Below are 99,557 nucleotides of genomic sequence, written 5' to 3'. Positions count from 1 at the left end.
GCCTCGGCATGCGCACGATCCGGGGCCCGATCACGATGGTCAAGATCGCGGTCGCGCGGATCCTCGCCGGACCCGAGGTGCCCACTCGACCGGCGTTGCTGACGTCTCGGCGGAGCCCGCGTCAGCCGGTGACAGTGAGCACCGGGATGTCGGGATGCGCCCGGTAGCTCCCGTCGCCGGCGAGATCGGCGTCGGTGTAGCCGTCGCCGTTGCCTCCCACGTCGGAGATTCCGATCCACAGGTGGTAGGTCCCTGAGGGCGTGCCTTGCGAGACGACCACATCGCCCTCCCACCAGCCGTCGAACACGGTTCCGCTCGTCCGCTTCAAGGTGATGCGCGGGAAGGACGGGTCGGAGCTGAACCCTCCGGACAGGACCGTCGCGTCGACTCCCTTGACCCCCGAGTTCGGCCCGTACGCGTCCGTCACCCGGGCACGGACACGGATCTTCGCGTCGCCGGCGGCCGTGCTCACGCTCGTCCGCGAGACCGTCACCTGAGCGAGCTTCGGGGGCGTCGTGTCACGCCCCGGTCCCTTGACCTCGACGCGGGTGAGCGCGGCCGTGAGCTCGCGGACGTCACCAGCGGACCAGGTGCCCGCCGCGTAGGCCTGATATGCCTCGGGGCCCATCCAGGTCGCCCGGAACCCGATGCGGTCCTCGGCGTCTACCACGACGTTGTAGACGCCGCCCGGGGAGTTCTTCGGAACGGTCAGCTTGGTCGTCCAGATCCCGTCACGCATCGTGCCGGACGTCCTCGGGACCGCGTCCTGGCAGGCGACTCCGTCGTACATCGGATGCGGGTCGACGCTCGTCGCGATGCCCGGCTGCGAGAGACAGATGTCGACCCTGCCGATCCCCGCCTTCGGGTCGACACCGCGCACCGAGACCTGGACGGTCTTCGCGCCGGTGGTCACGTCGATGGTCTTCGGGGAGAGCGCGGTCACGCTCATCGTCGGGGGCTCGGTGTCGGGGTCACGGTTCGCGACCGTGAGCGACCCCATCTCGTAGCCGCTGCCCATCCTACCTGCGGCGTCCTCGGGCAGGACGCTCGCTCGCAGCGTGCCGGCCGGCGTGTAGCGCGGGACGGTGATGACGTACTCCCACCAACCGTCGCGGGGGCCGCCGGAGACCTTCGTCATGTTCTGCATGTACAGCGAGGGCCCGCTGTTCGGGCGCTCGGGGTCGACCACATGACCCTGTGCCCAGGTGACCCCGATGTCGTCGGTGAGGTGTGCCCGCACGCGCACCTTCACGTCGGCCAGGGTGGTGTCGATCGAGCTCGGGGAGAAGGTGACGCCGAGAACCTTCGGTGCCGACTTGTCGGTGCCGCACCCGCCGAGCAGATAGTCATAGGTGTCATAGCTGCAGCGGTTGACGCCTGTGCCGCCGGTCAGCTGGTCAGTCCCGGCGCCACCGCTGAGGGCGTCGTTGTCGCCCTCGCCTTCGAGCTGATCGTTGCCGTCGCCGCCGGCGAGCTGGTCGGCACCACTGCCACCTCTTATCTGATCGGCTCCCGAGTCGCCCCACAAACGATCTGCGTCGGCCTCGCCGAGGACCAGGTCGTTGTGGTTGCCGCCGTGCAGCTGGTCGTTGCCCGCCCCGCCGTACAGCCCGTCCGCGTTGTCTCCGCCGTACGCGCGGTCGTTGCCCTTGCCACCCAGGATGCGATCGCCACCTGTCCCGCCGTAGAGCACGTCCCAGCCGGTCCCACCGTTGATCGTGTCCGGATCGGCTTCGCCGTAGATCTGGTCGTGACCGTCATCGCCCTGGATCTGGTCGTTCCCGGAGCCACCGCGGATCGTGTCGTCCGAGGTTCCGCCGTAGAGGTAGTCGGACGAAGAGCCCCCGTAGATGACATCGGCGCCGGCCTCACCACGGATACTGTCTCGCCCGGTCCCGCCGATCAGCTTGTCGGTGCCGTAGCTTCCGTAGATCCGGTCGTTGCCGCCACCACCGTCGACCAGGTCGTTGCCGCTACGCGCATAGATGACATCGCCGCCACCACGGCCGCAGATGACGTCGCGATGCGATGTCCCCCGCAAGACGTCCGCGCCCGATGTGCCGACGATCGTGCAACGTACGCCGGTCGATGTTGTCGCCGCGCTCGCCGGACTCGCCACGAGTACGGTCGCCGAGGCGGCCATCGCGACGATCCCGGCAAGCAGCGTGCGCCCCGTCAGGAGCACCATTCCTGCCTCCAGAAGATCCTCAGGCCCGCGTCAGCGCGGGCCTGAGGATCGTGCCAGATCCGATACCCCTCGAGGTAGCGAATTGAGGATCTGTGGAGTGATTGTCGAACGGGTCAGAACAGCAGCGCCGTGCTCGGGTCTTCGACGATCCTGGCCACGTCGGCGAGGAAGCGGGAGCCGGCCTCGCCGTCGATGTGGCGGTGGTCGAAGCTGAGCGCCAGGGTGCAGACGTCGCGGGGTTCGATGCGCTCGTCGTCGCCGGTGCCGACCACCCACGGCTGACGCTTGATCGCCCCGACGGAGAGGATCGCGGACTCGCCCGGGTTGATGATCGGGGCGCCGCCGTCGATGCCGAACGGACCGATGTTGGTGATCGTGAACGTCCCGCCGGTCTGGTCGGCCGGCGGCGTCTTGCCGGTGCGAGCGGTGGCGGTGAGCTCGTTGATCGCGGTGCCGAGCTCGACCAGGGACATCCGGTCGGCGCCCTTCACGTTCGGCACCTGGAGGCCCCTGGGGGTGGCCGCGGCGATGCCGAGGTTGACGTACTCCTTGAAGACGATCTCCTGGGCGGCCTCGTCCCACCACGAGTTGACGATCGGCGTACGTCGCATCGCCAGCAGCGTCGCCTTGGCCACGATCAGCAGGGGGCTGACGCGGACCTCGGCGAAGTCTCGGTTTGCCTTGAGGGTGGCGACCAGCTCGGACGTACGTGTCACGTCGATCGTCGTCCAGATGGTCACGTGCGGCAGCGTGAACGCCGAGTCGACCATCGCCTGACCCATCTGCTTCCGCAGGCCCTTGATCGGCTCACGACGCTCACCACCGACCGGCGCTGCCGGCTCGGTCGACGAGCTCGGCCCAGACGTCAGGTTCTCCAGGTCGGCGGTGGTGATCACGCCGTCGTCCCGCTCCGGGGTGACGGTCGCCAGGTCCACACCCAGGTCGCGGGCGAGCTTTCGGGCGGTCGGCTTGGCGAGCACACCAGTGCCCGCGGCGGCAGCCGGTGCGGAGACGGTGCGGGTGCGGCGTACGACTGCGTCTTCCTTGGAGCCGTAGCCGACCAGCGTCAGCGGCTTCTCTGCCTCCTCGTGCTCAGGAACTGACGCTTCGGCTTCAGGAACTGACGTCTCGGGCTCAGAAACTGACGTCTCGGCGGGGGCGTCGCCGATGCGGATGATCGGGGTGCCGACCTGGACCTCGGTGCCGACCTCGACCAGGAGCTCCTGGACGACCCCGGCGTAGGGGCTCGGGAGCTCGACGACGGACTTGGCGGTCTCGATGTCGCAGACCGGGTCGTTGACCTTGATGACGTCGCCTACCGCGACGTGCCACTCGACGATCTCAGCCTCGGTGAGGCCCTCGCCGACGTCGGGCAACTTGAACTCGTTCACCATGCCAGGCTCCTGTCGACGGCATCGAGGACCCGGTCGAGGTCGGGGAGGAAGTACTCCTCCGCCCGAGCCGGCGGGTAGGGCGTGTCGAAGCCACCCACGCGCAGGACCGGTGCCTCCAGCGAGTGGAAGCAGGTCTCGGTGATCCGGGCGGCGAGCTCGGCGCCGAGGCCGAGGTTGACGTGGGCCTCGTGGACGACGACGGCACGGCCGGTACGCCGCACCGACTCGTAGACCGGCGCCATGTCCAGCGGCGAGAGCGTGCGCAGGTCGATCACCTCGACCGACTTGCCCTCCCCCGCGGCCGCCTCAGCGGCGGTCAGCGCGGTCTTCACGGTCGGCCCGTAGGCCAGCATCGTCAGGTCGGTGCCGGTGCGCGTCACCCGCGAGGCGAACAGCGGGCCAGGCGTGGCGTCGACGTCGACGTCGGCCTTGGTCGAGTGGTAGAGCCGCTTCGGCTCCAAGAAGATCACCGGGTCCGGATGGGAGATCGCCTGCTGGATCATCCAGTAGGCGTCGACCGGGTCCGAGCAGGCCACGACCTTGAGACCAGGGGTGTGCGCGAACTGGGCCTCCGGCGACTCGCTGTGGTGCTCCACCGCCCCGATGCCGCCACCGAACGGGATCCGGATGACCATCGGCATCGCGACCCGGCCGCCGGATCGGTAGTGGAACTTGGCCACCTGCGACACGATCTGGTCGTAGGCCGGGTAGACGAACCCGTCGAACTGGATCTCCACCACCGGCCGGTAGCCCCGTAGCGCGAGGCCGACCGCCGTGCCGACGATGCCCGACTCCGCCAGCGGCGTGTCGACGACCCGCGCCTCGCCGAAGTCCTTCTGCAGCCCGTCGGTGATCCGGAAGACACCACCGAGCCGGCCGATGTCCTCACCCATCAGAACGACCTTGTCGTCGTCCTCCATCGCGCGCCGCAACCCCGCGTTGAGCGCCTTCGCCAACGTCATCTTCGTCATCGGGAAGCCCCCTCGTGCTCGAAGGAGGCGAGGTACGCCGCGTAGCCGTCGCGCTGCTCACGCAGCTCGTCGGGCAGCTCGGTGTAGACGTTGTCGAAGAGGCGTACGGGATCGGGCTCGGGCAGAGCGTGGATCCCGGCACGCAGACGCTCGCCGAACTCCTCGGCCTCGGCCTCCACCTTGGCGAAGAAGGAGGTCGAGGCGCCACCGCCGCGGCGCAGATAGGCCTCGACCCGGGCGATCGGGTCCTTGAGCTTCCACGCCTGGACCTCGTCGGACAGCCGGTAGCGGGTCGGGTCGTCGGTGGTCGTGTGGGCGCCCATCCGGTAGGTGTAGGCCTCGATCATCGTCGGACCGCCACCCTCACGGGCCCGCTTGAGCGCCGACTTCATCACCTCGTACGTCGCCAGCACGTCGTTGCCGTCGACACGGATGCCGGGGAAGCCGAAGCCCTGGGCGCGCTTGTAGAGCGGCACCTTGACCATCTGCTCGACCGGCTCGGAGATGGCCCACTGGTTGTTCTGGCAGAAGAAGACGACCGGGGCGTTGTAGGAGGCGGCGAAGACCATCGCCTCGTTGACGTCGCCCTGCGAGGAGGCACCATCACCGAAGTGGGCCACGACGGCGGTGTCGCGGGTCGGGTCGCCGGTGCCGACGAGGCCGTCCATCTGGACACCCATCGCGTAGCCGGTCGCGTGCAGGGTCTGGGCGCCGATGACGATCGTGTAGAGCCCGAAGTTGTGCTCGGCGGGGTCCCAGCCGCCCTGGTCGGTGCCCCGGAAGAGTCCGAGCAGCTGCATCGGGTCGACGTCGCGGCACCAGGCCACGCCGTGCTCGCGGTAGGTCGGGAAGACGAAGTCCTGGGGCGCGAGCGCGCGGGCTGCGCCGATCTGTGCCGCCTCCTGGCCCAGCAGCTGTGCCCACAGGCCCAGCTCGCCGTGGCGCTGCAGCGCGGTGGCCTCGACGTCGAGGCGGCGGGTCAGCACCATGTCGCGGTAGAAGCCGCGTACGGCCTCGTCCTCAGGTCGGTCGGGCGAGAACTCGAAGTCCGGGTGCGAGACCCGTTCTCCCTCGGGGTTCAGCAGCTGCACCATGTCGGTGTGGCTGGGACTCGGATCCAGAAATTCAGTCATCACGCTTCCTTCACACGGGGTGGGGTTGCCACCGCTGGCTACGCCGATCACGGGCTTGTGATCCGTGGCACATCGGCTTAGCCAAACGGTACCCGCCCCCGGGGAGAGAAAAGGCCCGAGTGACATGAACATAGACAACTAAGCAAGCGCTTAGTAAGTTCTACGAGACGCGATGGTGCCCCGGCCCAGGAGATGAGGAACCGATGACTCGATTTGCCCGAGTGGAGTCGCTCAAGAGCGACCTTGGAGTGGCTGACCTGGTGGATCTCCCGACACCGCAGCTCGACGAGGGTGAGGTGTTGGCACGGATCGAACGCTTCGCCCTGACGACGAACAACATGACCTACGCCGTCTACGGCGACGCCCTGGGCTATTGGAATCTGTTCCCGGCCGAACAGTCCGGGTACGGCTGCATGCCGGCCTGGGGACACGCGGAGATCGTCGAGTCGAGGGCCTCCGACATCCCCGTGGGGACGCGGATCTTCGGCTACTTCCCCATCGCGACCCATCTGACGATGCGACCCACGTCGGTCACCTCGCGCAGCTTCGTCGACGGCGCCGACCACCGCACCGGGACTCCTCAGGTCTACAACCTCTACGAGTTCGAACCCCGGGACTCCGATCCCCGCCTGGACAGCCTCACCGCCATCTTCCGCGCCCTGTTCATCACCTCCTACACCGCCGCCGACTACCTCCGTGACCGCGACTTCTTCGGCGCCGAGCAGTTCGTGATCTCGAGCGCCTCGAGCAAGACGGCGTACGGCACCGCCTACTGCCTCGCCGACTCACCGGCCCAGAGGATCGCGCTCACCTCCGCCCGCAACATCGACTTCGTGAACGGCCTCGGCCACTACACCGCGGCTCATGAGTACGCCGATCTCGCAGCCATCGACAGCACCAGACGGACCGTCTACGTCGACCTGTCAGGCGACGGTGACCTGCGCCGCCGGGTGCACGAGCACTTCGGCGACCGGCTCGCCTTCGACTGCCTCATCGGGTCGACCCAAGCCGACGGTTTCCCCGAGGACGACGACAGCCTCGTGGGACCGGCTCCGGTCTTCTTCTTCGCAGCCCTCCAGCTCGACGCCTACAAGGCCGAAGGCCAGTCGCGCGCGTTCATGCAGCGCTATCGACGCGACGAGCGAGACTTCCTCGAGCGCGTGGGAGGTACGGAGCAGCCATCGATCAAGCTGCTCGAGCACACCGGCCTCGAGGACGCCCCGGCGGTGATAGCCGGCTTCCACGACGGATCGACGGACCCCGCCGTCGGCCACATCTTCCTCCCCAACGCGGGCTGATCGGAATTTCCGTGGTCGCGACCGTCGGGCGCCGCTAGAGTCGCGCCCCCTAGACCACCGGAGGCGCACCATGTCCGATCCGTACGGCTACAGCGATCCCGTCGAACGGCCCAAGACGCTGACGTACGCGGTCTACGGGATGTGGCTCGGCGGCCTGCTGAGCGTCGTCTCGACCGTCTTCCTCTTCACCATGGACACCGCCGAGATGAAGACGCTGATGATCACGGAGATGGAGAAGCAGCCGACGTACGACCCCTCGGTCTTCGACGCGCGGGAGATGGTCGACGTGGTCGTCCCGATCATCCAGATCGGCGGCGCCGTCTTCGGGCTGATCACCTTCGGGCTGTGGATCTGGATGGCGATCATGAACGGGAAGGGCCGCAACTGGGCGCGCGTCACCGGCACCGTCCTCGGCGCGCTCTCGTTGGCCGCCAGCCTGTCGAGCGTGGGCAATCTTGCCGGCAACGCCGCGCTCGGGGGCGCCACCATGCCGATGTCGACCGCCAACGTCGCGCTCGCCGTCATCGACCCGCTGCTGGTGGTCGCGATCCTGGTGCTGCTGTGGGTGCGGCCGTCGTCGGCCTACTTCAGCGCGGTCGGCGCCGCGAGGCAGCGGCAGCGCGCCGGCTACTACGCCGGCTGAAAGAAGAGTTTCTTTCAGCCGAGCGACTCGCGGCCGTGCGGCTCGTCCCAGCCGGAGAGGTCGGGACCGGCGGGGACGATCTGTGTCGGGTTCAGGTCGGTGTGGACGACGTAGTAGTGCTGCTTGATCTGGTCGAAGTCGAGCGTCTCGCCGATCCCGGGGGTCTGGTAGAGGTCGCGCGCGTAGGCCCACAGCGCGGGGAACTCGACCAGCTTCTGCCGGTTGCACTTGAAGTGGCCGTGGTAGACCGCGTCGAAGCGGGCCAGCGTCGTGAACAGCCGGATGTCGGACTCGGTGAGCTGGTCGCCGACCAGGTAGCGCTGTCCGGCGAGCCGCTCCTCGAGCCAGTCGAGGGCAGCGAAGAGACGTGAGTACGCAGCGTCGTACGCCTCCTGGGAGCCGGCGAAGCCACACCGGTAGACCCCGTTGTTGACCTCGGTGAAGACCCGCTGGTTGACCTCGTCCATCTCCTCGCGCAGCGCGCGCGGCCACAGGTCGGGCGCGTCGTCGGCGAAGAAGTCGGTCCACTCGTGGAAGAAGTCGTGGGTGATCCACGGGAAGTCGTTGGTGACGACCTTGCCGGAGGCCTCCTCGACGATCGCCGGCACCGTGATGCCGCGCGGGTAGTCGGGGTAGCGCTTGAAATACGCCTCCTGCAGCCGCTCGATCCCGAGCACCGGGTCGACTCCGCCGGGGTCGAGGTCGAAGGTCCACGACCGGGCATCGTGCGTCGGTCCGGCGAGGCCGAGGGAGATGACGTCCTGCAGCCCGAGCAGGTTGCGCACGATGATCGCCCGGTTGGCCCACGGGCACGCGGCGGCCGCGACCAGCCGGTAGCGGCCAGGCTCGACCGGCCACAACGGCACGTCGCTCGGCCCGAACTCGGGCGTCCGCGCGTCTCGCGTGATCCGGTCCGGGATGTAGTTCATGTCCCGGTTGAACTCGTCGCCGGGCTGTACGTAGGTCGCCTGCTCCTGCATGGACTCACTCTAACGTTGTGGTTGAATCCTGAAGCGAATCAGAGGTACGTCCAGGCGAGACCCGCAGCCTCCAGGATCACCCAGAACCGCAATGCACGAGAGACCAGCACCGTGAGCGTGAAGATCGGCAGGTTGAACCGCAAGGCGCCGAAGAGCACCGCCATCATCGCGAGCGGCGGAAAGCCGGAGAAGCCTGACCCGGCCAGGAGTGCTGTGGCCAGAACCGGGCGACCTGAGGTCCGGGCGTACCAGCGGTCATAGGAGCCCTGCCACTTGGGCGACTCGAGCTTCTTCTTGATCCAGGGGATCTTGGTGGAGCCACGACCGGCGTAGTACCAGACCACCTTGCCGCCGGTCTGGCCGAGCCCGGCGACGAGCCCGAGCAACGGTGGCCCCCAACCGGAGTTCTGGGCGACGACGGACAGGTACGCCTCGGCGTTCATCACCGGGATGAGCGCCGAACCGAGGCAGAAGAGCAGGGTGCCGATCAGAAGTTTCATCGAGGCACGGGCAAGCCGATCCTGAGGAGCCGTACCAGCGAGATGCACTTCATGACCAGCAGGGCCGTGGCGATCACCAGACCCACCCACATCCAGCCGGTGACCAGCAGCAGGATCGCGAAGAGCCCCGAGTTGACCGCCTTGCCCGGGTGGGACCAGTTCCACCGCCACAGCGTCCGGTCGATGACGTAGAAGTAGTTCGGGCTCTTGATGGGCCAGGCCAGGTAGGAGATCGAGAGGAAGCAGTCGATCACCATGAACTCCGCCAGGTAGACGAAGATCGCCGGCGACAGGTCTGGCTGCAGGAACGCCAGCCCGACGTAGAACGCCGCGGCGCAGAGACGGTCGGAGAAGATGTCGAGCACCCCGCCGATCCGCGTCTCCTCATCGCGCCATCGCGCGACCGCCCCGTCGAGGCTGTCCCCGGCCCAGTAGACGATCAGCGCGATGACCAGGAGCTTCAGGCTCCCCTGGTACGCGGCGCTCGCCGCCAGCGCCACCGACGCGATGGTGCGTACGAACGTGATCACGGTCGCCGACGTCCACAGCCGTTCCGACTCGGGTCGGGCGCGCTCCTTGGCGTCGAGGACGACGGCGGTTTCAATCATGGTGCGGAGCATAGAGTGCCGATGGGCGTAACCCCGGTGGAATATCGCCCCGCGGTTCAGCGAGGATCGCGCACCAAGGACGCGACGAAGTCGAGCTTGTCCAGGACCGCGGGCGGGATGACGAAGGGGTACAGGTCGTCGTGGCCCATGGAGCGGTTGATGACGTTCAACGCGGCCGAGAGGGGCACCCAGATGTCGGTGACGACCTGCCGGAACGGCATCTCCGCGGGCACCGGGTCGGTGAGCCCGTACGCCGCCGCGGACCCGAGCGTGTCGCGGATGTGCAGGTAGTGGGCCCAGGTCTCGGCGAAGTCCTCGAAGGGGTGCATGGTGGCGTAGGTCGAGATGTAGTTCTCGGTCCAGCCTGCGGGCGGTCCTTCGGAGTAGTGACGCTGGAGCGACTCCTCATAGGAGACCGACTCGTCGCCGAAGACCTCGGTACAGCGCTCCATCAGCTCGGGCCCACGGACCAGCTGCCATTCGTAGTAGTGGCCGACCTCGTGCCGGAAGTGGCCGAGCAGGGTGCGGTAGGGCTCGTCGAGCGTCGCCCGGACGTGCTCACGGTAGGCGTCGTCGGACTCGGCCAGGTCGATCGTGATCACGCCCCCGTCGTGACCGATGACCACGTCGGGGGTGGACGCGACACCATCGCTGGCCAGCAGGTCGAAGGTGAGCCCCTCGGCAGGGTCGTCGGCCTTGGTGCGGATCTCCAGACCGAGGTTGTCGAGCTCGACCACGAGGTGACGTTTCGCCTGTTCAGCAAGGGAGTACTGCTGCTGGACGAACTCGGGTGCGGCGTCGTTGGGCCGGGTCCGGGTCAGCTCGCAGGCGAAGCAGATGCCGCCTTCGATGCGGGCCAGCCAGGTGCATCCCGTCTCGAGCGTGTTGGCGCAGACCCACCAGATGTAGCCCTCGCTGTCGACGTACCTGCCCTCGGGCGAGACCGGAACGATCGCTCGCTCCTCGCGGGAGTAGGCGAGCCGGGAGCCGCACGAGACGCACGCCGAGTTCTCGAAGTAGAGACGGTTGCCGCACTCCCGACAGGTGAACGCTTCCATGTCACCAATCATCGGCCGTTAGGCCGTCCCCCAGCTCTCGACGCGCCACTCGCCGTCCTCCTGGACGAGGACGACGACCATCGCCTCGTCCGGGACAGGTCCGTCCTCGCCGGTGTAGGAGACCCTGATGGTGACCTGGGCGGCGTTGCCCTCCATCTCTGGCTCGCCGAAGACCATGGTCCGTCTCACCGCGCGCGGATTGGGGTCGGCGTAGGTCCGCTTCCCCTCGGCCGCGTCGATCATCGCGCGGGCGCCGCCACCGTCGAGGAGCTCGTCGCCCTCGTCGGAGGCCAGCTCGTAGAGGGTGGCGACCGAGGTGGTCTCCATGAACTCGCGGGTCACCTCGGCCGGCGTCGAGCCGCGCGCCAGCAGCCAGAGCGTGAGCGCGGTGAGAGCCGCGGCGACCACCAGCACTCCGGAGATGCGAACTCCGCGACGCCAGCGGCTGCCGCGGGTCACGATGCTCGCCCGCTGCGGAGGCTGTCCCACGAGCAACACCGTAACTTCACTCCTGCTGGTCGGGGGCCACATCGACAGAGACGGTCAAGGTCGAGGTGGTGGCTTCGGTGTAGATGACCCCCTTCACAGGAGGCACATCGGCATAGTCACGTCCCCAGGCGACGCTCACGTAGCGATCGTCGGCCCTGGTGTCGTTCGTCGGGTCGAGGGCGAGCCACTGGCCCGTCCCCGCGCCGCTGAGGTCTGCCCCGTAGTGGGGCACCCACACCTCCACCCAGGCATGGGAGGCATCGGCTCCGACGAGCCGCGGCTTCCCCGGCGGAGGGGTGGTGGCGAGGTAGCCGGAAACATAGCGGGCCGCGAGCCCGTGCGCTCGAAAACAGGCCAACATCAGGTGAGCGAAATCCTGGCAGACACCACCCTCCGCCTCGAAGATCTCCGGGATCGTCGAGGTGACGGTCGTGGCCGTGTCGTCGTAGTCGAACCCGGCATTGATCCGGTGCATCAGATCCTCCGCCGCCGCCACGATCCCGCGCCCCTGCGTCAGGGAGACGGCACCGAAGTCGTACGCCTCCTGGGTGTGCTCCACGAGCGGCGAGGCCACCGCCAGGTCGGTCGACCGCCAGGCGCCCGGGAGGCTCGGGTCCACCAGCGGCCGCGCCCGCTCCCACGGCTGGTCGAAGCTCGTCTCGTCATAGACCGGCGTGCTGACGTCGACCTCAGAGACCGCGGTGATCTCGAGCAGCTGGTGCGGCTCGAGGACCTGGAAGTACGTCACCGTGTTGCCGTAGAAGTCGACATCGCTCGACTGGTCGGCGGGCGCCGGCGTGACCTGAACCTCCGCCTTCTCGACATGCTGGTGAGGCAGTTCCCGCGGCGTGACGTTGGCGATCCCGAACGAGTTCGTCACGTCCTCGTCGTAGGAATAGGTCGTCGTGTGGCTGACCCGGTATCTCACCCGCCGGATGCTATCCCGAGCACCGCCACGTCGCCGGGGTCGATGAAGACTCGTCCCTCGAATTCGCCATCCCTGTCGATCCACCGCACGCGAAGCGCCCCGATCTGCGAGATCTCGACGATTCGACCCCGATGGCCACGAGTCGGCGGCCCAGATGCGCTGCCGAACACCGCCAGCCTCCAGACATTGTTGGACGGGTCCCAATCCTTGTCCCCGAGCACCGGCCCTAGCCACATGACCGGGGCACCGACGACGTACGGCGACGATTCCGAATCGTCCACGATGTCGTGGGTGATCCCCTGCCAGCCAGGACTTTCGCGGACAGCCAGGACGAGGTCGTCGAACTCCACATCTGAGACCACTCGAAGATTCTTCACCTCGTAGACCGCATCAGGGCTGTACCAACCGTCCTTGTCGAGCCACGACACCAAGGCCCAACCGTCAGGCAGGTCATCCACGACAACCCCTGGCAACACCAGCGGGCCACCTTCGACAGCAGGAAACGTACCCGTCCAAACGACCCGGCGACCCTGCGGCGGAGAAGGGAACGATCCCTGCTGCTGGCGATCAGAAGTACTAGCCACGTCGCCAACCTACGACGCCGAGCAAAGTCGCCACTTCCTCACCACACCCGTACCTTTCGGGTACGCGGTTACCAGGCCATTGTCCCCGACGATGACGACGACGGTCGCCGCGCCGCGAATACGGTGAACGTACTTGGTCTTGCCGTTGCCACCGTCCAATTCTGTTCCGCGATTGATCGTCTTCTTGATGCACGTCAGAGCGTCCGGCCAGTTGGGCACCTCGTGCTTCAACTCCACGTGCACGGCACCCCAAGTCGAACCGTTACCGCACCTGATGGCGATGGAATCGCCAGAAGTCTGGATGGTCCAGAGGCGGTCCCTTACATACCTAGGAGGCACGTTGGCGGACTCGTTGCCGACTGATCGTGCGCCGCACCCATAAACTGCGTCGGTCGCTTGAGCGCTGGCTGGCACGGGCTCGGCTGCCCAAATCGACGCCGTGACGACGAGCGCCGTCGCAACGCGCCCGATCAACCTCAGCATGACGCGACCCCGTCCCAGCGATCCGGACCAGTCTGGTTGAGGCGACGGTCGGTCCACGACGAACCGGCGGCGATCTTGTCTGGGTCCTCCATGCCCTCGGACGAAGCGATCGCCGGAGTTGCGGCGTTGGCCATCGGCGTTAGCGCCAGAGCCCCTGTGACAGCGACGCACGCCGCTGCATGTACCAAATTCACTTGAATCTCCCCGTTTGAAGTGAGTTTGCCCGAGAATGTCGCCGTTTTGTGCGGCACGCATCCTGACGAGGTCACCACGTTACGGAGACCGTGTAATCGTCGCTACTGCAATTTCTGGAGCATCATCGGGCTCTCATCCGCCCGCTCATGGTGACGGGCGTGCTCTTGCTCAAGTGAGCGATTGCGCCGGGAGGGCGTTGAGGGGCTGGGGGGCGGGGCCGGTGGCGAAGTGGACGTCGCTGATGGCGTCGGCGAGGCGGACGAGCTGGGCCTGGACCTGGTCGAGGAAGGACTCCAGGTTGGGGCGGCCGACGCCGCCGATGGCGACGAGGCCGGCGACCTCGGTGCGGTCGAGCATGTCGGTGATGTCGTCGAGGAGCCGCTCGGGACGGGACGAGCCGGTCGAGCCGGGGAGCTTGGTGAGGTGCAGCCGCAGCTCGTGCAGGCAGAAGGCGAGCGAGCGAGGGTTGTCGCGGTCCATGATCAGCAGGTCGAGCACTCCCCCGGTGCGTACGTAGCCCCGGTAGCGGCGGCGGTGGGTGACCGCGGACTCGGCGGAGGCGAGGACCGCGTTGAGCACGGCCCGGTCGACCTCGAGCCCCCTCCGCACCGTGGTCGTCGTCCGGAGCAGGTGGCAGACCTGCATCGACCGCTCCAGGAACCGTCCCAGCCGGATCGAGTGGTAGCCCTCGTCGCGGATCATGCTCGCCACGATCCCCTGCATCGCCAGGATGCCGTGCAGCATCTCGGCACCCGACTCGGCGATCTGCAGCGAGTGCGGGTTGACCCGGAGCTCGTCGGCGGCCCGGTCGGTCGAGGAGAAGATCCGCCACATGTCAGGGCTGAGCTGGTCGCGTACGCCGCTGAAGGCCTGTCGCATCCCGGCCAGCGACTGCGCGGCCGACCCCGGCCGGTCGGCGTCCAGCAGCATGGAGCGGAACTCGGCGTCGATATCGGCGTCCGCGTGGCCGTGCCCGCCCAGCCGGTCGAGCGCGCTCAGCATCACCTCGAGGCTGATGCCGCCGGACGTACGCGGCCTGGTCCGGAAGTCCTCCGCGAGCACGTGCGTGGCCAGGATGAGCCGGATGAGGTCCTCGGCACGCTCCGCGTAGCGGCCCGACCAGTACATGTCCTCGAGCGCACGCGGGACCAGCACCGTGACCGAGCGGGAATGGGTCATCGGGAGCACGTCGGCCAGACCCTGGTCGGCGTCCTGCGGCGACTCCTTGAGCACCCAGACGTCCTTGCTGCACGGCGGCAGCCCGGTCTCGTCGGCGCGGATCGAGGCCAGGCCACCGACCAGCGGGCGGTAGGCCGAGCCGTAGCGGAGCGAGAACGTACGCAGCGTCAGCGGCCGGCCGACCGCGCCGCGTCCCTCGGCCCAGGTCGGGGCGTGGGAGAGCGTGATCCTCTCCTGACCGACGTGGCGGTAGGGATCGGCCGCGATCCTGGCGGCCAGCTCATCGGGCGTCCCGTTGACGATGGTCCCTTCCAGCGTCCGCACGACCAGATCGTCCGCGGCCAGGCGCCTCTCGACCTCCTCGCGCTGGGCCGGGTCGCCACACCACCAGGTGCCGAGCGACGCCAGCCGCAACGGCTCGCCGAGCAGCGCCTCGCAGGCGGCGGGGAGATAGGGAACGAGCCCAGGGTTCTCGAGTACGCCGGCCCCGAACCCGTTGACCACGCGCACGTTGCCGCGGCGTACGGCCTCGATCAGGCCGGCCACGCCGAGCTGGCTGTCGCCGCGGAGCTCGAGGGGGTCGGACCAGGTCGCGTCGACACGACGCAGGATCACGTCGACCCGCTCCAGCCGGTCGCCGTGGCCACGCATGAGGACCTCGCCGTTGCGTACGGTCAGGTCGGCGCCCTGGACCAGCGGGAAACCCAGGGTCGAGGCGAGAAAGGCCTGGTCGTAGGCGGTCTCGGAATGGGTTCCCGGGGAGAGGACGACGACCCGGGGGTCGGCCTGGTCGCCGGGCGCCGACTCCAGCAGCGCGCTGCGGAGGGCCGCGAAGTAGGGCTCCATCCGGTGCAGCCCGGCGTCGCGGTGGAGCTCTGGCAGGACCCGGCTGATCACGCGGCGGTTCTCCATCGCGTAGCCGATCCCGCTCGGCGCCTGGGTGCGGTCGGCGAGCACCCGCCACTCACCGTCGGGGGTCCGGCCCAGGTCGGTGGCGGCGAGGACGAGCGGGCGCGGGTCGTGGTTGCTGGCGCGGGCGGCGACGCGATGGAAGCCGTGATGGCCGAAGACCACCGCCGCCGGGACGATCCCGTCCTGGAGGAGACGCTGCGGGCCGTAGAGGTCGACGAGGATCGCGTTGAGCAGCTCGGCGCGCTGGGCCAGGCCGACCTCGAGGATGCGCCACTGCGCCGGATCGATGACGAGCGGCACAGGGTCGAGCCGCCAGGGCTCGGGCTTGGCGCCAGGACGCAGGTAGGTGACCCCGTCGTCGGCGAGGAACCGCTCCACGTCGTGGCCGATCCGGCTCAGTGTCGCCGGCGTGATCGAGACGGCCGTCTCGGCCATCGGCTTCCAGGCGGGGCGCAGGGTGCCGTCGGGCCCGACGACCTCGTCGTAGGGCTGGTCGGTCGCGTCGAGGAGGCCGAGGGCGTCGGCGTACTCGCGAAGGACGGTCACCGCACCACCCGTCGGAGATCCAGGGTGTGCGGGTTGTCGGGAGTCGTGCCACGGGCCGCGCGCTCGCGCATCTCCGCGACGTCCAGCCGGCCGGAGGTGTGGCCGCGCGCCTCGAACCTGCTCGCGCGGCGCGCCTCGGCCTCGTTGGCGTTCACCGGCGGGTGGTCGTAGCTGCGGCCGCCCGGGTGCACGACATGGTAGGTCGCGCCGCCGAGGCTGGTCTCGGAGGCGATGTCGACGACGTCGAAGTGCACCGGCGCTTGGGCGTCGATGCTCGGGTGGAGGCTCGACCACGGGCTCCATGCCTTGAACCGGACGCCCGCGTAGTGGGTGTCCGGGACGGAGGTGGGGGTCAGCGGCACCGGAACACCCTGACACGTCACCAGCTGCCGGTCGAGGTCGATCCCCGTCGCCGAGATCTGGACCCGCTCGACCGACGAGTCGACGTAGCGCGCCGTCCCCGACCCGGTGGCCTCCTCGCCGAGGACGTTCCACGGCTCGATCGCCTGGCGCAGCTCGAGCTCGATGTCTCCCACCCGCGCGAGCCCGATCCGCGGAAAACGGAACTCGGCGTACGCAGCCAGCCACTGCGACTCGAACGGGATCCCGTGGCGGCGCAGGTCGGCCACGACCTCCTCGATGTCGCGCAGGCAGCCCTGCGGGAGCAGGAAGTCCTCGTGGAGGGCGCTTCCGTGGCGGACCAGGGGCGCCTCGTACGGCTCCTCCCAGAACCACGCGACCAGGCTCCTGACCAGGAGCGACTGGAGAAGTGCCATCTGCGGGTGCGGCGGCATCTCGAAGCCACGGAGCTCGAGGAGGCCGAGGCGTCCTCGGGAGGAGTCCGGGGAGTAGAGCTTGTCGATGCAGAACTCGGCGCGGTGGGTGTTGCCGGTCAGGTCGGTGAGCAGGTGACGCAGCGCGCGGTCGATCATCCACGGACGGGGTTCGGGGTGCTCACGGGTGATCCGGGCGACCTCCTGGAGAGCGATCTCCATCTCGTAGACCGCCTCCGGGCGGCCCTCGTCGAACCTCGGCGCCTGGCTGGTCGGGCCGATGAAACGGCCGGAGAAGAGGTAGGAGAGGGAGGGGTGGCGCTGCCAGTAGCGGATCAGGCTGGCCAGCAGGTCTGGGCGCCGGAGCAGGGGGCTGCGCTCGGGACTCCGCCCGCCGAGCGTGAGGTGGTTGCCGCCGCCGGTGCCGGTGTGGAGCCCGTCGAGATCGAACTTCTCGGTGGAGAGACGGGCCTGACGGGCCTGCTCGTAGAGCGTCGTGATCAGCTCCCGCTGCTCCGCCCAGGTGGCGGTCGGCTGGACGTTGACCTCGATCACGCCGGGGTCCGGGGTGACCGTCAGCCGCGCCAGACGGGCGTCCGGCGGCGGACCGTAGCCCTCGAGCACGACCTGCGTGCCGGCTTCCGTGACGGCCTGCTCGATCACCCTGAGGAATGCCACGTAGTCCTCCAACCGGTCGGTCGGCGGCAGGAAAACATGTACCAGCCCGTCGCGCTCCTCGATCGCGAGCGCGGTGGTCGGCGCCTCGTCGGGGTCGGTGACGGTGACCTGCGGGATCTCGGGGTCCAGCGGCTCGCCTGCGGTCAGGTACGACGGCTCGCCCGGGAACTCCGGGTCGTGCCAGGAGATCGAGTCCAGCGGCAGCCGCAGCCCGACCGCCGAGGTGCCCGGAGCGAGCACCAGCCGCCCGCGCCGGAACCGCCACTGCGGGCTCGTCCACTCCCCGTCGTTGGTGTTGATCGGGATCACCCAGCCGACCGGCTCGGTGACCTCCTTGTCGAGCTCGGTGACGTTCAGGTCGCCCCGGTCCGCGGCGTCGTCTGGCTTGGGGCCGTCGGGGCGGCGTACGTCCTGGGCGATCTTCGCCAGCGGGTCCTCGTACGCGGCGAACACCTGCTCCGCGGGGAGACCCAGGATCTCGGCGATTCTCCGCGCGACAGCGACTGTGTTGGTCTCGACACGCTCGCTGGCGCTCGCGGCTCGACCAGCGTTGCCGTCGGTGGCGGCCCAGGGGTCGGCGAAGAGGGTCTGGTCGCTCCACAGCGGCTGGCCGTCCGTACGCCACTGCAGGTCGATGTTCCAGCGCGGGAGCGGCTCGCCGGGGTACCACTTGCCCTGGCCGCGGTGGACGATGCCGCCCTTGCCGTAGACCTTGCGCAGGCGTTCGGCCAGGTCAGTGGCGAGCTCGCGCTTGTGCGGACCGTCTGCGTCCGTGTTCCACTGCGCCGAAGTCTGGTCGTCCAACGACACGAAGGTCGGCTCGCCGCCCATGGTCAGCTCGACGCCGGCTGCCTGGAGACGCTGGTCGACCGCCTCGCCCAGGGCGTCGATCCGGTCCCACTCCTGGTCGGTGTAGGGCAGCGTCACCCGCGGATCCTCGTGGATCCGGGTGACCACGTTGGCGAAGGAGAACGTGACCTCGACCGGGTCGGTGGCGCCCTCGATCGGAGCCGCGGAGGACGGGTGCGGCGTCGCCGAGAGCGGGATGTGCCCCTCCCCCGCGAACAGGGACGAGGTCGGATCGAGCCCGATCCAGCCGGCTCCCGGGACGAACACCTCGCACCACGCATGCAGGTCGGTGAAGTCCTCGGTCGGGCCGGAGGGACCGTCGAGCGACTCCTGGTCGGCGGCCAACTGCACCAGATAGCCCGAGACGAACCGCGCCGCGAGGCCGTACTGACGCAGCAGTGACACCAGCAGCCACGCCGAGTCGCGGCACGAGCCGATGCCCAGCCGCAGGGTCTCGTCGGGAGTCTGTACGCCTGGCTCCATCCGCACCGAGTAGGCGACGTCCGAGTTGACCGCCTGGTTGACGCTCGCCAGGAAGTCGACGGTGCGGAGGCCGTCCTCGGGCAGGGCCGGCAGCTGCTGCCGCCAGGCATCGGCGGCCGTCGCCGACTCCACGTCGCGGAGGTAGGGCGCCAGATCGGCCTTCAGCTGCGGCTCGTAGTCGAAGGGGAAGGTCTCGGCGTACTCCTCCACGAAGAAGTCGAACGGGTTGATCACCACCATGTCGGCGACCAGTCCCACGGTGACCTCGAGCTTGTCGGTCTTCTCCGGGAAGACCAGCCGGGCGAGCCAGTTGCCGAACGGGTCCTGCTGCCAGTTGATGAAGTGCGCCGACGGCGTCACCGACAGCGAGTAGGCCTCGATCGGGGTCCGGGTGTGTGGCGCCGGGCGCAGGCGTACGACGTGCGGGCCGACCCCCACCGGCTGCGCGAACTCGTAGGTGGTCCGATGTTCGAGCGCAACCTTGATCGACATGGGGTCAAGACTGACCGATCGAGGTTGCACCGGGGTAACGAACCGCCGCCGCGCTCCAAATGCGGCCTACCACGAAGGCGAATCAACAAGATCCGAATTCGCCGATTGGTAAACGCATTTCGCCTGGACTAAATGCCGGGTGTCGCGCCCCAGGAAATTACCCATTCGCCAGTTCGAACGGCTCTATTACCCCGGGAGGTACACCGGAAAGGGACCGGCCTATCAGGCACGGCAAGAAATTTCGCGACCGCTTATCGCCGAGGATCGGGCCTGAACACCGAAACTCTTCGCTTGCAACAAGACTTGGATTTCAACGCCAGTTGGAATGCGATCCGATGAGTTTACGTCATGCAAACCGGCTTTGGTATAGGAAATAATCAATTCAGGAGTGTTCTTGACATTATGGTTCAAATCGCTTCAGGATTCATCGGGCAGGACCCAACAGCAAGCTAAGGAGATTTCGTGAATTCTCGGACTCGAATCGCCGCTGTCGTCGCTGGACTCGCACTGGCCACGGTCGCCGCACCAGTCATGGCCAGCCCCGTTCCACCACCGATCCCTGACCCTCCGGTTCCCGGCACCCCGGGCACTCCGATTCCGGACGTGCCCGACACCCCGGACGTCCCGGAGACTCCGGACGTTCCCGGCACCCCGGAGACCCCCGACGTTCCCGGCACTCCGGACGTGCCCGACACTCCGGAGACCCCGGACGTCCCCGACACCCCTGACGTTCCCGGCACCCCGGAAACCCCGGACGTACCCGGCACCCCGGACGTTCCGGAGACACCTGACGTACCCGACACACCGGAAGTCCCCGACACACCGGACGTGCCGGACACACCGATCCCGGACGTGCCGGAAGGCCCAGGTATCCCGGAGACTCCGGACGTTCCCGTTCCGGACGTTCCTGCCGCGGACGTTCCTGCCGCAGACGTTCCTGTCCCGGAGGTCCCGGTCCCGGAGGTCCCGGTCCCGGACGTTCCGGTCCCGGATGTCCCGGTCCCGGATGTCCCGGTCCCGGATGTCCCCGTTCCCGAAGTTCCCGGAGTTCCCGGCGTTCCCGGCGTTCCCGAGCTCCCTGGCGTCACCGACAGCCTGTTGGGCATCGTCAACAGCCTCCCGGTCGTCGGCCCGGTCCTGACGGACCTGCTCAGCTCGATCCTCGGGAAGCTCCCGGTTCCGTAGAGGCACACACCACCATCACCCAATCAGCAGAGGTCCAGCAGCATCGATGCTGTTGGACCTCTGCTATTTCGCCGGATAGGGCCGGCGCGCGGGCCGAGTCTCAGCCCTTCGGGAACGAACCCGCGAGCTCGATCAGGCGGGTGTTGGCCTCGGCCTCGCCGATCGAGACGCGTACGCCCTCGGGCGGGTAGGGACGGACCATCAGGCCGACCTCGTCGGCAGCCGCGGCGAACTCGGCGCAGCGCTCGGGAGAGCCGAAGGCGAACCAGACGAAGTTGCCCTGCGCGTCGGGGACGTCCCAGCCGGCGGCGCGGACGCCCTCCACCACCCGGGTCCGCTCGGCCACCACGTCGTCGACGCGCGCCAGCAGCTCGGTCTGCCGCTCGAGCGAGGCGACGCCGGCGGCTTGGGCGACCACGTTGACGCCGAAGGGCAGCGCCATCGCCCGCAGGGTCGCGGCGATCGGGGCCGGCGCGAAGGCGTAACCGACCCGGAAGCCGGCCAGGCCGTAGGCCTTGGAGAACGTACGCAGCACCACCACGTTGGCCCGCGCACGATAGGTCGCGACGCCGTCGATGGCGTCGTCCATGCGTACGAACTCGGCGTAGGCCTCGTCGACCACGACCAGCACGTGCTCGGGCACCTTCGCGAGGAAGGCGTCGAGCTCGGTCTGGGTGACCGAGGTGCCGGTGGGGTTGTTGGGGGTGCAGACGAAGACGACCTTCGTACGCTCCGTGATGGCCGCCGCCATCGCGTCGAGGTCATGATGACCGTCCCCCGTGACCGGCACCTTCACCGCGGTCGCGCCGGCCGCGAGCACCGCGATCGGGTAGGCCTCGAAGCTGCGCCAGGCGAAGACGACCTCGTCCTCGGGACCGCAGTAGGCCGAGACCAGCTGGAAGATGAGCGCCACGGCGCCAGTCGAGAGAGCGAGCTCCTCGGCCGGCACCTTGTAAGCCGTCGCGAGCGCCTCGTAGAGCTCGGTGTTGCCCGCGTCGGGGTAGCGGTTGACCCGGCCCGCCGCCTCGGCGGCGACCTCCACCACACCGTCGAGCGGCGGGTAGGGGTTCTCGTTGGACGAGAGCTTGTAGGTCACCAGACCGGGCCGCTCGACCGGCGGCTTGCCCGCGACGTACGCAGGCATAGCGGCGACACTGGGACGGGGCTGTGGGGTGCTCATATCGTGAGATCCTAGGTCGGGATGACCTCGCCCCCGTAAACCACGGGGACGTCGCGACCGACCACGATGTCGAGCGGGTTGGTGACGCAGCGGACGGACCCGCCACCGAGGTGGAGCTCGCTCATCTCGACGATCCGGATCGTGAAGCCCCAGCCCTCGAGGACGGTGCGGATGCGGTCCGGGCAGGACGGCATCACGATGGTGCGGCCGATCACGATCGAGTTGGCGGCGAAGGTGGTGAGCGCCTCCTCCTCGGTGATGACCAGCGGCTCCGGGACGAGGTCGAGGAGCGCCTGCGCCGACTCGGGAGCGAGCGCGTCCGGGCAGATGATCGCGCGGCGCTCGTCGAGCGGGCAGAAGGCCAGGTCGAGGTGGTACATCCCCGAGTGGGTCGTCCGTACGCCCAGGACGCGCACGTTCATCTCGGTCGCCAGCGTCTTCAGCGCCATCTCGTCGGTGCGCGGCCCGGTGCCGGCGACCAGGTGGCCGGCGTACGGGAAGACGTCACCCGCCTCGAAGGTCGGCCCGACCCCGTCCTTGCCGACGTACGCCGTCCCCCAGCCGTTCGCGGCGAACCACTCGACCGCGGAGTTCGTCTCGTTGCGGCGCTCGGGGAAGCGCATGTGGGAGAGGAGCACGTGGCGTCGGCCGTCCGCGAGGGAGGCCGCGAAGCCGAGGTTCATCGCGTAGACCATGTCGGGGCTGTCCTCGCGCGGCGCGATCACGTCGACGCGCCCGCCGAGCTCCTCGATGGTGGCCCTCAGGGTGTCCCACTGCGCGCGAGCACGGACCGGATCCGGCTGGATCTCGGTGTCCATGAACGGGTTGATGGCGTAGTCGATGCGATAGTGCGTCGGCTCGGTCATCAGGTAGTGACGGCCCCAGCTCAGCGATGTGCTCACTCGTACCCCTCTCAGGTCTGATTGACTTCAGATCGTCCGATTGCCTGATTGACTGATTGTCAGACAATCCTGTGCCGTTAGGTTAGAGCACGAACGGTCATCACCGGAAGACGGCGCAGGTAGGACAATGGGGCCCATGTTCGAGTCGCTCACCCTGGACGAACCCGCATCGACGGTCGACCGCGTCGCCGACGAGCTCCGCCGGGCGGTGTTCGAGGGCGAGCTGGAGTCGGGCACTCCACTGCGCGAGCACGGTCTCGCCGACTCGCTGGGCGTCGGCCGCTCCACGGTCCGCGAGGCGCTGACCATCCTGGTCGCCGAGGGCCTGGCCACCCGCGCCCCCAACAAGGGCGTCGCCGTCGCCACGCCTGAGGCCGCCTCGGTACGTGACGTCTGCGCCGCCCGCTGGGTGCTCGAAGGGGCCGGGGTGCGCAACTGGCGGAGCGCCTCCGCCGAGACGCGCCGGGCCGTGCACGAGTCGCTCGATGCGTACATCTCGGCGGTTCACTCGGAGCGCGCGACCTACCGCGAGCTCAACGAGCGCCACCTCGCCTTCCATCTCTCGCTGGTGGCCCTCACCGGGTCACCGCGGCTGGTCGCAATGCAGGAGCATTTGGTGCTCGAGCTCAAGCTCTCGCTCGCCCAGGTCGACCGCATCCGCCGCAACGCGCACGACCAGGCAGAGGACCACGCCGCCCTCGTCCGCCTCCTCGATGCCGACCGCATCGACGACGCCGAGCAGTTCCTGGAGAAGCACCTCTCCGACGCCGCCCACGCCATCTGCAAGGCGCTCGGCCTGGAGCGGTGACCCCGGGGTAACACAGTCGCCACACCTCGCGCGCGCCCCTTATGTACGTCCCGCGGAGCCTGCCACACTCACCAACATGCGCATCGTGACCTGGCTCATCACCAACGCCGTCGCCCTGGCCGTGGCAACGTGGCTCGTCGGCGGGATCTACTTCGACGGCCCGACCAGCGGCATGGACGAGGTCAAGCAGAAGCTGCTCCCGCTGCTGATCGTCGCCCTCGTGCTCGGCCTCGTGTCCTCCTTCGTCAAGCCGATCGTGACGTTCTTCGCGTTCCCGTTCATCCTGCTCACCCTGGGCCTGCTCCTGCTGGTGATCAACGCGGCGATGCTCGGTCTGACAGCGTGGATCCTCGGCCCGACCGGGGTGGGCTTCCACGTCGACGGATTCTGGGCGGCGGTCCTCGGCGGCATCATCATCTCGATCGTCGGTTGGGGCCTCGACCGCGTCTGGCCGGAGAGCGACGAGTGAGGCCCAGATTCCACATCCGCCACGCGTTCTTGGCGGAAATGTAAAACTCGGGCCATGAAGATCGCCGTCGTCTGCCTGGGCAACATCTGCCGTTCTCCGATGGCGGAGGTGGTGCTGCGGGATCGACTCGACGCCGCAAAGCTCGACGACGTCGAGCTCGTCTCCGCCGGCACCGGCGGCTGGCACGCGGGCGAGAAGATGGACCGCCGGGCGGCGGCGACGCTGCTCGAGGCCGGCTACGACCCCGAGCGTCACCGGGCCCAGCAGTGGCCGGTCGGGGACCCCGAGACGTACGACCTCGTGCTCGCGATGGATGCCGACAATCTGGCCGATCTGGCTGGTCAGGCGCCGGAGAGCGGGCTGCGGATGTTCCGTGATTTCGACCCCGAAGGCCCCGGCGACGTGCCCGATCCCTATTACGGTGGTGCCGAGGGATTCCGGGAGGTGCTGGCGATGGTGGAGCGTACGAGTGATGCGATCGTTGCATCCGTCGCCTCGGCGAGGCCCGGTTCGTGACCCGTCAGCCCGCGGTCGCCCGTCGTGCCGAGCAGCTGCTCGGGGCGGCGGTGGTGAGCACATCTCCGGTAGCGGGCGGTGACATCTCGACCGCCACCAAGATCCGGCTCAGTGACGGCTCGCTGGTGCTGATGAAGGCCCTCTCCCCGCCACGTGACGACTTCGTCGCCGCCGAGGCCCGCGGGCTCCGCTGGCTGGAGGAGTCGGGAGCCGTGAAGGTCCCCGAGGTCCTCGCCGCCGAGCCCGACTGCCTGGTCCTGCGCTGGATCGAGCCGGGCCGACCCAACGCCGAGACCGCCGAGGAGCTCGGCCGCGCGCTCGCGCGCCTGCACAGCACCCCGGTCTCGGGTTTCGGTGCCGACAGGGACGGGTTCATCGGCCGGATGCCGATGCCCAACAAGCCCGCGGACACCTGGGCCGAGTTCTATGCCGTACGCCGCCTGCTCCCCTATCTCAGGGCCGCGCGTGATCGCGGCGCCATCGACGCCGCCGGCGCCGAGCGTGTCGAGCAGGTCGTCGGGAAGCTGCCGTCGCTGATCCCGGAGGAGCCGCCGGCCCTGCTCCACGGCGATCTCTGGAACGGCAACGTGCTCTGGGACCGGAGCAGCGAGGCCTGGCTCATCGACCCCGCGGCGTACGCCGGTCACCGTGAGGTCGACCTCGCCATGCTCGCGCTCTTCGGCCTGCCCCATCTGGAGCGGATGATGTCCGCCTACGAGGACGCGACGCCCCTCGCCGAGGGCTGGGAGGACCGCCAGGGTCTCCACCAGCTCTTCCCGCTGCTCGTCCACGCGGCCATGTTCGGCGGCGGCTACGGCTCCCGCGCCGCCACGGTGGCCGCTCGCTACCTCTGATTCCCTGGGAAACCAGAAAACCCCTGGTTACCCAGGGGTTTTCGGATGGCGGTGACGGTGGGATTTGAACCCACGGTAGGTCGCCCTACACAACATTTCGAGTGTTGCACCATCGGCCGCTCGGACACGTCACCGCCGAATAAGTTACAACCTCGGGTGGTCTTCGCCGAAATCGGGGCCGCTTCGCTGGGATCCGAAGAAGGCCTCCAGCAGCGCGCGCTGTTGCTCGGCCATCAGCCCGGCGACGACCTCGGGCCGGTGGTTGAGCCGGCGGTCGCGTACGACGTCCCACAGCGAGCCGACCGCACCGGCCTTGTCGTCGAAGGCGCCGAAGACGATCCGCTCGACCCTGGCCAGGACCGCGGCGCCGGCGCACATCGTGCACGGCTCCAGCGTCACCACGAGCGTGCAGCCCTCCAGCCGCCACTCGCCACGTGCCTTGGCCGCCTCGCGCAGCGCGACCACCTCGGCATGTCCGGTGGGATCGGCCTCGGCCTCGCGTACGTTGCGGCCCCTCCCGATCACCACGCCGGACGGGTCGACGACGACCGCGCCGATCGGCACGTCACCGGTCGCCAGCGCAGCACGACCCTCATCGAGAGCGGCCCGCATCGGGGCCTCCCAGCGGTTGGCTGGGGTCACGCCGGCATGAGGCCGACGGCGTCGTCGAAGGCCTCGCCGCAGCCGATCGCCCGGGCGATCTCGGAGAGCGTCTCGTCGGGGTAGAGGTCGTCCTCGAACATGTCGTCGAGCAGCATGCCCATCTCGACCGCGCTCATCCCGAAGTCGGCGAGGATGCCGAGGTCACCGGCGGGATCGGGCTCCTCCTCGTCCTCGACCTCCTCGGGCAGCGGAAGCCCGAGCACGTCGAGAGCCGACGCGGCCAGCTCCCACTCGTCGGCGGCGGTGACGTCGGAGAGCAGCACCTTGGTCGCTGCCCCGTGGACGCGGACGATCACGAAGAAGTCCTCGTCGATCGCCGCCATCGCGATCGCACCGCCATCGCCTGGGAAGCGGTGGAGCGCGTGCGTCAGAGTCTCGACATCGGTCAGGAGGTCGTGAGCGAGTTCGCGCACAACCCAGGCGCCGTCCTCGCGATACATCGCGACGGCGAAGTCAACACCCTCGATCTGCTCCAGCTGATCAGACACACGACCAGAGTGACACCGAAACCGCCGTGGGTCTAGGGGGAATTGATGACCTTAGGACGAAGCGATCGTAGGGTTCAGCCCATGGAGACCCTCGTTGTGGACCACCCGCTCGTCGCCCACAAGCTCACCACCCTGCGCAACAAAGAGACCGACTCATCGACGTTCCGCCGTCTCGCCGACGAGCTCGTCACTCTGCTCGCCTACGAGGCGACCCGCGGGGTGAGGGTCGCCCCGGTCGACATCGTCACCCCGGTCGCTCCGACCCAGGGCGTACGCCTTACCGACCCGCAGCCGCTGATCGTTCCCATCCTCCGGGCCGGTCTCGGGATGCTCGACGGGATGATCCGGCTGCTGCCGACCGCGGAGGTCGGCTTCCTCGGCATGGTCCGCAACGAGGAGACGCTCGAGGCGACGACGTACGCCGAGCGTCTCCCCGCCGACCTCTCCGGCCGCCAGTGCTACGTGGTCGACCCGATGCTCGCCACCGGCGGCACCCTCGCCGCAGCGATCGACTTCCTGGTCTCGCGCGGCGCCGACGACATCACCGCCGTCGTGCTTCTCGCCGCCCCGGAGGGTGTCGCCGCCCTGGAGAAGGGTCTCGAGGGCATCGATGCCCCCGTCCGCGTCGTCACCGCCGCGATGGACGAGAAGCTCAACGAGAAGGGCTACATCGTCCCCGGCCTCGGTGACGCCGGCGACCGGCTCTACGGCGTCGCAGGCTGATCTCGCGGCCCTGTAACACGTCGTTCGTAGGACTATCCGGTCGTTCCCATAGGGCGAGTAGTCCTACGAACAACGTGTTACACGGGCGGCGGAGACTCAGGCCTTGATGGTCACCTTCTCCTCGACGTACGGCTCGGCCTCGGTGGTCTCGGCTTCGGCTGCCTCGGCGGCCCGAGCCTTGCGCTTGGCGGCGATGGCCTTGAAGGGCCAGGTGAGGAGCTGGTCGAGGGTGATCCGGCCGGGGGCCACCAGACCGAGCACGAGGGCGGCGACACCGAGCGCTGCGGGGAGCTCCCAGCCGCCCTGGTCGACGAAGACCTCGGTGGTGCGGTGGGCGTACCAGATGGCTCCGGCCATCTGACCCGCGAGCACGATGCCGACGATCGGCGCGAACAGGCCCAGCACCAGCAGCGCGCCGCCGACGAGCTCGACGTACGTCGCCACCTGAGCGGCGATCGCGGGCTCCGGGACCCCCAGGCCGCCCAGGAACTGCTCGGTGCCGGCGAAGCCCTGGTCGTACTTCTGCCAGCCGTGCGCGACGAAGATCCCGCCGACCACCACACGGGCGGCAAGCAGCACGACGTCGTTGAAAAGTCCGGTGTAGGCGTTGCGCCCCACTCGACGACTCATGTCCGGTTCTCCTCTGGTCAGGTCAGAAACAGGGCGCACACGGTAGCGATGCGGGGTCCCGACCGGTACCGCCCGGGGCTTCCTCTCACCCGAAGGGGAACTCTGCTATGACCTCGTAGACCGGACGTTTCCTCGGCCCCTCGCCGAGCCGCGAGTGCACCAGCGCGAACGACGCGACGGTCCAGGTCGGACCGCGGTACGCATCGAGCAGTCGCACCCAGTTGCTGAGCTCCATCGGCGTCCCGGTCCGGGCGACCGTCAGATGTGGCCGGAAGCGGCCGCCGTCGACCTCGACCCCAGCCTTGACCAGGGCGTTCCGGCTTCCGGCGGCGACCCGATCGAGCTCCTCGGCGGCATCGGTCTCGACGCCCGCGTAGAGGACCTTGCCCTCGGTCACGTTGGGGAAGGCGCCGCCTCCGGTGACGGTCAGCTCGAAGGGCGTACGCCGCCCCGCGGCCGTCTCCAGCCGCTCGATCGCGTCATCGAGGGACCGGTCGGGGACGTGCTCGGCGAAGGCGAGCGTCAGATGGAGCTGGTCAGGCGCCGACCAGCGAAAGGCGGCCGCGTCGCGGCGTACGGACAAGAACTCGTCGAGATCCTCGATCACCGACTCCGGCGGGATCACCGCTACGAACATTCGATTCATCGATGCCCATTGTGCCCGGCGGCAGGGGCCGGGTCACCTGAGTTGTGTGCCGAGGAGGTCGCCGACGACGTAGGTCACCAGCATCGCGAGCAGGCCGCCGGCGACGTTGCGCAGCGCAGCGCGGGCGGGTGGTGCGTAGCCGAGGCGCGCGCTGGTCCAGCCGGTGACGGCGAGCGCGGCGGTGACGGTGAGGACGGTCCCCCAGATGCGGGCGCTGTCCGGGAGGAGCATGATCGACAGCAGGGGCAGCAGCGCACCGAGGGTGAACGACAGCATCGACGCCCAGGCCGCGGACCACGGCGAGGTGAGATCGTCGACGTCGATACCGAGCTCGAGGACGGCGTGGGCGCGCAGCGCGTCGCGATCGGTGAGCTGCTCCGCGACCTCGGCGGCGGTCTCAGGCTCCAGCCCCCGCTCGCGCAGGAACCCCTCCAGCTCGCGCAGCTCCTCCTCGGGCATCTCCCGCAGCTCGCGGCGCTCCTTGGCGATCAGCGACTCCTCGGTGTCGCGCTGGGTCGAGACGGAGACGTACTCCCCCGCCGCCATGCTGATCGCCCCCGCCACCAGGGCAGCGACGCCAGCGATGAGGATCGAGGTGTCGTCGGTGGTCGCGCCGGCGACACCCATCACGACACCGGCGGTGGAGACGATGCCGTCGTTGGCTCCGAGGACGCCCGCACGCAGCCAGTTGAGCCGATTCTTCAGGCCGTCGGCCCGCTCCTCGGCGTCCCCGTGGCCCGCGTGGGCCCCCTCACTGGGGAGCGTCACTGCTCGCCTCGCCGGGGACGGGCTCCTGTGGGTTCTCGCAGAAACGGACCGGACCGCTCTCAGCGCCGTGATACTCGTAGGTCTTCCCCGCGGTCTCGAGCACCACGCGTACGCCGTCGGTCAGGACCATCGTGTACATCTTCCCGGGCTCGGGGCAGCCGAGGCTGCCGTCGCGCCAGGTCACCTTGTCGTTGGAGACGACGGTGATCTCTTCGCTCTTCACCCCCTGACGCTTGGCCAGGTCGGCGATCGCGGCTGCGACCTTCGGGTCCTCGGCGGGCGTCGGGCTGGACGATGTGGGCACGTCAGACACGTTAGCGCCTGGGTCGGTCGCCTCGGAGCCACATCCGGCCAACGTCGGTGCCAACGTCAGCGCCAGAACCGGCAGCAGGTACGCCGCGGGGCGGATCGTGCGCTTGCTCTTGTCGGTGCTGATCTTGGTGGGGGTCATACCCATGGGTACGTCAGCGGTTCGAGATTCGTTGCGTCCGAGGCTCATGCGCGGCACTTTCACACACTTCATACGCCGACGGGCGCCCACCCGGAGGTGGACGCCCGTCAGAGACGTACGAAGGGAACGTACGAAGTGAGACTCAGAAGCCGAGGTCGCGGCCGATGAGCTCCTTCATGATCTCGTTGGAACCGGCCCAGATCTTCGTGACGCGGGCGTCGCGCCAGGCGCGAGCGACGCGGTACTCGTTCATGAAGCCGTAGCCGCCGTGGATCTGGACGCAGTGGTCGAGGACCTCGGACTGCGCCTGCGAGGACCACCACTTGGCCTTGGACGCCTCGACCGGGGTGAGCTCACCGCGGGCGTGCGCGGCGACGCACTTGTCGACGTACGCCTCGGCGACCTCGATCTGGGTGACCAGCTCGGCGAGCAGGAACTTGTTGTGCTGGAAGGCACCGATGGACTGGCCGAAGGCCTTGCGGTCCTTGGCGTACTGCACGGTCTCGAGCAGGATCTGCTTGGCCTGCGCCACGTTGGCGACGGCGCACGAGACGCGCTCCTGCGGGAGCTCCTCCATCATGTGGATGAAGCCGCGGTTGAGCTCGCCGATGATCTCGGCGTCGGTGACACGTACGTTCTCGAAGAAGAGCTCGGCGGTGTCGGACTCCTCCATGCCGACCTTGTCGAGCTTGCGGCCACGCGAGAAGCCCTCCTTGGTCGCCTCGATCGCGAAGAGGGTGATGCCCTTGGCGCCCTTCTCCGGGTCGGTGCGGACCGCGGTGATGACGAGGTCGCAGGAGTAGCCGTTGGTGATGAAGGTCTTGGAGCCGTTGATGACCCACTCGTCGCCGTCGCGGACCGCGGTGGTCTTCAGCGCGGCCAGGTCGGAGCCGCCCGAGGGCTCGGTCATGCCGATGGCGAGCAGGATCTCACCGGAGGCCACGCCCGGGAGCCAGCGCTGCTTCTGCTCCTCGGTGCCGAGGCGGACCAGGTAGGGAGCGGTGATGTCGGAGTGGATGCCGACGCAGGTCGGGTAGGCCGCGCCGATCTTGGCGAGCTCCTCGGCGAGGACCGCGTTGAAGCGGAAGTCGTCGGCGCCGGCGCCGCCGTACTCCTCCGGGATAGCGAGACCGAGGAAGCCGTTCTCACCGGCTTCGAGCCAGAACTCGCGGGGCAGCGCCTTGTCGGCGATGTGCTTGTCGGTGTGGGGCTTGACCGAACGCTCCAGCCACTGCTGGACGGAGGCTCGGAAGTCCTCGTGGTCTTCCTCATAGTGGTCGCGCTTCAGCATGCGTCGGAGTCTACGACGCAGTGGTTACTCGGTGGTAACCACTGTTTCAAAACGGCAGAGTCACCTGGTGATCCGGACCGGCGTACACCAGGCCACGACCACCAGCGGAACCGAGACGATCAGGCCGACGACGAAGACGACGTGCAGCGCAGGCGCGAGGACATCGGCAGGCAGGGCTTCGAGCGGGGGCACCTCTCCCCCGGCGTACTCACGCCTGACCAACCCGTTCGCAACCGCACCGAAGAGCGCGACGCCCAGCGCCGAGCCGACAGAGCGGGCAAACATGTTGGACCCGGTCGCCACCCCTCGCACTTCCCAGTCGACCGCCGACCCGGCGGCGACGACGCCCGGGTTGACCGACCAGCCGAAGCCGAGGCCGAGCACGAAGCACGGGATCGCCAGGTGCCAGATCGACGAATTCTCGCCGACGGTGATCAGCACCAGCCCGCCGGCGATGACCAGCAGAGAGCCGAGCGCGACCGCGGTCCGGAAACCCTTCGAGAGGTAGATCCGGCCGGCCGTGGCGGCGGCGATCGGCCAGCCGATGCTCATCCCGGCGAGCGCGAACCCGGCCACCAGCGCCGAGTGACCCAGCACGCTCTGGGCATAGAGCGGGACGTACGTTGTCAGCCCGAGCATCACCACGCCGACGATCAGGCTGGCGGCGTTGGCCGGCGCGAGGACGCGGTGGCTGAGGACCCACGGAGGCAGCACCGGGTCGGCTGCACGACGCTCGACGAACCCGAAGGCGACCAGGGCCGCGATGCCGACCGCGAAGATCAGGAAGGACGGCCACGACGCCCACGCCCAGGCATGCCCGCCCTCGAGCAGGCCGAGCAGCAGCGCGATCCCGCCGACCGTCAGCAGTCCCGCACCGGTCCAGTCGATGGCCTGATCGTCGGCCGGCCGACGGTCCTCGCGGAAGTGCCGCAGCAGCCACAGTGCGACTGCCCCGACCGGCAGGTTGATCAGGAAGATCAGCCGCCAGTCGAGGTAGTCGGCGAAGAGGCCGCCGAGCGTCGGCCCGACGATGGCGGCCGTGGCCCAGACCGAGGCGACGTACGACGTCGCGACCGCGCGCTCCTCCAGCGTGTAGATGTCGGAGACGATCGTCATCGCCATCGGCTGGATCGCCCCTGCACCGATCCCCTGGATCGCCCGGAAGATGATCAGCGCGGTCAGCGACCACGCCAGACCGCACAGCAGCGACCCGACCAGGAACGCCACGATCCCGGCGACCATCACCGGCTTGCGCCCGAGCCGGTCGGCGACCTTGGCGTAGAGCGGCGTGGTCACCGCGGTGGCGAGCACGTAGATCGAGAAGAGCCACGGGAACTGCTCGAAACCGCCGAGGTCCTTCACCACGCTCGGCACCGCCGTCGCCAGGATCGTCATGTCGATCGCGACCAGACTGAGCGAGACCATCACCGCGAGCAGGATCGGCCCGCGTTCGCTACGAAGTCCTATCGAGCTGCGGGTGGGTCTGGTCGAGGTGGGCACATTGGTTAGCAAGCCTCACGACTGCCCATTCATTCCTCGCGCGCGGACCGCGATGCGTACGCGTTATTCTCACTTTTCCTGAAAAGTGAGAATAGCTGCGGAGTTGTTCTCACTTCTCCAGCTCGGCGAGGTCGAAGACCTCGTCGGCGGCGGGCTCCTCGACCTGGAACTCCTTGTCGAAGTCGGAGAAGGTGAGCTCGCCGGAGCTGCCCTGGGTCCACTTCACGATCCGGTGGGGCTCGGAGGCCCGGACGTACGTCCGGCTCTCGGTCTCGCCGTGGGTGACGTCGAGGCGGACCGCGGGGCCGTCGGCGGCCATCGCCGGGCCGATCGCCTGGGCCTCGGCCTCGGCCGGGACCATCTGGTCGGTGAGGCTGTCGATGCTGCAGAAGGCGCGGAGGCTGGCCAGCTCGCCCTCGAGCTTCACCCACTTCTCGCCGACCCGCTTGGCGATGCGCTCGCCCTCGCCCTTGGCCGGCGCGATCGACTTCCAGAACTCCTCGTCGCCCTGATACCAGGCCGAGCCGTCGATGGAGCGCAGCGAGATCTGGCCGTCGCCGATGCTGACCTTGCCGACGCAGGCGTCGTCGGCGGAGACGTCGAGGTCGACGGTGATCTTGGTGCTCTCCGAGTCGAGCACGTCACCCTCGACATGCACGGTCTTGATGTCGTGCATCGCGGTGCGGGCGTCCTCGGCGATCTGGTTGCCGGGCTCCTTCGCGTACTCACGCGCCTGGGACAGCGATCCCTCCTCGTCACCACAGCCGGCGAGAGCGCTGGTCAGCGCGACGATGAGGGCGGTCGTGAGCACGGCATGGCGAAGCACGCGGCCTATCGTGACAGAGTTTACGAAGGGGTCAACGCGCGAGGGTCTGTACGTCGGCGACCCACTCGGGCACCAGCTTGCCGGCCGGCCCCTGGCGGGCGTCGTCGAAGAGGTGCGAGGTCTCGGACGAGTCCAGGTTGAGCTCGAGCGTCTTGGCCCCGGCGCGGGCGGCCATGCGTACGAAACCGGCGGCCGGGTAGACCGCGCCGCTGGTGCCGATGGCGACGAAGAGGTCGGCCTGGGCGAGCGCCTGCTCGATCAGGTCGAGGTCGTAGGGCATCTCGCCGAACCACACCACGTCGGGCCTCAGCGTGTCGTTGCCGCAGCCCGGGCAGGCGGGGGCGTCGGCGAGGTCGTCGTCCCAGGCGAACCGGCCCTGGCAGGAGTCACAGAGGGCCGAGAGCAGCTCGCCGTGCATGTGCACCACCCGGCGGGAGCCGGCGCGTTCGTGCAGGTCATCGACGTTCTGCGTGACCACCAGCAGCTCGTCGCCGAGAACCTGCTCGAGCCTGGCCAGCGCGATATGGGCCGGGTTGGGCACCACTGCGCGCAGCTCCCGGCGGCGGTCGTCGTAGAACCGATGGACCGTCGCGGGATCACGATGGAACGCCTCGGGTGTCGCCACTTTGTCGACGTGGTGACCCTGCCAGAGCCCATCGGCATCCCGGAAGGTCGCGAGACCGCTCTCGGCGGAGATCCCGGCTCCGGTGAGCACGACAACTTTCACAAGGATTCAGGCTAGCGACGTTGACGAGACATCCGCTGCCCCCGGACGGCCGTTTTGGTCACTCGATCGGTGTTTGTGATCGAACCGAGGCCGTCCCGACGCCTCTCGCCGAAGGTATGGACTTTTACTGTAAAGGCCCCTTACTGTAATTCGGGTTCCTACAGTTCCCCACTCGGGAGGTCCCATGCTGACCAGACGATCTGTACTCGCCGCCACCTCTGCCGCCTTCGCCGTGCCGCTCCTCGGCGGGACCAGCTGGCAGGCCGCGCAAGCCATGCGCCCGCAACGAATCGGAGCCCAGGCCACCATCCAGCTCCGCTTCGCCAACCGGACCGGCGCGTACGACAACGCCTCCATCCACTTCTACATCGTCGGCACCAACCTGACCACGGGCGAGCAGTCCCGGGTCACGCCCGAGGGCACGCTCGCGCCCGTCTCGCTCGCCGACAACGGCGCCGACGGCTACGCCGACTACGCGATCCCGTTCTCGGGCAGCGGCGACACGCTCTCCCAGATCCCCGCCGACATGTCCGGCCGGATCTACTTCTCGCTCGGCGACAAGCTGAAGTTCAAGGTCAACGAGGGCAACGCGCTCGCCTATCCGGCGGCGTGGGTCGAGTCCGACCCCAGCTACGGCGTGCTGCACGACTGCGTCGAGTTCACCTACAAGAGCGGCCGGATCTACTGCAACACGACCATGGTCGACATGTTCAGCGTCCCGCTCTCGATCGCGCTGACCGGCGAGGAGTCCCCGACCACCGGCACCCTCGTCGAGGGCGGCCGCGCGAAGATCTTCTCCGCCGTCTCGGCCTCGCCCGACTTCGGCTCCCTCGTCGTCGACGACCGGCGCATCATCGCACCGGGACACGGTCTGGACGCGGGGCGGTTCTCCGCCACCTACTTCGACTCCTACATCGACCAGGTGTGGTCGAAGTACGCCGCGGAGTCTCTCGTCGTGAAGGCCAACAACACCACCTTCACCGGCCGGGTCAGCGGCGACCAGTTCGTCTTCGACGGCGGGGTGAAGGCGTTCACCCGGCCCTCGACCCGGGACGTGCTCTTCTGCGACGGCGCGCTGGCCGCTCCCAACGACGGCATCACCGGCCCGGTCGCCGCCGTGCTCGGCGCGGGCTTCAACCGGACCACTCTCCTGGCCTCCGCCGACCAGCCCACGAGCGACCCTGGCGGCTTCTACCAGGGCGATCCGGTCCATGCGTACTGCAAGGCGATGCACGACAACACGGTCGACGGGAAGGCCTACGGGTTCGCCTTCGACGACGTCGGCGGCTTCGCCTCGTACGTCGAGGACAACGCCTCCGAGATGGCGGTGACGCTGACCCCGTTCTGAGGGTCCGGGAGGCGATCCCCTCTATCGGGGATCGCCGGCTCGACTCGTCCACCGCGCCACGAGGGCCCGTACGGTCGCACCATGTCGTACGTCGTCCTCGTGGCGTGGCTCGTCCAGGCCGCGGTCGGAGTCCTGCTGCTGACGGGCTGGTTCCGGCATGGCCGCGTCCGTTCGCCGGTGGTGCTCACCCACGTCGGCCTCTCCGTCCTCGGACTCGCCTGCTGGACGACGTACGTCCTGGTCGACCAGGTCCTCTGGGCGTGGGCCGCACTCCTGCTCATCACCATCGGCAACGGCTTCGGCGACAACATGCTGCTGTGGCGTACGCGACGGATGGGCGGCAGCCACCTCTCGACGGTCAACGCCTACAAGGTCGCCATCCGCTCGATCTTCAGACGCAGGCTGCCGCTCCGGGTCGGCTTCCACGCCCTGTTCGCCGGCGTCGTCTACTTCTCCACCCTGGCCGTCTGCGTCGTCGCGACCGTCTCCTAGTCGGTTCGGCCGTGCGGGGCACCGCGCGGCCGGGATACTGGGGCCATGGGTGCGGGTGGGGCGGTTCTGATCATCGTCGTCGGGGCGATCCTGCTGTTCTTCGTGGCCGTCGGGGTGATCCTGCTCGTGGCCGCCGGAGTGGTCCGGTTGTCAGGGAAGAATCCCAAGCCGCTGGCCTGGTCCGGGGTCGGCGTGCTCGCGGTGCCGGTGCTCTTCATCGCCACGCTCGTCGTGTTCGCCCAGCTCACCCGCGACCCCGACACCATCGAGCTCGACCTGCGCGAGCCGATCCAGCTCTCCAGCCTGCCCGAGGACAACGAGGAGTTCCCGGGGATGCGCGACTACAACAGCGACCGGATCGACCTGGTGCTGCCCGACGGCGAGCGCTTCGAGGCCGAGGTCGACGGGGTGCTGATCTGGTCCGAAGCCGGGTACGTCACCCGGGTCACCTTCGACCGGCGAGCCCGCGAGGCGGGCGAGACCGAGTCCCTCACCCGGGAGTGGGAGAGGGAGCTCGGTGGCGCGGGCACCGTGGAGGCTGATGTGGGCTACTCCGATCACGGGCGGGTCCGGGCAGTGGTGCTCGCCGATCCGACCTCGTAGGGCATGCCGTCTCGATTGGACGGTAGGCGCTTCAGGGCGGTTCAAGAGCCGGTCGGCGTGTCCGCTCCGGACCGGGACTCATCGCGAGGCTGCAACCTGCCCAACAGCACAGTCGCAAGCATGGGCAACAAGAGCACGGTGGTGGCGCCGGCGCCCACGAGCACCGAGGCGCTCTCGGTCGACATCTCACCCGATGACACCGAGACCGAGGTCACCGCGACGATGATGGGCAGCCCGGTGGCGGCGAAGAGCGCCACCGCCGCGCCGTCGCGAGTGTCGAAGCGGTCCTGGGGTGGCCCGAGAAAGCGGCTGGCGATGAACACGGGAAGGGCGCGGGCGATCAGGATGAGCGCGAGCACGGCAGCGAAGGCGCCGGGGTTGCGCCCGATGGCTCGTGGATCGATGGCCATTCCCGAGGTCACGAAGAACACGGGCACGAGCAGTCCGAAGGCGATGCCCTCGAGCCGCGCCTCGAACCTCTCGTCGCCGTCCGGGAGGGCCAGCCGGAGGATGAAGCCGGCTGCGAACGCAGCGAGCACGATGTCCAGGTCCAGTTCGTGCGCGACGAAGCTGAGCGTGACCAGCAGCAGGAGAGTCAGCCGAAGAGGGGTTTGACTGGTCGACTCCGCCCCATGACGAATGTGCACGAGCAACCACGAGCTGCCACCGCGCAGCCGAAGCGACGGGATCGTCAGCAGGAGAGCCACCGCGGCGAAGACCAGCAGGATCAGGAGCGATGTCGTCGCGCCGCGAGTGCCCAGAAGCAGTGCCATGGCCACGACGGGCCCGAGCTCGCCGTACGCACCGTGGCGCAGGACCGACTCGCCCACCCGTCCTGTGGTCATGCCAGAGTCCTTGAGGATCGGCAGCAGGGTTCCCAGGGCGGTCGACGTCAGGGCGATGGCCAGGGCCACTTCTCCATCAACCACCCCCGCTGCAGCCAGCAAGGCGGTGAGGGCGAACGCAAGGCCGAGACACGCCAACCAGGTCAGACCCGCGCGTCGCCCGGCCCGCCCGATCAGCTCCGCCGGTTTGATCTCGAAGCCGGCCAGAAGGAACAGCATGCCCAGGCCGAGCTCGCTCAGCAGCTCGATAGGTGGGCCTTCGACAGCCAATGTGAGCCCGAACGGCCCGATCAGCATTCCGAGTCCGAGGAGAAGGACGACCTCCGGGACCAGGCGGCGTGGGATCAAGCCAGCGACGATGGGGGCCACGACGGCGACGATCGAGATCCAGAGCAACGACTCGGCAACGGAAGGCATGCGATTCCTCTCCCCGGGATTCGACCCTGGACTCCGTCGGCACGGTAGTTGGACGCCGGGGCCGCCCCCTCACCCACGATGGGCGATGTCCGGCCGTACGTTCAGCCCGTCCTGTTGACCACGACGAACGGGCAGGCGAAGGGGTCGCGGTCACCGAGACCCACGCGGTTGAGGTGGCGGACGACGATGACGTACGACTCCAGGAGGCCGGCCTCGGTGTAGGGGACGCCCTGCTCGGCGCAGTAGGCGCGGACGAGGGGCTGGGCGCGACGGAGGCTGCCGCTCGGCATGCTGGGGAAGAGGTGGTGCTCGATCTGCAGGTTCAGGCCACCCATCAGCCAGTCGACCCAGCGCCCGCCGCGGATGTTGCGGGAGGTCAGGACCTGGCGGGAGAGGAAGTCGATCCTGGTGTCGCGCGGGACCAGCGGCATGCCTTTGTGGTTGGGGGCGAAGCTGGCACCCATGTAGACGCCGAAGACGGCCAGCTGGACGCCCAGGAACGCCGCACCGAGGCCGAGGCCCAGGACCGAGCAGACCAGCACCGGCCAGCCGATCAGCCGCAGCGCGAGGAGCGCTGCCTCCGTACGCCGATGCTTGAGGTCACGGTCGCCGATCACGGTGCGGACGGCACCGACGTGGAGGTTGATGCCTTCGAGGGTCAGCAGCGGGAAGAACAGCCATCCCTGGCGGGCGGTGAGCCACCGCTTGAGCCCCGTACGTCGCTCGACGTCCTCGGGTGTGAACAGCAGGACCGAGGGGCGGATGTCCTCGTCCGCGTCGACCTTGTTCGGGTTGGCGTGGTGGCGGGTGTGCTTGCGCATCCACCAGCCGTAGCTCAGCCCGACGACGAGGTTGCCGAGGATGCGCGAGGCCCACTCGTTCTTCGGGCCCGAGGCGAAGATCTGACGGTGGGCGCCGTCGTGGGAGAGGAACGCCGTCTGGGTGAACAGGACCCCGAAGGCCGCCGCGACCAGCAGCTGCCACCAGGTCTGTCCGAGGGCGAGCATGGTGATCAGCGCGAGCGCGAAGCCGGTGCCGAGGAGGGCCGCACGCCGGACGTACGTCCTCGGCGACCGCGCCAGGAGACCCTCCTGCCTGACCCGACTCATCAGCTCGGTGTAGGCGTTGACCTGACGGTGCGCCTGGCTCGGGAGCGTGGTCATCGCGGTCACCGGCCCAGTCGGCGCAACCGCGCCATGGCCAGCGGCAGGCAGACCGCGATGATGGCGACCGGCCAGAGGACGGCCATGGTCAGCGCGTGCTCGCCGACCCAGGTGGTGGCCGGGGCGGCCATGTTGCCGAAGAGCTCGCGGGTGGCGATGACGGTGGAGGAGAGCGGGTTCCACTCGGCGGGGAGGGCGAGCCAGCCCGGCATCAGGTCGGTCGGCACGATCGTGTCGGCGACCATGGCGAGCGGGAAGACGAGCGCGAAGTACTTCATCGCCGCCTCGGGGCCGCTGACCAGCAGGCCGAGCAGGATGCCGACCCAGGAGAAGGCCATCCTGAGGAGGACCAGGAGCCCGAGTGCGGCGATCACCGCGCCGAGGCCGAGATGGGCCTGCCAGCCGAACAGCGTCCCCAGCGCCAGCAGGATGGTCAGCTCGACCACCGCCAGGATCATGTCGGCCGTTGCTCGCCCGGCGAGCACCGCCACCGGCGACATGGGGAGGGATCTCATCCGGTCCAGCACCCCGCCGCGTACGTCCTCGGCGACCGAGATCGTCGTGTTGCCGATGCCGAACGCCATGGTGAGCGCGAAGAGGCCGGGGAGCAGGAACTCGCGATACTCCGCGCCCGGCACATCCATCGCGACCCCGAAGGCCTCACCGAAGACGAAGCCGAACATGGCCACGGCCATCACCGGGATCATCAGGGTGCCGAGGAGCTCGTCGGGGCGGCGTACGAGATGGAGGAGGTGGCGCTTGGCCACGACCCAGGTGTCGACCGCCGCCCACGTGATGCGTGATCCGTGGACGGTGGTGTCGGTCAGCGTGGTCATCTCAGGCTCCTTCGGTGATGAGCAGGAACGCCTCGTCGAGGTCACACCCGCCGACGCTGGACTTCAGCTCGGCGGGCGACCCCTCGGCGACGACACGACCGCGGTCGACCATCGTGATGCGTGAACACAACCGGTCGGCCTCCTCCAGGTACTGGGTGGTCAGCAGCACGGTCGTGCCGGAGTCGGCCAGCTCGCGGACCGCGTCCCAGACCTCGAGGCGGCTACGCGGGTCGAGGCCGGTGGTCGGCTCGTCGAGGAAGAGCACCCGCGGGCTGCGGATGAGGCTGACCGCGAGGTCGAGCCGCCTGCGCATGCCTCCGGAGTAACCCTTCACCGGGCGGCCGGCGGCCTCGACGAGGTCGAAACGCTCGAGCAGCTCGTCCGCGCGGGCTCGTGCCTCCCGGGCCCGCATCCGGTGCAGGCGGGCGAACATCTCCAGGTTCTGACGACCGCTCAGGATCCCGTCGACGGCGGCGTACTGTCCGGCGATCCCGATGCGCGCTCGCACCCCCGCCCGGTCACGGGCGACGTTGCGGCCGGCAACCCAGGCCTGGCCCGAGTCGAAGCTCGCGAGGGTGGCCAGGATGCGTACGGTCGTGGTCTTGCCGGCGCCGTTGGGGCCGAGCAGGCCGTGGACGGTGCCGGCGGGGACGGCGAGGTCGATGCCGTCCAGGGCGGCGCCGCGGCCGGGGTAGCTCTTGCGGAGTGCCTGGGTCCAGATGGCGGGTTCGTCGGTGATCATGCTGCTGCCTCCATGGCTGCGATGGATCGTGCGGGTCGGGGTGTGCGCGGGGTGGTGGTGACGCCGGCCGGGGTCACCTCGTCGTAGCGGCCCAGAGCGATCCGGGCGATGTTGAGCAGCGACTCGCTGCCCTCGGCGTAGTAGCCGCAGTGGCCGGGAATGTCGCCGGTCCCGAATCGGGTCGCTCCGAGCTCGGGATGAAGGGGGCCGCGGCCCAGACCGAGGCGGCCGACCCGCACCTGCGGGACCAGCCGGATCCGGTCGGTCTCGCCGTACGCGGCCCAGAGCCGGGCGCGCGACCCGAGCTCCGAGCGGTGCACCACGCCCATCCCCGGGCTGCCCAGCGCGACGCAGTCCTCGGCGCGGGCGCTGGCGAGCGCGAGGCCTGCCACCGTCGAGCCGTAGCTGTGGCCGATCAGGGTGAGGTGGGCGGCGCGCGGCAGGTATTGGGTGAGATTTGCCAGGTCCTGCGCACCGGCGTAAGCGGGCCCGTTGGTGATCGCGTTGTACCACTCCGGCGGCGAGTGGTAGCCCAGCCAGACCACGACGGCCGACCGGCTCTCGGGCGCGATCTGGTGCATCGTACGCAGCAGCAGCTGCCCACGACCGCGGGGACTGTGGGCCTCGGTGCTGGTGAAGTAGTTGCCGAGGTGGTGGCCATTTCCGGGCACCAGGACCGCGATGTGGTCGGCGGTCACGACGTCCCCGAAGGCCTCGACGACCCGCGCCCCTCCGGGCGGGTCGCAGGCGAGGAGGTTGGGTCCGATGGTTCCATCGGCCTCGTTGAGGCCGTATCTGAGCGGCGTCACAACTGTCATGGCTGTGACGGTAGGAATCAGGTGTCGATCCGCGCGTCACTCTCGGGAGCCATTCGACCCCCTACTGGGGTAGTGCGGGATGACCCCTAGACATGAGGCGCGACGAGGCCGCTCTCGTAGGCGAACACCACGGCCTGGGCGCGGTCGCGCAGGCCGAGCTTGCCGAGGATGCGGCTGACGTGGGTCTTCACGGTCTGCTCGGCGAGGAAGAGCTCGGCGGCGATCTCGCTGTTGGAGCTGCCTCGGGCGATGTTCTCGAGCACCTCGCGCTCGCGCTCGGTGAGCTGCTTGAGGCGCGGGTCGGCGCGTCGGCGCCGCGGTGCGCGGGCGAACTGCGCGATCACCTGCCGGGTCACCGACGGCGAGAGCAGCGCCTCGCCGGCGTGGACCACCCGGATGGCGGAGGCGAGCTCGTCGGGCGAGGCGTCCTTGAGCAGGAACCCGCTGGCGCCCAGGCGCAGCGACTCGTGGACGTACTCGTCGGCGTCGAAGGTGGTCAGCATGACCACCTTGGTCTGTGCGGTGGCCGGGTTCTCGGAGAGCTGCCGAAGCGCCTCGATCCCGTCCATCACCGGCATCCGGACGTCCATCAGCACCACGTCGGGATGCGTACGCCGCACCACCTGCAACGCCTCGGAACCGTCGGCGGCGGTGCCGACCACCTCGATGTCCGGCTGGGTGCTGAGCAGCGCCACGAAGCCGGAGCGCACCATCTCCTGGTCGTCGACGACCACGATCTTCACCGTCACGGGGTCTTCCTACCGCGTTTGGCCGGTGTGCGCACCGCGGTTTGGGCCGGGAGCACCGCTTCGACGACGAACTCGTTCCCGTCACGGGCACCGGCGGTGACGCTCCCGCCGACCGCGTGGGCTCGCTCCCGCATCCCGATCAGCCCATGACCGCCGCCGGCCGCTTCTTTGTCGGACGCTGCGGTGGCGCCATCGAGAGCGTTGGCGACCCGGATCTCGAGGTCCTTCTCCCCCATCGTCAGATCGACGCCGACCGGCTCACTGGGCGCGTGGCGGCGGGCGTTGCTGAGCGCCTCCTGCACGATCCGGTAGGCCGCGGTGCCCACCTCCGGGGCCACGTCGGTGAGCTCCGGCAGCTCACCCCGCACCTCGACCCGCTGGCCGGTTCCGCGGGCAGATTCGAAGAGATCGGCCAGTCCGTCGATGCCCGGCACCGGGACCCGGCCCGACTGCCCCTCCTCCGTACGCAGCACGTCGAGCACCCCACGCATCTGCCGCAGCGCAGAGGCCGCCAGGTCGGCGATCTCGGCGAACTCCGCCTCGGCCGCCGGGCTGACGTCGTCGACCCGGTGCGGCGCCGACCTGGCCTGCACGGTGATCAGCGACATGTTGTGGGCGATCACGTCGTGGAGCTCGCGGGCGATGCGCGCCTTCTCCTCGACGACCGAGCGGCGCTCGTGCTCCTCGCGCAAGGCGCTGCGACTCTCGGCCAGCCGTCTGGCGACGGCGGCGAGGGCGCCGAGCAGCAGCGCGAGCGACGCAAAGTTGGCCACCTCCACGAGCGAGTCGCCGATGTCGTTCCAGGCCATCCCGACCACGGCCAGCACCACTCCAGCAGCGACCTGGAGACCCAGGGTGATCGCCGCCAGCCGCCACCCGGCGACCAGGGTCAGCACCACCAGCACCAGTAGCTGCGTCAGTGTCGGCGGTGGGATCATCCACGGCCATCCGCTCTCGCCCTGCCTCACGATCGCCAGCGCCGCCACGGTCACCGCGACCAGGGAAAGCCCGGCAGCCTCCACCGGACGCCGAAGCGCCAACGGGATCGAGGCGGCATGCGTGATCCCGAGCAGCAGCGCGACCCCGCCCGCGACCTCGTAGGGGTCGGTGGTCAGGACCGCGGCCTCCACGATCCCGAGCACGGTCGCGGCGACGTACAACGCCAGCCGACCGCGGCCGGGCCAGGTCTTCAACATGTTCAAGTAATACCAGGCACGAGAGCACGACTGGCGGCCCATCGACCGCGCGAGGAGTGGTCACTTTGGGCCCTCCCAAGCGGCTCCGGCGGGCCCAAATCGACCACTTCTCAGCAGCGGATGTGGTGGACTACCCGCCGTGTTGTTGCTCATCCTGATCGTGATCATCCTGCTCGCCGTCCCGGTGAGCTTCATTGCGTACGGCGCTCTCACCGTCCGCGGACAGCGACGGGCCCTGGCAACGTTCCGGGCGACGGCGCATGCCTATTTCACCCGGCCGCAGATGGGGATGTGGAAGCTGTCGGCGACGATCCTCGTGGTGAGCCCGGACGAGGTCTCGGTCTGGAAGAGCGGCCCGGGGCAGCCGACGCGACTGCTCGCGTTTCCTGGACGTGGCGCGACCGTCGCGGCGGCTGAGGTCAGGATCAACGCCGCGAGGGTCGTCGAGGGGTTCGTCATCACCTCCGCCGAGGGCCAGAGCGTCCCCCTCACCCTCTGGCCGGAGCCGACCATGGGCGCCGCGAAGCCGCACACCGGTGCGCTGCTCGTTCAGACGATCGACGAGATCCGAAGTCTCCTCGGCTGAGCGTCGCGGCCACCGCTGACGCGTTACCGGCCCACCGCGGCCTTGTCCTCGTCCTGCGTCCGGATCGTGCCCTCACCGGATTCGATCCGGCCCTTGAGGCTGACGGTGATGTAGTGAGTCCAGGCGTCGTAGCAGACGTCGAAGCACTCGTCGCCGCGCGCGAGGCCCTCGTGGGTGAAGGTCACGCGGGTCCGTCCGCCGTCGGAGACGATGTCGAACCGCCCGGTCGTACCGATCCACTCCTTCTTGTCGGCGATGAAGTCGAGGTAGCCGTCGGTGAACTCCCACACGACGCGCTCCCCCGGGACCAGCTCCTTGACGAGCTGCTTGGAGTAGTGGATGTCCGGCACCAGGTAGTACCACTCTTCACCGACCTGGTCGGTGGGTCCGGCGATGTGGTGCCCCCACCAGGAACGTACGTCGTTGATGGCTTCGTACGCCTCCTGAGGGGTGGCGTCGACGGTGAATGTTGCGGTCAGGTCGCTCATGGCTGTTCCCTTGGAATCGGCTGTGACTTGCATCATGCAAGCACCACCGTAGACACACGCACTTTCATCATGCAAGTGATTTGCTAGAGTCGTCGCGTGCTCGGAAAGACGTATGACGGCCAGATCTGCTCCATCGCCCGCTCCCTGGAGATCGTGGGCGAGCGCTGGACGCTGCTGATCCTGCGAGACGCGCTCTTCGCCGGCGTCACGCGGTACGGCGACTTCCAGCACAATCTCGGCATCTCCACGAACATCCTGAAGACGCGCCTCGCCACCCTCGTCGAGACCGGCCTGATGACGCGCGACGACGCCGGCGACTACCGGCCGACCGCGAAGGCTCAGGGCCTGCGGCCGGCGCTGATCGCTCTCACCGAATGGGGAGACACGTGGTTCGCCCCCGACGGCCGGCCCATCGACTACCTGCACGCCGACTGCGGCGGAGCCGTCCACCTCGAGGCGCGGTGCGAGCAGCACGGCACCGTTCCCCCGGCGGACGTCGTAGTCCGACCCGGCCCAGGCATGCCCACCGAATACCTAGCCGCCCGACGGCCACAAACCCGCCCCCGCCGAAGCGTCGATTCCTGACCGCGAGAGGTCAGTTCTTGACGGCGAGAGGTCGAATCTCGACCGCCACAAGTCGATTCTCGAGACGCCCCAGAAACCGACTCATCGACGCCAGAAACTGACCTCTCGCGATCAAGAACTGACTCTTCGGCCTGTGTGGTGACGGGCGGCAGCGCAGTGGGGCACAGTTGTTGCATGCAGACTCGTGGGCGCTGGATCGGCTCGCAGCCGTGATGGGCGGACTCTCGGCACGACCGTGCATCGAAATCGAGGCCACCGCTCTGGCGACGGCCGACGGAGTCTCTGAACGCCAGACACAGTTGGCCGCGTTGGAAGACCTCGCATGACCTGGCTCGGGTGGGTGCTCGGGACCGTTGCGGCAGTCGGCCTCCTCTGGCTGGCTCTGTGGGCGTGGTATCGCCGCTGGCTGGCCAACGTGGCTCGCAAGGCATCTGAAGACAGCGAACTCGTCGACACACGGCTCGGCCCGGTCGAGTACGGGTTGCGCGGCGATGGGTACGTCGTGCTGCATTTCCACGGCGGCAACGTCGGTCACAACGGATGGTTCTTCCTCGAGCACCTCGTCACCGCTGGGTATCAGGTCCTGACGCCCGATCGCCCGGGCTACCTCGGCACTCCCATCGCCAACGGCCGTACGCCCGAGGAGCAGGCCGATCTGGCGGCGGCCCTGCTCGACTCGCTCGGGATCGCGACGGTCGCGGTCGTCGGCCTCTCGGCGGGAGGACCGTCCGCCATCCAGTTCGCGGCAAGGCATCCGGAGCGAACCTCCGCGCTCGTGCTGTTGTCGGCGATCTCCCAGCGCACGGGCCTCTCCGACGATCAGCTGAACAGCTCGCTCGGCCGGCTCGTCATGACTCCGCGGTACCAGAATGTCGCGTACTTCCTGATCAACCGGATGATGCACACCATGACGGCGGTGAGCATGCGCGACTTCGTCAAGACGGAGACCACCTACGACGCCGCCACCGGCAGGCGCCTCATCGAGCAGGTGCTGAACGACCCCGCGCAGAAGCGCCAAGTGCTGGCGATGAGCGACGCGATGGTGCCGGCGCTCCCGCGCTTCGACGGCGTGATGAACGACCTGCGCGTGCAGCGGGAGCTCGATGAGCTTCCGTTCGCCGAGGTCACGGCACCCACCCTCATCGTCGGTAGCCGGAAGGACGGGGACATCGGCTACGCCAACTCGGTCAACGCCCACGAGAAGCTCACCGGCTCCGATCTCGTCACGGTCGATCAGTTCGGCCACCTGATCTGGTGGGGGGATGCCGCCGTCACCAAGGAGTTCGAAGGCAGGATCGAAGCCTTTCTCGAACGGCACCTGCGGGGCGGAGAGGCGTAGAGCAGCGCCTCGCGGAGACCTCCCCGCACTCCCAGAAACCTGACTCCTCGACGCCAGAAATCGACCTCTCGCGGTCAGGAACTGACGCTTCGGCGCAGGCGGTGGGACGGACGCCGGCGGGGTGGGGCACAGTTGTGCGCATGGAGACTTGTGGGCGCTGGATCGGCTCGCAGCCATGACGGGTGAGCTCTCGGCACAACCGTGGATCGGGATCGACGAGGAGACGGAGCGGCTCTACCGGGTGGCGCTCGCGGTGCACGGTCCACTTGAGGCCGCCACCTTGGCGGAGGCCGGCGCGGTCTCCGAGGAAGCGGCCCGGGCCGCCATCGAGCGGCTCCGGAAGCTTGGCTTCGTGACGTCGTACGGGGTTCTTGCGCCCTACGCGGCGCTGCGGGTCCTCCACCATCGCCGGGTGTCCGAGCGACAAGCGCAGCTGGCCGAGCTCGAGACGGCGGCGAGCATGATCGACGATCTCTCCGCCGGGTTCGTGTCGGCGGCACCGGAGGTGATCGCGGTCCAGGGCATCGAGCTCGTGGTCGGCGTCGAGGAGGTGGGACGGCGTGCCGGTGCACTCATCGCCTCTGCGCGGAGCGAGCTGATGGTGCTGAACGCGCCGCCGTACGCCCAGAACGCTCTGCCGCCCTACGACGAGCTGCCCAAAGGCCCGCCGCCAGCCGAGTCCGAGACCGGCCTGGCCGTCCTGCGCGGAGTGCACGTGCGCAACGTGATGGCACCCGAGGGGCTGGACCTGCCCGGGCGGATGCCGGCGGTGAGCGAGCTCGCCGATCTGGGGATGGGGGTCCGGATCCGGGCCGACCTGCCGACAAAGCTGATGATCGCCGACCGGACGACGGCCATGCTGCCACCCTCGATGGTGGCCGACCCGCTGGAGTCGGCACTGATCATCCACGACGGTCTGCTCGCGAACGCATTGGTGCCGCTGTTCGAGGCGACCTGGGACACCGCGCTGCCGCTGGCGGCCGTTCAAGGGAACTCCGATGTCTCCATCGATCCGTCGGGCCCTCCCAGCGCAGAGGAGCGTGCTCTGCTGACCTTGCTCGCGAGCGGGCTCAAGGACGAGGCGATCGCTCGCCAGCTCGACGTCCACGTGCACACCGCGCGCCGCCGGATCACCGCACTGCTGGCCAAGCTCGGCGCATCGACCCGGTTCCAGGCCGGCGTCCAGGCAGGGCGCCGAGGCTGGCTGGAATGACGCGACGGCCGGGCTCCGATCGGGAGCCCGGCCGCCTGTGTCATTCGCGCCGGCTGGTTCTACCTCAGCTGGCGTCGCACTGTCCGGCCGGGCGGTCCCGCTTCACCAGGTTGGTGTGGCTGGTCGTGCCGTCGAACCACAGCACCCGCTTGCCCTCGTCGGCTGCGGCGTAGATCTGCTCACCGCGGCTGCAGGACATTCGCTGCGGGCCCTTCTTGCCGTCGACGGCCACCTGGAACAGCTTCGGAAGCGTCTCGTTGGCCCACCAGCTGGCGAACGGCATCGACGTGACGGTGACAGCATCGTCAGAAGCGGTCAGCGAGTAGGGGAAGACGGAGTCCTGGCCCGCTTCCGAAACCAGCGTGGCCAGGTTGCTCCCGTCGAAACCGGCCTTGCGAACCGCTGCCTGACCGTCGTCGGTGATGTCGTTGTCCTCGATCCAGAAGACGCCAGCCTCGGTGATCTGGGTCTGGCCGATGCCCATCACGTTGGCATGGTCCATCGGCATCAGGGTCTTGGTGCCCGCGACCGTGTCGAAGACCTCGACGCCGAGCCGGGGACCGTCGGCCTCGTACCACAGCTTCGCGTACGCGATCTTGCCGTCATGGACCGACGGCAGGGCCGTGGAGACGTACGGAGTGCCGGGGTCGACCAGGCCCTTCTCGCCGGTCTTCGTGTTGACCCAGCCGACGTGATCGGTGCCGGTGGTGTAGTCCGTGACGGTCTGGACCATGAGGTCACCGTCGACGGCCAGCGACGAGACCGGACCGTTGTGGCTGAACAGGACCGTCTTCGTCAGTCCACCGGCGACCGGCCGGGACTTGGCCAGGATCGAGGTGCCGGTGAACTCCATCCACACCACGTTCTTGCCGTCGGTGTCGGCGTACACGTTGTAGTTGCCGTTGTTGCTGCTCACCAGCTCAGGCTGCCCGCTCCCACTGGTGTTCCCCATCCACACCGAGTAGGGCTCGCTGCCGTCGTGGTTGCTCCGGGAAACGGCGTACTTGCCGCCGCCGGCGCCGACGCCGGTGTTGGCGATGTTGTTGTCGGCGATCAGGGTGTCGCTGTCGACGCCGAGCTCGCCTTCCCAGCCCGCCTCGATGCCGTGCGCGTCGAAGGCGGCTTCGACGACCGCCACCTGCGCCTTGGTGGCACCCAACTCCTGGGCGGCAGCGACCATCGCGGCGCGTCCGGCCATGAAGTCGTCGAGAGGGGTCATGTAGGACGACAGGGCACGGTAGACGATCTGGTCAGCGAGCTCGCCGCCGAGCTCCTCCCGGATGTCCCACAGGGCACCGGAGAAGATGGTGGAGTTGAGGTGCACGCCACCGTTGTCACCACGGTAGGTGACGCCGACGAAGTCGTCGTAGGTGGTCGCGCCGTCGTTCAGGTCGCGCAGGGCACAGTCACGCGGAGCGGCGGTCGTGCACAGGTCCTCACCGAGGAGCGCGGCGTCCGGGTCGTCCATCGAGGTGCCGTTCGCTTCGAGGTCGATCGCGTTGCCGAAGTAGTCGGCGATCGCCTCGTTCATCGCGCCGGACTGACCGACATAGACCAGGTTCGCACTGTGCTCGATGACGCCGTGGGTCATCTCGTGACCGACGACGTCGGTGTCGGCGGAGAAGGTGCGATAGTCGCCCCCGCCCTGGCCATAGACCATCTTGGTGCCGTCCCAGAAGGCGTTGTTGAACGGCTGACCGCCCTGGACCACGCCGACCAGCGAGTAGATGAAGCCGTCGTTGCCGTCGAGACCGGCGCGGCCGTGGTGGTTCTTGTAGTAGTCGTAGACCTTGCCGGCCGCCCAGTGCGCGTCCACGGCACCGGAGTCGGTGAAGTCAGCGCCGACCTCGGTGGTGGTCGAGCTGAAGTACTTGATCCCGGTGGGCCAGCGGCCGGATGCGGAGGCTGCCTCGCGCCCGCGGGCGTCGTAGGTCGCCAGCATCGTGCCCGTGTAGGGCGACGCCGGGTCGACCTTGCTGTAGTCGATCATCTGGTAGACGCCCTTGCCGTCCTTCCAGAAGTTCAGATCGACGGTCTCGCCGTTGTAGCGGACACCGGACACCTTGCTGACCAGCGGGTTGTCAGCGGTCGGCGCGACCTCCGGAGTCTCGGTGGTCTCGCCGATCTCGGCGGTGGTGGCGGCGGGCTCGGCGCCAGGTCCGCCGAAGGTCTTGATCGAGCTGTACTGCAGCACCGGGAATCCGGCGTTCGCGTCGACGTACACCTCCTGCTTCACGGCCATGCCGGTCTCATCCACACCGCTGACGGTGACGTGCCGGGTGAGCACGCCGGCGCCTTCAGGGAGCACGACGAGGCCGTTCACCTGACCGGTCAGCCGCGGCGCGGCGTCGTCGCCCTTCTGCACCGAGGACTTGCGGAGCAGCCCGCCGGGCTTGGCGTGGACCGCGGCGACGGCCCGCTCGATCGCGACCTGCTCGGAGACCTGCGGGGTGACCGAGTCGAGATCCAGCTCGGTGAAGTACTTCCCGGAGGTGCCGGTGACGACCCGCTTGCCGTCGCGCTTCTCCATCCGGACGAGGTACGTCCCGCCGAGGACCGGGACACCCCGATACTTCTGCTGGAGGCGCACCGTCTCCTTCGCGCCGTCGGACTCCGTGCCGACCGACTCGAGGTTCTTGCCCGGGTTGTCGATGTGGTAGCGGCCCGGCTTCGAGGCGAGGTGTCCGCGGGCGGCCGCAGCCGCACTGGCACCGTCGGTCCGCTCGCTCAGTCCGGTGACGAGGGCGGGGGTGTCGGTCTCCGATCCGGCGGCCGACACTGCCGGGGCCGAGGTTGCGGGGAGCGGCTCCGCGTGGGCGGTCGAAGCCGCCGTGCCGACGAGACCGGTTGCGACGATCAAGGCAGCGGCGCCCTGGCCGACGGCACTGCTGCGATGCTTCACGCCCTTTCGGGCGATCCTGGATGAACTCTGCATGGATGATCCTTCGAACGCACTGAGGTGAGTGGGGGTCGTGCCCTCATATGCAATGCCCTCGACGACCGGGCTGACCACGGTTTCCGGTGGTCACTAGTGCGCATCCACACTTGTGTGCACGCCTACGACCCGGCGCTCGCCGGGTCGTAGGCGCACCTGCCGCCGGCCGTCCGGCCGGCGGCAGGTGCTCAGGCGTCGACGAGGTCCCGGTCGCTGGTCTCCCCCAGCCTGACCAGGGAGAACACGCTCAGCAGGCAGAAAGCCGCGATGACCGTGGAGAGCATGACGGTGCTGGCGCCGGCCTTCTGCAGCGAGGCGAAGAGGAGCGGCGAGAGGCCCGCGCCCATGCCGGCGAGCTGGTAGCCGAGCGAGGCACCCGTGTAGCGCGACGAGGTCTTGAAGACCTCGCTCATCAGCGCGGCGAGCGGGCCGTAGAAGGCGGCATGGATGACCGACTGGCCCAGGACGACCGCGAGCACCAGCAGCGCAACACTGCCGCTGTCGAGCATCGGGAAGAGCAGGTAGGCGAAGACCGCGGTCGCGACGGCCGCGGCGAGGACCACCGGCCGGCGGCCGACCCGGTCGGTGAGCGCCGACCAGCCCAGGATGCCGATGACCGCGCCGGCCGAGGAGACCGTCAGCGCGTTGAGCACCGTCGGACGCTCGAAGCCGGCCCCGATGGCGTAGCTGATCAGGAAGGTGGTCAGCGTCCCCTGCACGACAAAGGCGCCCAGCCCGACACCGACGGCCAGCAGGAGCGTACGCGGGTGGTTGCGGAGGACGTCGAGCAGCGGCGTACGCGCCTCTGCCTTCTTCTCCTTCATCGCCTCGAACGCGGGCGACTCGGTCACGCTGAGGCGGATCCACAGGCCGACCGCGAGCAGGACGATGCTCAGCAGGAACGGCACCCGCCAGCCCCATGCGGTGAACTGCTCGGGCGTGGTGACCGAGGCCATCACCGCCATCACCGCGGTCGAGAGGACCATGCCGGCCGGGGCGCCGGCGTTGGTGAACGAGGCCCACAGCCCGCGCCGGGAGGTGGCGTGCTCGGCGGTGATCAGCACCGCGCCGCCCCACTCGCCGCCGATCGCGACACCCTGGACGACCCGGAGCAGGACGAGGAGAACCGGCGCGGCCGCACCGATCTGGCCGTACGTCGGCAGGCAGCCGATCAGGAAGCTGACCACACCCATGATCAGCATGGTCAGGACCAGCATCTTCTTGCGGCCGAGCCGGTCGCCGAAGTGACCGAAGATCACGCCGCCGAGCGGGCGCGCCAGGTAGCCGGCGGCGAAGGTGCCGAAGGACGCGATCGTGCCGGTCACCGGGTCGAGGTTGGAGAAGAAGACCTCGTTGAAGACCACGGCCGAGGCGGTGGAGTAGAGCAGGAAGTCGTAGTACTCGATCAAGCTGCCCGTGAAGCTGCTGGCGACGATCCGGCCCATCTGCGTACGTGGACCGGTCGTGCTACCACCGGAGGTGAGGGTCATGTGGGGGCTCCATTCAGGATTCCTGTTTATCAGGATTCCTGTCAATTCTGGGTGATGCACGTCACGCCTGTCAAGGAGCCCCCATGACCGGTCTAGAAGGTGAGCACCGGTTTCACCGTGGCGCCCGAGACCATGTCGGCGACGGCCGTCTGGATGTCCTCGAACGGGTAGCGCCGGACCAGACGGTCCAACGGCATCCGCCCGTCGGCGACCAGTTGCGCGAGGGCGGGGATGAGCGTGCGGGTCTCGGCGTCGCCGAGGGTCAAGCCGGTCACCCGCTTGCCGGGCAGCATCGCGTTCACGTCGATCCCCACCTCGATGCCGAACGGTGGCGCCCCGACGATGACCGCGGTGCCCCGGGCGCGGAGGGCGTCGACACCCTGGCGGAGTACGCCGGTGTTGCCGGTCGTCTCGACGACGCCGTCCGCGCCGCCGCCCGTCAGGTCCGTCAGCGCCGCGGTCAGGTCGTCGACCTTGCCGGCGTCGACGACGTCGGTGGCCCCCAGCTCGCGCGCCAGCTCGAGCCGCTCGGCCACCCGGTCCACCGCGATGATCCGGGTGGCCGGGGTCAGGCGTGCGGCCATCACCGCCGACAGGCCGACGGCGCCCGCGCCGAGGACCACCACCGACGACCCAGGGCGCGGGGCGAGCACGTTCCAGACCGCACCGACCCCGGTCTGCACCCCGCACCCGAGCGGCGCGAGCAGGGACAGGTCGGCCTCCGGGGCGACGCGTACGGCGCTGCGCTCGTCGACGACGGCGAGGCGGGAGAAGGAGGACTGACCGAAGAAGTGGCCACCGATCGACTCCCCCTCCCTCTGCACCGGCGAAGATCCGTCCAAGCGGGCGCCGCCGATGAGGTTGGCGGGAAGCCAGACGTCGCAGTAGGCCGGATGGCCGTCGCGGCACTGGGCGCAGGTCCCGCAGGAGGTGAACGACAGCAGCACCTGGTCGCCGGGTACGAGGCTGCGTACTCCGGATCCGACCTCCTCGACCACACCGGCGCCCTCGTGCCCGAGGACACCCGGGAGCGGGAACGGCAGCCCGCCGCTCGCCACGCCGAGATCGGTGTGGCAGAGCCCGGCGGCGACCATCCGTACCAGGATCTCGTCGGGACGGAGCGCGTCGAGCTCGACGGCTCCGATGGTGAACGGGGCTCCGGCAGACTCGACCACCGCTGCCTGGGTCGCGGTGCTCACGACTCCTCCTGAGGGGTCGGCGGAAGGGAGATGACGACGGAGCGGACCTTCGTGTACGCCTCGAGTGCCTCCGGGCCGTACTCGCGGCCGAAGCCGGACTGCTTGACGCCGCCGAAGGGCACCGCGGGGTCGAGCATCGCCCAGTCGTTGACCCAGACGATGCCGGCCTCGAGCCTGCCCGCGACGCGGTGCGCCCGGGTGAGATCCCGGGTGTGCAGACCGGCGGCCAGGCCGTACGCCGTGGAGTTGGCTAGGGCGACGGCCTCGTCCTCGTCCACGAACGACTGCACCGTGAGGACCGGCCCGAAGACCTCCTCGTTGACGACGCGTGAGTCCGCGGGCAGCCCGGTGATCACCGTCGGCGCGTAGTAGAACCCGTCGGTGAGGTCGCCGCCGAGCTCCGGACGCTCCCCGCCGGTGACGATCTGGCCGCCCTCCTGGCGGGCCAGGGCGACGTACTCCTCGACCTTCTTGCGGTGCTGGTCGCCGGCCATCGGGCCGATGACCGTCGCCGGGTCGCCCGGATCGCCGAGGGGTACGCCCGGGACGGCGTGCCGGAGGATGTCGACAACCGTGTCGTGGATCTCCGCGGCGACGAGCAGTCGCGGTCCGGCCATGCAGAACTGACCGGTGTTGAAGATGAAGGCCTTGATCACGGCGCCCACGGCGATCTCGATGTCGGCGTCGGCGAAGACCAGGTGCGCGCCGTTGCCGCCGAGCTCCATGGTGACCGGCTTCAGGTGCTCGCCCGCGACGCTCGCTGCCCGGCGGCCCACGGCCGTCGACCCGGTGAACGCGATCTTGTCGACTCCGGGGTGACGCAGCAAGGCGTCGCCCGCCTCCGGACCGGTCCCGGTCACGACGTTGAGTACGCCCTCAGGCACCCCGGCATCAGCAAGGAGCCGCGCCATGAACAGCGCACTGAGCGGGGTGTCGTCTGCCGGCTTGTGCACGACGGTGTTGCCGGCAGCCAGGGCGGCCGCGATCTTGCTGCTGGACAGGACCAGCGGGAAGTTGAACGGGGTGATGGCACCGACCACGCCCAGGGGCTCGCGCCGGGTGTAGGCGAGGGCAGCGATGGGCGTGTCCCGCACGGACCCGTCGAGGGTCTGCGCCAGCGCGGAGCAGTACTCGTACTGCTGGGCCGCGGTCTCGACGTCGACGTGTCGGGCCAGGGTCACGGGCTTCCCGACGTCTCGGCTCTCGAGCTCGACCAGCTCGTCGGCCCGCTCGCGGATCAGGTCCGCGACACGGTGCAGGATGCGGGCGCGGTCGCGGCCGCTCATCCGTGGCCACGGCCCGGTGTCGAAGGCCTCCCGGGCGGCCGTGACGGCGGCAGCGACGTCGGCGGCGTCGCCCGCAGGCACGCTCGTCAGCACCTTGCCCGTGCTGGGATCGGTGACGTCCATCCGGCGGCCGCTCATCGAACCGGTCGACCGGCCGCCGATGAAGAGCTGCTGGTCCTCGTACGTGGCGGGCATGTCAGTGGCCCTTCGCGCGGTGCGTCCCGACCGGCCGAGGGTCCTGGACCGGTCTGGGGCGGCCGGTGGGGGCGCTGGCGAGGATCCGGCCCATGTGCGTCCGTGGGCCGGCCGGGCATCTGCCGTCGGGGATGAGGGTCATTGCGGGCTCCGTTCAGGATTCCTGTTTATCAGGATTCCTGTCAATACTGCGTGGTGCCCGTCACCCCGTCAATAGGTGCGATGGTCAAAACGCTGGTCAGGCCAGCCCGAGCAGGCGGATCGCGTTCTCCTTCAGCAGCAGCGGCCGGACCTCGTCCTTGATCTCGAGCTTCTCGAGGTCGGCGAACCAGCGGTCGGGGGTGATAACCGGGAAGTCGGAGCCGAACAGCACCTTGCGGCGCAGCGGCCCGTTGAGCTGCTTGACCAGCTGGGGCGGGAAGTACTTCGGCGACCAGCCGGAGAGGTCGATGTGGACGTTGGCCTTGTGCGTCGCGATCGAGATCTGCACGTCGACCCAGGGGACGGCGGGGTGCGCCATCACGATCTGCAGGTCCGGGAAGTCGGCGGCGACGTCGTCGAGGAGCAACGGGTCGGAGTAACGCAAGCGGATCCCCCTTCCGCCCGGGAGCCCGGCGCCGATCCCGGTCTGGCCGGTGTGGAAGAGCGCGACCACGCCGAGCTCCTCCAGCGTCGCCCACAACGGGCGGAAGTCGGGGTCGGCCGGCGAGAACGCCTGCAGGCCGGGATGGAATTTGAACCCGCGTACGCCGTAGTCCTCGGCGAGACGACGGGCCTGCTTCACGGCGGCCTCGCCCTTGCGGGGATCGACGGAGCCGAACGGGATCAGCACGTCGGCGTGCTCGGTCGCACGCTCGGCGATCTCCTCGCTCGACAGCGGCGGGTGGTCGAGGCCGGTCGAGGCGTCGACGGTGAAGATCACCGCCGCCATGTCGCGCTCGCGGTAGTAGGCGGCGAGGTCGTCGACGGTCGGGGTGCGTGGGTGGTCGCCGCGGAAGTAGGCCGCCGAGGCGTCCATGAGCTCCTGGTCGAGCGAGAAGTGACCGTGATGGTCGGCCTCGACGTGGGTGTGCATGTCGAGGGCTCGGATCGAGGCGGTGTCGATGCGGGGCTGGTAGCGGGTCATCGGGTGGTTCCTTCCGGGGTGCCGTACAGCTCGCGGACCCGGGACTTCAGCAGCTTCCCGGAGGCGTTGTGCGGGATCTCGTCGACGAAGACGACGGCCTTGGGGATCTTGTAGCGGGCGAGCCGTCCGTCGAGGTGTTTCAGCAGTTCGGACTCGGTGAGGGCGGAGTCGGGGCGGCGTACGACGACGGCGCGGCCGACCTCGCCCCAGCGCTCGTCGGGGACGCCGATGACGGCGGCCTCGGCGACGCCGGGATGGGTGTAGACCGCCTGCTCGACCTCGGCGGGATAGACGTTCTCGCCGCCACTGATGTACATGTCCTTCACCCGGTCGACCACATAGAGGAAGCCGTCGTCGTCGAGCATCGCGACATCGCCCGTACGCAGCCAGGGCCCGTCGAAGGCAGCCTCCGTCGCCGCTTCGTTGTGCCAGTAGCCGGGAGTCACGTTCGGACCGCTGACGTGCACCTCACCGGCCTGTCCGGGAGCCGCCTCCTCGTTGCCGGGCGCGACGACGCGTACGTCGGTGAAGAAGCAGGGGGTGCCGGCCGAGCCGAGCTTGTCGAGGCCGTCGCCGGCGCGCAGCATGGTCGTCCCCGGAGAGGCCTCGGTCAGGCCGTAGCCCTGGATGATGTGCAGGCCGCGGCTCTGCCAGGTGTCGAGGAGCGTGCGCGGGATCGGCGCACCGCCGCTCAGGGCCGAGCGGAGACTGTCGAGGTCGGCGGTCGCCCAGGTCGGCTCCTGGGCGAGCGCCTGGTACATCGAGGTGACGCCGAAGAGCAGCGTGACCCGCTCCCGCTCGATGGTGGCGATCGCGGCGGCCGGGTCGAAGCGGGCCGCGATGAGGGAGGTACCTCCCTTGAGGAAGGTCGGGAGCAGCACCTGGTTGAGCGCGGCGGTGTGGAACAGCGGCGCGGTGACCAGGGCGATCTCATCGGAACGTACGTCGACGTCGACGAGCAGGTTGAAGGCGTTCCAGGCGATGTTTCCGTGCGTCAACATCACGCCCTTGGGGCGGCCGCTGGTGCCGGAGGTGTACTGGATCATGAAGACGTCGTCCAGCCCGACCTCGACGTCGATCCGCTCCTTCGACGGCACGGCGAGGGCTTCCAGCCCGTGACCGCCGACGGCGGTGAACCGATGGCTCGGCAGCCCGAGGGCCGCCACCGCGTCGGAGGAGACCGCCTCGTCGAAGTCGTCGGCGTGGACCAGCAGCGCGGGCTCGGCGTCGGTGAGGATCCAGGCCAGCTCGGGCGGCGCCAGCCGGGTGTTGAGCGGCAGGAAGACCGCCCCCAGCCGCGCGGTGGCGAAGAGGGTGACCGCGAGCTCGATCGAGTTCAGGCCGAGGAAGGCCACCCGGTCGCCGGCCGCGACACCGCGGGCGCGCAGCCCGTGGGCGACCTCCTCGACGAGACGGTCGACCTCGGCGTACGTCACCACCGCGTCGTCCTGCACGAACGCCCGGGCGCCAGGGGTCATCCGGGCCCGGCGGGCGGGCCACGATCCGATGCCGCTGTCCAACATGTCGATCCTCGTTCGTCTCGTGGGCTCAGCCGAGCCCGAGGTCGGTCTTGATCTCCAGCAGTCGCCGCAGCGCCTGGTCGCGGCGCGCGACGAGGTCCTCGGCAGAGGTGCCGTCGAGCTCCTCGTCGACCCCGTCGACCAGCTTCTCGACCAGCCCGGCGGTGAGCTTCGGGTGACCGAGGTCGTCCCACCATTCGACCATCGGCGGGCCGAGATGCTCGAGCACGTGCCCGAGCCCGCCCGGGCCGCCGGAGAGGTGCTGGGTCGCGAAGGGGCCGAGCAGGGACCAGCGCAGGCCGGGCCCGTCGGCGATCGCGGTGTCGATGTCGGCGACCGAGACGATGCCCTGGTCGACGAGGTGGTACGCCTCGCGCCACAGCGCCGCCTGGAGCCGGTTCGCCACGTGCCCGGGCACCTCGCGGCGGATGTGGATGGGACGTTTGCCCAGGTGGCGCAGGGTCTCCAGGGCAGCGTCGACCGCCTCCGCCGACGTCGCCGATCCGCCCACGACCTCGACCAGCGGCACCAGGTGCGGCGGGTTGAACGGGTGCGCCACGAGCACCCGCTCCGAATGATGGGTGCAGGCGTCCTGGAACGTGCTCGGCATCAGGCCCGAGGAGCTGCTGGTGAGAAGTACGTCGGGAGCCGCGGCGGCATCGAGGGCAGCGAAGATCTCGCGCTTGACCTCGAGCCGCTCAGGGCCGCTCTCGAGCACCAGGTCAGCATCGCGTCCGACCTCCTCGAGGCCTTCCGCGAACCGCAAGGATCCCTCCGGGATCTGCGCCCGCAGCCGCTCCTCGGCGCCCTCGGCCGGATCCCAGGCGACCACGTCGAGCCCGTGCTCGAGCCCGAGCACCACCCAGCTGACCCCGATCGCGCCGGTGCCGACGACCCCGAGCGTACGAACGTTCTCTCCGCTCCTCATGCGGTCCTCCTGCTCAGTGCGCCCGAGGTCGCCAGCTCGACGAACGAGTCAAGAGAGGCCGGGTCGGCGAGCGCGTCCCGGCTGGCGACGTCCTCAGGACGTACGCCCTGCAGGATGCGTTTGGCCGGCAGCTCGAGCTTCTTGCCGGTGAGGTTGCGTGGCACCGCGGGCACCTCGATCACCTGGTCGGGGATGTGCCGCGGGGAGAGCGCCGACCGCAGCGCGCGGACCAGTCGGGCGCGGAGGGGATCGTCGAGCCGGATGCCCCCGTCGGTGACCACGAAGAGCAGCAGCTCGCCGTTGCCTCCGTCGGGGTCCTCGAGGTGGACGACCAGCGAGTCGGCGACACCGTCCACCTCCTCGGCGACGCGGTAGAACTCGGCGGTGCCGAGGCGTACGCCGCCTCGGTTGAGGGTCGCGTCGGAACGGCCGGCGACGTGGCAGCTGCCGTTGTCGTGGAAGAGGATCCAGTCGCCGTGGCGCCACACGCCGGGATAGTGGTCGAAGTAGGCCGCGCGATAGCGGCTGCCGTCCTCGTCGCCCCAGAAGCCGACCGGCATCGAGGGCATCGGCGAGGTGATGACGAGCTCGCCGAGCACGCCGGTGACCGGATGGCCGGACTCGTCGTAGGCGTGGGCGTCGACGCCGAGGCAGCGGCCGGAGATCTCGCCGGCGTAGACCGGGAGCAGCGGGTTGTTCTGCACGATGCCGGAGCAGACGTCGGTGCCACCGCTGCCGACGTTGATCTGCGCCCCCGGGAGCTGGTCCCGGAGCCAGGCGTAGCCCTCCGGCGGAAGCGAAGCTCCGGCCGAGCCGAGGACACGAACCCGCAGGTCACCGATGTCCTTGAGCTGGACGCCATCCTTGCGGCAGGCCATCACGAACCCCGGGCTGGCGCCCATGACGGTCGCGCCGGTCGAGGCCGCGAGCCGCCACTGCCAGGTGAGGTCGGGGTGCATCGGGTTGCCGTCGACCATGACGATCGAGGAGCGGACCAGGAGCGAGGAGACCAGGGCGTTCCACATCATCCAGGCGGTGGTGGAGAACCAGAGCATCCGGTCCTCGGGCCCCATGTCCCACGAGAGCGCATGGTTCTTGAGGTGCTCGAGCAGGATGCCGCCGTGGCCGTGGACGATCGCCTTCGGCCGGCCGGTCGTGCCGGAGGAGAAGAGCACCACCAGCGGGTGCTCGAAGGGCACCGGCTCGAAGGCGAGCTCGGCATCGTCCTCCGCATCGAGCAGGGAGGTCCAGGAGAGCGCGTCGTCGACCCGGTGCGCCCCATACTCCACGTCGATCACCTGCCGCACCGACGGCAGCTCGGCCCGGATCTCAGCCACCTGGGAACGCCGGTCGACGTCCTTGGCGCCGTAGCGGTAGCCGCCGGCGACCAGCAGCACGACAGGCTCGATCTGGGCGAAGCGGTCGATGACGCTGCGCGGCCCGAACTCGCTGGCGCAGCTCGCCCAGGTCGCGCCCAGGCTGGCGGCGGCGAGGTACGCGACCAGGGCCTCGGGGATGTTGGGGAGGTAGCCGGCGACGCGGTCGCCGCGGCGTACGCCCAGCTTCTCGAGCGCCGCCCGCGCTCGGGCCACCTGGTCGCGCAGTTCGCCGAAGGTCAGCTCGATGTCGTCACGGGTCTGCGAACGGCCGAGCACCGCGACCCGGTCCACGTCCTCGTCGGTGCCGAGCGCGTGCTCGGCATAGTTGAGCAGCGCTCCCGGGAACCAGCGCGCCCCGGGCATCTCCCGGGAGGCGAGGACGGTGTCGTACGGAGCGTGCGCCCGCACCTCGAAGAACTCCCACACCGCCGACCAGAAGCCGTCGAGGTCGGTCACCGACCAGCGCCACAGCTCCTCGTGGGTGGTCATCTCCAGGTCGCGCTCGCGGGCGAGCCAGGCCAGGAACTCACCGACGCGGGAGGTGGAGAGTACGTCCGCCGGCGGCGTCCAGACGATGTCGCCCTGCTCGATCTGCTGCTGGGTCGCGCTCACTGGTCCGTCACCTTCTTGGCCCTGCCGTCGAGGAAGTCCTGCATCCGCCCCTTCGCATCGTTGGTCCCCTGCGCGATCGCGGCCATCAGCGACTCCATCAGGAAGCCGTCTCGAGGGTTGGCCTCGGCGATCCGCGGCAGCGCCTGCACGACGGCGAAGTTGGTCTGCGGCGCGTTCTGCGCGATCCGGCCGGCCAGCTCGAGGGCGGTCTTGCGGCCGGTGCCGTCGGCCACGGCGTACTGGCTCAGGCCGAGTCCCAGCCCCTCCTGCGCGTCGTAGCGACGGCCGGTCAGCATCATGTCGGCCATCCGGGAGACCCCGATGAGCCGCGGGACGCGCACCGAGGCGCCGCCGCCGACGAAGAGCCCGCGCTGCCCCTCGGGCAGGGCGTAGAAGGTGGACTCCTCCGCGACCCGGATGTGCGCGGCGGCGGCGAGCTCCAGCCCACCTCCGACCACGGCCCCCTTCAGCGCCGCCACGACTGGGACCGGCCCGAACTCGATCTTCTCGAAGACCCGGTGCCACATCCGCGAGTGGCTGACCCCGGCGAGGGTGTCGCGCTCGGTCATCTCGGAGAGGTCGAGCCCGGCGCAGAAGTGGTCGCCGTCCGCGTCGATGACGACGGCGCGTACGTCCGGCTCGAGGCCGTCGAAGAACCGCTCGATCCCGAGCACCGCCTCGTCGCTGAGCGCGTTCCGCTTCGCGGGGCGGGCGAGGGTCAGCACGGCGATGTCGTCGACGCGCTCTGCCCTCAGGGCATCGGGAAGGGGGGTTCCGAGCATGATGAACTCCTCATGATTGACAGGAATCCTGATAATCTCAGAAGTAGCCGCTCCCCGCAAGCGAAGCGATGCTTGAATGACCGCATGACCGACGCACCCCTGCTGCTCTACGTCGTCAAGCAGCTCGAGCTCGCCACCCGAGCCCGCCTCGACGCCGTCCTGAAGGAATCAGGGGTCACGGCCCTGCAGTACACCGCCCTCTCGGTGCTCGAGCGCCGCCCCACGATGAGCGCCGCCGACCTGGCCCGCGCCTCGTTCGTACGAGCCCAGTCCGCCGCCGACCTCATCGGTGCCCTCGAGCGCCGCGGCCTCATCGAGCGCAGCATCGACCCCGACAACCGGCGCCGGATGCTGATCAGCCTCACCACCGAGGGCCGCGCCTTCCTCGATGCGTACGACCCGCGCGTCGAAGAGCTCGAGGAGCAGATGCTGGCCGAGCTCGGACCCGAGGACCGAGAGTCGTTCCGTACGTTCCTCGACACCGCGCGCCGGGCGCTTTCCTAGTCAACGATCACCATCCCGCCCGAGGCAAAATTAGGTTAGCCTCACCTCATGAGACCCCACCTCGTCGCCGTCACGACCGCTGCCCTGGCCCTGGCTCTGTCCGCCTGCTCCTCCGACATCGCCGACGACGACGGCGCGAAACCGGCGTCGGGTGCTTCCTCGGTTCCCGACGGTCCGTGGAGCTTCACCGACGGCTCGGGCGAGGTCGTGAAGCTCGATGAGGCACCGACCCGGATCATCGCGCACGCTCCGGCGGCCGCCGCGCTGATCTCCTATGGCATCCGCCCGGTCGGCATCTACGCCGACGAGCCGGTCGAGACCGACCCGAACCTGGACGGCGTCGACCTGACCGACATCGAGGTGCTCGGCGAGGAGTGGGGCTCGATCGACGTCGCCAAGGCGTCCACCCTGAGCCCGGACCTGATCGTCGCCGACTGGTGGCCGGCGGAGAAGGCCCACTCGGGGCTGGAGAACGGCACCAAGGCGAAGAGCAAGAAGCTCGCCGAACTGGCTCCGGTCGTCGGCCCGTCCCAGGGCGGCTCGATCCTGAACCTCGCCGAGGGTTACGAGGATCTCGCCGAGAGCCTCGGCGCCGACGTCGAGAACTCCCAGGGAGCCAAGGACAAGGCGGCCTTCGAGAAGGCGCGCGACGGCTTCGTCGCGGAGATGAAGGACAAGGACCTGACCGCCCTGGCGGTCTCCCCCGCCGACGACCTGCTCTACGCCGCCAACCCGGAGTACGCCCCGGAGCTGCTGGACTTCACCGAGTGGGGCCTGCAGGTGGTCGCGCCGGACTCGCCGGACCCGGACTTCCCCTACTGGGAGAACCTCAGCTGGGAGAACGCCGACAAGTACCAGCCCGATGTCCTGCTGATCGACAGCCGCACCTTCGTCGACGCCAAGAAGACGGCGGAGGGCCAGCCGACCTGGACATCGATCCGCGCGGCCGAGGCCGGCCAGGTCATCGAGTGGCCCGCCTTCTGGCTGCACACCTACGGCGACTACGCCGAGGCCCTGACCAAGCTGACCGCCGACCTGGCCGACGTCGACGACACCATCGGCGACTGACTCCGGCGGAGACCATCCGGTGATTAGTTCTGTCGCCACCGCGACACCCGCACCGGTACGACGGCGAGCCTCCGGGCTCGCCGTCGGCCTGCTGCTGCTCGTCGCGCTCGTGCCCATCCTCGCCTTCCTCAGCGTGACCCTCGGATCGCGCGACATCGCACTGAGCGAGGTCCTCGACGCCTTCCGGCACTTCACGAGGTCGACCTCGGTCGAGGACACCGTGACCGTACGTCTGCGGGTCCCGCGCACCGTGCTCGGACTCCTCGCGGGCGCGGCTCTCGGGCTCGCCGGCACCCTGCTGCAGGGCCTGACCCGCAACGCCATCGCCGATCCGGGGATCATGGGCGTCAATGCCGGGGCGGCCTTCGCCGTGGTCGGCTCGATCACCCTGCTCGGCATCGGCTCGCTCGGGTTCCACGTCGTCGCGGCGTTCGCCGGAGCACTCGCGGCGACCGTGCTCGTCTACTCGGTGGGCTCGCTCGGGCGCGACGGCGCGACGCCGGTGAAGATGGCCCTCGCCGGGGCCGCGATCACCGCCGGGCTGACCGCGGTGACGACCGGGCTGCTGCTCACCGACCTCGATGCCCAGCAGCAGTACCGCTTCTGGCAGGTCGGCTCGCTGGCCGGCCGCTATGCCCCGATCGTGACGGGCGTGGCTCCGTTCCTGCTGGTCGGCATCGTGCTGGCGCTGCTGTGCGGCCGCTGGCTCAACGCGCTGGCCCTGGGCGACGACGCCGCTCGCGGGCTGGGAGTCTCCCTGACACGTACGCGCATCCTGTCGTTCCTGGTGGTCGGGCTGCTCTGCGGTGCCGCGACCGCGGCGTGCGGTCCCATCGTCTTCGTCGGTCTGGTGGTGCCGCACGTGGCGCGTTTCCTGTGCGGTCCCGACTATCGCTGGGTGCTGCCCTATTCGATGGTGCTGGGCGCCCTGCTGCTGCTCGGCGCCGACATCCTCGGTCGCGTCCTGGGCGGCACCGGCGAACTCCAGGTCGGCGTGGTCCTCGGCATCATCGGCGCCCCGTTCTTCGTGCTCCTCGTCCGCTACGCCCGGCTGGCGGACCTATGAGCGTCATGCCCCAGACCGTGACGGCCCTGCGGCGCACGCGGCGCAGCCGTCGGGTCCGCGCGGGCGTCGTACCTGTCGCCCTGCTCGTCGTCGCCGCCGTCCTGGCCCTGCTCACGCTCTGCTTCGGCTCGGTCCAGCTCAGCCTCGACCAGGTCCTGGCCTCGCTGCTCCATCTGCGCGACCACGCCGCGGTCGACTTCATCGTGCGCGACCTGACCGGGCCGCAGGTCAAGGCGGCCGTGTGCGTCGGGCTGGCTCTCGGCGCCGCGGGCACGATCTTCCAGCAGCTGCTGCGCAACCCGCTGGCCTCCCCCGACTTCGTCGGCATCTCCGCGGGCGCGAGCGTCGCGGCCGTCGCCGGTATCGCGGTGCCCGCCCTCGGCGGGGTGAGCATCCCACTGCTGGCCTTCGGCGGCGGCTTGGTCACGGCCGCGGTGATGTACGTCCTTGCCTGGCGCGACGGCATCACCGGCTATCGCTTCGTGCTGATCGGGATCGGCACCGCGGCCTTCTGCACCGGTGTCACCGGCTATCTCCTCACCCGTACCTCGCTCACCGAGGCCCGGGCCGCGCTGCACTGGCTGACCGGATCGATCGGGCAGGCCGGCGACGCGGAGAACAACGCGCTCCTGGTCGCCATCGTCGTGCTGGTCCCGCTGGTGCCGCTGCTCCAGCGGCTGCTCCGCGCGGTCGAGCTGGGCGACGACACCGCCCGCGGTCTGGGCGTACGCATCGAGGCGACCCGGCTCGCGCTGATCGCGACCGGCGTCCTGCTGACCTCGTTGGCCACCGCGGTCGCCGGGCCGATCGCGTTCGTTGCCCTCGTGGCCGGACCGATCGCCGACCGGATGCTCGGCAGTGCCCGCGGCGGCATCGTCGCCGCCGGTGCGGTCGGGGCGATCGTGTGCCTGATCGCGGACTACGTCGCCATGAACCTGCTGCCGGTCGAGGTCCCGACCGGTGTCGTCACCGGCGCCGTCGGCGCGCCGTACCTGCTGTGGCTCATCGCCACCACCAACCGGAGAGGGATGGGCGGATGACCCAGCCGGAAACGACCCAGCCCGAAACGACCCTGGCGCCGCGGCTCGCGGCGCGCGAGCTGACGCTGGGTTACGACGACCGGGTGGTCGTCGACCGGCTCGACCTCGACGTCCTCGACGGGCGGGTGACCGCGATCGTCGGCGCCAACGCCTGCGGCAAGTCGACGCTGATGCGGGGCCTCGCCCGGCTGCTGCGCCCGTCCGCCGGCGAGGTGCTGCTCGACGGGACCCCGATCCTCGACCGCGGCTCCCGCGAGGTCGCCCGGGTCCTCGGGCTGCTCCCCCAGACCCCGGTCGCCCCGGACGGCATCACCGTCGGCGATCTGGTCTCGCGCGGACGGCACCCGCACCAGGGCTGGTTCCGCCACTGGAGTGCGCGTGACGAGGAGGCGGTCGCCGAGGCGCTCGCCGCCACCGATACCGGCGAGCTCGTCGACCGCCCGCTGCGCGCGCTGTCCGGGGGCCAGCGCCAGCGGGTCTGGATCGCGATGGCGCTCGCCCAGCAGACCGATCTATTGCTGCTCGACGAGCCGACGACCTACCTCGACATCAGTCATCAGGTCGACCTGCTCCGGCTGCTGCGTACCCTCAACCGGGAGACCGGGCGCACCATCGTCACGGTGCTGCACGACCTCAACCTGGCCTGCCGCTACAGCGATCACCTCGTGGTCATGGCCGACGGCCGGATCCTCGCCGAGGGACCGCCGGCCGAGGTGGTCACCGCGGAGGTCGTCGAGAAGGCGTTCGGGTTGCCGTGCGTCGTCGTGCCCGACCCGGTCGCCGGTACGCCGATGGTGGGCGACTGAGCCGAGCACGACGGCCGCTCAGATCAACTCGGCTCAGCCGATCGCGATCTCGTTCGGCTGCTCGGAGAGCTCGACCGAGGCGGTGACCTCACCGGAGGTGAGGTCGACGGCGTGCACGGTGTTGCTGGCCGGCTCGGTGACGTACGCGATGTCGCCGTTCACCTTGATCGCCGGGTGCGGGTCCTGCCACTCCGCCGGCCCCTCCCAGGGCTTCACGACCGGGAACTCATCGGTGATCTTGCCGGTCACGGGGTCCAGGACGTGGATCGAGCCGTCGGTGGCGAGGATGTAGGCCAGGTCCTCCGGGCCGCGCGCCACGTCGCGGAAGGTGTACTCGACGCCCTCGGGCAGCGCGACCGGCTTGAAGGTGCTCTTCTCGGTGTCGACGAGCGTGACCGTGTCGAGCAGGTAGCCCTCGGCGTCGGGGTCGGTGTTGTAGTCGCCGACGATGATCGGGCTGGTCTCCGAGACGTACGCGTTGCCCATCCGGCCGAACTCGTCGGGCGCCTGGAGCTTCTCGAACTCGCCGTCGCGGTAGAGCAGGGCGCCGTCCTCGCAGCCGAAGACCACCGCCTCGTCGGCCGCGGTGCCCTCACCGTGGATGCCGGGGCACGTGTCGTTGGCAGCGATCTCCTTGAAATCGGCACCGTCGGGCTCGAGCGCGATCGCTCCCGAGCGGCTCTCCTCGGTGCCCACGGTGGTCAGCAGGGTGCCGTCCTCGAGCACGATCGAGACGCCGTGGTGGGCGTCCGGCGCCGTCCAGGTCGTCGTCTCCGGGAGCTTGCCTGCGTCACCGAGCGCGCCGGTCTCGAAGATGGTCGTCTCGCCGCTGCCATCGGCGTAGAGGACGGTCTTGTCGCCGTGGTGGACGACGTGCCCGCCGGTGTCGGCCGGGAAGACGACGTCGGTCAGTTCAGGGGTCCGGGTGTCGAGCACCTGGAAGCCCTCGCTCGTCGTGACCATGAGGTTTCGGCCGTCGCCGACCGAGTTGAGACGTACGAACTCCTCGGTCTCGAACTCGTCGACGACCTCGAGGGACTCGGCGTCCAGGACGGCGATCCCGTTGGCGTAGGACACCGCGAGACGGCTGCCCTCGTCGGCCTTCGGGGTCGTCGACTCGTCGCCTTCGGCAGTGGATCCGCACGCCGAGAGCGCCAGCGATACGCCGGCCACCGCCGTGACGGCTCGGAGGGCACGGTTCTGTGGGGCCCTGTTCTGTGGGGTGAGCATGGTGTCCCTTTCAATCGGTGGGCCCTGGCGAGAGCCCGCTGGTGATGCGCTCGGTGTTGGCGCGCATCATGGTCAGGTAGGTGTCGGCGCCCTGGCCGTTCTCGGTCAGGGACTCTGTGAACAGCTCGCTGACGCCGACATCGACGCCCGCCTCGTCGGCGAGCACCTGGATGAGGCGGTCAGGCTGGGAGGACTCGGCGAAGATCGTCCGTACGTCGGCCTGCTCGATCGCCTCGGTCAGGTCGCGCAGGTCCGCGGCGCTGGGCGCGGCCAGGGTCGTCCCGCCCGGGATGACTGCGCCGACGACGCGGAACCCGAACCTCTCTGCCAGGTAGCCGAACACGTGGTGGTTGGTGACCAGGCTGCGGTTCTCCGCCGGGATGCTCTCGAAGGAGTCGGTCATCTCCTGGTCGAGCTCCTCGAGCTGGGTTCGGTACGTGTCGGTCGCCTGTTCCACGGCCCTCTCGTCGATGCCTTCGATGTCCTTCGCAGCCGCTTCCAGCCCGTCGACTACGTCGCGCATCCGCGCCGGGTCGGTCCAGAAGTGCGGGTCCGGTGTTCCGGCAGACTCCCCGTCGGCATAGTCGAGGACGTCGATCTGCTCACCTGCGACGTACGTCTCGACGCCGGCCTCGGCCGCCCGGTCCAGGTGCTGCTGGAGGCCCTCCTCCAGCCCGAGCCCGTTGGAGACGACCAGGTCTGCGTCGCGCATCATCGCGGCCTCTTGGGCCGAGATCTCGAAAGAGTGCGGGTCTGCGTTGGGCCGCATCAGGGTGGTGACCTGGGCGGCGTCGCCGACGGTGCTGGCGACGACGTCGCCGAGGATATTGATGGTCACGACGATGTGGGGGCGGTCGTCGCCGTCGGCTGCTCCGGCGCAGCCGGTGAGTGTCATCGCGACGGCCACGACGCCGATCAGGCGCCTCATCGGCCCGTCTCCGTGAAGAACACCGGGGCAGTGGGCGTCTCGAGCGTCCTCGCGATCCGTGCCTTGTCGGCGTAGTCGATCTCGTGGACGACCCCCTCCGCCGGCACGTTGAGGTAGGCCCGCTCCTGGTCGACGACCAGGTCGACCCCGGCGGCGGCCTCGCTCAGGTCCACGAGCGGCTCGGTCGCGGCGAGCTGCTCGCCGTCCTCGGCGGCGAAGACGCGGACACGGCCGGTCGTGTCGAGGGCGAGCACGTGTCCCTCCTCGTCATCGGCGGCCACCACCTGGCGCAGCGGTACGCCCGCGTCGAGGTGGCTCCAGGTCCGCTCGCGGGTGTCGAGGAGCCAGATCCCGGCCCTGCCCGAGAGCGCCGCCACCGTCGGGCGGCCCTTGCGGCCGTCGAAGCTCATGGCCCGCGGTGCCGTGGTGCCCTCCGGATACTCGACTCGCTCGAAGCTGGGCTCGCCGTCGGTCTCGGTCGCCAGCACCGCGCCGTCGGCGCAGCCGACGAGCACGCCGACCTTGGTCGTGATCGTGCCGCTCGCCTGGGCGCAGGTGATCTGGTCCCCGTCGGCGTTGCCGTCCGCATCGTGATAGCGGAGCCCGGTGACCGCGCCACCGTCGGCGACCGTCACCAGAGCACCGTCGCCGAGCGGGGCGACCAGCCCGTCGTGCGGCTCTTCCTCGACCCGGAACAGCTCGCGCACCTCACCGTCGGCGAGGGCCTTGTTGTCGAGCAGGATCGCCTCGCCGCTGCCTTCGAAGAAGACCCCGGCCGTCGACAGCGGACCGGTCGCCACCGTGGCGTCGCCGTCCCCCTCGACCGTGCCCACCAGCGTCGGCTTGCCGCGGTAGTAGTGGAAGTGGTCGCCGTGGTCCCAGGTCCACATCCCGCTGTCGACGATCTCCACGCCGTCCGCGGTGGTCGCGAACAGGTAGCGGCCATCGGATTCGACCGCGCTCGGAGCGCCGATGGTCCCGACCTCCGCCGAGCTCTCCTCGAGGAGGTCGAGCTGGGCGACCGCGCCGCCGGCGTCGATGGTGGTCAGGTGCAGCTGTGGCTCGGCGACCTCCTGCGCGCCCTCGACGGCGCCATGGTCCTTCCCGGCGCCGGAGTCGGCGCTCTGGTCATCGGCCGCGGGTGTGCCGCATCCTGCGGCGGCGACCAGCGTCAACCCTGTGACGATGCCGGCGAGTGTCCTGCGGTGCATGAGGTCCTTTCGAAGGTGGGGGACGGACGTCGAAGGAGACCGAGGCCGCTGTGGAGCAACCCCGAGGTGACCGCGGTGAGGATGGCCGCGCAGGCGATCGACGCCCCGGCGGCGGTCCCCGCGTACCAGGACGCGGTCAGGCCGATGAAGACCGCAGCGGCGCCGATCACGGCGGCGCAGGCCATGGTCGTGGGGATCCGCCTGGTCCACTGCCCCGCGGCCACGGCCGGCGCGAGGAGCAGCGCGATCACGAGCAGCGAGCCGACCGCCTGGTAGGACGCGACCACGGCGAGGGTCACCAGACCGACGAGCATCACCTGTGCCAGCTGCGGGTGCAGGCCCAACGTACGGGCGATCCGGGGGTCGAAGGCCGAGGCGACGAACGCCCGGTGGAAGCCGGCGGCGATGGCCAGCGTGACGGCCAGGGCGACCGCGAGGACGGTGACGTCGTCGGGCCCGAGGGCGAGTACGTCGCCGAACAGCATCGCCGTCGCGTCCGTGGCGAAGCTGCGCGAGTGGGAGATGATGATGACGCCGAGCGAGAGCATCGCCACGAACAGCAGCCCGATGCTGGTGTCGTAGGTCAGTCTGCCGCGGCGCTGAAGCGCTCCGATCGTCGCGCTCATGACGATCGCGCTCACCGCGCCGCCGAGCATGACGGGGGCGCCGAGGACCGTCGCGAGGGCGACGCCCGGGAGCATCCCGTGCCCGATCGCCTCGCCGAGGAACGCCATCCCACGGATCACGACCCAGGTGCCGACGACCCCGCAGATGGCCGCCACCAGCACCCCGCCGGCCAGCGCCTGCAGCATGAAGTCGGTCCGGAACGGCTCGATGATCGATGACACGGAGCGGGACTCTAGCGCTTAATGAGAATGGTTACCAATTGCTATAGTGACGCAGGTGCTCCCACTCGACCAGACCGAATCGCCACACCTGTCCGCCCTCGACCTCTGCTTCGGCTACGACAGCCAGGACGTGATCCACGAGGTCAGCGCGGCATTCCGGGCCGGGGCGGTCGCCGCCGTCGCTGGTCCTAACGGGTCAGGGAAGTCGACCTTCGTCGAGCTGCTCGCCGGGGTGCGGAGCCCACGGCGCGGTTCGGTCATTCGCCGCGGGCGGCTCGCTCTGGTCGTGCAACGACCCTCGACCCCGGATGCCCTCCCGGTGACGGTCCGCGACGTCGTCGCGATCGGAACCTGGAGGCGGGGCGGTCGGCGCGCCGAGCGGCGAGCCGCCGTCGCGGAGGCGATCGACCGAGTCAGCCTGACCGGCCTCGAGGGCCGTACGTTCGGCGAGCTCTCCGGCGGACAGCGCCAGCGCGCCCTACTGGCTCAGGGCATCGTCCAGCGTGCGGAGATCCTGCTGCTCGACGAACCCGCCGCGGGACTCGACGCCGCCAGCCGGCAGCGCACCCGCGAGATCCTCGCCGAGGAAGCCGCCCGCGGCACCACGATCGTGTGCGTCACCCATGACGAGGAGAGCATCACCGCCGCCGACCACGTCATCCGGTTCGAGGCCGGCCGCATCGTCGCCTGAGCTCGGCGCGGACCCGACCCGGTTGAACGTGGCAACGCCGGCCACGATGAGGGCCAGCGCGACGGCGAGGCCGACACCGATGCGCTCCCCGAAGATCGGCACGGCGACGACGGCGGTCAGCACCGGGCTCACCGCACCACCCACGGAGGCCCGGCCGCTACCGAGCGCCTTGACGGAGAAGGCGTAGCAGAGCGTCGACATCAGACCGGTCCCGATGCCCTGGAGCAGGGTGAGGAGCAGCACGTCGTCGAGCTCGGCGGTGCCCGCGAGCAGGTGCGACGGCATCGCGCCGAACGAGGCCAGCACGAGCGCGGCCAGGCTCGAGACGGTGCAGATGGTCAGCACCATCTGCAGGAGCGTCAGGCTCGTACGCTGCAGGCCCGACGTGAACACCGCCCAGGCGAACCCGCCGACGAGCAGCAGCCCGACCCCGCCCAGGGACGCGCCGCCGCCGACCAGGAACCCACTCACGGCGACACCTGCGGTGATGAGTCCCAGCGCGACCACCCGCCGCGGCGACATCGAGGCCCGGCCACGCGCCAGCGCGAGCAGCGTGACGAAGAGCGGCACCGTGCCCGGCACCAGCATCCCGGTGAGCGCGGCGCTGGTCAGCTGGGCGCCGAAGGCGAACACGAGGAAGTGCGGGAGCCCGCCCACGAGCAGCAGCGCGAGGACGTACGGCCGCTCGCGGCGTACGGCCCTGAACGTGCTCGGCAGCAGCGGGGCCAGCAGGACCACCGGCGTCGCGAACCGGAGGAACGCGGCGTCGGCGACGGTCAGGCTGGACCCGCCGATGCCGCGCGTGCTCAGCGCGAACGACGACCACAGCACCACCGTCATCCCCAGCGCCGACCATCCCGCCAGCGCCCGATTCCCACCACCCGGTTGCATCCCCATAGCGCGCCACGATAGGAAATCTGAAGGCGCACATGATTGCCTGATCTGCCACGTTCACGCGGCTCGGTGGCAGAATCTGCCAACATGCGTACGATCGACGAGACCGACAAGCACATCCTCTGGGAGCTGCAGCAGAACGGCCGCCTGACCAACCAGGAACTCGCCGACCGCGTCGGCCTCTCCCCCTCGCCGTGCCTGCGCCGCGTACGAGCCCTGGAGGATGCCGGCGTGATCAGCGGCTACCGCGCCGTCGTCGACCCGCACACCGTCGGCATGAACATCACCGCGTTCGTACGCATCAAGATGGCCACCCACACGACCGCCGCCGTCGAGACCGTCGAGGAGCACCTCCGCGACATCCCCGAGGTCACCGAGGCATACGTCCTGGCCGGCGACCACGACTACCTGCTGAAGGTCGTGACCCCGTCGTTCGAGACCTACGAGAGGTTCCTGCGCGACAACCTCCGCACGATGCCGGCGCTCGCCTCGATCGAGACCACCTTCGCCTTCGGAAACACCAAGGAGAGCTCACCGCTCCCTCTCGGCTGACCCCTCGGCGTCAGAAACCGACTTCTCGGCGAGTCGGGGTGTCGTCGTAGAACCGCTCGAACGCACGGGCGGCGGCGTCGATCTGGGCGGCCATGCCACGCAGCCCACCGCGCCCGACCGCTCGCCTGGTCTCGCTCTCGAACAACGCCCGGTCATACGCGGGGAGCATCGCCACCAGCCGTCGCCGGGCTCTGTTCGACACGGGCCGGTCCGGCTGCAGGGGCTGGACGAAGACCTCGACCACGTTGTCCATCCAGTCCAGGTCGAACTCGACGAGGTAGGGCGGCAGGACCAGCCTGACCACGGTGCCGCCCATCCGGTCCACCTGCGAGTAGGACGTCGGCACGAAGCGAGCCGCGACCGACTCGGCAACCGCCTGGGATCGGCGCTGCAAGATGTCGTTGCCAGTGGTGGACACTGCGCCTCCGCCCGAACGTGACCAGTGGTCATGTGACCACCGGTCACAGATTAGGGGGCCGCCGCTGGACGGTCAAGGACCATGTCGGCGGCACGCTACGATGCGAGCGTCCAGCCATGAGAGACGGGTGTCGCCATTGCCTACGCCGACCTGGGAGCGTCTCCCGGAGGCCAAGCGCGATGCCGTGCGCCGGGCTGCGGAGGAAGAGTTCGGGGTCCGGGGCTACAACGCCGCCAGCCTCAACACCATCTGTCGTGAGGCCGGGATCTCCAAGGGCAGCCTGTTCCAGTACTTCACCGACAAGGCTGACCTCTTCGTTCACCTGATCGCCCGGGCCAGCCACGACATCCGAGCGGCGATGGAGGCGGCCAGCGCCGACTTCCCGTGGATGACCGACTACATCGGCTCGGTCAACATGCTCATGGATGCGTGGATCGACTACTTCTACGACCACCCACGCCATCGGCAGATGTTGGTCTCGGCCAACCTCGAGCACAACCCCAAGGCGCTCGCCGCCGTCCGTGAGGCCGTCTATGTCGACTACCTCGAGGTCATCGGCGGCATGATCGATCTCGGCATCGCCATCGGCGCACTCCGCGAGGACACCGACCGCGATGCCCTCGTCGCCGCCATCATCATGCTGCTTCCGCACATCGCCCTCGGCCCTCACGTACGCGGCCTGGACCCGCTCCTCGGCCTTGCCGGCTCCGACCGCACCCACGCGATATCCGTCGGTCGCAGGATGATCCAGGTGCTGATGGGCCAGTACGTCTGTCAGTCGGCTTCGAAGGAGCCGTGACGTCCGGCTCCGTCAGCGAACCGGGTTGCTCCCGCGACGGTGTCGGTGGTGACCGAGACGACGCCGTGGCGGTACTCGACGGCCAGGGCGTCCTGCTCGCTGAGGCCCTCCTGCTCGAGCAGGGAGAGCCGGTCGTGGCGCATGCAGGTCTGCGGGAAAGCGGCGACCTGGCGGGCCAGGTCCTGCGCGGCTGCGAGGGCCTGACCGGGTGGGACGACACGGTTGGCCAACCCCATCCGCAGGGCCTCCTCGGCGCCGACGGGACGGCCGGTGAGGATCAGGTCCATGGCGTTGCTCGCGCCGATCAGCCGGGGCAGCCGGACCGTGCCGCCGTCGATCAGCGGTACGCCCCAGCGCCGGCAGAAGACGCCGAAGACCGCGTCCTCCTCCATGACCCGCAGGTCGGCCCAGATCGCCAGCTCCAGACCTCCGGCGACGGCATGACCGGCGACAGCGGCGATGACGGGCTTGCCCAGCCGCATCCGTGTGGGTCCCATCGGGCCGTCCCCGTCGGGCTCGAACCGGTTGGGGTCGCCACCGGCGACCGCCTTCAGGTCGGCGCCCGCGCAGAAGTTGCCGCCTTCGCCGTGCAGCACCGCGACGGCGGCATCGGGATCGGCGTCGAACTCCTCGAAGGCGGCGACCAGGGCCTCCGCCGTCGCCCGGTCGACGGCGTTGCGTACCTCTGGACGGTTGATCCGGACCGTGGTGACCGGACCGTCCTTGGTGACCTCGACCGTCATGCCGGAAGCGCGCGCTCGACGATCGCGGTCACGTCGCCGCGTGGCGACAGCGTCCCGAACGCGCCGCCCCAGTCCCGGCCGAGGCGCGAGGAGCAGAACGCGTCGGCGACCGGAGCCGGTGCGTGCCGGACGAGCTGCGAGCCCTGGAAGACCAGGGCCATCTGCTCGACGATCCGGCGGGCACGGAACTCGAGGTCGTCGAAGGAGGTGAACTCCTTCTTCAACCGGTCCAGCGCGGCGTCGTAGCGGGCGTCGGCACCGTAGGCGAGCTCCGCCTCCGCCACGAACGCGTCCAGGGTGTGCGGCTCCTTCGCCAGCGCTCGCAGGGCGTCGAGCGCCGCCACGTTGCCCGATCCTTCCCAGATCGAGAGGAGCGGCATCTCGCGGTAGATGCGTGCGACGTCGAAGTCCTCGATGTAGCCGTTGCCACCCAGGCATTCCAGGGCCTCGTTGACCATGAACGGCGCCCGCTTGCAGACGTAGTACTTGGTGACCGCCAGCGCGATCCGGCGCAGCGCGGCCTCGCCCTCGTCCCCGCGGATCGCCCGGTCGTTGGCACCCGCCAGCCGCAGCATCGCCGTCGTCGCGGCCTCGGACTCGACCTGCAGGTCAGCGAGTACGTTGCGCATCGCCGGCTGCTCGATCAGCGGCTTGCCGAACGCCGAGCGATGCCGGGCGTGGTGTGCCGCCATGGTCAGCGCGGTGCGCATACCGGCCGAGGAGCCGATCACGCAGTCGAGGCGCGTCATGTTGACCATCTCGACGATGGTCCGCACCCCACGACCCTCCTCGCCCACGAGCCAGCCGGTCGCGGCGTCGTACTCGATCTCGGAGGAGGCGTTCGACCGGTTGCCGAGCTTGTCCTTGAGCCGCATGAAGCGCATCGCGTTGCGCTCGCCACCGGGCAGTACGCGTGGGACGAGGAAGCAGGAGACGCCGGCGGGCGTCTGGGCGAGGGTGAGGAACAGGTCGCTCATCGGGGCACTGGTGAACCACTTGTGCCCACGCAGGACGTAGGTGCCGTCGGTCTGTGGAGTCGCGGTCGTCGTGTTCGCGCGTACGTCGGAGCCGCCCTGCTTCTCGGTCATCGACATCCCGGCGATCAGACCGCGCTTGGTCTCGGGATCGCGCAGCCCGAAGTCGTACTCCCGACTGGTCAGCAGCGGCTCGAACCTTGCTGCGAGCTCGGGGTTCGCCCGCAGCGCCGGCACCACCGCGTAGGTCATCGAGATCGGGCAGCCGTGGCCGGCGTCGACGTTCCAGGCGTAGAACTTCGCGGCCCGGGCGACGTGGGCGCCGGGCCGGTCGTCGGCCCAGGGAGCAGCGTGCAGGCCGTTCTCCACCGCCACGCCCATCAACTGGTGGTACGCCGGGACGTACTCGACCTCGTCGACGCGGTGACCGTAGCGATCATGGGTGTGCAGACGCGGGGGCACCCGCTCGGCGAGGCGGCCCCAGTCCTGCGCCTCGGCAGTGCCGGCGAGGCGGCCCAGCTCGTCGATCTCCGGGAGCGCCCACGCGGCACCCTCGCGCTCGAGGCCCTCCCGCAGGACCGGGTCACCGGCCGTGTTGTGGCCCACCAACGGCGGGACCTGGTTGAACACCTCATGCGTGCTGGTCATGCGTCTACCCCTTGCTGGTGGAGGCCATCGATCATGATGTTACACAATCAGCAACAACCGTGTCGAGATCTGTTGCATGAGAGGATGGTCCCGTGGCTACCGCGCGCGATGAACTGACTCCGCTCTCCGCCCGCTCCACCATCCTGAGCCTGATGCTCGGCGCCCACCCGAACCCGCTGACCCCCGCCGACCTCGCCCGCGCCGGCCAGTTCTTCGGCATCGCACCGGCGACCGTGCGGGTCGCGGCCACCCGCGCCGTCAGCGACGGCGACCTGAGCAGAACGGAGGCCGGCTACCGGCTCGGCGAGCGGCTCGTCCAGCGGCAGGCTCATCAGGACGAAGCGGTGCACACGGCGGACAAGCCGTGGGACGGCTCCTGGGAGATGGCCATCGTCGTCACCGCCGGCCGCCCCGGCCCCGAACGCGCCGTGCTGCGCGATGCGCTGAAGGGGCACCGACTCGCCGAGCTTCGCGAGGGGGTCTGGACCCGGCCAGCCAACCTCCAGCGTCCGCGCTTCTCGGACCCGGTGCTCCAGGCCTTCACGGCGACGCCGGAGCAGGATCCGGCCGAGCTCGCCGCCTCGTTGTGGGATCTCGGCGGCTGGGCACGCGAAGGCGAGCGTCTGCTCGAACTCCTGTCGTCCACGCCCCAGCCCGCGCTCCGCCTCGCCACGGCCGCCGCGATCGTCCGCCACCTCAGCGAAGACCCGCTCCTCCCCGTCGAGCTCCGCCCGGCGGACTGGCCGGCGGCAGCGCTGCGCGAGACCTACAGCGCCTACCAGCGCGAGCTGAGCGAGCTCGCCGCGCTGCCGCGCTAGGCGGATCGGATGAACCCTTACTGCCGCATCATCGCGACCTGCAGCCGATGCTCGTCGTCGATCAGGTGGGAGTGGTCATCGTCGCCGAGGTCGATGCGGACCTTCTTGAGCACGCCGGTGAACTCGTTGCCGGTGGCGCCGTAGTCGCTGGAGACGGGTGAGGCCAGGTCGCAGCCGACATCGACGGTCTCATCGAAGGAGAACTGGTAGGGGAGCGTGCGTTCGATCCGCCCCTCCCCGATCTGGTCGCCGTCGACATGGAACGTGACGGTGCCGCCCTTGCCGTAGCCACCCCCGTCGTAGGCGAAGTGGGCTCGCAGCTCATGGTCACCAGCTGGAGCTGCGGAGTCCGAGGCGATGATGTCGGTCGAGATGCCGAGCAGGTTGTAGGCGAACTTCAGCAGGCCCCCGTGGGCGTAGAAGCTCCATCCTCCGTACGCACCGCCTTGTGCGATCAGCACCCCGTCGACGCCGTCCTGAGGAACGGTGACCTGCGCGGAGACCGTGAAGGACTTGTTCTTGATGTTGATCGTCGAGTTCTCGCTCATCCGGCGCATGCCCGGGTAGAAGGTCTGCGAGTCCTCGGTGATGAGCGACGGGCGGCCGGCGATGTCCGGGTTCATCCGCTCGGCCGAGCGGATGTCCAGCGGCAGCACGTTGAAGCGGGCGGCCTGGATCAGGAAGAGTCGCTGCAGATGGGCCAGCCTCTCCGGCTCCTTGGCGGCGAGGTCGTTGGACTGGGTCCAGTCCTCCTCGACGTTGTAGAGCTCCCACACGTCGTCGTCGAGACCGTGACTCGATCCCGTCCACGGGTCCTTGTGCTTGGCCACAGCTGTCCAGCCCTTGTGGAAGATGGCCCGGTTGCCGAGCATCTCGAAGTACTGGGTCGTGTGCTGTTCTTCTGCCTCGGCATCGTCGAAGGAGTAGTTCATGGCCGTGCCCTCGTAGGGGCGCTGGGTGACGCCGTGGACCGTCGACGGTTCAGGTATCCCGGCCGCCTGGAGCACGGTCGGCGCGACATCGATGCAGTGCGCGAACTGGTTGCGGATCTCGCCCTTGGCGGCGATGCCGTTCGGCCAGCTGACGATGGTGCCGTTACGAGTGCCGCCCCAGTGGCTCGCGACCTGCTTGGTCCACTGGTAGGGCGTGTCCATCGCGTGCGCCCAGCCCACGGCGTAGTGGTTGTACGACGCCGGGGTCCCGATGTCGTCGATGTGCGCGGCGACGTACTCCTCGTCCTCGATCTCGTTCAGGTGGTTGATCGTGAAGCCCTCGTTGGTGGTGCCGTGCATGGACCCTTCGGCACTCGCGCCGTTGTCGCCGATGATCACGTAGACCAACGTGTTGTCCAGGGCACCGAGCTCCTCGATCGCGTCCAGCAGCCGGCCCGCGTGGTGGTCGGCATAGGCCAGGAACCCGGCGTACACCTCCATCTGCCGGGCCAGAGCGGGCTTGAGGGCATCGCTCATCTCGTCCCAGGCGGGAATGCCCGGGCTTCGCTCGGTCAACACGGCCTCTGGCGGGATGACGCCCAGTTCCTTCTGACGGGCGAACGTCTCCTCACGTACTGCGTCCCAGCCCTGGTCGAACTGGCCGGCGTACTTGTCCGCCCACTCCTTGGGGACGTGGTGCGGCGCGTGCGTGGCGCCGGGCGCGAAGTAGGTGAAGAACGGCTTGTCCGGGGCGATGGACTTCTGCTGCCTGGTCCAGGCGATCGCCTTGTCGGTCATGTCGTCCATGAAGTGGTAGCCGTCCTCGGGCGTTCCCCACGGCTCGATGGGCGAGGTGTTCTCGTAGACCGCTGGGTACCACTGGTTGGTCTCGCCGCCGAGGAAGCCGTAGAAGTACTCGAAGCCGCCGCCCGGGTGCGGCCAATGGTCGAACGGGCCGACCGCGCTCGCCTCCCAGACCGGCACCTCGTGGCACTTGCCGAACTGGGCGGTGCTGTAGCCGTTGAGCTTGAGCGTCTCGGCCAGCGGCGCGCAGTTGTTGGGCCGCAGCGAGCTGTAGCCTGGCGCGCTCGTCGCGATCTCGGTGATGCCACCCATGCCGACCGTGTGGTGGTTACGGCCCGACAACAGCGCCGCCCGGGTCGGGGAGCACAGGGCCGTGGTGTGGAACCGGGTGTACTTCAGGCCGGCCGCGGCCACCCGCTCGAACGTCGGGGTCTGCACCGGACCACCGAAGGCACTGCTGGCCCCGAAGCCCACGTCGTCGATCAGGATCAGCAGTACGTTCGGGGCACCCTCGGGCGGTAGCAACCGCTCGATCGGGGGATAGTGCGTGTCCGGGTCGGTGGCGTCGTAGGTCACCGTGCCGGTGTACGCGAGATCCGGGATCGGCAGCGCTCCGCGCTGGATCGGGTCATCCGAGCTGGCCATGGTCCACTCCCTGCTTCTAGGCACGCTTCACGGGAAACGTCGCATCGACGGGGAGGACGGTCCTCACCTGAGACGGGTGAGCCACGGTCCCGGGATCGGACCGCCGCTGTCAGCCCCGTAGCGCCGACGCGAAGACCCCGGGGAGCTTCCGCCAGCGCGGCGCGGCCGAGAAACGGACCAGCCGCTCCCCGGTCGTCTCCGCCGTGCGGTTGTGCACGAACCACGGCGGGACCGGTGTGAGCGCCGCGCTCCCGCTCGCCCACGAGCGAGGGAACGGGCGGAACGGCCCGCGCACCACGGTGCGCTCGGGGCGCGCGAGGAGGAGTCCGTTGTGTACGACCCCGTGACCGGACTGGATGTCGTCCGGGGTGTGACCGGGGAACGCTCCCCAGGTCGCGAACGGTGAGAGGTAGCCGACTGCGGTCCACGCGTTCACGGCGATCGTGCCGTAGCAGAGGTCCGCGAGCAGCTGCTCGAACCGGTCGACGCCCACCGCGTCGAGGTCGCGTGGGTGGATGACGATGTTGGCACCGAGGGTGCCGCGCAGCCGGTCGTTGGCGAAGTCGATGGCGTGGGTGAGGAACTCCGCCCCCGTGCCAGGTATCTCGGTGACGCCCAGGACCGGGCCGAAGAACTCCATCGAGTACGCCGCCTCGTCCTCGAACGGTTCGAGGGCCGGGAGCAGGGTGCGCTCCGGCGTGCCGCCGAGCGCCTCGAACGGCGTGGCGCCACCCCGGGCGGCGTCGATCCGGGGCCCGGTGCCGGGATACCAGGCGGGACGTACGGGCGCATCGGCGAGCGCGCGCCGCAACGCGGCGAGGAAGTCGTCCTTCTGCTTCCAGTCCTTGCTGACGACGACCACCTGGCCCGCGACACAGTTGGCCCCGGAGTTGTGCAGCCGCATGGTGGCGACGTGACGCGCCTGGAACTCCAGGTCACGCTTCGACCATCGGCCGGGCGTGACGATGACCGGCGCGACCCCGCCCAGCTCGCTGGTGATCGGCTTGCGCAGCAACGGCGTGCCGGCCGCCTTGTTGGCCGCGCCCTCCGCACCCGGACCCCAGACGATTGCGTCGTGGGTCGCCTCGGAGCCGGTCATGTGGACCGCGTCGAAGCCGTCATGGGCGATGAGTGCCGAGCCGAGCTCGAGGTCGCTGGTGAAGATCTGCACCACGCCCAGCTCGATGAACGGGGCGAAGATCGCCTCGAACACCGGCAACAGCCGGTCGGTGACCGGGTTGAGCTTGAGCGCGACGGAGCGGTTGTCGGCGTAGAGCACGTAGAGCGCGTCGAGCGGGGCGATCGAGAAGATGTTGCCGGCGCCGAGGACGACGCACGTGCCGCGCACCGCCTCGGGGTCGCGCAGGCCGAGGCCGGCGGTCGCGCGCACCTCGTCGGCGGAGACCCCGGGCTCGCACCACACCTCGGCGGAGAAGCCGGAGAGCAGCAGTCGGTCCCAGACCGAGTGCGGGAGCACCTCGACGGCGACCCGGTCGCCGGGAACGGGGCGGATGTCGAAGCCGTCCGTCGGCGTACCACCCTGCTCCATCGTCGCCAGCGTCTGCGCGAGGTGTCCGGCGTAGTAGAGCGTGGCCCAGGGCCCGGAGATCCACTCCTCCCCGACCGGCGGAGTGCCCGGCGTGAGGCCCTTGATCTCGGTGGCGATCCGAACCCATTCGGTGGCGTGCTCGTCGACGAGGCCGACGAACTGCTGCAGCAGCGCGCGACGCCCGGCCAGGCTGACGCCGGACCACGCTGTGGCGCCGGCCTGCGCGACAGCCGCGATCTCGTCAGCCCGCTGAGGAATGGTCTGGGTGGACATCTCAGGCTCCGCTCTTGATGAGATCGGCGGCCTTCTCGCCGATCAGCATGGTGGGCGCGTGGGTGTTGCCATGGGTGACCCGCGGCATCGCCGACGCATCGGCGACTCGCAGGCCGGTGACGCCCTGAACCCGCAGGGAAGCGTCCAGCACGCCCTCGCCCTCGATGCCGATCCGGGCGGTGCAGCTGGGGTGGTAGGTGTGCTCGACCTCCGCGCGCACGGCTCGTTCGAGGTCGGTCCGGCTCGTGCCGTACGACGGGCCGGGGTGGATCTCCTTGCCGACGGTCCCGCGCATGGTCCGGCTCGCCATGACCTCGCGCGCCCGCTCGATGCCGTCGATCATCGACTGCATGTCACGCGGGTCGGCGAAGTAGTTGTTGCAGATCCTCGGCGCCGCCGCAGGGTCCGCGGACCGCAGCCGGACCGCCCCCTCGGATCTCGCGCCGACCATGGACAACCCGATCGCGATCGCCGGCCTGTCATGGGACGCCGCGCCGTGCTGGAAGAAGTAGACCGGGGCCGTGATCATCTCCATCTGTGGCGCGACGTCGTCGACGCTCGTGTGGAAGAAGCTTCCGGCCTCCCCGACGTTCGAGGTGAGCATGCCCTTCCGACGGGTGACGTACTTCAGGAGCTCGCCGGGCTTCTCGGCGTGGGCGAGGTTGTCCCGATCCGTCGTCTCCCAGTTCATCAGGAGCATCGGGTGGTCCATCAGGTGCGCGCCGACGTGGGCGTTGTCGACGACCGGCGCGATGCCGTGCTCGGCGAGGTGATCGGCCGGGCCGATGCCGGAGAGCATCAGCAGCTGCGGCGTGTTGTAGGCGCCGGCGGCGAGCACCACCTCACGAGCCGCGCGGATCGTCTGCAGCCGGCCTCCGATGCTGACGAGCACGCCGGTGGCGCGGCCGTGCTCGATCAGGACCCGGTGCACCAAGGCGTTCGGGGTGATGGTCAGGTTGGGCTGCTTGCGACGCGGAGCCAGATAGCCGTCGTACGTCGTCCAGCGCTGCCCGCGGCGGGTGAACCGCTGGAACATCGACGCGCCCACCTGCTCGGCTCCGTTGAAGTCGTCGATCCGGGGCATACCGACCTCGGCCATGGCGTCGACGAATCGCGCTGACACCGCACGAGGATCGGGAGCGTCCTCGACGTACTGCGGGCCGGAGTCGCCGTGGAACTCGCTACCACCGCGGCTGTTGGTCTCCATCCGGCGGTAGAGCGGGAGGATCTCGTCATAGGACCAGCCGGTGGCGCCGGACTTGGCCCAGCCGTCGTAGTCGGCCCGGTTGCCCCGGACGTACATCATCGCGTTCATGCCGCTGGAGCCACCGAGCATCTTGCCGCGCGGCTGGTAGATCCGGCGGCCGTCGAGATGCGGCTCGGGCTCGGAGGCGTAGTCCCAGTCGATCTTCGTGTGGAACTGCTTCGCGAACGCCGCCGGGATCTGCACGTTCAGGTTCGGACGGCTTCGCCCGCCTGCCTCCAGCACCAGCACCGAAGTGCGCGGGTCCTCACTGAGGCGACCGGCGAGCACCGCTCCGCCTGAGCCACTGCCCACCACGATGTAGTCGAACTCCTGCATGGCGATCCTCTCGTCGGGCCCGGCGTACTCGGGCGCTCACCATGGTGGTCGCACGCGTCCGTCCGGCGCTTGTGACGGCTACCACATTCACGGCTCGCGTTTGTGGGAGACTCCAAAGCGGATCCAGGATCCGGGAGACCGACTCACGCGAGCATGTTCGACACCCCAAAGGCAGCCCGACGATGACGACATCAGCACCTGTCGAGAGGTGGCTGCAGGACTTCGCCCAGAACTCCCTCCGCCCGGGAATGGTGGACGCCTTCGTCCAACGCGTCGACGACGACATCGTGAGCGCGATCCCCGAGATCGCCACCGACCCGGTTCTCGTCGAGGAGCTGCACGCCTCGACCCGGGAGCACTGGCGCAACTTCCTGGTCAGTCTCGCCGACGACTATCGCCTCGCGCTGCCGTCGGCGGCCATCGCGTTCAGCCTGTCCATCGCGCGTCGGCACCTCGACATCAGTGTGCTGCTCAAGGTCTATCGCGTGGCCAACAAGACCGTGTTCAGCTACGTCGCGGAGAACACGGAGCCGGACCATCTGCCCGATGGTCTGGCCCGCGACGAGGCGCTGCTGGCTCTGTGGCTGCGCGCCGAGCAGTGGATCGACGATGCGGTCGAGCAGCTCATCGGGCACTACACCCGCGAGCGTGCCTCACTGGTGGAGGGAGCCCAGGCACGTCGTTCCGAGGCCATCGAGGCCCTGGTCGCCGGCGCTGCTCCGACGGCCGACGGCGAACGCGTGCTCGGCCACAAGCTCACCTCCTGGCAGACCGCCTTCGTCCTCTCCGCGCCGTCGACCTCCGACGGCGGCGCGCCGCTCTTCGACCTCGCGCTGCAGATCTGCGAGCGCCTCGGTCTGCCGCGGCCACTGACCACGCTGGCCGGGAGCCGGGAGCTATGGGGGTGGGTCGCCACCGCCGAAGAGCCGACCGTCGACCTCGGGGCCGTCATCCCGCTCCTCGAGGAGGCCGAGCTCCACTTCGCGCTCGGACGGGCCTGCCATGGACCGACAGGTTTCCGTGACAGCCACCTCCAGGCAGTCGCGACGCAGCGGATCGGCCGCCGGTCCCGCACGAGGGCCCATGGCTACGCCGACGTGGAGCTCGTGGGACTGGTCGGAGACGGCGAGCTCGCCCGAGCGATGGTCCGAAGGGAGCTGGCGCCGCTGATGACCGGCGCCCGCGGCGACGAGGACCTGCGCCGCACCGCGCTCACCCACCTTCGGAGCGGAATGAGCGTGGAGGCGACGGCCGAGGCGCTCTACATCCATCCGAACACGGTTCGCTACCGCATTGGCCGTGTCGAGGACCGGATCGGCGAGCGCCTGGCCGCGCGCGCGACCAGGCTCGAGGTCTGCCTGACCTGGCTGGAGGTCTATGACATCGACGTCCTGGAAGGCCCGTGATCATGGTCGACCGATGATCCCGGCATCGGACCGCCGCGCAGCGGAAGCCGGGACGCGGCGCGCTGCTCGTTGTCACGCAGCCGCCCCTCGTAGTGGCTGAAGAACACCTTGGCGACCAGATCGCGGCGGCTGCGTACGCCTGTCTTCTCGAAGACGTGCTTGAGGTGCTGCTGGACCGTGTGGGGCGAGATGACCAGCGTCTGGGCGATCTCGACCGTCGAGAGCCCCTTCAGCACGAGCTGGGTGAGCTCCTTCTCGCGATCCGTCATCCCGTACGCAGACATCAGGAGCGTCGCGATCCGCGCGGGGTGAGCGGGCTCGACGATGACGGCCACCTGTGGGTCCGGGCGCGTCGCGAGAACGGCGCCGTGCAGCACGATCCAGGTGCCCGACTCGCTGAGGACGCGCGAGGTCGCCACCTCACCCGACTCTCCCGGGGAGTCGACCGAGCGCAACGCCCGCGCCGCGACGGCGGCCACCGCGACCGGCACGGCCCGCGGGGCGGGGCGAGGGAGATCCGCGAGCCATCGCTCGACCCCTTCGGTCGCCGAGTCGATACCGAGCGACGAGTTCAGCACGACCAGACCCGGAGCCCCGGTGGAGTCGGGGTCGGAGGCCTCGCCCAGCAGGAGCGCGTTGCGCGCCGCCTCCGCGAGGCTGGGAGCTATCGCCCGCAGGAACTCCTTGTCGGCGCCGCCGAACATCGGCCGGCCAGGTTCGCGGTAGAGGGCAAGCGAACCCCAGACGACACCAGCACGGGTCCGCAGCGAGACGATGATCTCTTGGTCGCCGCCGAGCTCCATGTTCGACTTCCACCGCGCCGTCGACGACGGGTCGCCGTCGGTGATCTCGTAGAGCGTCGAGACCCCTTGGTCGGACTTCGCGACATCGCTGAGCTTGTGTACGCCGTCGGCGCGGTATTCGTTGTCGAGGAAGTCGGCCGGGAGCACCGGCAGCATCTCGTCGAAGTGGCTGGTGATCAACAGCGACGCGGGATCCAGCGTGTAGAAGCACGGCGCCCAGTAGTGCGGGATCACGTCGGCGATCGGCTCGCGGCACTCTCGCCACAGCGCCACCAGATCGAGCCCCTGCCTGCTCAGGCGCTCGATCCTGTCCTGCGACCGCTGACGGGTGCGCTGGTTCACCTGATCGAAGCTACTCCCCGCGAGGGGTCAGCTGAATGCCAGATTGCTGGTATATCGCGTGGTCAGGGTGCTGCCTAGCGTCGACAGCATGGACATTCACAAGATCTCGCACGACGTGAGCCAACTGGCCGATTGCGCCATGGTTCCGGGGCTGGGATTCCTGCCCGTGAACGCGTTCGTGCTGCATGCGCAGGAACCGGTCGTCGTCGACACCGGGCTCAGCACTCCCGACAAGCACTTCCTGGACGACCTCGCCATGGTCATCGATCCCGCCGACGTACGGTGGGTCTGGATCACCCACCCCGACCGCGACCACACCGGAGGCGTACGGGCGTTGCTCGACGCGGCTCCGAACGCGCGCCTGATCACCACCTTCGGCGGCGTCGGGATCCTCGGCTGCGAGTGGGAGGTCCCGCTCGACCGGGTCTACCTGCTCAACCCGGGTCAGGCGATCGAGGTGGGCGACCGGACCATCCGAGCCTTCCGCCCTCCCCTCTTCGACAGCCCGGTCACGACCGGATTCGTCGACGAGAGCACCGGCGCGATCTTCACCTCCGACTGCTTCGGCTCACCGGTGCCGACCGCCGAGCTGGCGACCTGCGCGGACGTACGCGACGCCGGAGACGTACGCGAGGGGCAGCTGCTCTGGGCGACGATGGACAGTCCGTGGGTCGCCAACGTCGACGAGGCTCGCTATCGCCGGACGATCGAGCCACTTCGATCGCCCGAACCGTCTGCCATCTTCTGCACTCACCTGCCTCCGGTGCTCGCGCACACGGACACCATGTTCGTCACGATCAGCCAAGCGCCCAGCGCACCGTCCTTCGCCATGCCCGATCAGCGGGCCCTCGAGGAGCTCCTCGCGACCTTCGCCCCGGGGGTGCCGTCATGAAGCTCGCGATGTTCGGTGGCAGCGGGTTCGTCGGCGCCCCGGCGCTCGCCCTGGCTGTCGAACGCGGTCACGACGTCCGGGCACTGATGAGGTCCTCGAACCGAGACGTTCCTGCGGGCGTCGACGTCGTGGTGGGCGACGTACTCGACCCGGAGGCGGTCGCCCGGACTGTGGCCGGCTGCGCAGCCGTCGTGTCGACCCTCGGCGGGTGGGGTGACAACGATTCGATCGACCTCGGCGCCCGTAACGTGCTCGCCGCGATGCGCGACGAGGGCATCAGCCGGATCGTCTTCATGGAAGGCTTCAACATCCCCTTCCCCGGAGACCCACGCAACGCCGGCGCGATCCTCATCGACACGGTCGTACGTCTGCGCAGCCCCAGCCACGTGCGGAGCCAGCGTCGCCTGGGGCTCATGCTGCAGGCGTGCGACGACCTCGACTGGACGATGGTGCGAACCCCGATCGTCCGTGCCGGGGACCGGACCGGTCGGACCGAGGTCGGCACCCTCAGGATGGGTCCACGAAGCCACGTCACGACGGGCGATCTGGCCGAGGCGCTGCTGGACGCCGTGCAGGACGGTCGGCACCTGCGCGCGGCCCCGATGGTCCGCTCGGTCTGAACCACCTCGGTGCTCAGCCACGACTCCGCCGGCGTTCATGGGGCGAGCGGGATTCACGCGTTCCGTATGACGCCGGACTTTCACGTCGTTGGGTAGGTTGCGAGGGTGCCATCTGTCGAGCTGGCACGAATCGCGCTCGGCCGAGATCAGCACCCCTCAACCTCACAGCAAGGAGATCGAGATGGACCTGATGGAAGTCACGGAACGGGCGAGGCTGCGTCGTGAGGACGCCGCGGCTCGCCTGCACGCCCTGGCCGACGCGCTCGCGAGCAACAACGAGGTCGAGTTCGAAAGAGGAGGGCTGCGCTTCAAGGTGCACGTCCCCGACGAGGTCGACTTCAAGCTGGAGGTCGAGATCGGGGACGACGAGCGCGAGCTCGAGATCGAGCTGAAGTGGTGACAGGCTCGCCCAGCTGAAGCGGCGCGCTCGCTCGGCGAGACCTACTGCAGCGCCGCGGTCAGCCTCATCACGTTGTCCAAGTACGCCGCGCCGCGGGAACGTGTCAGCCAGTCTTCGAGGAGCAGCTCCTTGGAGATCGACCGGTAGTGGTCCTCGACCTTGCGCATCTCGGCGACGACCTCGGGCCCGAGAAGCATCAACGAGACCTCATAGTTCAGCCCGAACGAGCGCATGTCCATGTTGCTCGATCCCAGAACCGCGACGTCGTCGTCGACGCTGAAGAACTTCGAGTGCAGGATCGCCGGCGCCGGATACAGGTAGATCCGCACCCCCGCACGCAGCAGCGCCTCGTAGTAGGAGCACTGGGCGTGGTAGACCATGAACTGGTCCCCGGCCTCGCTCACGAACAGCTCGACCTCGACGCCTCGCTGTGCGGCCGTGGTGATGGCGTACAGCAGCGACTCGTCCGGCACGAAGTAGGGACTGGTGATCGACAGCCGGCGTTGTGCCGAGTACAGCAACAGCGTGAACACGCGCAGGTTGTTCTCCGTCGAGAAGCCGGGCCCGCTCGGGATCACCTGCGCCTCGATCTCGCCGGCCGGGGTCGGTACCGTGCCGAGCTCGTCGGTCAGCTTGACCTCCGTCTCGCTGTACCAGTCGGTGCAGAAGAGCAGGTTGAGAGCGCTGACCGCCGGTCCTTCGACGCGGGCCACCAGCTCCTTCCACTCACGGCCCAGCTTGTGGTTCGCGGGCTTGTTGTATCCGGGCTCGATCAGGTTCTGCGAGCCGGCGAACGCCACCATCCCGTCGATCACCAGGATCTTGCGGTGGTTGCGCAGGTCCGGTCGGCGCTTGAACGGTGCGATCGGCAGCATCGGGTGCCACTCGATGCCGGATGCGTCCAGCCGGGCGGTGAACTCCTTGTACCCCGGGATGCCCTTGGATCCGAGGTGGTCGAAGAGCAGGCGGACCTTCACCCCGCGATCGACGGCCCGCGCCAGCGCCTCGTAGAAGGGGCCGGTCACGTCGTCCCACGCGGTGATGTAGAACTCGACGTGCACCCAGGTGGAGGCCTTGTCGATCTCGGCGGTCATCGCCGCGATGGACTCGGTATAGACCGAGAAGAGGTCGACCCGGTTGCCGGGCGTCACCGGCTGCGCGCCCAGGTTGCGGCTCAGCGTTGCCACCGAACGTACGTACGCCGGTCCGGGGAAGTCGCTCTCGAGCGTGGGCACGTGCGCCGTTCGCTCCGCCACGCGCGCGTTGACCTCGGCCTGCTGTTCGTTGCGACGGCGCCCGAGCTTGGTTCGCCCCAGGACGAGGAAGATCACCCACCCGAAGAGCGGCAGGACCAGGATCAGGAGCAGCCAGGCCATGCCGCTGGACGGTCGCCGGTTCTTGGGCACCACACCCAACGCGACGATCTTCAACGCAAGGTCGATCAGGTAGAGGGAAACGGCGATCCATGTGGCCATGCTCGGAAGTCTGGTGCCCGCCCGGCCGCGCGTCCTCACCCAACATGCGTGAAGACTGACGCTGTGGCCAGCCCAGGGCGAGTGCTCAGCAGGTTTCCTGGACGTCCGTGATGAGAGTCCGTACGTCGCTGCCAAACGTGGAGAGCGCGGTCGCGGCGGCGCTCAGAGTGGCGGCGGAAGCGCTCGCCTTGGCCGCGTCGACACTCTCGGTGAGCGCGTCGAAGCTGGCCTGGACCGTGTCGATCTGGCTGGAGAACTCGGTCTTCGCGTCGGACTTGACGTCGGACAGATCCGACCCGACTGCCTCGAGTCCGCTCTCCAGGTCGCCCAACGCGCCCGAGGAGGACACGTCGATGTCCCGCACCTCGTCGACGGACGTCTGGAGGTCGTCGACGGAGCTGCACACAGCGGCTTGGTCCTCGCCGCACCCGGTCAGCGACGTGGCCAGCGCCAGAGTCAGAGCAGCGATGGGGATGAGCTTCATGGTGGCTCCTTCGATGGGGCGGCCCCTGAACGATGTGGGACCCATCATTCGCGGGGACGGGTCCACCTTCGTCACACAGAAGACGTGAACATCGTCGACCGGAGCCCTCGGTCTTTCGGCGAGGGCGCTTCACCAGATCTGCATGATGCGGACTGAATCGTGGTGGGGGTGAATGAGGCGTACGGACGGCGAATCGAAGGGTCGCGGTCAACTCAGAGCGAGCCGGAAGGACGGTCCGGAGTGCACTACGCCGATCGACTCCACCGCTTGGCCATCAACCAGACGGACTGGCCCGAAGACCCCACCTACGCGGCCGACGAAGCGTGGCTCGAACCCATGCTGGATGCCCGAACTCTGGCCCTCGTCCGACTGGCCGCACTGGTTGCGGTCGGGGGTGAGGTCCCCTCCTACGGTGCCGCCGCAGATGCAGCCGTCGATGCCGGCGCGAGCGCTGCTGAGGTCGTCGACGTGCTGATCGGTGTCCTTCCCGTCATCGGTGCGGCACGCGTGGTCGCAGCCGCTCCCCGGCTGGCGATGGCGCTCGGATATGACACCGACGCGCTCGAGCAGGAGCACCCGGCCGGGACAGGAGATCCCCATGAAGCACGCCGCCACCACCGCCCCTAGCGGACTTCCGGCCCGATCGTTCGCCTGGACCTTGCTGCTGGGTGTCGCCGCGCTGACGATCGCGCTGGCCGGGATGAGATCCATCGCCGACATCATCGGGCCGGTCTTCATGGCTGTGGTCATCACGATCACGTTGCACCCGATCCGCCTGTGGCTGGAACGGGGACGGCTTCCCGGGTGGGCGATCTCGTTGCTCATGCTGGCCTCGGCAGTCCTTCTACTCTCGGTCTTCGCGGTGGCCCTGATGGTGTCGGTCGCCCAACTGGCCGCCCTGGTGCCCACGTACGCCGATCAGATCGCCGACGGTGTCGCGAACGTGGGGAACACCTTGCGGGACGCGGGGGTCAAGCAGGAGCAGATCGACGCGGTGGTGAACGCGTTCGACCCGGGCCAGATCATCGACGTGGCCATGTCGGTGCTCTCCGGCACCCTCGGCCTGGTCACCGATCTGTTCTTCCTGATCACGGTGCTGCTGTTCATAGCCTTCGACACCGACTCCACGCGCCGCAGCCTGAGGGCGTTGGGTGACCGGTTTCCCGACCCGGTCGCCGCACTGGACAACTTCGCCCACGGCACCCGCAACTACATGGGTGTCTCGGCAAGCTTCGGGCTGGTCGTCGCCGTCATCGACGGGGTCGCCCTGTACCTGCTGGACGTCCCCGGAGCCTTCGTGTGGGCGGTGCTTGCATTCGTCACCAACTTCATCCCGAACATCGGCTTCATCATCGGCGTCATCCCGCCGGCCCTCATCGCGTTGCTCGACGGCGGGCCGGGCCTGATGGTCACTGTCATCGTCGTCTACTGCGTGATCAACTTCGTGATCCAATCCATCATCCAGCCTCGTGTGGTGGGCGACTCGGTCGGTCTCTCGCCAACGTTGACGTTCCTCTCGCTGGTGTTCTGGACCTGGGTGATCGGACCGGTCGGCGCACTGCTCGCCGTCCCGTGCACTCTGCTCACCAAAGCCCTCTTGGTGGAGGCCGACCCGCGCGGCAGGTGGGCCCTGCCCCTGATCTCAGGGAAGCCGGACACAGAGCCGGGGCCGGAGCAGTCCCGCCCGGCCGAGCTTCAGCCTGAGGGAACGCCAGAATGAGATCGGCATGGACTCGAACGACGGAACACCGTCCTCGGAGAGCCAGACCGGCCCAGCCGCCGATCCGGCCGACGATCCGGCCCGGGCCCGCGCCGAGGCCGCCCTGGGGCGTCTGCCGTTCGGGTTGCAGCGGCGGCTGGGATGGCTGCTCGACAGACGGCCGGGACGAATGTTCCTGCGGGCGGCCGCGGGGCTCCGCCGGATCGAGGTGTTCGACCGGTCGATGACCATCGCGGCCCAGTTCTTCACCTCCGTACTCCCGGTACTCATCCTGATCGCCACCCTGGGCTCGAACAGCGACAGTTTCACCGACGCGATCGAGATGCCGGAGCAGTCCCGGCAGGTACTCGAGGGCGCCGTCGACAGTGGTGGTGCAGCGTTCGGCATCGTCGGGACCATCTTCGTGCTCGTCTCGGCGACCAGCCTGTCTCGCGCGCTGACCCGCGCCTTCGCTGCGATCTGGGGACTTCCGCGCCCACCGACCAGACTGAGGTCAGCCTGGCGGTGGCTTGCCGTCGTCCTGGTCTTCGCGCTCTCCCTGGTCGTCGTCCGTGCTGCTGGCGAGCCCCTCGGCTCCCTCCCCCCTCGGGAGCTGTGGCCACGGGTGGTCTCGTTCGCCTGGGACGTCGTGGTCGCAGTGTTCATCCCCTGGGCACTGCTCGCCGGCGCCGTTCGCGCCCGGATGCTGATGCCGGGTGCGCTGCTGTTCGCTCTCCTGATGATCACCGTTCGCCCCGCCACCCAGGCATGGCTCCCAGGGGCGCTCGAGGCAAGCGCCGACCGGTACGGATCCATCGGCGTCGCCTTCACCTACCTGACCTGGCTCTACGTCGCCTCCTTCTGCTTCCTCACGACCGCGCTGGTGGGCCAGGTGTTCGCGACCGAACCCGGATTGCTCGGTCGACGCGTCCGGCGGTGATGAGGCCCTCAGCCCCGCTGAGCCATGATCCGCCCGTCGGCGACCGCACGACGCAGCGCTGCGTAGTCCCGCTCGTTCTGGTCGGCGTAGGCCTCGGCGAACGTCGAGACCGCCCGATCGAACCGATCACCAGAGCCGAGGTAGCTCGCGATGGCGACCGGGTCACCCGAGCGGGCGTGGGCCCTTGCCAGCGTCCACCCACACATCCGGGCGTACCCGGTCATGGCAGCGGGATTCATCGCCTCCACGATCGCCGAACCCTTGCCGTCCCACAGCTGCCGGACGAAGAAGTCTCGCTCGACGCCGTCGGCCCCGCTCGCCGTCACCCAGCCGAGCATCACGTCGCTCGCGGACTGCATCAGTCGCTGCCCCTCGACGACCCGCTGACCGTGACTGGTGTACGCGCTCTTGCCGAGGAAGGGCTCCAAGACGGATGCCTGGGCCTCCTTGGCCTGGAGGAACAGCGGATCCTTGTCGTCGTTGCCGACCAGCAGCACGATCCAGGAGCGAGTGCCTACGCTGCCCACCCCGACCACCTTGCGTGCGGCGTCGGTGAAGCGAAACCCCTCGAGCAGGTGCCGGTGGTCCCCCTGCAGAGTCCGGCGGTAGATGTGCAGGATGGCATGGAGCGTGTCTTCGACCTCATGAAACTCCTTGTCGGGCATCAGTTCCTGCATCCTGGCGATCATCGGAGGATCGTTGATCAGGCGCGGACGTCCATCCACGATCTCCACGAGCTTGGAGAAGGCCTTCAAGCTGTTCGTCGACCGGGCCTTGGCCATGTTCTTGCGGAAGCGCTTGACCTGCTTGGCCGTGAACTGCGAGCTCAGCAGGGCGTCCAGCTCGTCCACATCCAAGCGGGCGTACCACACGTCGAGCTTGCGCATCTGCGCCAGATCCTGCATCGCCTCCCGGTACGACGATGCGGCAGCCAGGTTGACGGCTCTGCGCTCGGCATCGTCGAACTCACGGTCACGCCCCGCGACCGCGAAGCTCGCCACCATTCGCTTGACGTCCCACTCGAAAGGGCCCGGCAAGGTCTCGTCGAAGTCGTTGAGGTCGAAGACCAGGCGTCGGTCCGGTGCTGCGAACGCTCCGAAGTTCGACAGGTGCGCGTCGCCGCACAGCTGGACCGTCAGGTCCGTGCGCGGCGCACTCGCCAGATCTGCCGCCATCAGGTAGGCGGAACCACGGTAGAACGTGAACGGGTCCACCAGCATCCGGCCGTAGCGGAGCGGCAGGAGCTCTTGCAGCCGACTGCTTCCCTGCTCCTCGAGGAGGTCGACAGGGTCGGCCCGGTCGGGCGCCGGTTGCCACTCGCCATGCACCGAACGCGGGACCTTCGCTCGCGCCCCTCGGCCTGCCGAAGCCCGCTCCACCAGGGTGAGGTGGTGGGGCTTACGTGCCTGGGTCTCGATCGAGCTCATCAGTCCATGTGACCTGACGCGCCCGCCTTTGGCATCACGCAGCCTGTGTGACGCGTCGGGGGCCGACCGGCGGCTAGCGCCGCGTGGTTGCGCAGGTCAGTAGTACCAGGGGTAGGGCGACCAGTCGGGCTCGCGCTTCTCAAGGAACTGGTCGCGGCCCTCCTGGGCCTCGTCGGTCATGTACGCCAGGCGCGTGGTCTCACCGGCGAACATCTGCTGGCCGACGAGGCCGTCGTCGAGCAGGTTGAAGGCGTACTTCAGCATCCGCTGGGCCGTGGGCGACTTGCCGTTGATCTTGCGGCCCCACTCAAGGGCGACCTCTTCGAGCTCGGCGTGCGGGACGGCGCGGTTGACCGTGCCCATGCGTACGCCGTCCTCGGCCGAGTACTCCTCGGCGAGGAAGAAGATCTCGCGGGCGAACTTCTGGCCGACCTGGCGGGCGAGGTAGGCGGATCCGTAGCCACCATCGAAGGAGCCGACGTCGGCGTCGGTCTGCTTGAAGCGCCCGTGCTCGGCGCTGGCGAGCGTCAGGTCGCACACCACGTGGAGGGAGTGGCCGCCGCCGGCGGTCCAGCCGGGAACGACGCAGATGACGACCTTGGGCATGAAGCGGATCAGTCGCTGGCACTCGAGGATGTGCAGCCGGGCGAGCTTGGCCTTGTCGATCGGGGTGGGCTCCTCCGCGCCGGTCCGGCCGGCGGCGTACGCCTCGGTCTCCTCGTACTGGTAGCCGGCCTTGCCGCGGATGCGCTGGTCGCCGCCGGTGCAGAAGGAGTGCTTGCCGTTCTTGACCGAGGGGCCGTTGCCGGTGAGCAGGACGCAGCCGACGTCGGCCGAGGTCCGGGCGTGCTCCAGCACGCGGAGGAGCTCGTCGACGGTGTGCGGGCGGAAGGCGTTGAGTACGTCGGGGCGGTCGAAGGCGATGCGTACGGTGCCGTGCTCCTTGGCCCGGTGATAGGTCAGGTCGGTCAGATCCTCGAAGCCGGGGACCTCGTCCCAGCGGCTCGGGTCGAACGTGTCGGAGACTCCTTCGATGGCGCTCATGAGGGTGAGGCTATCCGGGGTCGGAATAGCCCGCGTCCCCGGCTGTTGTAGTGAGCATGACCGAACTGCAAGGTGAATATGTCCCGAGCACGGCCGACTGGGTGCGCGAGCAGGTGGCCGCGTTCGAAGCCTCCGACGGCGCCGAGGCCAACGTCCTCGAGCGCGACGGCAAGCCGATCATCCTGATCACCAACCGCGGCGCGAAGACCGGCGCGATCCGCAAGACCCCGCTGATGCGCGTCGAGCGCGACGGCCGCTACCTCGCGGTCGCCTCGATGGGCGGCAGCGACAAGAACCCCGCCTGGGTGGCCAACTTCCGGAAGTACCCCGACATGGTGCTCCAGGACGGCGGCACCAAGAAGGCGTACGTCGCCCGCGAGCTCTCCGGTGCCGAGCGCGACGAGTGGTGGGACTACGCCGTGAAGACCTGGCCGACGTACGGCGAATACCAGCCCAACACGTCCCGGATCTTCCCGCTCTTCCTGCTGGAGCCGGCCGGCGAATAGCTCGCCAATTGACGGGTGCGTAACCGGGACAGTGCCACGGCTGTCGGTTCGCGACGCTAGGGTCTGTGAACATGCCGTTCCTGCTACGCGTCGAGCTGCCCGACATCCCGGGTTCCCTCGGTCGCCTCGCCTCCGCCATCGGTGAAGCCGGTGGCGACATCGAGGCGATCGAGATCGTCGAGAAGAACAAGGTCGACGGAAGAGCTGTCGACGATGTGCTCCTCGAGACCCAACCGGGGACGATGCCGGACTCCATCGTGTCGGCGTGCAACGAGCTCGACGGTGTGCACGTCGTCTGGATCTCCCGCTACGCCGCCGGCGGCAACCTCTTCCTCGACCTCGAGGCCGTCGAGGACCTCACCGAGAACGCACTCGAGGCGCTCGACCGGCTCGTGGACGTGCTGCCCCTGACCTTCCGGGCCGACTGGGCCATCCGCGTCCACCGCGTCAAGGGCATCAGCCGCGCCACCGACGGCTCACCCGAGAACGTCCCCTTCATCGAGCTCGACCGCCCCGAGCGGATCGAGGTCGAGGGTGAGGACGAGAACATGTTCGCCGGCGCTCGCATCGACGGCAACGAGATCGTCATCATCGGCCGCCGCGGCGGTCCCGACTTCCTCGACTCCGAGCTGGCCAGGCTCGGTCACCTCGCCTCCCTCGCCACCTCCATCGCGCGGTCCTGACCCAGCTCAGTGCCCGAGGCGCTGGCGGAGGCCGGAGGCGCGCTGGGCTCGGCGGGTGATCGCGGCGGTGACGGCGTCGGGGGTGCCGACGATGCGTACGCGCTCCTGGGCCCGGGTCACCGCGGTGTAGAAGAGCTCGCGGGTGAGCAGGGGTGAGTCGTCTGGCGGGAGCAGGACGGTGACGGACCTGGCCTGGCTGCCCTGGGACTTGTGGACGGTCATCGCGTGCAGGGTCTCGATGTCGCCGAGCCGTGAGGGGGCGTACGTCGCGCCGCCCGCGATCGCGACGCGGAGGTCGCCGCCGGCGTCGGTGTAGGTGACCCCGGTGTCGCCGTTGAAGAGACCGAGGCCGTAGTCGTTGGCGGTGACGAGGACCGGCCGGCCCGGATACCACTCGTGACCCCAGCCGATGCCGAGCGGCTCACCGGTGGTCTCGGCGAGTCCGCGCTCGACCTGCCGGTTCCAGTGGGCGACACCCCAGGGGCCGTCGCGGTGGGCGCAGAGGAGGCGCGACTCGTCGAGCATCTGTACGCAGCGTTCCGCGTCGCCCGCGAGCGCCGCCTCATGGAGGGCGGCGGCGTGCGTGACCAGGCCGCGCTCGACCTCGGCCACCCGGGCCTCGTCGGCAGGGTCGACGAGCTCGACCGCGGGGTCGCCGGACTTCAGTACGTCGAGCGCCGCATCCGCGTCGCCGACCCGCAGCGCCTCGGCGAGGGCGCCGATCGCGCCACCGAAGCGGTGAGTGATGCGGAGTGCGGCGACAGCGTCAGGCGAGCGCACGGCGAGTCCGGCGACGAGGTCGGAGAGCACCGCCCCGGCCTCGACGCTCGCGAGCTGGTCGGGGTCGCCGACGAGGATCAGCCGCGCCTCCGGGCGTACGGCCTCGAGGAGCCGGGCCATCATCGTCAGCGAGACCATGCTCGTCTCGTCGACGACGATCACGTCGTGCGGCAGCCGGTTGGTGCGGTGGTGCTTGAACCGGGTCGACGAGCCGGGTCGCCAGCCGAGCAGCCGGTGAAGGGTCGACGCGGTGAGACCTGCGAGGCGGCTGCGGTCGGCGGCGGTGAACTGCGGCGCCCGCTGGGCGCCCTCGACGGCCTCCTGCAGGCGGGCGGCGGCCTTGCCCGTCGGGGCGGTCAGCGCGACCCGCAACGGGGTCGAGGACTGCTCGGTGAGCAGCGCCAGCAGCCCGGCCACGGTCGTCGTCTTGCCGGTGCCGGGACCTCCGGTGAGCACCGTCGTCGACTGCCGGGCGGCGGCGAGCGCGGCGGATCGCTGCTCGGCGTAGCCCGCGCCCGGGAAGAGCCGGGCCGCGGTCGCCTCCAGCAGGGTCTCGTCGGCCACGGGACGCGGCGAGGCCAGGCGGGCGAGCAGGTCGTCGCGTACCTGCCCCTCTTCGCGGTGATAGCGGTCCAGGTAGAGCAGGCCGTCCTCGACCTGCACCAGGGACTGCGCCGCCAGTGGGCTGTCGGCGACGGTTTCCAGCCAGCCGGCAGCAGCCGGCCACGGCAGCGTCTCCTCGGTCTCCCGCAGCGCGGCCAGGTCGACGCACACCGACCCGTGCCGGACCGCGCGGACCGCCAGCGCCACCGCCAGTCGCACCTCGTCGCGCTCTTCCCCGGCGAGCGCGGAGGCGCGGGTCGCGACATGTACGTCGGCCGCGGTCAGCACACCCTCGCGGTTGAACGACGCGAGCAGGCCGGTGGCGGACCTGGCCAGCCGTGCGTCGAAGGGGTCCTCGGACTCCCACCGCTCGATCATGAGGCCACTCCATCCGGAAGAGTTCCGTCCAGCAGGTCGGACAGCGCGACCGCCAGGGACGCGGGCGGCTGCCAGGTGAAGACGCCGGTCGGGATGCCGTCGACGACGGGCGTGTCCGGGCCGAGCATCCCGCGCACGTAGAGATAGAGCACGCCTCCGAGATGCTTCTCGGGGTCGTATCCGGGCAGGCGCCAGCGCAGGAAGCGGTGCACCACCGCGGAGTAGAGCAGCGCCTGCAGCGGGTAGTGGGAGTGCAGCATCGCCTCGGCGAGCTTCGGCTGGGTGTAGTCCATCGCCTCCACGCCCAGGAAGTTGGTCTTGTAGTCGACCACCACGAATCGTCCGCTCGGCAGTCTCAGCACCACGTCCACCGAACCGGTCAGGTAGCCCCGCAGCGACTGGTCGCCGAGCGGCGGAGCCTCCAGCCGGTCGGCGTACGTGACCATCGGGTCGTCCGCCTGAAGGTGAGCACGCAGGAGCGGCGCGAGGTCGCGCAGGCGTGCGTCGGGATCATCCGACCCGCGGGTGTCCCCTCCCCCGAGCGGGATCTCGAAGTCGAGCTCGCGCAGCCGGTCACGCAGCGGGATCTCGGCCAGCGTCAGCCCGTCGGCCAGCGGGCCGAGCGGGGTCAGGTTGAGCGGCAGGATCCCGGTCGCGAGATCCTCGGCCGAGGCCGGCACCGGCCACCAGCGCAGCTGCTCGCGGGTCCTGGTCAGCACCTCTTCGCCGAGGTCAGGGGCCTGCGGGTCGGTGTGCTCCAGGACAGCGTGGACGAGCGACCCGAAGCCGGCGCCCTTGGGCAGCTCGGCCATCGGCGAGAGGTGATCCTCCTCCGCGGGCGTCTCGACGAGATCGACGTCCTCGGCGATGGGCTCGTCGTCCTTGCCCTCGACCTCCGGCTCCGAGGTCGCCGCGACGCCCTCGTCGACCCGGATGAGCCCCGAGTAGGACGTACGCCGCCACTCGGCGTCGACCTCACGGGTGAACGGCCGCGCGGCGAGCATGCCGGGCGGCGCCTCTCGCACCGTCGGCGCTGCCGTGACCGGCACCGCTTCTTCGGCCACTGGACCGGCGTGGCGCGCGACATTGCTCAGCAGACTTGCCGCGTCCTCGTCGTTCGGCACAGCGACGTCGTCAGGAACCGCCGGTTGGCCAGGACCTCGCCCGAACAGCAGCCGGTGCAGTCCGCCGGTGGCCGTGTTGGCCGTCGGCGCCCACCACGCGACGACCTGGGACTGAGCCCGGGTCAGCGCGACGTACAGATCTCGCAGCTCCTCCCCCAGCTCCTCGGCCTGGTGTCTGGCCAGGTGCTGGGCCCACTGCGCGCCGGTCCGGGAGACGTCGATCGTCCGCTGCCCCGAGGCGTCGTGGAACCGGGCGACCTCCGGGTCGCGGACGAAGAAGTCGTAGGCGAAGGGCAGATAGACGATCGGGTACTGCAGGCCCTTGGACCCGTGCACCGTCACGATCTGCACCGCCGCGGCGTCCGAGTCGAGCCGCCGCGGCCGCTCGGCGGCGGCAGAGCGCCGACGCTCGTCGCGGAACCAGGCGAGCAGCGCCGGCAGCCCGAGCGAGTCGCGCACCGAGATGTCGTGGAGCAGCTGCCCCAGATGACGTACGTCGGTGAGTAGCCGGTCCCCGTCGGTGCGCCGCAGCACGCGCGCGGTGAGACCGCGCTCCTCCGCCGCCTCGATCAGCGCGGCGACGCCTCGGCCACGCAGCAGCAACGCCCAGCCACGCAGCGTGTCGGCGATGCGCGAGGTCAGCGCCTCGCCGCCCGCGTCGAGCTCGGTCGCGGTGTAACCGAAGAACACGCTCAGCCCGGCCGCCCTCACCAGCGGCGTCCGGTGGGGTGAGTCGAGCGCCTGCAGCAGCGCGAGCCAGTCCTCTCCGGCGGGAGTCAGGAAGACGTCGCCGCCGCCGGCCATCACGGCCGAGATGCCGTGCTCCTGCAGCACGCGCTGGACCAGTAGCCCGTGGGAGCGCACCGCGACGATGACTGCGACGTCCCCGGCCTTGACCGGAGAATCGCACCACGTTGCCCCGGAGCCGAGCAGCTCGGCGATGTCTCCGGCGAGGTCCCGGGCGATGTGGGTGCGCGCGTCACCGGCGGTGATCATCTTGCCGCGGGTGAGCTTGAACCCTTTGCGGGCGACGCGGCGGATCCGGAACGGCGCCGGATGCGGGGCACCGGCCAGCCGCGAGCCGGCGTGATGGGCCTTCACGTCATGGACGACGATCTCCGGAGAGCCCAACGCCGCGCCTCGCAGGACCACTTGGAGCCGCTCGACCAGCGGGGCGTCGCTACGCCAGTTGGTGTCGAGCGTCGCCTGCGTCTCGGCCGCTCGGGCGGCGGTCAGATAGGTGAAGACGTCACCGCCGCGGAAGGCGTAGATCGCCTGCTTCGGGTCGCCGATGAGCACGAGCGTGGCGTGGCCCTCGAAGGCCCGGGAGAGCACCTGCCACTGCACCGGGTCGGTGTCCTGGAACTCGTCGACCAGCACGATCCGCCACCGCTGCCGCATCCGAGCCCGGGCCGGCGCCGAGGTGTCCTCGAGCGCGACCGCGAGGCGGGAGAGCAGGTCGTCGTAGGACAGGACACCGCGCATCTGCTTGCGCCGGTCGACCTCGGCCCGGACCGCCTCGGCGAACCGCACCCGCGCTCCCGCGACCGGGTCCTCGGCAGGCGCCGGGGCCAGCACCGACTGCGGGTCCTCGACCGCGGTGCGCGCCAGTCCCAGCGCGTCGTCGCGGTCGAAGGGCGGTCGCTCCCGGGCCTCGCCGAACCACTTCAGATAGAGGTCGTCGACGACCTCCACGACCAGCTCGTCGAGCGACTCGACCAGCTCGGCACCGGCGTCGGTGTCGCCGGCCACTCCCAGCGAGCGCAGCACGAGCTGGCAGAACTGGTGGGTCGTCGCGATCGTCGCCCCGTCGAAGGAGGCGAGTGCGTCGCGCACACGCTCGTGGCGTACGCCTATCTCCTCATCGGGCACGTCCAGCAGCAGCTCTAGGTGGGCGTCGAGCGGGGTCGGACGCTGGCCGGCGACGGCGGCCGCGAAGGCTCGCTCGGCCTCGACCAGGTGGGAGCGCACCCGGTCGCGCAGCTCCTGGGAGGCGGCGCGACCGAAGGTGATCGCCAGGATCTCGTCGAGCGTCGCCTCGCCCTCGACGACGTAGCGAGTGACC

At 69.3% G+C, this 99,557-nt stretch carries 93 protein-coding genes, 1 tRNA gene and 1 pseudogene (1 of these 95 only partly in view); 33 read left to right on the top strand and 62 right to left on the bottom strand.

All coding sequences use genetic code 11. The features are described from left to right. Positions 1-121: 121 nt before the first annotated feature. The 4 genes from ABZY89_RS01525 to pdhA form a co-directional block, all read right to left on the bottom strand. Positions 122-2,188: a calcium-binding protein gene (locus tag ABZY89_RS01525; protein WP_355224074.1), complete on the bottom strand. Its 2,067-nt coding sequence runs from the start codon at positions 2,186-2,188 to the stop codon at positions 122-124. 113 nt (positions 2,189-2,301) lie between these two features. Further along, positions 2,302-3,582 carry a dihydrolipoamide acetyltransferase family protein gene (locus ABZY89_RS01520; protein ID WP_355224072.1) on the bottom strand — a complete coding sequence of 427 codons (1,281 nt, stop codon included), beginning with the start codon at positions 3,580-3,582 and terminating at the stop codon, positions 2,302-2,304. Continuing rightward, entirely contained in the window at positions 3,576-4,553 is a 978-nt protein-coding gene (locus ABZY89_RS01515; protein WP_355224071.1) for an alpha-ketoacid dehydrogenase subunit beta, read from the bottom strand. Before ABZY89_RS01515 ends, ABZY89_RS01520 begins: the two co-directional genes overlap by 7 nt. Next, the gene (pdhA, locus tag ABZY89_RS01510) at positions 4,550-5,686 is read right to left on the bottom strand and encodes a pyruvate dehydrogenase (acetyl-transferring) E1 component subunit alpha (protein ID WP_355017619.1); all 1,137 of its coding nucleotides are present in this window, start codon (positions 5,684-5,686) and stop codon (positions 4,550-4,552) included. The genes ABZY89_RS01515 and pdhA overlap by 4 nt, the downstream gene beginning before the upstream one ends. Positions 5,687-5,946: 260 nt before the next feature. Between pdhA and ABZY89_RS01505 the strand changes: the two genes are divergently transcribed. Beyond that, a complete protein-coding gene (locus ABZY89_RS01505) occupies positions 5,947-6,984 on the top strand; it encodes a DUF2855 family protein (RefSeq protein WP_355224069.1) in 1,038 nt (345 codons plus the stop codon). 70 nt (positions 6,985-7,054) lie between these two features. Beyond that, positions 7,055-7,627: a hypothetical protein gene (locus tag ABZY89_RS01500; protein ID WP_355224067.1), complete on the top strand. Its 573-nt coding sequence runs from the start codon at positions 7,055-7,057 to the stop codon at positions 7,625-7,627. A gap of 14 nt (positions 7,628-7,641) precedes the next feature. Here ABZY89_RS01500 and ABZY89_RS01495 read toward each other — a convergent pair whose 3' ends face one another. The 10 genes from ABZY89_RS01495 to ABZY89_RS01450 form a co-directional block, all read right to left on the bottom strand. Beyond that, positions 7,642-8,607, bottom strand: coding sequence for a glutathione S-transferase C-terminal domain-containing protein (locus tag ABZY89_RS01495; RefSeq protein WP_355224066.1), 966 nt, complete (start codon positions 8,605-8,607; stop codon positions 7,642-7,644). Positions 8,608-8,645: 38 nt separating this feature from the next. Further along, complete coding sequence (locus ABZY89_RS01490) at positions 8,646-9,107, bottom strand: hypothetical protein (RefSeq protein WP_355224064.1); 462 nt, start codon at positions 9,105-9,107, stop codon at positions 8,646-8,648. Beyond that, the gene (locus tag ABZY89_RS01485) at positions 9,104-9,715 is read right to left on the bottom strand and encodes a CDP-alcohol phosphatidyltransferase family protein (protein ID WP_355224063.1); all 612 of its coding nucleotides are present in this window, start codon (positions 9,713-9,715) and stop codon (positions 9,104-9,106) included. Before ABZY89_RS01485 ends, ABZY89_RS01490 begins: the two co-directional genes overlap by 4 nt. A 56-nt stretch (positions 9,716-9,771) precedes the next feature. Beyond that, a complete protein-coding gene (locus ABZY89_RS01480) occupies positions 9,772-10,773 on the bottom strand; it encodes a putative zinc-binding metallopeptidase (RefSeq protein ID WP_355224061.1) in 1,002 nt (333 codons plus the stop codon). A gap of 18 nt (positions 10,774-10,791) precedes the next feature. Continuing rightward, complete coding sequence (locus ABZY89_RS01475) at positions 10,792-11,262, bottom strand: hypothetical protein (RefSeq protein WP_355224059.1); 471 nt, start codon at positions 11,260-11,262, stop codon at positions 10,792-10,794. 16 nt (positions 11,263-11,278) lie between these two features. Beyond that, positions 11,279-12,190 (bottom strand): transglutaminase family protein, encoded by a 912-nt coding sequence (locus ABZY89_RS01470; protein WP_355224057.1) that lies wholly within the window; start codon positions 12,188-12,190, stop codon positions 11,279-11,281. Further along, positions 12,187-12,648 (bottom strand): hypothetical protein, encoded by a 462-nt coding sequence (locus ABZY89_RS01465; RefSeq protein WP_355224055.1) that lies wholly within the window; start codon positions 12,646-12,648, stop codon positions 12,187-12,189. The genes ABZY89_RS01470 and ABZY89_RS01465 overlap by 4 nt, the downstream gene beginning before the upstream one ends. Positions 12,649-12,783: 135 nt before the next feature. Next, positions 12,784-13,011, bottom strand: a complete 228-nt coding sequence (locus tag ABZY89_RS01460) for a hypothetical protein (RefSeq protein WP_355224054.1) — start codon at positions 13,009-13,011, stop codon at positions 12,784-12,786. Positions 13,012-13,620: 609 nt separating this feature from the next. Continuing rightward, on the bottom strand, positions 13,621-16,089 hold the full coding sequence (locus ABZY89_RS01455; RefSeq protein WP_355224052.1) for a circularly permuted type 2 ATP-grasp protein: 2,469 nt from the start codon (positions 16,087-16,089) through the stop codon (positions 13,621-13,623). Further along, complete coding sequence (locus tag ABZY89_RS01450; protein ID WP_355224051.1) at positions 16,086-19,364, bottom strand: transglutaminase family protein; 3,279 nt, start codon at positions 19,362-19,364, stop codon at positions 16,086-16,088. The genes ABZY89_RS01455 and ABZY89_RS01450 overlap by 4 nt, the downstream gene beginning before the upstream one ends. Before the next feature lie 603 nt (positions 19,365-19,967). Here ABZY89_RS01450 and ABZY89_RS01445 point away from each other — a divergent pair. Continuing rightward, a complete protein-coding gene (locus ABZY89_RS01445) occupies positions 19,968-20,549 on the top strand; it encodes a hypothetical protein (RefSeq protein WP_355224049.1) in 582 nt (193 codons plus the stop codon). Positions 20,550-20,649: 100 nt separating this feature from the next. On the opposite strand, the gene hisC is transcribed toward ABZY89_RS01445, so the two are convergent. Both hisC and ABZY89_RS01435 read right to left on the bottom strand, forming a co-directional pair. Further along, positions 20,650-21,729 (bottom strand): histidinol-phosphate transaminase, encoded by a 1,080-nt coding sequence (hisC, locus tag ABZY89_RS01440; RefSeq protein ID WP_355224047.1) that lies wholly within the window; start codon positions 21,727-21,729, stop codon positions 20,650-20,652. A gap of 11 nt (positions 21,730-21,740) precedes the next feature. Further along, on the bottom strand, positions 21,741-22,631 hold the full coding sequence (locus tag ABZY89_RS01435) for an arginine deiminase family protein (RefSeq protein ID WP_355017606.1): 891 nt from the start codon (positions 22,629-22,631) through the stop codon (positions 21,741-21,743). Between the two features lie 136 nt (positions 22,632-22,767). Here ABZY89_RS01435 and ABZY89_RS01430 point away from each other — a divergent pair, with 136 nt between their 5' ends. From ABZY89_RS01430 to ABZY89_RS01415, 4 genes are all read left to right on the top strand, one after another. Beyond that, complete coding sequence (locus ABZY89_RS01430; RefSeq protein WP_355224045.1) at positions 22,768-23,439, top strand: GntR family transcriptional regulator; 672 nt, start codon at positions 22,768-22,770, stop codon at positions 23,437-23,439. A 76-nt stretch (positions 23,440-23,515) separates the two neighbouring features. Beyond that, positions 23,516-23,908: a phage holin family protein gene (locus tag ABZY89_RS01425; RefSeq protein ID WP_355224044.1), complete on the top strand. Its 393-nt coding sequence runs from the start codon at positions 23,516-23,518 to the stop codon at positions 23,906-23,908. A gap of 54 nt (positions 23,909-23,962) precedes the next feature. Next, on the top strand, positions 23,963-24,424 hold the full coding sequence (locus ABZY89_RS01420; protein WP_355224042.1) for a low molecular weight protein-tyrosine-phosphatase: 462 nt from the start codon (positions 23,963-23,965) through the stop codon (positions 24,422-24,424). Then, a complete protein-coding gene (locus ABZY89_RS01415; protein ID WP_355224040.1) occupies positions 24,421-25,278 on the top strand; it encodes a fructosamine kinase family protein in 858 nt (285 codons plus the stop codon). The genes ABZY89_RS01420 and ABZY89_RS01415 overlap by 4 nt, the downstream gene beginning before the upstream one ends. Before the next feature lie 46 nt (positions 25,279-25,324). Here ABZY89_RS01415 and ABZY89_RS01410 read toward each other — a convergent pair. The 3 genes from ABZY89_RS01410 to ABZY89_RS01400 all read right to left on the bottom strand — a co-directional run bounded on the left by ABZY89_RS01410 (position 25,325) and on the right by ABZY89_RS01400 (position 26,429). Continuing rightward, positions 25,325-25,412: transfer RNA gene (locus ABZY89_RS01410), tRNA-Ser, on the bottom strand. Positions 25,413-25,422: 10 nt separating this feature from the next. Then, entirely contained in the window at positions 25,423-25,920 is a 498-nt protein-coding gene (locus ABZY89_RS01405; RefSeq protein ID WP_355224038.1) for a nucleoside deaminase, read from the bottom strand. After that, positions 25,917-26,429: a tRNA adenosine deaminase-associated protein gene (locus ABZY89_RS01400; protein WP_160026513.1), complete on the bottom strand. Its 513-nt coding sequence runs from the start codon at positions 26,427-26,429 to the stop codon at positions 25,917-25,919. The genes ABZY89_RS01405 and ABZY89_RS01400 overlap by 4 nt, the downstream gene beginning before the upstream one ends. Before the next feature lie 81 nt (positions 26,430-26,510). Here ABZY89_RS01400 and upp point away from each other — a divergent pair, with 81 nt between their 5' ends. Further along, a complete protein-coding gene (upp, locus tag ABZY89_RS01395) occupies positions 26,511-27,152 on the top strand; it encodes a uracil phosphoribosyltransferase (RefSeq protein WP_355017600.1) in 642 nt (213 codons plus the stop codon). 96 nt (positions 27,153-27,248) lie between these two features. Here the strand turns inward: upp and ABZY89_RS01390 are convergent, their stop codons facing one another. The 8 genes from ABZY89_RS01390 to ABZY89_RS01355 form a co-directional block, all read right to left on the bottom strand. Further along, positions 27,249-27,782 (bottom strand): DoxX family protein, encoded by a 534-nt coding sequence (locus ABZY89_RS01390; protein WP_355224036.1) that lies wholly within the window; start codon positions 27,780-27,782, stop codon positions 27,249-27,251. 85 nt (positions 27,783-27,867) lie between these two features. Further along, positions 27,868-28,428, bottom strand: coding sequence for an RNA 2',3'-cyclic phosphodiesterase (gene thpR / locus ABZY89_RS01385; RefSeq protein ID WP_355224034.1), 561 nt, complete (start codon positions 28,426-28,428; stop codon positions 27,868-27,870). Between the two features lie 33 nt (positions 28,429-28,461). After that, the gene (locus ABZY89_RS01380) at positions 28,462-29,196 is read right to left on the bottom strand and encodes a VIT family protein (RefSeq protein WP_355224033.1); all 735 of its coding nucleotides are present in this window, start codon (positions 29,194-29,196) and stop codon (positions 28,462-28,464) included. After that, positions 29,180-29,695, bottom strand: a complete 516-nt coding sequence (locus ABZY89_RS01375; RefSeq protein WP_355224031.1) for a hypothetical protein — start codon at positions 29,693-29,695, stop codon at positions 29,180-29,182. Before ABZY89_RS01375 ends, ABZY89_RS01380 begins: the two co-directional genes overlap by 17 nt. A 94-nt stretch (positions 29,696-29,789) precedes the next feature. After that, positions 29,790-30,935, bottom strand: coding sequence for an acyl-CoA dehydrogenase family protein (locus ABZY89_RS01370; protein ID WP_160029369.1), 1,146 nt, complete (start codon positions 30,933-30,935; stop codon positions 29,790-29,792). 63 nt (positions 30,936-30,998) lie between these two features. After that, positions 30,999-32,438 (bottom strand): MDR family MFS transporter, encoded by a 1,440-nt coding sequence (locus ABZY89_RS01365; RefSeq protein ID WP_355224030.1) that lies wholly within the window; start codon positions 32,436-32,438, stop codon positions 30,999-31,001. 109 nt (positions 32,439-32,547) lie between these two features. Next, on the bottom strand, positions 32,548-33,264 hold the full coding sequence (locus ABZY89_RS01360; RefSeq protein WP_355224028.1) for a hypothetical protein: 717 nt from the start codon (positions 33,262-33,264) through the stop codon (positions 32,548-32,550). Between the two features lie 31 nt (positions 33,265-33,295). Then, entirely contained in the window at positions 33,296-33,991 is a 696-nt protein-coding gene (locus tag ABZY89_RS01355) for an NAD-dependent deacylase (RefSeq protein ID WP_355224027.1), read from the bottom strand. A gap of 184 nt (positions 33,992-34,175) precedes the next feature. Between ABZY89_RS01355 and ABZY89_RS01350 the strand changes: the two genes are divergently transcribed. The 3 genes from ABZY89_RS01350 (at position 34,176) to ABZY89_RS01340 (ending at position 36,434) form a co-directional block, all read left to right on the top strand. Next, positions 34,176-35,339, top strand: coding sequence for a beta-1,3-glucanase family protein (locus tag ABZY89_RS01350; RefSeq protein WP_355224025.1), 1,164 nt, complete (start codon positions 34,176-34,178; stop codon positions 35,337-35,339). Between the two features lie 81 nt (positions 35,340-35,420). Further along, the gene (locus ABZY89_RS01345) at positions 35,421-35,831 is read left to right on the top strand and encodes a hypothetical protein (RefSeq protein WP_355224023.1); all 411 of its coding nucleotides are present in this window, start codon (positions 35,421-35,423) and stop codon (positions 35,829-35,831) included. Positions 35,832-35,876: 45 nt separating this feature from the next. Further along, on the top strand, positions 35,877-36,434 hold the full coding sequence (locus ABZY89_RS01340) for a hypothetical protein (protein WP_355224022.1): 558 nt from the start codon (positions 35,877-35,879) through the stop codon (positions 36,432-36,434). Between the two features lie 41 nt (positions 36,435-36,475). Here the strand turns inward: ABZY89_RS01340 and ABZY89_RS01335 are convergent, their stop codons facing one another. From ABZY89_RS01335 to ABZY89_RS01305, 7 genes are all read right to left on the bottom strand, one after another. Beyond that, positions 36,476-37,696 carry a cation:proton antiporter gene (locus ABZY89_RS01335; protein WP_355224020.1) on the bottom strand — a complete coding sequence of 407 codons (1,221 nt, stop codon included), beginning with the start codon at positions 37,694-37,696 and terminating at the stop codon, positions 36,476-36,478. A gap of 101 nt (positions 37,697-37,797) precedes the next feature. Continuing rightward, positions 37,798-38,859 carry an acyl-CoA desaturase gene (locus ABZY89_RS01330; RefSeq protein WP_355224019.1) on the bottom strand — a complete coding sequence of 354 codons (1,062 nt, stop codon included), beginning with the start codon at positions 38,857-38,859 and terminating at the stop codon, positions 37,798-37,800. A gap of 5 nt (positions 38,860-38,864) precedes the next feature. Next, positions 38,865-39,695, bottom strand: a complete 831-nt coding sequence (locus ABZY89_RS01325; protein ID WP_355224018.1) for an ABC transporter permease — start codon at positions 39,693-39,695, stop codon at positions 38,865-38,867. 1 nt (position 39,696) lies between these two features. After that, positions 39,697-40,437, bottom strand: coding sequence for an ATP-binding cassette domain-containing protein (locus tag ABZY89_RS01320; protein WP_355224017.1), 741 nt, complete (start codon positions 40,435-40,437; stop codon positions 39,697-39,699). Beyond that, positions 40,434-41,255, bottom strand: coding sequence for an alpha/beta hydrolase (locus ABZY89_RS01315; protein WP_355224015.1), 822 nt, complete (start codon positions 41,253-41,255; stop codon positions 40,434-40,436). Before ABZY89_RS01315 ends, ABZY89_RS01320 begins: the two co-directional genes overlap by 4 nt. Before the next feature lie 86 nt (positions 41,256-41,341). Then, the gene (locus ABZY89_RS01310) at positions 41,342-42,004 is read right to left on the bottom strand and encodes a response regulator transcription factor (protein WP_355017583.1); all 663 of its coding nucleotides are present in this window, start codon (positions 42,002-42,004) and stop codon (positions 41,342-41,344) included. After that, entirely contained in the window at positions 42,001-43,200 is a 1,200-nt protein-coding gene (locus ABZY89_RS01305; protein WP_355224013.1) for a histidine kinase, read from the bottom strand. Before ABZY89_RS01305 ends, ABZY89_RS01310 begins: the two co-directional genes overlap by 4 nt. 139 nt (positions 43,201-43,339) lie before the next feature. Here ABZY89_RS01305 and ABZY89_RS01300 point away from each other — a divergent pair, with 139 nt between their 5' ends. Further along, positions 43,340-43,786, top strand: a complete 447-nt coding sequence (locus ABZY89_RS01300) for a hypothetical protein (protein ID WP_355224011.1) — start codon at positions 43,340-43,342, stop codon at positions 43,784-43,786. Positions 43,787-43,809: 23 nt separating this feature from the next. Here the strand turns inward: ABZY89_RS01300 and ABZY89_RS01295 are convergent, their stop codons facing one another. Beyond that, positions 43,810-44,274, bottom strand: coding sequence for an SRPBCC domain-containing protein (locus tag ABZY89_RS01295; RefSeq protein ID WP_355224010.1), 465 nt, complete (start codon positions 44,272-44,274; stop codon positions 43,810-43,812). Positions 44,275-44,370: 96 nt separating this feature from the next. Between ABZY89_RS01295 and ABZY89_RS01290 the strand changes: the two genes are divergently transcribed. The 3 genes from ABZY89_RS01290 (at position 44,371) to ABZY89_RS01280 (ending at position 47,411) form a co-directional block, all read left to right on the top strand. Continuing rightward, complete coding sequence (locus ABZY89_RS01290; protein WP_355224009.1) at positions 44,371-44,859, top strand: helix-turn-helix domain-containing protein; 489 nt, start codon at positions 44,371-44,373, stop codon at positions 44,857-44,859. A gap of 322 nt (positions 44,860-45,181) precedes the next feature. After that, complete coding sequence (locus ABZY89_RS01285; RefSeq protein ID WP_355224007.1) at positions 45,182-46,198, top strand: alpha/beta hydrolase; 1,017 nt, start codon at positions 45,182-45,184, stop codon at positions 46,196-46,198. A gap of 175 nt (positions 46,199-46,373) precedes the next feature. Continuing rightward, positions 46,374-47,411 carry a hypothetical protein gene (locus ABZY89_RS01280; protein ID WP_355224005.1) on the top strand — a complete coding sequence of 346 codons (1,038 nt, stop codon included), beginning with the start codon at positions 46,374-46,376 and terminating at the stop codon, positions 47,409-47,411. A 64-nt stretch (positions 47,412-47,475) separates the two neighbouring features. On the opposite strand, the gene ABZY89_RS01275 is transcribed toward ABZY89_RS01280, so the two are convergent. The 9 genes from ABZY89_RS01275 to ABZY89_RS01235 form a co-directional block, all read right to left on the bottom strand. Beyond that, positions 47,476-50,346: a M4 family metallopeptidase gene (locus ABZY89_RS01275; protein ID WP_355224003.1), complete on the bottom strand. Its 2,871-nt coding sequence runs from the start codon at positions 50,344-50,346 to the stop codon at positions 47,476-47,478. A 188-nt stretch (positions 50,347-50,534) separates the two neighbouring features. Then, positions 50,535-51,836: an MFS transporter gene (locus ABZY89_RS01270; RefSeq protein WP_355224001.1), complete on the bottom strand. Its 1,302-nt coding sequence runs from the start codon at positions 51,834-51,836 to the stop codon at positions 50,535-50,537. 92 nt (positions 51,837-51,928) lie between these two features. Then, on the bottom strand, positions 51,929-53,035 hold the full coding sequence (locus ABZY89_RS01265) for an NAD(P)-dependent alcohol dehydrogenase (RefSeq protein WP_355223999.1): 1,107 nt from the start codon (positions 53,033-53,035) through the stop codon (positions 51,929-51,931). After that, a complete protein-coding gene (locus tag ABZY89_RS01260) occupies positions 53,032-54,516 on the bottom strand; it encodes an aldehyde dehydrogenase family protein (RefSeq protein ID WP_355223997.1) in 1,485 nt (494 codons plus the stop codon). Before ABZY89_RS01260 ends, ABZY89_RS01265 begins: the two co-directional genes overlap by 4 nt. A gap of 238 nt (positions 54,517-54,754) precedes the next feature. After that, positions 54,755-55,642 (bottom strand): 4-hydroxyphenyl-beta-ketoacyl-CoA hydrolase, encoded by an 888-nt coding sequence (couO, locus tag ABZY89_RS01255; protein ID WP_355223995.1) that lies wholly within the window; start codon positions 55,640-55,642, stop codon positions 54,755-54,757. Then, positions 55,639-57,165, bottom strand: a complete 1,527-nt coding sequence (locus tag ABZY89_RS01250) for a long-chain fatty acid--CoA ligase (protein WP_355223994.1) — start codon at positions 57,163-57,165, stop codon at positions 55,639-55,641. Before ABZY89_RS01250 ends, couO begins: the two co-directional genes overlap by 4 nt. A gap of 25 nt (positions 57,166-57,190) precedes the next feature. Next, positions 57,191-58,090, bottom strand: a complete 900-nt coding sequence (locus tag ABZY89_RS01245) for a 3-hydroxyacyl-CoA dehydrogenase NAD-binding domain-containing protein (RefSeq protein ID WP_355223992.1) — start codon at positions 58,088-58,090, stop codon at positions 57,191-57,193. Beyond that, complete coding sequence (locus ABZY89_RS01240) at positions 58,087-60,081, bottom strand: acetoacetate--CoA ligase (RefSeq protein WP_355223990.1); 1,995 nt, start codon at positions 60,079-60,081, stop codon at positions 58,087-58,089. The genes ABZY89_RS01245 and ABZY89_RS01240 overlap by 4 nt, the downstream gene beginning before the upstream one ends. Then, the gene (locus tag ABZY89_RS01235; protein ID WP_355223988.1) at positions 60,078-60,863 is read right to left on the bottom strand and encodes a crotonase/enoyl-CoA hydratase family protein; all 786 of its coding nucleotides are present in this window, start codon (positions 60,861-60,863) and stop codon (positions 60,078-60,080) included. Before ABZY89_RS01235 ends, ABZY89_RS01240 begins: the two co-directional genes overlap by 4 nt. Before the next feature lie 84 nt (positions 60,864-60,947). Between ABZY89_RS01235 and ABZY89_RS01230 the strand changes: the two genes are divergently transcribed. The 5 genes from ABZY89_RS01230 to ABZY89_RS01210 are packed head-to-tail and all read left to right on the top strand — an operon-like array spanning position 60,948 to position 65,347. After that, the gene (locus ABZY89_RS01230) at positions 60,948-61,367 is read left to right on the top strand and encodes a MarR family transcriptional regulator (RefSeq protein WP_350660113.1); all 420 of its coding nucleotides are present in this window, start codon (positions 60,948-60,950) and stop codon (positions 61,365-61,367) included. 48 nt (positions 61,368-61,415) lie between these two features. Further along, the gene (locus ABZY89_RS01225) at positions 61,416-62,435 is read left to right on the top strand and encodes an ABC transporter substrate-binding protein (protein WP_355223986.1); all 1,020 of its coding nucleotides are present in this window, start codon (positions 61,416-61,418) and stop codon (positions 62,433-62,435) included. Between the two features lie 19 nt (positions 62,436-62,454). Next, entirely contained in the window at positions 62,455-63,501 is a 1,047-nt protein-coding gene (locus ABZY89_RS01220) for an iron ABC transporter permease (RefSeq protein WP_355223985.1), read from the top strand. Between the two features lie 5 nt (positions 63,502-63,506). Then, the gene (locus tag ABZY89_RS01215) at positions 63,507-64,541 is read left to right on the top strand and encodes an iron chelate uptake ABC transporter family permease subunit (RefSeq protein WP_355223984.1); all 1,035 of its coding nucleotides are present in this window, start codon (positions 63,507-63,509) and stop codon (positions 64,539-64,541) included. Further along, complete coding sequence (locus tag ABZY89_RS01210) at positions 64,538-65,347, top strand: ABC transporter ATP-binding protein (protein ID WP_355223982.1); 810 nt, start codon at positions 64,538-64,540, stop codon at positions 65,345-65,347. The genes ABZY89_RS01215 and ABZY89_RS01210 overlap by 4 nt, the downstream gene beginning before the upstream one ends. A gap of 33 nt (positions 65,348-65,380) precedes the next feature. Here ABZY89_RS01210 and aztD read toward each other — a convergent pair whose 3' ends face one another. Genes aztD through aztB form a run of 4 tightly spaced genes read right to left on the bottom strand, consistent with a single transcriptional unit; the run spans position 65,381 to position 69,564 of the window. Further along, on the bottom strand, positions 65,381-66,577 hold the full coding sequence (aztD, locus tag ABZY89_RS01205) for a zinc metallochaperone AztD (RefSeq protein ID WP_355223980.1): 1,197 nt from the start codon (positions 66,575-66,577) through the stop codon (positions 65,381-65,383). A gap of 10 nt (positions 66,578-66,587) precedes the next feature. Beyond that, on the bottom strand, positions 66,588-67,505 hold the full coding sequence (gene aztC, locus ABZY89_RS01200) for a zinc ABC transporter substrate-binding protein AztC (RefSeq protein ID WP_355223979.1): 918 nt from the start codon (positions 67,503-67,505) through the stop codon (positions 66,588-66,590). Beyond that, positions 67,502-68,716 carry an ABC transporter gene (locus ABZY89_RS01195; protein WP_355223977.1) on the bottom strand — a complete coding sequence of 405 codons (1,215 nt, stop codon included), beginning with the start codon at positions 68,714-68,716 and terminating at the stop codon, positions 67,502-67,504. The genes aztC and ABZY89_RS01195 overlap by 4 nt, the downstream gene beginning before the upstream one ends. Further along, positions 68,677-69,564 (bottom strand): zinc ABC transporter permease AztB, encoded by an 888-nt coding sequence (aztB, locus tag ABZY89_RS01190; protein WP_355223975.1) that lies wholly within the window; start codon positions 69,562-69,564, stop codon positions 68,677-68,679. Before aztB ends, ABZY89_RS01195 begins: the two co-directional genes overlap by 40 nt. 55 nt (positions 69,565-69,619) lie before the next feature. Here aztB and aztA point away from each other — a divergent pair, with 55 nt between their 5' ends. Continuing rightward, positions 69,620-70,255, top strand: a complete 636-nt coding sequence (gene aztA / locus ABZY89_RS01185; protein ID WP_355223973.1) for a zinc ABC transporter ATP-binding protein AztA — start codon at positions 69,620-69,622, stop codon at positions 70,253-70,255. A 36-nt stretch (positions 70,256-70,291) separates the two neighbouring features. Here the strand turns inward: aztA and ABZY89_RS01180 are convergent. Continuing rightward, positions 70,292-70,777: pseudogene (locus ABZY89_RS01180) on the bottom strand (EamA family transporter); the annotation flags it as partial. A 459-nt stretch (positions 70,778-71,236) separates the two neighbouring features. Between ABZY89_RS01180 and ABZY89_RS01175 the strand changes: the two are divergent. Then, entirely contained in the window at positions 71,237-71,701 is a 465-nt protein-coding gene (locus ABZY89_RS01175; RefSeq protein ID WP_355223971.1) for an Lrp/AsnC family transcriptional regulator, read from the top strand. 10 nt (positions 71,702-71,711) lie between these two features. On the opposite strand, the gene ABZY89_RS01170 is transcribed toward ABZY89_RS01175, so the two are convergent. After that, on the bottom strand, positions 71,712-72,119 hold the full coding sequence (locus ABZY89_RS01170) for a hypothetical protein (protein ID WP_355223969.1): 408 nt from the start codon (positions 72,117-72,119) through the stop codon (positions 71,712-71,714). A 127-nt stretch (positions 72,120-72,246) separates the two neighbouring features. On the opposite strand from ABZY89_RS01170, the gene ABZY89_RS01165 reads away from it, so the two are divergent. Continuing rightward, positions 72,247-72,918, top strand: a complete 672-nt coding sequence (locus ABZY89_RS01165) for a TetR/AcrR family transcriptional regulator (RefSeq protein ID WP_355223967.1) — start codon at positions 72,247-72,249, stop codon at positions 72,916-72,918. On the opposite strand, the gene ABZY89_RS01160 is transcribed toward ABZY89_RS01165, so the two are convergent. Both ABZY89_RS01160 and ABZY89_RS01155 read right to left on the bottom strand, forming a co-directional pair. Further along, positions 72,894-73,661, bottom strand: coding sequence for a crotonase/enoyl-CoA hydratase family protein (locus ABZY89_RS01160; RefSeq protein WP_355223965.1), 768 nt, complete (start codon positions 73,659-73,661; stop codon positions 72,894-72,896). The genes ABZY89_RS01165 and ABZY89_RS01160 overlap by 25 nt on opposite strands. Beyond that, positions 73,658-75,283 (bottom strand): acyl-CoA dehydrogenase family protein, encoded by a 1,626-nt coding sequence (locus ABZY89_RS01155; RefSeq protein ID WP_355223963.1) that lies wholly within the window; start codon positions 75,281-75,283, stop codon positions 73,658-73,660. Before ABZY89_RS01155 ends, ABZY89_RS01160 begins: the two co-directional genes overlap by 4 nt. Before the next feature lie 92 nt (positions 75,284-75,375). On the opposite strand from ABZY89_RS01155, the gene ABZY89_RS01150 reads away from it, so the two are divergent. Next, on the top strand, positions 75,376-76,101 hold the full coding sequence (locus ABZY89_RS01150) for a PaaX domain-containing protein, C- domain protein (RefSeq protein WP_355223961.1): 726 nt from the start codon (positions 75,376-75,378) through the stop codon (positions 76,099-76,101). 17 nt (positions 76,102-76,118) lie between these two features. On the opposite strand, the gene ABZY89_RS01145 is transcribed toward ABZY89_RS01150, so the two are convergent. The 3 genes from ABZY89_RS01145 to ABZY89_RS01135 form a co-directional block, all read right to left on the bottom strand. Then, positions 76,119-78,482, bottom strand: a complete 2,364-nt coding sequence (locus tag ABZY89_RS01145) for an arylsulfatase (protein ID WP_355223959.1) — start codon at positions 78,480-78,482, stop codon at positions 76,119-76,121. A gap of 109 nt (positions 78,483-78,591) precedes the next feature. Then, complete coding sequence (locus ABZY89_RS01140; protein ID WP_355223958.1) at positions 78,592-80,304, bottom strand: aldehyde dehydrogenase family protein; 1,713 nt, start codon at positions 80,302-80,304, stop codon at positions 78,592-78,594. Position 80,305: 1 nt separating this feature from the next. Beyond that, a complete protein-coding gene (locus tag ABZY89_RS01135; RefSeq protein ID WP_355223957.1) occupies positions 80,306-81,886 on the bottom strand; it encodes a GMC family oxidoreductase N-terminal domain-containing protein in 1,581 nt (526 codons plus the stop codon). A gap of 182 nt (positions 81,887-82,068) precedes the next feature. Between ABZY89_RS01135 and ABZY89_RS01130 the strand changes: the two genes are divergently transcribed. Beyond that, positions 82,069-83,292, top strand: a complete 1,224-nt coding sequence (locus tag ABZY89_RS01130; RefSeq protein ID WP_355223955.1) for a helix-turn-helix domain-containing protein — start codon at positions 82,069-82,071, stop codon at positions 83,290-83,292. Here ABZY89_RS01130 and ABZY89_RS01125 read toward each other — a convergent pair. Then, positions 83,262-84,437, bottom strand: a complete 1,176-nt coding sequence (locus ABZY89_RS01125) for a LuxR C-terminal-related transcriptional regulator (protein WP_355223954.1) — start codon at positions 84,435-84,437, stop codon at positions 83,262-83,264. The genes ABZY89_RS01130 and ABZY89_RS01125 overlap by 31 nt on opposite strands. A gap of 88 nt (positions 84,438-84,525) precedes the next feature. Here ABZY89_RS01125 and ABZY89_RS01120 point away from each other — a divergent pair, with 88 nt between their 5' ends. The 3 genes from ABZY89_RS01120 to ABZY89_RS01110 all read left to right on the top strand — a co-directional run bounded on the left by ABZY89_RS01120 (position 84,526) and on the right by ABZY89_RS01110 (position 86,349). After that, entirely contained in the window at positions 84,526-85,329 is an 804-nt protein-coding gene (locus tag ABZY89_RS01120) for an MBL fold metallo-hydrolase (protein ID WP_355223952.1), read from the top strand. Beyond that, the gene (locus ABZY89_RS01115) at positions 85,326-85,949 is read left to right on the top strand and encodes an NAD(P)H-binding protein (RefSeq protein ID WP_355223951.1); all 624 of its coding nucleotides are present in this window, start codon (positions 85,326-85,328) and stop codon (positions 85,947-85,949) included. Before ABZY89_RS01120 ends, ABZY89_RS01115 begins: the two co-directional genes overlap by 4 nt. A 181-nt stretch (positions 85,950-86,130) precedes the next feature. Further along, on the top strand, positions 86,131-86,349 hold the full coding sequence (locus ABZY89_RS01110) for an amphi-Trp domain-containing protein (protein ID WP_350660127.1): 219 nt from the start codon (positions 86,131-86,133) through the stop codon (positions 86,347-86,349). Positions 86,350-86,390: 41 nt separating this feature from the next. Here the strand turns inward: ABZY89_RS01110 and cls are convergent, their stop codons facing one another. Together cls and ABZY89_RS01100 are read right to left on the bottom strand one after the other, a co-directional pair. Further along, the gene (cls, locus tag ABZY89_RS01105) at positions 86,391-87,824 is read right to left on the bottom strand and encodes a cardiolipin synthase (protein ID WP_355223948.1); all 1,434 of its coding nucleotides are present in this window, start codon (positions 87,822-87,824) and stop codon (positions 86,391-86,393) included. Between the two features lie 85 nt (positions 87,825-87,909). Beyond that, positions 87,910-88,308 (bottom strand): hypothetical protein, encoded by a 399-nt coding sequence (locus ABZY89_RS01100; RefSeq protein WP_355223947.1) that lies wholly within the window; start codon positions 88,306-88,308, stop codon positions 87,910-87,912. A 267-nt stretch (positions 88,309-88,575) separates the two neighbouring features. On the opposite strand from ABZY89_RS01100, the gene ABZY89_RS01095 reads away from it, so the two are divergent. Genes ABZY89_RS01095 through ABZY89_RS01085 form a run of 3 tightly spaced genes read left to right on the top strand, consistent with a single transcriptional unit; the run spans position 88,576 to position 90,947 of the window. Then, complete coding sequence (locus ABZY89_RS01095) at positions 88,576-88,935, top strand: carboxymuconolactone decarboxylase family protein (RefSeq protein WP_355223945.1); 360 nt, start codon at positions 88,576-88,578, stop codon at positions 88,933-88,935. Next, positions 88,907-90,028: an AI-2E family transporter gene (locus ABZY89_RS01090; RefSeq protein ID WP_355223943.1), complete on the top strand. Its 1,122-nt coding sequence runs from the start codon at positions 88,907-88,909 to the stop codon at positions 90,026-90,028. Before ABZY89_RS01095 ends, ABZY89_RS01090 begins: the two co-directional genes overlap by 29 nt. 7 nt (positions 90,029-90,035) lie before the next feature. Next, a complete protein-coding gene (locus ABZY89_RS01085; protein WP_355223942.1) occupies positions 90,036-90,947 on the top strand; it encodes a YhjD/YihY/BrkB family envelope integrity protein in 912 nt (303 codons plus the stop codon). A gap of 8 nt (positions 90,948-90,955) precedes the next feature. Here ABZY89_RS01085 and ABZY89_RS01080 read toward each other — a convergent pair whose 3' ends face one another. Beyond that, positions 90,956-92,374 (bottom strand): DUF2252 domain-containing protein, encoded by a 1,419-nt coding sequence (locus ABZY89_RS01080; RefSeq protein WP_355223940.1) that lies wholly within the window; start codon positions 92,372-92,374, stop codon positions 90,956-90,958. Between the two features lie 96 nt (positions 92,375-92,470). Next, the gene (locus ABZY89_RS01075; RefSeq protein WP_355223939.1) at positions 92,471-93,418 is read right to left on the bottom strand and encodes a 1,4-dihydroxy-2-naphthoyl-CoA synthase; all 948 of its coding nucleotides are present in this window, start codon (positions 93,416-93,418) and stop codon (positions 92,471-92,473) included. 56 nt (positions 93,419-93,474) lie between these two features. On the opposite strand from ABZY89_RS01075, the gene ABZY89_RS01070 reads away from it, so the two are divergent. Together ABZY89_RS01070 and ABZY89_RS01065 are read left to right on the top strand one after the other, a co-directional pair. Beyond that, a complete protein-coding gene (locus ABZY89_RS01070) occupies positions 93,475-93,924 on the top strand; it encodes a nitroreductase family deazaflavin-dependent oxidoreductase (RefSeq protein WP_355223938.1) in 450 nt (149 codons plus the stop codon). Between the two features lie 71 nt (positions 93,925-93,995). Next, on the top strand, positions 93,996-94,607 hold the full coding sequence (locus tag ABZY89_RS01065; RefSeq protein WP_355017536.1) for an amino acid-binding protein: 612 nt from the start codon (positions 93,996-93,998) through the stop codon (positions 94,605-94,607). A 6-nt stretch (positions 94,608-94,613) separates the two neighbouring features. Here ABZY89_RS01065 and recD read toward each other — a convergent pair whose 3' ends face one another. Together recD and ABZY89_RS01055 are read right to left on the bottom strand one after the other, a co-directional pair. Further along, a complete protein-coding gene (gene recD, locus ABZY89_RS01060; protein WP_355223937.1) occupies positions 94,614-96,368 on the bottom strand; it encodes an exodeoxyribonuclease V subunit alpha in 1,755 nt (584 codons plus the stop codon). Continuing rightward, positions 96,365-99,557, bottom strand: the 3' portion of a protein-coding gene (locus ABZY89_RS01055) for a UvrD-helicase domain-containing protein (protein WP_355223935.1). 95 nt of this gene lie beyond the right edge of the window; 3,193 of the gene's 3,288 nt are visible here — the last part of the coding sequence; its start codon lies beyond the right edge, outside the window — the gene reads right to left on this strand; its stop codon occupies positions 96,365-96,367. The genes recD and ABZY89_RS01055 overlap by 4 nt, the downstream gene beginning before the upstream one ends.

It is taken from the genome of Nocardioides sp. NPDC006303 (genome assembly GCF_040613175.1).
Lineage (GTDB): Bacteria > Actinomycetota > Actinomycetes > Propionibacteriales > Nocardioidaceae > Nocardioides.
This window is presented reverse-complemented; position numbering and strand designations above follow the sequence as displayed.

Coding starts and splice junctions, on each gene's coding strand:
- ABZY89_RS01250 (WP_355223994.1), bottom strand. CDS start 57,165: ATGTTGGACAGCGGCATCGGATCGTGGCCCGCCCGCCGGGCCCGGATG.
- upp (WP_355017600.1), top strand. CDS start 26,511: ATGGAGACCCTCGTTGTGGACCACCCGCTCGTCGCCCACAAGCTCACC.
- ABZY89_RS01090 (WP_355223943.1), top strand. CDS start 88,907: ATGAAGCACGCCGCCACCACCGCCCCTAGCGGACTTCCGGCCCGATCG.
- ABZY89_RS01320 (WP_355224017.1), bottom strand. CDS start 40,437: ATGATCACCGACGAACCCGCCATCTGGACCCAGGCACTCCGCAAGAGC.
- ABZY89_RS01350 (WP_355224025.1), top strand. CDS start 34,176: ATGCTGACCAGACGATCTGTACTCGCCGCCACCTCTGCCGCCTTCGCC.
- ABZY89_RS01430 (WP_355224045.1), top strand. CDS start 22,768: ATGTTCGAGTCGCTCACCCTGGACGAACCCGCATCGACGGTCGACCGC.
- pdhA (WP_355017619.1), bottom strand. CDS start 5,686: ATGACTGAATTTCTGGATCCGAGTCCCAGCCACACCGACATGGTGCAG.
- ABZY89_RS01110 (WP_350660127.1), top strand. CDS start 86,131: ATGGACCTGATGGAAGTCACGGAACGGGCGAGGCTGCGTCGTGAGGAC.
- ABZY89_RS01335 (WP_355224020.1), bottom strand. CDS start 37,696: ATGCCTTCCGTTGCCGAGTCGTTGCTCTGGATCTCGATCGTCGCCGTC.
- ABZY89_RS01340 (WP_355224022.1), top strand. CDS start 35,877: ATGGGTGCGGGTGGGGCGGTTCTGATCATCGTCGTCGGGGCGATCCTG.
- ABZY89_RS01525 (WP_355224074.1), bottom strand. CDS start 2,188: ATGGTGCTCCTGACGGGGCGCACGCTGCTTGCCGGGATCGTCGCGATG.
- recD (WP_355223937.1), bottom strand. CDS start 96,368: ATGATCGAGCGGTGGGAGTCCGAGGACCCCTTCGACGCACGGCTGGCC.
- ABZY89_RS01235 (WP_355223988.1), bottom strand. CDS start 60,863: ATGCTCGGAACCCCCCTTCCCGATGCCCTGAGGGCAGAGCGCGTCGAC.
- ABZY89_RS01075 (WP_355223939.1), bottom strand. CDS start 93,418: ATGAGCGCCATCGAAGGAGTCTCCGACACGTTCGACCCGAGCCGCTGG.
- aztC (WP_355223979.1), bottom strand. CDS start 67,505: ATGAGGCGCCTGATCGGCGTCGTGGCCGTCGCGATGACACTCACCGGC.
- ABZY89_RS01230 (WP_350660113.1), top strand. CDS start 60,948: ATGACCGACGCACCCCTGCTGCTCTACGTCGTCAAGCAGCTCGAGCTC.
- ABZY89_RS01065 (WP_355017536.1), top strand. CDS start 93,996: ATGCCGTTCCTGCTACGCGTCGAGCTGCCCGACATCCCGGGTTCCCTC.
- ABZY89_RS01495 (WP_355224066.1), bottom strand. CDS start 8,607: ATGCAGGAGCAGGCGACCTACGTACAGCCCGGCGACGAGTTCAACCGG.
- ABZY89_RS01485 (WP_355224063.1), bottom strand. CDS start 9,715: ATGATTGAAACCGCCGTCGTCCTCGACGCCAAGGAGCGCGCCCGACCC.
- ABZY89_RS01120 (WP_355223952.1), top strand. CDS start 84,526: ATGGACATTCACAAGATCTCGCACGACGTGAGCCAACTGGCCGATTGC.
- ABZY89_RS01260 (WP_355223997.1), bottom strand. CDS start 54,516: ATGCCCGCCACGTACGAGGACCAGCAGCTCTTCATCGGCGGCCGGTCG.
- ABZY89_RS01305 (WP_355224013.1), bottom strand. CDS start 43,200: ATGTTGAAGACCTGGCCCGGCCGCGGTCGGCTGGCGTTGTACGTCGCC.
- ABZY89_RS01295 (WP_355224010.1), bottom strand. CDS start 44,274: ATGAGCGACCTGACCGCAACATTCACCGTCGACGCCACCCCTCAGGAG.
- ABZY89_RS01450 (WP_355224051.1), bottom strand. CDS start 19,364: ATGTCGATCAAGGTTGCGCTCGAACATCGGACCACCTACGAGTTCGCG.
- ABZY89_RS01515 (WP_355224071.1), bottom strand. CDS start 4,553: ATGACGAAGATGACGTTGGCGAAGGCGCTCAACGCGGGGTTGCGGCGC.
- ABZY89_RS01210 (WP_355223982.1), top strand. CDS start 64,538: ATGACCCAGCCGGAAACGACCCAGCCCGAAACGACCCTGGCGCCGCGG.
- ABZY89_RS01115 (WP_355223951.1), top strand. CDS start 85,326: ATGAAGCTCGCGATGTTCGGTGGCAGCGGGTTCGTCGGCGCCCCGGCG.
- ABZY89_RS01270 (WP_355224001.1), bottom strand. CDS start 51,836: ATGACCCTCACCTCCGGTGGTAGCACGACCGGTCCACGTACGCAGATG.
- ABZY89_RS01130 (WP_355223955.1), top strand. CDS start 82,069: ATGACGACATCAGCACCTGTCGAGAGGTGGCTGCAGGACTTCGCCCAG.
- ABZY89_RS01215 (WP_355223984.1), top strand. CDS start 63,507: ATGCCCCAGACCGTGACGGCCCTGCGGCGCACGCGGCGCAGCCGTCGG.
- ABZY89_RS01285 (WP_355224007.1), top strand. CDS start 45,182: ATGACCTGGCTCGGGTGGGTGCTCGGGACCGTTGCGGCAGTCGGCCTC.
- ABZY89_RS01145 (WP_355223959.1), bottom strand. CDS start 78,482: ATGGCCAGCTCGGATGACCCGATCCAGCGCGGAGCGCTGCCGATCCCG.
- ABZY89_RS01275 (WP_355224003.1), bottom strand. CDS start 50,346: ATGCAGAGTTCATCCAGGATCGCCCGAAAGGGCGTGAAGCATCGCAGC.
- ABZY89_RS01375 (WP_355224031.1), bottom strand. CDS start 29,695: ATGAGCCTCGGACGCAACGAATCTCGAACCGCTGACGTACCCATGGGT.
- ABZY89_RS01085 (WP_355223942.1), top strand. CDS start 90,036: ATGGACTCGAACGACGGAACACCGTCCTCGGAGAGCCAGACCGGCCCA.
- ABZY89_RS01490 (WP_355224064.1), bottom strand. CDS start 9,107: ATGAAACTTCTGATCGGCACCCTGCTCTTCTGCCTCGGTTCGGCGCTC.
- ABZY89_RS01345 (WP_355224023.1), top strand. CDS start 35,421: ATGTCGTACGTCGTCCTCGTGGCGTGGCTCGTCCAGGCCGCGGTCGGA.
- ABZY89_RS01080 (WP_355223940.1), bottom strand. CDS start 92,374: ATGAGCTCGATCGAGACCCAGGCACGTAAGCCCCACCACCTCACCCTG.
- ABZY89_RS01225 (WP_355223986.1), top strand. CDS start 61,416: ATGAGACCCCACCTCGTCGCCGTCACGACCGCTGCCCTGGCCCTGGCT.
- ABZY89_RS01070 (WP_355223938.1), top strand. CDS start 93,475: ATGACCGAACTGCAAGGTGAATATGTCCCGAGCACGGCCGACTGGGTG.
- ABZY89_RS01280 (WP_355224005.1), top strand. CDS start 46,374: ATGACGGGTGAGCTCTCGGCACAACCGTGGATCGGGATCGACGAGGAG.
- ABZY89_RS01195 (WP_355223977.1), bottom strand. CDS start 68,716: ATGCACCGCAGGACACTCGCCGGCATCGTCACAGGGTTGACGCTGGTC.
- ABZY89_RS01330 (WP_355224019.1), bottom strand. CDS start 38,859: ATGACCACGCTCCCGAGCCAGGCGCACCGTCAGGTCAACGCCTACACC.
- ABZY89_RS01160 (WP_355223965.1), bottom strand. CDS start 73,661: ATGACGGTCGAGGTCACCAAGGACGGTCCGGTCACCACGGTCCGGATC.
- thpR (WP_355224034.1), bottom strand. CDS start 28,428: ATGAATCGAATGTTCGTAGCGGTGATCCCGCCGGAGTCGGTGATCGAG.
- cls (WP_355223948.1), bottom strand. CDS start 87,824: ATGGCCACATGGATCGCCGTTTCCCTCTACCTGATCGACCTTGCGTTG.
- ABZY89_RS01175 (WP_355223971.1), top strand. CDS start 71,237: ATGCGTACGATCGACGAGACCGACAAGCACATCCTCTGGGAGCTGCAG.
- ABZY89_RS01480 (WP_355224061.1), bottom strand. CDS start 10,773: ATGGAAGCGTTCACCTGTCGGGAGTGCGGCAACCGTCTCTACTTCGAG.
- couO (WP_355223995.1), bottom strand. CDS start 55,642: ATGACCCGCTACCAGCCCCGCATCGACACCGCCTCGATCCGAGCCCTC.
- aztD (WP_355223980.1), bottom strand. CDS start 66,577: ATGCTCACCCCACAGAACAGGGCCCCACAGAACCGTGCCCTCCGAGCC.
- ABZY89_RS01315 (WP_355224015.1), bottom strand. CDS start 41,255: ATGACAGTTGTGACGCCGCTCAGATACGGCCTCAACGAGGCCGATGGA.
- ABZY89_RS01245 (WP_355223992.1), bottom strand. CDS start 58,090: ATGAGGAGCGGAGAGAACGTTCGTACGCTCGGGGTCGTCGGCACCGGC.
- ABZY89_RS01500 (WP_355224067.1), top strand. CDS start 7,055: ATGTCCGATCCGTACGGCTACAGCGATCCCGTCGAACGGCCCAAGACG.
- ABZY89_RS01390 (WP_355224036.1), bottom strand. CDS start 27,782: ATGAGTCGTCGAGTGGGGCGCAACGCCTACACCGGACTTTTCAACGAC.
- ABZY89_RS01325 (WP_355224018.1), bottom strand. CDS start 39,695: ATGACCACGCTGACCGACACCACCGTCCACGGATCACGCATCACGTGG.
- ABZY89_RS01140 (WP_355223958.1), bottom strand. CDS start 80,304: ATGTCCACCCAGACCATTCCTCAGCGGGCTGACGAGATCGCGGCTGTC.
- ABZY89_RS01520 (WP_355224072.1), bottom strand. CDS start 3,582: ATGGTGAACGAGTTCAAGTTGCCCGACGTCGGCGAGGGCCTCACCGAG.
- ABZY89_RS01425 (WP_355224044.1), top strand. CDS start 23,516: ATGCGCATCGTGACCTGGCTCATCACCAACGCCGTCGCCCTGGCCGTG.
- ABZY89_RS01135 (WP_355223957.1), bottom strand. CDS start 81,886: ATGCAGGAGTTCGACTACATCGTGGTGGGCAGTGGCTCAGGCGGAGCG.
- ABZY89_RS01100 (WP_355223947.1), bottom strand. CDS start 88,308: ATGAAGCTCATCCCCATCGCTGCTCTGACTCTGGCGCTGGCCACGTCG.
- hisC (WP_355224047.1), bottom strand. CDS start 21,729: ATGAGCACCCCACAGCCCCGTCCCAGTGTCGCCGCTATGCCTGCGTAC.
- ABZY89_RS01155 (WP_355223963.1), bottom strand. CDS start 75,283: ATGACCAGCACGCATGAGGTGTTCAACCAGGTCCCGCCGTTGGTGGGC.
- ABZY89_RS01420 (WP_355224042.1), top strand. CDS start 23,963: ATGAAGATCGCCGTCGTCTGCCTGGGCAACATCTGCCGTTCTCCGATG.